This window comes from Achromobacter marplatensis, from assembly GCF_002209535.1.
Classification (GTDB): Bacteria; Pseudomonadota; Gammaproteobacteria; order Burkholderiales; family Burkholderiaceae_B; genus Achromobacter; species Achromobacter marplatensis.
In genome coordinates this window covers 513,701-629,043 of sequence record NZ_NJIG01000002.1, presented here as the reverse complement: position 1 = coordinate 629,043, position 115,343 = coordinate 513,701, and the positions used below count along the sequence as shown (strand labels likewise).

The window sequence follows — 115,343 nt, the reverse complement described above, 5'->3', positions numbered from 1 at the left end:
GGCCTCGTCGGTGATTTCGGACGGAACAATATCGGCGGGTTTGCGTATCAACATCGTGGTCTCTCCGGTCTGGGGCCTGCCAGTGATGGCCGCGCCCTGCGCATGCCATAGACGTTGCGCCATCCCATGATATTCCGCGGCAGCATCGCCGCGGACGGGAACTTCCAGATTGACCCGCCCCGAGGCCGGACGTTCCCGGCCGGCTACCGGATCAGGCGCTTGCGGACACCCGCGGCAAGAGCCAGTCGCGCACCAGCGGCACGCTATCGAGCACCGCCTGCGGCGCACAACCTTGCAGTTCCTTCAGGGTATGCGCACCATACGTCACGCCCAGGCCATGGACGCCAGCATTGGCCGCCATCTGCAGGTCGTGGGAGGTATCGCCGATCATCACGACTCGACCCGGCTCGACGTCCAGTTCCTGCATCAGCTCGTGCAGCATCGCCGGGTGCGGCTTGCTGAAGGTTTCGTCCGCGGTGCGGGTGGCGTCGAACAAGGGGCCCAGGCCGGTCGCGGCCAGCGCGCGGGTCAGGCCGACCCGGCTCTTGCCCGTCGCGACGGCCAGGCGCACGTTCTGCCCGGCCAGCTCGGCCAACAGTTCCGGGATCCCGTCAAACAGACGCAACTCGGGGTCGCGCAACAGGTAATGGGTGCGATAGCGCTCCAGGAACCGGGGCATCATCGCCTGCGTCAGTTCCGGCACGGCGCGGCGCAGCGCGCTTTCCAGGGACAGACCAATCACCCAGCTGGCTTCGGATGCCGTGGGCACCGCCAGGTCCAGATCGCGGCAAGCGCCCTGAATGGCCGCCACGATACTGTGCGTGGAATCCATCAAGGTGCCATCCCAGTCAAACACGACCAGCGAATACGACGACATAATCAGACCGACTCCAGTTGTTTCAGTATTTGCCGGCACGCGGGAGGCAGTTCGGCGGTAAGGGTCAGGGGCTCGCCCGTGACCGGATGAGCCAGGGTCAGCTGGTGGGCGTGCAGGAACATCCGGCCGAACCCGTTGCGGGCGAATTCCGCCCGGACGTCGTCATGGCCGTATTTGTCGTCGCCCACGATGGGAAAGCCGCTGGCGGCCAGGTGCACACGGATCTGATGGGTGCGCCCGGTGCGCAGCTCGGCGTCGACCAGGCTGTAGCCGCCAAAGCGCTGCTTGAGCGTGATGATGGTGTGCGCCGTCTGGCCGTCGGGATCCACCTTGACCCGGCGCTCGCCCGATTGCGTGGTCCACTTGGACAAGCTCAGCTTGATGTGCTGGCGGTCGTTGACCCAATCGCCCTCGACCAGGGCCAGATAGTGCTTGTCGCCCTTGCCTTCCCGCAGCATGGCATGCAGGGCCAGCAGCGCGCTGCGCTTCTTGGCCACCATGAGCAGACCCGAGGTCTCGCGGTCCAGCCGATGCACCAGCTCCAGGAACTTGGCCTCGGGCCGGGCGGCGCGCAATTGTTCGATCACGCCGAACGACACGCCGCTGCCGCCGTGCACCGCCACGCCGGCGGGCTTGTCCACGACCAGCAAGGCGTCGTCCTCGAACACGATCGGGAATTCCGCGCCGGGCACCGGCCGGGGCTTGCCCGGATCCGGCAAGCGCAGGGGCGGGATGCGCACAATGTCGCCCTCGACGATGCGATAGTCGACCGAAATGCGTCCCTTATTTACGCGCACTTCGCCGCCGCGGATGGCTTTGTAGATATGCGTTTTGGGGACGCCCTTGCACAGGCGCATCAGGTAGTTATCCAGACGCTGGCCGGCATGCTCGGCATCGACCTCCACCATTCGGACGGCGGGGGGGGCTTTAGAGGGGGATATGGGGGAGGAAGTTTCTTTGCGCATTGCGGAAAGCGACATATAATCGGGACAGCCTTAAGGGGCTGAACTAGCCGCCTGGCGTAGAGATGCAATTTAAATACGCAACTCCGTCGAGCGCGCGGGCCGCCATTGTACTGCCTGCTCATTCAACCCCTGGGTCTCTTGGTCGCCGGCGCAACCGCGCCCTGCCGGATAGTGGTGTGGCATTCACTTTGCCCGCTGTCCCAGCAGGTCCGTTGCATGCCGCAAGCGGCTCTGAAGCACTGCAAGAATCGTCGCATATTTAAAGCACCAGCTGCGTGTAGGCAACCAATCCGACCGCAACTGCCGTTCACAGCAATTTTTCCGTCAAACCACATTCAGTGAAGCTGACCCTCCTGCTGACAGAACCCCGTGCCCCACGGCACGACGTGCCCGCCTGACCCGCGGCGGATACGCCTGGGCGCCGCCCAGGTACGGTCCGCATTTCTTGCCCGCTTCAGCCGCAGCCCGAGTGACCCGAGGTCACGCGCCGATATCGGCGCGTCATGACAACGGAGAAACCCTCTCATGAAGCGCATGCTGTTCAATGCGACGCATCAGGAAGAATTACGCGTCGCAATCGTCGATGGGCAAAAACTCATCGACCTCGACATCGAGACTGCCGGCCGCGAACAACGCAAAGGCAACATCTACAAAGGTGTCATCACCCGGATCGAACCCGGCCTGGAAGCTTGCTTCGTCAACTACGGTGAAGACCGTCACGGCTTTCTGCCCTTCAAGGAAGTTGCCCGCAGCTTCTTCAAGGAAGGTGTAGATGTCCGTAGCGCCCGCATCCAGGATGCGCTGCGCGAAGGCCAGGAACTGATCGTTCAGGTCGAAAAGGAAGAGCGCGGCAACAAGGGCGCTGCCCTGACCACGTTCATCTCGCTGGCTGGCCGCTACCTGGTCCTGATGCCCAACAACCCCCGTGGCGGTGGCGTTTCGCGCCGCGTCGAGGGCGAAGACCGTCAGGAACTGCGCGACACGATGGAGCAGCTTGAGCTGCCCCAGGGCATGAGCATCATCGCCCGCACGGCCGGCATCGGCCGCAACGTCGAAGAGCTCCAGTGGGACCTGTCCTACCTGTTGCAGCTGTGGACCGCCATCGACGGCGCTGCCCGCGACAACTCCGCGCCCATCCTGATCTACCTGGAATCCAGCCTGGTCATCCGGGCCATCCGCGATTACTTCTCGCCCGAAATCGGCGAGATCCTGATCGACACCGACGAGATCGCCGACCAGGCCACCGCCTTCATGAGCGTGGTGATGCCGGACAACGTCCAGCGCGTCAAACGCTACCGTGACGACATCCCGCTGTTCTCGCGCTTCCAGATCGAACACCAGATCGAAACGGCGTACTCGCGCACCGTGACGCTGCCCTCGGGCGGCGCCATCGTGATCGACCACACCGAAGCGCTGGTTTCCGTCGACGTGAACTCGGCCCGCTCCACGCGCGGCGCCGACATCGAGGAAACCGCGCTGCGCACGAACTCCGAAGCGGCCGACGAAGTGGCCCGCCAGTTGCGCTTGCGCGACCTGGGCGGCCTGATCGTCATCGACTTCATCGACATGGAAGACAGCAAGAACCAGCGCGCCGTCGAACAGCGCCTGCGTGACGCCCTCCATTTCGACCGTGCCCGCGTGCAAATGGGCAAGATCTCGCGCTTCGGCCTGATGGAACTGTCGCGCCAGCGCCTGCGTCCGGCCCTGAACGAAGGCTCGCACATCACCTGCCCGCGCTGCAACGGCACCGGCGTGATCCGCGATGCCGAATCCAGCGCCCTGCACGTGCTGCGCCTGCTGCAAGAAGAAGCGATGAAGGAAAACACCGCGGCGGTCCACGCCCAGGTGCCGGTGGATGTTGCCACCTACCTTCTGAACGAAAAGCGCGCTGACATCACCAAGATGGAAGCCCGCCTGAAGGTCAACCTGATGCTGATCCCCAACAAGCATCTGGAAACGCCGCACCACCACATCGAGCGCCTGCGCCACGACGATCCGCGACTGGAAGAACTGAAGACCAGCTTCGAGCTGGTGGAAGCCCCGGCCACTGACGCGCCCTGGCAGCCGCGCGAAAGCGAGATCAAGGCCCGTCCGGAAGCGCTGGTCAAGGGCATCACGCCCTCGCAGCCCGCTCCCGTCTCGACGCCCGCAGCCCCGGTCGCCGCTCCCGCAGCGCCCGCCGCAGCAGGTGGCCTCGGCGGCCTGTTCAAGCGCCTGGTCGGCTGGCTGACCGGCAATGCCGACACCGCCAAGCCCGCCCCCGCCGCCCAGGAAGACAGCGCCAAGCGCGCGGCCTCCGGCCGTGGCGGCAAGGGCCGCAGCGGCCATGACGGCCAGGAACGCCGCGGCGAACGCCACGGTTCGGACCGCAACCGCAACCGTCGCGGCGAATCGCGTGCCGAAGGCGCTGAAGGCAGCGAAGGCGGCCGCCATCACGTGCGTGGCAACCGTCGCCCCGAAGGCGAACGCGGCGAGCGCCAGGAACGTGGCGACCGCGGCAACCGCAACGAACCGCGCGGCGACCAGGCTGCACAGGCAGCCCTGGCCTCCAACCGCCCCGACCAGGCTGACCTGGCCAATGGCGACGACACCGGCGCTGGCCGCAACCGCCGCCGTGGCCGTGGCCGCAATCGCCGTGAAGAAGGCCAGTCCGACGCGCCAATGAGCGAACAGGAAAGCATGGTGGCCGCGCTGGCGCAAAGCGTCGCGACCGCCCTGCCCGACACCAAGCCGGCTGCTGAAGCCACTGCGGACGCGGCCGACGCCGCCGAGCAGACCGCTGACGGCATCCCGACGGCAGAAGGCGCCGAAGGCGCAGCCGATCCGGAACGCAAGCGCCGTCGCCGCCGCAGCCGCCGTGGCCGCCGCAGCCCGGACGAAGCAGGTTTGGCTGGCAGCGACGAGCAACTGGAAGACGGTTCGGATGACGACGCCGGCGAACAAGCCGAAGGCGTCCCGGCCCAAGCCGCTCCCGCTGCTCCGGCTGCCCCGGCCCAGGTTGCAGAAGCCGCTCCGGTAGCTGCCGAGCAAGCCACTCCGGTTCAGACGCAAGCCGTCCAGACCAAGGTGACGGAAGCCCAGGTCATTGAAGCCGCACCGGTGCAAGCCGAAGTGGCTGCCCAGCAGGTCGAAGCCCCGGCGGTCGAAGCCCAACAGGCTGACACCCCGAAGGCAGAACCCGTGCAAGCCGCGGCCGAACCGGTGGCCCAGCCCGTGCAAACGGCTGCCCCGGAAGTGACGCAGCCGGTCGCAGTGGAACCCGCCAGCCAGGTGTCCGCACCTGCGCCGGTGGCCGCCCCCGTGGAAACCGCTGCCGCGGAACCCGTTGTGACGGCCCCCGCACCGGTGGCTGAAGCCGCCGCGCCGGTCGCTGCTGCGCCGGTCGCCGCTCCTGCGGACGCGCAACAGCCGATCGTGGTGCCCGCAACGGCCCCGACGGCCAAGGCCCAAGCCTTGCACGACGTGGTGAATGCCGCTGGCCTGAAGTGGGTGGAAACCGATCCGGACCGTCACGCCCAGACCCAGCTGCGCATCGCCGCCGCGCATACGCCGACCCGCCTGGGCCGTGAGCGCAAGCCGGTTGCGGCCGTTTCGAACGAACCGCTGGTTCAAGTCGAAACGCGCCACTAAGCCGCTCGCGCGACAAAAAGCCCCCATCGCATGATGGGGGCTTTTTTTTTTGCCTAAGGCCGCCCCGGCGCGTTCGGTGCCAACCGCAGCGGCAAGACCACAGGGCGAAAAAAAGCCCTCGTGATCGAGGGCTTCAAGATCGCAGCCGAGCCGGGCTCAGAACTGGTACGTGTAGGTCAGCTGGACCACGTCCAGGCCCGGGTTCGGGCGCTTGATGCTGGCGTTGGAGAAGTGCGAATAGCGCACGCCGATACGGTTGTTCGGGGTCAGGAGGAAGCCCATGCCGACGTGGTCGCCGAACTGGAAGGCGGTACTGATGTTCTCGTTGGCGAAGCGCGTGCTGGAGAACACCGTGGCGCCAATGCCGGCCTCGAGGTAGAAGCGCTCGCCCGTCCACCAGCGGAACATCGGAATGGCGTTCAACTGCCAGACATGGCCCGGCGAACGCGAACCATCGGCCCACCAGTAGGATGCGCCGAGCTCAGGCGTCAGGTCCAGACGGCCCCAGTTGCCACCGAACTGGTGGGTCCAGACAGAGGGGGTTTCGTAGTTCAGCGTGAAGCGCTGATAGTGGTCGCCGATGCCGTAATGCATACTGACCCCGCCTTGCGTGCCCTCGGACGATTGCGCGCTGGCCACGGTGGCGGCGCCGGCAAGCGCCAGACCGATAAGGCAGGTAAGCATTTTCTTCTTGGTCGACAGCATAGGTAACTCCGTAGAATTCTGGACTAACCGGCAACATATCAAAATCCGGGCCGCATGGCTTGGCTATTGTCGCAATATGGCAACAATTCGAGGTGGAAAACACTGTTCCGAAAAACGTGGTCACACCCGATACAAGATCCGCCCTGCGGCACAACAAGTATGCGGCCGGCCAACAACGAAAATGCCGCCGACAGCATCAGGCTGACGGCGGCATTTTTTGACGCGGCGAAGCGAATTAGACGGCGGTGACGACGTCCGCCGGCTGATTGGTCAACAGCGCCAGCAGGCGGGCGATTTCCTCGCGCAGCTGGCGGCGGTCGATAACCATGTCGATAGCGCCCTTCTGCAGCAGGAACTCGGCGCGCTGGAAGCCTTCAGGAAGCTTCTCGCGCACGGTCTGTTCGATCACGCGCGGGCCGGCAAAGCCGATCAGCGCCTTGGGTTCGGCGATGACCACGTCGCCCATGAAGGCGAAGCTGGCCGACACGCCGCCCATGGTGGGGTCGGTAAGCACGCTGATGAATGGCAGGCCCGCCGCCGACAGGCGCGTGAGCATGGCGTTCGTCTTGGCCATCTGCATCAGGGACAGCAGGCTTTCCTGCATGCGCGCGCCGCCAGAGGCAGCCACGCAGATGAACGGCGTCTTGTTGTCCAGGGCGGCCTGGGCGCCACGCGCAAAGCGCTCGCCCACCACCGAGCCCATGGACCCGCCCATGAATTCGAATTCAAAGCAGGCAAGCGTCGCCGGCACGCCGCGGATCGAGCCGCTCATGACCACCAGCGCATCGGTTTCACCGGTTTGCTTGACGGCCTCTTGCAGGCGCTCGGGGTACTTGCGGGTGTCCTTGAACTTCAGCGTGTCCACGGAACGCGTGGTCTGGCCGATTTCGACGCGGCCTTCCATGTCCAGCAGCGAATCGATGCGGGCACGGGCGCCGATGCGCATGTGATGGTCGCACTTGGGGCACACATGCAGATTGGCCGCCAAGTCTTCGCTGTACAGCACCGATTCGCACGACGGGCATTTCACCCAAAGGCCTTCGGGCACGCGGCGGGCGCCGCTGTCGCTGGTCTTATTGATGCGAGGAGGCAGGAGTTTTTCGATCCAGCTCATTGATATTTCATCCCGTGTGAGGTCGCGCCCGCCGTTCAGGCCGACGCGTTTTCTCGTTTTACTTGATCCAGCGCGAGCCGGATGGTGCGCAGCCAGCCGCTGGCGGCGGTAACTGCAGCGTCGGTTTTCTGGGCAGCCGGGGCGTCAGCCACCGCCTGCTCCATCGTTTCAATCAGTTTGCTGCCAATGACGACCGCATCGGCCACGCGCGCCACGCGTTGGGCGCTTTCCGCATCGCGGATGCCGAAGCCGACACCCACCGGGATGTTGCGCACATGGCGGCGGATGACGGCCACGCGTTCAGCGACGTCGTCGGTATTCAGCGACCCCGAGCCCGTAACGCCCTTGAGCGACACGTAATACACATAGCCGCGCGCCACTTCCGCCACGGCCTGGATCCGGGCCTCGGTGGAGGTGGGAGCCAGCAGGAAAATGGGGGCAATGCCGTGTTCGCCCAAGGTCGCGGCGAACTCGATGACTTCTTCAGGCGGGTAGTCCACGACCAGCACGCCGTCCACGCCCGCGCGTTCGGCGTTGACGGCAAAAGCCGTCTGGCCCATGCGCTCGATCGGGTTGGCATAACCCATCAGCACCACGGGGGTGGTGGTGTCGCGTTGGCGGAATTCAGCCACCAGTTCCAGCACGCGGGTCAGGCCCACGCCCTGTGCGATGGCGCGGTCGGCGGCGCGCTGGATCACCGGGCCGTCGGCCATGGGATCCGAAAACGGCACGCCGAGTTCGATCACGTCGGCGCCGGCCTCGACCAGCGCGTGCATCAGGGGAACGGTAGCGGCGGACGACGGGTCGCCTGCCGCGATATACGGAATCAGCGCCGCGGCACGGCCGGATTCGGCGGTGCGCGCAAAGGCGGCGGCGATGCGATCGGTGCGAATTGTCATGTTTTAGAGCTCGATACCGGCACGTTCAGCGACGGTATGCATGTCTTTGTCGCCACGGCCCGACAAGTTGACCAGGATGACGGCGTCGCGCGGCAGCGTGGGGGCCATCTTCGCGGCTTGCGCGATGGCATGGGACGACTCAAGCGCGGGCATGATGCCTTCGATGCGGCAGCAGTCGTGGAACGCCTTCAGGGCTTCATCGTCGGTGATCCCCGCGTATTCCGCGCGGCCCGTGTCTTTCAGCCAGGCATGCTCGGGGCCGACGCCGGGGTAGTCCAGGCCTGCGGACACGGAATGCGTTTCCTGGACCTGGCCATCGGCGTTCTGCATGACGTAGGTGCGGTTGCCGTGCAGCACGCCCACCTGGCCGGCAGCCAGCGATGCGGCGTGCTTGCCGCTGTCCATGCCCTCGCCCGCCGCTTCGACGCCGATCAGGCGCACGTTTTCATAGGGGATGTAGGGATGGAAGATGCCCATGGCGTTCGAGCCGCCGCCCACCGCCGCCACAACGTAGTCGGGCTGGCGGCCGATGGCTTCAGGCATCTGCGTCAGGCATTCGTTGCCGATGACGGTCTGGAAGTCGCGCACCATGCGGGGATAGGGGTCGGGACCCGCTACCGTGCCGATGATGTAGAACGTGTTTTCAATGTTGGTGACCCAGTCGCGCATGGCTTCGTTCAGCGCGTCCTTCAGGGTGCGCGAACCGGAAGTGACCGGCACCACCGTGGCGCCCAGCAGCTTCATGCGGTAGACGTTCGACGCCTGGCGGCGGATGTCTTCGCTGCCCATGTACACCACGCATTCCATGCCGTAGCGGGCCGCCACCGTGGCCGTGGCCACGCCGTGCTGGCCGGCGCCGGTTTCGGCGATGACGCGCGGCTTGCCCATGCGCTTGGCCAGGAGGGCCTGGCCGATGCAGTTGTTCACCTTGTGCGCGCCGGTGTGGTTCAGGTCTTCGCGCTTGAACCAGATCTGCGCGCCGCCCAGCAGGTCCGACCAGCGGCGGGCATGGTAGACCGGGCTGGGCCGGCCGACGAAATGCTTGAGTTCGTAGTTGAACTCTTCCAGGAAGGCGGGATCGACACGGTAATGGTCATAGGCGGCACGCAGCTCGTCGAGCGCGTGCATCAGCGTTTCCGCCACGAAAACACCGCCATAAGGGCCGAAATGGCCCTTGGCATCCGGAAAGTCGTAAGGTTTCACCAAGCATCTCCCCCGGTATCGCGGCAGACCACTGCCGGCCGCAAATCCGGTTTGCAACCCGTCATTTTACCTGACCCGGGCGCGGCCAGGGTGGGAAGCCCCTGCCCTGGCTGCACCCCGACGGCGCTTAGAGCGATTGGCCCAGGCGGCGCAGGAACGTCTCGCACGAGGCCATCTGGTCCAGGGCGACGTATTCGTCGGGCTTATGGGCCTGTTCGATGTGGCCGGGGCCGCAGACGACCGTGGGAATGCCGATGCCCTGGAACAGGCCGGCTTCGGTACCGTAGGCCACCTTGCGGGTGGTGCGGTCTTCAGTCAGCGCGCGCACCAGTTGGGTGATGGCGGCTTCTTCCGAGGCTTCGAGGGCGGGGGCAGCCGCGCCGGTTTCGATTTCGATGCTGGCGCCGTCGAATTCGGCCTTCATGCGCGGCAAGAGCTCATCGCGCACGTATTTTTCAACTTCGGCCTGGATCTCGTCAGGTTGCATGCCCGGCAGGTTGCGGAATTCGTAGGTGAATTCGCACAGTTCGGGGATGGTATTGACCGCGATGCCGCCCCGGATCTGATTGGTGGTCATGGTGGAGAACGGCACGTCGTAGAACTGGTCGTACGGGCCGTTGGCCTTGAAGCTGTCGGCCAGATCGCGGATGCGGCAGATCAGGCGGGCAGCGTATTCGATGGCGTTGCAGCCGCGCGGGGTCAAGGACGAGTGCGCCGCCTTGCCGTGCACCTTGCAGCGGAAGAGATTGATTCCCTTGTGGGCCACGACCACCTGCATGCCGGTGGGTTCACCCACCACGCAGCCCTCGGGGCGGATGCCGCGTTCCAGCAGGTCGGCCAGCATGTACGGCGCGCCGGCGCAGCCGACTTCCTCGTCATAGGAGAACGCCAGGTGGATCGGCTTCTTGCGTGGCATGGCCAGGAATTCCGGCACCAGCGCCAGCGAGCCGGCAATGAACCCCTTCATGTCGCAGCTGCCGCGCCCATAGAGCAGCCCGTCTTTCTCGACGAGCTTGAACGGGTCCGTGCTCCAGTCCTGGCCATCCACGGGCACCACGTCGGTGTGGCCCGACAGGACGATGCCGCCCTGCTGGTTGCCGTCCTGCGCAGGCAGAGTGGCGAACAGGTTGGCCTTGGTGCGCTCGGGGTTGTGCGCCAGCCACGCATCGACGCCCTGGCCTTTGAGCCAATCGCGGACGGTTTCGATCAGGGCAAGATTGGAATTGCGGCTGGTGGTATCGAAACCCACCAGCGTTTCCAGCCAGGTGCGCGCGTTCATGTCACTTCTCTTTTGGGGGAAAACGGCAAGTGTAAAGCCAGGAAGCGCCCGCGTCTTGGACGGCCTTACCCACCGCTCACGGGTTAAGCGCCTAGAATGTCGCCCGGATTGGAAAATACCCCCAAGGAGAAACCGTGCAGCACAAAGCAGTTCCCACACGCAACATCGTGGCCGCAGTGATAGGCAACGCCCTCGAATGGTATGACTTCCTGGTGTTCGCGTTCATGACGCCGATCATCGCCAAGTTGTTCTTCCCCACCGACCCCAACCTGCCCGGCAGCGAACTGAACGCCATCCTGATGACGACCGCGATCTTCGGCGTCGGCTTCTTCATGCGCCCGGTGGGCGGCATCATCCTGGGCATGTACGGCGACAAGAAGGGCCGCAAGGCCGCGATGGTGATGGTGACCTCGCTGATGGCCGTGTCGATCGCACTGATCACGGTTGCCCCGACTTACCACGCCGCCGGCATCCTGGCCCCGATCTTCATCCTGATCGCGCGCCTTTTGCAGGGCTTCTCGGCGGGCGGTGAATTCGGCACGTCGACGGCGCTGCTGATCGAAATGGCCCCCAACGGCAAACGCGGCTTCTACGGATCGTGGCAGATGGCCGGCCAGATGCTGGCGCTCTTGATCGGCGCGGCTTGCGGCACGCTGATCACCGAGTTCTTCACGCAGGAACAGATCGCCGCCTGGGCTTGGCGCATTCCGTTCGCCTTCGGCCTGGTCATTGTTCCCATCGCGATCTATATCCGCAAGAACATCGACGAAACCGAAGTCTTCAAGAAGATGCAGGAAGAAGACCGCCAGGCCGCCGCGCGCGGTGAAGTGCAGCGCCTGAGCCTGGTGCAGATGGTCAAGACCCACACGCGCGAAACGATGATCGGCGTGGGCCTGGTCGTGACCGCGACGGTGTCCATCTACATTACCTTCACGTATCTGGTGACGTACTCCACGCAGATCCTGAAGCTGCCGATGAAAGACACCTTCATGGTGCAGATGGCCGGCGCGGCGCTGATGGTGCTGATGACCCCGTTCATGGGCGCCTGGTCGGACCGCATCGGCCGCCGTCCGCTGGTGATCGGTTCGCTGATCGGTTACCTGATCGTGCTGTACCCGTTGTACTACTGGCTGTCGGACGCGCCGTCGATCGGCCGCCTGCTGACGGTGCAGATCGTGGTGTGCTTCTTCGTGTCGGCCTTCTTCGGCGTGTTCAGCACGGTGATGGCGGAATTGTTCCCGGCGCGCGTGCGCTCCGTGGGCCTGTCGCTGGCCTATAACGTGGCGGTGATGATCTTCGGCGGCTTCGCGCAGTTCATCGTGACCTGGCTGATCAAGACCACGGGTTCGCCGATGGCCCCCGCCTACTACGTGATGTTCGGCGTAGCGCTGGGTCTCGTTGCCTCGTTCTTCATGCGCGAACGCGCGCACGAAAACCTGGACCACTAAGGCCACCTCCCCCACGGCCGTCCGGCCCTGGGGGCTTCGTCCTAACGGCGCGTCGCCGAGGACACGCCGGCCACTTCGGCCAAGGCGTCCAGCGCGCGGGCGAGCGATTCGCCCCCGCGCACTTCCACCGTGAATACCATGTGGGCCAGCGACTGCTTGCTTTGCGTATTCACGCCCACGACATTCAAGCGCAGCCGCGCAAAGACTTCGGACAGGTCGCGCAGCAGGCCCGAGCGGTCGTGCGCGCGCACGCTGATGTCCACGGGATAGAAGGTATCCGAGGTCTCGCCCCAGGCCACTTCGATCACGCGTTCGGGTTCGCGCGCCGCCAGCGCCAGGTAGCTGTGGCAATCGCTGCGGTGGATGGACACGCCGCGCCCCCGCGTGACGAAGCCGGCGATGGCGTCCGGCGGCGCCGGGCGGCAGCAGCGCGCCAGCTGCGTCAACAGCGACCCCACTCCCACCACCAGCACGCCGCTCTTGCCGCTTTTCTCGGCGCTGCCCGCACTGGCGTGGCGCAGCGCGGCCGGTTGCGGTTCGACGGCCGGCCCCGGTTGCTGGAATACGCTGTCGATCTGGCGCAGGCTGAACTCTTCCTTGGCCGCCGCCACGTACAGGTCGTCGGCGCGGGCAAAGCCCAGGTTCTGCGCCAGTTGCTCCAGGTTGACGGCCGTCTTGCCCAGCCGCTGCAATTCCTTTTCGACCAGCGCCTGCCCTTGGGTGATGCGCTGCTGCAGCTCGATGGCGTTAAACCACATGCGCACCTTGGCGCGCGCCCGCGGGCTGGCCAGGAACCCCAACTGGGGGTTGAGCCAGTCACGCGACGGTCCACCCGACTTGGCGGAAATGATCTCGACGGTCTGCCCCGTGGACAGCCGCGTCTGCAGCGGCACCATCTGGCCGTCGACACGGGCGCCGCGGCAGCGGTGGCCCAGGTCGGTGTGCAGGTGATAGGCGAAATCCACCGGCGTGGCGCCGGCGGGCAGTTCGATCACCCGCGCCTGCGGCGTCAGCACGTAGATGCGTTCATCGGTATGCGCGGGCGCCGTCACCACGTTGCGGTTCTTGCCCGGACCGGACTTGCCGGCGGCCGGTTTGGCGGCTTCCGGCTTGGCGGTTTCCGCGCCCGGTTCGGCGCCGCCTTCGACATCGCTGTTCCAGGCCAGCAGTTGGCGCATCCACGCCAATTGCCGGTCGTATTCGCTGGAGGCCGCCACTTGGCCGCCCTTGGCGCCGGCTTCCTTGTAGCGCCAGTGCGCAGCCATGCCGTATTCGGCGAACTGGTGCATTTCACGCGTGCGGATCTGCACTTCGAACGGCCGGCCGTCGTCGTCCGCCACGACCGTATGCAGCGATCGATAGCCGTTGGGCTTGGGCCGCGAAATGTAATCGTCGAACTCGTCGGACAGCGGCGTCCACATCTCGTGCACCAGCCCCAGCGCCGTATAGCAGGCGCGCACGTCCTCGACGATGATGCGCAAGGCGCGCAGATCGTACATCTGGGCGAAGTCCAGGCGCTTGACGCGCATCTTGTTCCAGATGCTGTAGATGTGCTTGGGCCGGCCGCTGACCTCGGCCTCGATGCCGGATTTGGACAAGGCGGTCTGCAGGCGATCAATGGCCCCGGCGATGAAGGCCTCGCGCTCGACGCGCTTTTCTTCCAGCAGACGGGCGATCTGCTTGTAGCGGTCGGGTTCCAGGAAGCGGAAGGCCAGGTCTTCCATTTCCCATTTGATCTGCCAGATGCCCAAGCGGTTGGCGAGCGGCGCGTACAGGTCCAGCGTTTCGCGCGCAAAGGCGATGGAGCACGGAGCCTTGCTTTCGGCGTGCCAGCGCAGCGTGCGCAGCCGGGAGGCCAGGCGCATCAGCACGATGCGCAGGTCGGCCGCCATCGCCAGCAGCATCTTGCGCTGCATTTCCTTTTGCGAGCCGCTTTCGGCCTCGGCATCGCTGGCCTGGCGGGCCACCACACCCAGGCGCAGCAGCGCGCGGGTACCCTGGACCAGGCGTGCGACCTCGGCGCCGAACGCCGTGGCGACGGGGTCGTTGCGCAAGGCCGGCGCGGGCGCCATCAAGTCAGTAGGCAAGGCGGCCAGCAGCGCCGCGGCGCGCGTGGCGGCGTCGGTATGCAAGGCCGCCAGGATGCGGACCACGCCCGCGCCGTGGCTGGCCAACGGTTCACCCGTCAGCGCCTGTTGCCCTTCAAAACGGGGGATGGCCCAGGCAACCGCCTGGTCAATCAGCGCCATGCCGTCGGCGTCCAGGCCCGCCCCGACCTCCTGCCGCCAGGAAGCGTCGAAAGGCGAAGGCGCGTCGATAACAGGCGGGGCGGACATGAAGGGCGTCGTGCGTGGCGGGTTGATATCCCGACACTCTACACTAGGGCCTGTTAGCACTAAAAGGAGCCTCGCACAGGCCGGCTATCGGGCGCCTGGAACAGGCCCTAGGGCCTGTTAACACTGAATGCCCCGCCGTCTCCCGGTATATAGAAGGAACCGAAGCTTATGTTGCGCTGGCTCAAGGGCCGGGGCGCCCGCGCCTCCGAAGTGGCCGAGATGCAGGCCCGGATCTCGCCCGAACTCTGGCGGCAGGTGCTGGATGCCCACCCCTTCCTGGCGGCGTTGAACGCCGACGAATCCGCCCAATTGCTGGCGCGGTCGGCCTGGCTGCTGGCCAGCAAGACCATCAATGGCGCGCAGGGCCTAGAGGTCTCGGACTTCATGCGCCTGTCCATCGCGGCGCAGGCCAGCCTGCCCATCCTGAACCTGGCGCCCGAACTCTACGAAGGCTGGGACGAGATCATCGTGTACCCCGCCAGCTTCCGCATTCCCCGTTCGCGCCAGGACGACGACGGCGTGGTCCACGAATACATCGAGGACGCGGCAGGTGAAGCCTGGGAAGGCGGCCCGCTGGTGCTGTCCTGGGAAGACACGCAGTTGTCCGAAGGCGGCTTCAACGTGGTGATTCATGAATTCGCCCACAAGCTGGACCTGCGCTCGGGCTTTGCGGACGGCATGCCGTCGCTGGCGGCGCACCCGGATCTGAAGCCGAAAGTCTGGCGGCAGGTGCTGGGCGACAGCCTGGACCGCTTCATCGCCGCGCTGGACGCGGTCGAGGCGGCCATCCCGCACGACGTGGACCCGGAAAGCGAGGAAGCGGACGCCTGGTATGGACAACTACCGATGGACCCGTACGCCGCCACCGACGAGGCGGAGTTCTTCGCCGTCAGCTCGGAGCACTTCTTCGTGGACCCCGTCCCCATGCAGCAGGCGCTGCCCGAATGGTATGGCTTGCTGCGGGCGTACTACCGGCAGGACACCCTGGAACGCTACGCATGAAGCAGCTGCTGATCGCCTGGCATTCGCGCACGGGCGCGGCCCGGCAGATGGCCGAGGCCGCCGCCCGGGGCGCCGTCGCGGCCGCCACGCAGCTGGAGCAGGCCGACGCACTGCGCGTCGTGCTGCGGCGCGCCTCGGAGGTCGACGCCGACATCCTGCTGGCAAGCCAGGGCTACCTGTTTTGCGCGCCGGAGAATCTGGCCAGCCTGAGCGGCGAAATGAAGGAATGCTTCGACCGCAACTACTATGCTGTGCTCGACCGGATTCAGGGCCTGCCCTACGGCTGCGCGATCAGCGCGGGCAGCGACGGCTCGGGCGCAGCACGGCAGGTTGAACGGATTTGCACCGGCTGGCGGCTGAAGGCTGTGGCGCCGGCGCTGATCGTCAACATGGGTGCGCAGTCGGCCGAACAGATCTGGGCAGAGAAGACGGTGCGCGAGGAAGACCTGGCCAGGTGCGAGGAATTGGGGGGATTGCTGGCGGGAATGGTGCTGATGGGGGGATGATGGGTTACGCGCGGTTGGCGGTTGTGTGCTTGCCTGGGACGTCGCGCGCTCCACCCATCCTACGATTCGTTGACGGTGGCCGCTGCGACCCATGGTTCACGACTTATGGCTGCCACCGCAGATAGCGCCTTGCCAAAAAGAAAAAGCCCTTCGGCATGCCGAAGGGCTTTTTGCTTGCAGGCGGATATCGCTTAGACGGCGGCCGTCACGACGATTTCGACCTTGAAGTCCGGGTTGGCCAGGCGGGCTTCGACCGTGGCGCGCGGAGGCGAATTGCCGTCGGCGACCCATGCGTCCCATGCCTTGTTCATGCCGTCGAATTCCTTCATGTTGGCCACATAGATCTGGGCCATCAGGATCTTGGTCTTGTCGGTGCCGGCTTCGGCCAGCAGGCGATCGATCGTCGCCAGCACTTGCTCGGTCTGGCCGGTGATGTCCAGCTTGGCATCGTCAGGCACCTGGCCTGCCAGGTACGCGACGCCGTTGTACACGGCCATGTCCGACAGGCGCTTGGCGACGTGGAAGCGCTTGATGCTGCTCATGAATATTCCCCTAGAGTCGAGTTGGGTGGGTGGATCAATACAAGGAAACCAGCAATTTACCCCGAGCCGCCCTCAGGCGGGGGGCAGCTGGAACACCTGGCGCAGATATGCCAGGTAGGCGGGATCGTCGCACATGGTCTTTTCAGGCGCGTCGGACACCTTGGCCACGGGCTGGCCGTTGCAGCGGACCATTTTCATGACGATCTGCAGCGGTTCATGGCCGAGGTCGTTGGTCAGGTTGGTGCCGATGCCGAACGACACCTTGCAACGCCCGGCAAACTGGCGGGCCAGTTCGATCGCGCGCGGGAACGTCAGCGAATCCGAGAACACCAGGGTCTTGGCGCGGGGGTCCACGCGATTCTTCCGGTAGTGTTCCAGCAGACGCTCGCCCCAGACGAAGGGGTCGCCGGAGTCGTGGCGCGCGCCGTCGAAAAGCTTGCAGAAATACATGTCGAAGTCGCGCAGGAAGGCATCCATGCCGTAGACGTCGGACAGCGCGATGCCCAGGTCGCCGCGGTATTCCTTGGCCCAGACTTCCAGCGCGTACACCTGGGAATCGCGCAGGCGCGGGCCGAGGGCCTGGCAGGCCTGCAGGTATTCATGGCCCATCGTGCCCAGCGGCAGCACTTCGTGCTGCTTGGCCAGCAGCACGTTGCTGGTGCCGGCAAAGTGCGGCCCCATCTGCGCCTTCATGGTGGACACGACTTCCTGGTGCCAGACTTTCGAGAAGCGGCGGCGCGTGCCATATTCGGCCACGCGGAAATCGGCCAGCGCGGGGTCGTCCAGCACCAGGTGCATCTTGGACTGCAAGCGCTGGCGGCCTTCTTCCCAGTCGGGATTCTTGCGCGTGTTGCGGAAGTAGACTTCGTTGACGATGGCCAGCACCGGGATCTCGAACAGGATCGTGTGCAGCCACGGGCCCTTGACCTCGATCGAGATCTCGCCGGGCGCGTCGCCTTCGCTGATGTGGATGCAGCGCTCGGGCATGTGGAACAGCCCAAGGAAATCAACGAAGTCGCTCTTGATGAAACGCAAGCCGCCCAGGTAGTCCAGTTCGTCCTGCGTGAAGCGCAACTGGCACAATTGGTGCACTTCTTCGCGGATTTCATCCAGATAGGGGCGCAAGTCGGCGCCCACGGTGCGGCACTTGTAACGGTACTCGACCTGTGCAGCGGGGAATTGATGCAGCACCACTTGCATCATGCTGAATTTGTACAGATCGGTGTCGAGCAGCGAAGTGATTATCATGATTGCGCGTATCGTTTCGCGACACCATAGCATAGAGGACAGGGGGTTCAGGGCGATGGGCCACGATGTCAATACGGGTATTACCGGCACATCCCGCCCGCATTAGGTAAAATCCGGGCAACAAGACACAAAAGCCGCCGATCCCGGAGTTCCTGAATGACCCACGTTGTCACCGAAAACTGTATTAAGTGCAAGTACACCGATTGCGTTGATGTGTGCCCGGTGGACTGTTTTCGTGAGGGTCCGAACTTTCTCGTGATCGATCCGGACGAATGCATCGACTGCGCCGTCTGCATCCCGGAATGCCCGGCCAATGCGATCTACGCCGAAGAAGACGTGCCGCAAGACCAACTGAATTTCATCGCGCTGAACGCCGAACTCTCTCCCGAGTTCGCCAGCATCAGCCGCGCCAAGAAGCCCCTGCCGGACGCCGACGACTGGAACGGCAAGCAGGACAAGCTGCAATACCTGGAAAAATAATCCGCGACGGCCGGCTGCCGCCTGGCGGCCGGCATCGTGCGATGCCCCGATGACCGACGACTCCAAATACACGCGCCAGACCGTAACCCAGATCCATACCTGGGTGCCCGACAAGCTGTTCTCGGTGCGCGTGACGCGCGACGATGCGTATACGTTCCTGCCGGGCCAGTTCGCCCGGGTCGGTTTACCCGGGGCGGACGACCCAGACGGCCCGCCCACCCTGTGGCGCGCCTATTCCATGGTGTCGGCCCCGCACGAGTCCGGGTTGGAGTTCTATTCCATCGTGGTCCCCGACGGCCTGTTCAGCCCGCGCATGGCGCAGCTGCAACCGGGCGACGCGCTGTACGTGGAAAAAACGCCCTACGGCTTCTTGACGCTGGAACGCTTCGCCCCGGGCGGCGACCTCTGGCTGCTGGCCTCCGGCACCGGGCTGTCCGCCTACCTGTCCATCCTGCGCGACCCAGCCACCTGGCGCGCCTACCGCCGCATCATCCTGGTGCATGGCGTGCGCACCGCGGCGGAGCTGGCCTACCGCGAAGAGATCGAGTCCTGGGGCACGCGGCCCGAGCTGGCCGAGCTGTTCGCGGCCGACCCGCAAAAGCTCGTCTACCTGCCCATCGCCACCCGCGAAGCCCTGCCGGGCATGCCCCAGGCGCGCCTGACCACGCTGATCGCCGATGGCCAGCTGGAACGGCTGGCCGGGCAGCCGCTGGACCCCGAACACGCCAAGATCATGCTTTGCGGCAACCCCGAAATGCTGGCGGATGCCCGCAAGCTGCTGGGTGAACGCGGCTTCAAGCCGGGCCGCCGGGGCATCCCCGGCAACCTGGCGGTTGAGAATTACTGGTGATCCCGCACGACCCGGCTTAGTGCATAAATCCTCCGTTTGGGCTCTGGCCGGGGCAGGAAAACGCCCTAAACTGGTGCTTAATGGGATGACGGGTCTCTTTTTAGCAACAGAATCCCGGTCTTTGCGGCAGTTTCTTCAGGCTGATTGGATATATCTTTAGCCCTCGGCGCAATAATCGGGGCACACGCACGACCCAGAAGGACTTCCCCCAAATGCTGTACCAATTGCACGAAATGCAGCGCGCCTTCCTGACTCCGTTCGCTGCATTCACGGATGCCGGTTCCCAGCTGTTCTCCAGCCCCTACAGTCCCCTCGCCTACACTCCGATTTCCCGCCAGATGGCGGCCGGGTACGAGTTGATGACGCGGATCGGCAAGGAATATCAGAAGCCCGCCTGGAATCTTCCCGAGACCCAGATCAACGGCAAGTCCGTTCGCGTCACCGAAACCCTGGCGCTGGATAAGCCCTTCTGCCGCCTGGTGCACTTCCACCGCGACGTGCGCGCCGCCGGCCGCGACGACCCGAAGGTGCTGCTGGTTGCCCCGCTGTCCGGCCACCACGCCACGCTGCTGCGCGATACCGTGCGCGCCCTCCTGCCCAACCATGACGTCTACGTCACGGACTGGGTCGACGCCCGCATGGTGCCGCTGTCGGCGGGCCCGTTCCACTTGAATGACTACGTGCGCTATGTGCAGGATTTCATCCGGCACCTGGGCCCGGACGTGCACGTAATCTCGGTCTGCCAGCCCACCGTGCCGGTGCTGGCCGCCGTCTCGCTGATGGCGACCGCCAACGATCCCTGCCAGCCGCGCAGCATGGTGATGATGGGTGGCCCCATCGATCCGCGCCAGTCGCCCACGCAGGTGAACCGCCTGGCCACGACCAAACCTTATTCGTGGTTTGAAAACCAGGTGATCCACCCGGTCCCGCCCCGTTATCCGGGCGCCGGCCGCAAGGTCTACCCGGGCTTCCTGCAGCATGCCGGGTTCATGGCCATGAATCCCGACCGCCACATGAAGTCGCACTACGAGTTCTACCTGGACTTGCTGCGCGGCGACGACAGCGACGCCGAAGCGCATCGCCGCTTCTACGACGAATACAACGCGGTGCTGGACATGCCGGCCGAGTTCTACCTGGATACGATCCGCATGGTGTTCCAGGACTTCGCCCTGCCCAGCGGCACCTGGGAAGTGGATGGCCAGACCGTGCGCCCGGCCGATATCAAGCAGGTCGCCCTCTTCACCATCGAAGGCGAGCTGGACGATATTTCGGGCCAGGGACAGACGCGCGCAGCCATCAAGCTGTGCAAGAACATCCCGGCCGAGCGCAAGATGCACTACACCGCCCCCAACTGCGGCCATTACGGGATTTTCTCGGGCCGCCGGTGGCGTGAAATGATCTGTCCTAAAATTGCCGAATTCATCCGGCAATCGGCTTGACGACGGCGTAGCGCCGTCCGGCAGGTGACGCGCGGGTCCGGCCCGCGCGCCCTCAAGCCAGATCCGTATTCCACGGGGCCCGAGTGGCCCCTTTTTCTTTTATTGGCCTTACATGTCCTGTCGCTCACTTGCCGACCGCATCGACGCCTTGCTGCCCCAGACGCAATGCACCAAGTGCGGCTATGACGGCTGCCGGCCCTATGCCGACGCCATTGCCGAGGGCACAGCCCCGATCAACCGCTGCCCGCCGGGCGGCGACGAAGGCATCACCGCGCTGGCCGCCCTGCTGCAGACCCCCGTCTTGCCGCTGGACCTGGAACGCGGCGAACCCGGCCCGCTGCTGGTCGCGCGCATCGACGAATCCCACTGCATCGGCTGTACGCTGTGTATCCAGGCCTGTCCGGTCGACGCCATCGTGGGCGCGAACAAGCACATGCACACGGTGCTGGCTGACTGGTGCACGGGCTGCGACCTGTGCGTGGCGCCCTGTCCGGTGGACTGCATCCAGATGGTCCCCGCCGGGCGCGCCTGGAGCGCGCAGGACGCCGCCGTCAGCCGGCAGCGCCATCGCAACCACCTGGCGCGCACCGAACGCCTGGCGGCCGACAACGCGCGCCTGATGGCGCCGGAAGCTCCCACTCAGGCGTCTCCAGTTCAGGCCGCCGCCGACGACGCGCAAAGCGAAGACCGCAAGCGCTCCGCCATTGAATCCGCGCTGGCCCGCGCCCGGGCCCGCCGCAATCCGACGCAGTCATGAACGCAGCCAAACGCCGTGAGATCTTCGCCCGCCTGCAGGCGGCCAACCCCCACCCCACCACCGAACTGGAATACGACACCCCGTTCCAATTGCTGATTGCGGTGCTGCTGTCGGCGCAAGCGACCGACAAGTCGGTCAACATCGCCACGCGCAAGTTCTTCCCGCAGTACGGCACGCCCCAGGCCCTGCTGGACCTGGGCGAAGAAGGCCTGTCCGACTACATCAAGACGATCGGCCTGTACCGCACCAAGGCCAAGAATACGATCGCCACCTGTCGGATCCTGATCGAGCACCACGGCGGCGAAGTGCCGCAGACCCGCGAGGCGCTGGAGTCGCTGCCCGGCGTGGGCCGCAAGACGGCCAACGTGGTGCTGAACACTGCGTTCGGCCAGCCGACCATGGCCGTGGACACGCACATCTTCCGCGTGTCCAACCGCACCGGCATCGCGCCCGGCAAGAACGTGCTGGAAGTCGAAGAGAAACTGGTGAAGTTCGTACCACGCGAATATATGCAGGACGCCCATCATTGGCTGATCCTGCAAGGCCGCTACGTCTGCGTGGCGCGCAAACCGAAATGCCCGCAATGCGGCATTTCCGACCTGTGCGAATTCAAACAGAAAACGCCAGCGTGAACGCGGCATTCCGAATATTTCGGAATCATTTCATCGCGTGAAAAACCGGGTTTTCCCTCGATGAAATTTGCATAAGACGTTGATAAGAATCAACGCCCATTTGCTGCAACGCATTGGATAAGAAAAGGGTTTTCCCGCCTTGTGCGCCAAGTATTGTCGGCCTGTTGACAATTCAACATGCCGCACTGCAAAACCTATGTAAAACCCTCATGGAATTTTGATAAAGAGGTCCGCATACTCGCCGGCAACTCATCGGAAAACAACGAACAATCGTTGTATTTCACGACCCCGCGGGGGGCCTGTCGAAATCACGGCGGGTTGAGACCATAAAAATCAACGCCGGTGCAGCGGACATGGATGACACAATCCTGGAGACAAAAGGCCTCACCAAGGAGTTCCGCGGATTCGTCGCGGTCAATGGGGTCGATTTGCGTATCAAGCGGGGCGAGATTCATGCCTTGATCGGGCCTAACGGCGCGGGCAAGACCACTTGCTTCAACCTGCTTACCAAGTTCTTATCTCCCACGTCGGGAACGATCAAGTTCAACGGCATCGACATCACCGGCGATCGCCCCGCGCAGATTGCGCGGCGCGGCGTCATCCGCTCATTCCAGATTTCGGCGGTGTTTCCCCACCTGACCGTGCTTGAAAACGTGCGGATCGGCTTGCAGCGCAAGACCGGCCTGTCGTTCCATTTCTGGCAAAGCGACAAACGCCTGGCGGCGCTGAACGAGCCTGCCCGCGCGCTGCTGGAACAGGTGGACCTGGGCGCCTTCGCGAACGAGACCACGGTAAACTTGCCGTATGGCCGCAAGCGCGCGCTGGAAATCGCGACGACCTTGGCGATGGAACCCGAACTGATGCTGCTGGACGAGCCCACCCAGGGCATGGGCCACGAAGACGTGGACCGCGTCACGCAGCTGATCAAGCGCGTGAGCGCCGGGCGCACCATCCTGATGGTCGAACACAACATGAACGTCGTGTCCTCCATTGCCAACACCATCACCGTGCTGGCGCGCGGCTCGGTGCTGGCCGAGGGCACGTACGCCGAAGTCTCGCGCCACCCGGCCGTGATGCAAGCCTACATGGGCACCACCGACGGCGAACTTCAAGGAGCGCACGCATGAGCACCCCGGCACTGGAAATCTCGGGCTTGCAAGCCTGGTACGGGGAATCGCACATCCTGCACGGCGTGGATATGCGCGTAGGGCAAGGTGAAGTCGTCACGCTGCTGGGCCGTAACGGCGCCGGCCGCACCACGACGCTGCGGGCCATTCTGGGCCTGACCGGATCGCGCAAGGGTTCGGTGCGCATCCACGGCACCGAAGCCATCGACCTGCCCACCTACAAGATCGCCCATCTGGGCGTGGGCTATTGCCCTGAAGAACGCGGCATCTTCGCCAGCCTGTCTTGCGAAGAAAACCTGCTGCTGCCCCCTGTCGTGGGCTCGTTGGGCGGCGGCATGTCGCTGGCCGAGATCTACGACATGTTCCCCAACCTGCAAGAGCGCCGGAATTCGCCCGGCACGCGCTTGTCGGGCGGCGAACAGCAAATGCTGGCGGTGGCGCGCATCCTGCGCACCGGCGCCAACCTGCTGCTGCTGGACGAAATCTCCGAGGGCCTGGCGCCGGTCATCGTGCAGGCGCTGGCCCGAATGATCACGACGCTCAAGCAGCGCGGCTACACCATCGTCATGGTGGAGCAGAACTTCCGCTTCGCGGCTCCCCTGGCCGACCGCTTCTATGTCATGGAGCACGGCCAGATCGTCGAGCATTTCGAAGCGGCGGAACTTTCAGAAAAACAGGACACGCTCAACGAATTGCTGGGCGTCTAAAACAACCTGTCATCCGCCGGAACCCCGGCAACACTACACCGTAGGGAAGAGGAGTCATCCCATGAAGCTGCACACCATCACTGCTGCACTGGCCATGGCGGGCCTGGGATTTGCAGGGGCGACCGCCCACGCGCAAGGTATCTCCGACGATGTCATCCGCATCGGCTTCATCACCGACATGTCGGGCGTGTATTCCGACATCGACGGCAAGGCCGGTCTGGAAGCGATCCGCATGGCGATCGAAGACGCCGGCGGCTCGATCAACGGCAAGAAAATCGAAGTGGTCTCGGCCGACCACCAGAACAAGGCCGACGTCGCGTCCGCGCGCGTGCGCGAATGGTTCGACGAACAGAAGGTGGACGTCATCATCGCCGGCACCAACTCGTCGACCAGCCTGGCCATGGCCGGCGTGGCCGCAGCCAAGAAGAAGCCCTTCATGGCAATCGGCGCGGGCGCTTCGGACCTGACCAACGCGCAATGCTCGCCCTACACCGTGCACTATGCCTACGACACCGTGGCCCTGGCGCGCGGCACCGGTTCCGCCGTCGTGAAGGACGGCGGCAAGAGCTGGTTCTTCCTGACCGCCGACTACGCCTTCGGCCATGCGCTGGAGCGTGACACCATGGCTGTCGTCAAGGCCGCGGGCGGCGATGTGAAAGGCCAGGTGCGGGCGCCGCTGGGCGCGTCGGACTTCTCGTCCTTCTTGCTGCAAGCGCAAGCCTCCAAGGCGCAGATCCTGGGTCTGGCCAACGCAGGCGGCGACACCATCAACGCGATCAAGGCCGCCAATGAATTCGGCGTGACCAAGACCATGAAGATGGCGGGTCTGCTGGTCTTCATCAACGATGTGCACGCGCTGGGCCTGCAGGCCACGCAGGGCATGTACCTGACCGATGGCTGGTACTGGGACCAATCCGACGCTTCGCGCGCCTGGTCCAAGAAGTTCGAAGCCAAGGTCGGCCGCAAGCCGTCCATGCTTCAGGCGGGCGACTATTCCGCCCTCAGCTTCTATCTGAACGCGGTCAAGGCCACCGGCACGGACGACGGCGATGCCGTGATGAAGTGGATGAAGTCCAACAAGGTCAACGACTTCTTCGCCCAGGGCGGGTATGTGCGCGAAGACGGCCGCATGATCCACGACATGTACCTGATGCAGGTCAAGACCCCGGCCGAGTCCAAGGGCCCGTGGGACTACTACAAGGTCGTGGCGACGCTGCCCGGCGACGAGGTCTATACCAAGTTGTCCGAGTCCACCTGCAAGCTGGTCAAGAAGTAATCCCCGGCTTATGTGACCCCGAGCTGCGGTCGGGCGCAAGTCGCCGCCGCAGCTCGCATTTGCTCGCTTCCATCCGTACGCGCAGGATTTTCACAAGATGACTGACCTTTTCGGCATCCCTATACAGGCCTTGTTCGGCCAGCTATTACTGGGCCTGGTCAACGGTTCCTTCTATGCCATGTTGTCGCTCGGGCTGGCCGTTATCTTCGGGCTGCTGAACGTCATCAACTTCGCGCACGGCGCGCTTTACATGCTGGGCGCGTTCATCGCCTGGATGGGGCTGTCGTACCTGGGGTTGAACTACTGGGTCATGCTGATCCTGGCGCCGTTGGTCGTCGGGCTATTCGGCATCCTGATCGAAAAATTGCTGCTCAAGCACCTGTACAAGCTTGACCACCTGTACGGCCTGCTGCTGACCTTCGGGCTGACGCTGCTGATCGAGGGGCTGTTCCGCAGCTTCTACGGCGTGTCGGGCCAACCCTACCCCACGCCCGAGGCCTTGCGCGGCGCGACCAACCTGGGCTTCATGATCCTGCCGAACTATCGTGGCTGGGTCGTGGCGGCGTCGGTGGTCGTCTGCCTGGCGACCTGGTTCGTGATCGAACGCACCCGCCTGGGCGCCCTGCTGCGCGCCGGCACCGAAAACCCGCGCCTGGTCGAGGCCTTCGGCGTGAACGTGCCCCGCATGATCACGCTGACCTACGGCTTTGGCGTGGCGCTGGCGGGCTTTGCCGGCGTGCTGGCTGCGCCCGTCCTGCAGATTTCCCCGCTGATGGGGTCTAACCTCATCATCGTCGTGTTCGCCGTGGTCGTGATCGGAGGCATGGGGTCCATCATGGGCGCCATCGTGACCGGTCTGGGCCTGGGCGTGATTGAAGGACTGACCAAGGTGTTCTGGCCCGAAGCCTCCAGCACCGTGGTGTTCATCATCATGGCCATCGTTCTGTTGATCCGCCCGGCCGGGCTGTTCGGAAAAGAAAAATGAATCGTCAACTCCTGGGCTATGCGGTCCTGGCCGTCGTGGTGGCCGCTCTACCCTTTCTCGGGGTGTATCCGATCTTCGCCATGAAGATCATGTGCTACGCGCTATTCGCCTGCGCGTTCAACCTGCTGCTGGGCTTTACCGGGCTACTGTCCTTCGGGCACGCCGCCTTCCTGGGCAGCGCGGCGTATGCGGCCGGCCATGCGATGAAGGTCTGGGGCTTCCCGACCGAAATCGGCCTGCTGTTCGGCGTGGGCGTGGCGGCGCTGCTGGGCCTGGCGATGGGCGCCATCGCCATCCGGCGCAGCGGCATCTACTTCGCCATGATCACGCTGGCGTTGGCGCAGATGGTGTTCTTCTTCTTCCTGCAGGCCAAGTTCACCGGCGGCGAAGACGGGCTGCAAAGCGTGCCGCGCGGCACCTTGCTGGGGCTGGTCGACCTGTCCAAGGACATCAACCTGTACTACCTGGTGATGGCCATCTTCATCATCGGCTACTTCATCATCTGGCGCACGGTGAACTCGCCCTTCGGGCAAGTGCTGCAGGCGCTGCGCGAAAACGAGCCGCGCGCCATTTCGCTGGGCTACGACGTCGACCGCTTCAAGCTGCTGGCCTTCGTGCTGTCGGCCGCGCTGGCCGGCCTGGCCGGCGCCACCAAGACGCTGGTGTTCGTGTCGGCCACCTTGTCGGACGCCACCTGGCAGATGTCGGGGCTGGTCATCCTGATGACGCTGATCGGCGGGCTCGGTACCTTGACGGGCCCGATCCTGGGCGCGTTCATCGTGGTGCTGCTGGAGAACAAGGTGGGCGATTTCGGCCAGATGATGGCCAACCTGACCGGCGTGGACTGGTTCCTGCGCCTGGGTGAATCCGTCACCATCGTGATCGGCCTGATCTTCGTGATCTGCGTGCTGGCCTTCCGCCGCGGCATCGTGGGCGAATTCGGCGCCTTCATCGAACGCCGGCGCGCCGCCCGCGCCTGACCGGCGCCACGCGCTTGCCACCCGGACGGGGCCGCACCATGCGGCCCCGTTTGCGTTTGGCCTGCGGCCAAGCACCCGTACAATGAAACGCACCCCATCACACAGGTGCCTGACCATGCGCAACCCGCATCCGCTCGCCCCCGTCATCGGCGCCCTGGCGCTGGCCACGGCCCTCCTGGCCCCGGCAGCCCAAGCGGCGTCGCCCACCCCCACCTGCGAAGTCGACCGGCCCATCCGCTTCAGCGGCCTGAACTGGGAATCCAACCTGGTCCTGGCCGGCATTGAACGCTATGTGCTGGAACACGGCTACGGCTGCAAGACCACGGTCGAAATCGGCGAAACGCTGCCCATGCTGGCGGCGCTGCAACGCGGCGACGTCGACGTGACGCCGGAAGTGTGGCCCGGCCAGATCGAAGGCGCCTGGAAAAAGGCGCTGGCCAGCGGCCGCGTGCTGGGCGTGGGTCACGTGTACGACGCCGGCGAAGGCTGGTATGTGCCCCGCTACACCGTCGAACGCCACCCGGAGCTGAAGGCCGCGTCCGATCTGGCACGCTTCAAGAACGTGTTCACCGACCCCGAAGACCCGGGCCGCGGCCGCATTTACGGCTGCCCCGCCGGCTGGGCCTGCGGCACCCTGAACGACAACCTGCTGCGCGCCCTGAAGCTGGACAAGGACTACTCGCTGTTCGCGCCCGGCTCGGGCGCCGCGCAGAAGGCGGCCATCGTGTCGGCCTACAAGCGCAAGCGCGACATCGTCTTCTACTACTGGACCCCGACGTCGCTGGTGGGCGCGCTGGACCTGGTGAAGCTGGAACTGCCCGCCTTCGACCAGGCGGCCTACACCTGCATGACCGATCCCAAGTGCGCCGATCCGGTCGCCACCGAGTTCAAGCCCAACCCCGTCGTCACGGGCGTGAACGCGGCGTTCGCCAAGGAAGCGCCCCGGATCGCCGAGTTCCTGGGCAAGCTGACCATACCCGACGACGCCATCAACGCCACCTTGGGGTGGCTTGAGAACGAAGGCAAGGAACCCGAGGACGCGGCGCGCTATTTCCTGAAGCAGTACGGCCCCGTCTGGCGGCAATGGATGCCGGCGGAAGCCGCCGATCGCGTCCAGGCAGCGCTTGCGCGCGAGTGACGGACCGAACGCAGCCGCCGCCTCATGTATCCTGACGTTTCGGCGCCGAAGAAGCGCCTACCCGATTCAAGCAAAGGAAGATGAACATGGATGCCCTGTACTGGCACGACGGTCACTGGACCACCGAGAACCCCAAACTGCTCGGCCCCGCCGACCACGCTTTCTGGATGGCCAGCATGGTCTTTGACGGGGCGCGCGCGTTCCGCGGCCTGACGCCCGACCTGGACCTGCACTGCCAGCGCGTCGTGCGCTCGGCTGAAAAGATGCTGATGAAGCCGCAGATCGGCTGGGAAGCGATCCAGAAGCTGTGCCTGGAAGCCGTGGCCAAGTTCCCCGCCGGCACCGAGCTCTACATCAAGCCGATGTTCTACTGCGCCGACGGCTTCCTGCTGCCGGATGCCGACAAGACCCAATTCGTGCTGCACGTGTTCAAGGTGCCGATGCCCGGCGAGCAAGGCTTCTCGGCCTGCTTCTCGAGCTTTGCACGTTCCTGGCCCAACATGGCGCCCACCGACGCCAAGGCGTCGTGCCTGTACCCCAACGGCCAGCGCGCCATCCGCGAAGCCGCGGAAAAGGGATTCGACAACGCCATCATGCTGGACGGCGCGGGCAACATCGCCGAATTCGCCACCAGCAACCTGTGGCTGGCCAAGAACGGCGTGGTGTCCACGCCCGTGGACAACGGCACGTTCCTGAACGGCATCACCCGCCGCCGCGTCCTGGCCTTGCTGAAGGCAGATGGCGTCGAAGTGCAGGAGCGCAGCCTGACCCGCGCCGATGTCGAAGAAGCCGACGAAGTGTTCTCGTCGGGTAATTACGGCAAGGTGGTCCACGTGAACCGCGTGGAAGGCCGCGCGCTGGAATACGGCCCGCTGGCCCGCCGCGCCCACAAGCTGTACATGGACTACGCGGAAAGCACCGGCAGCCGCTGAACCGGCGCCGCCCCCCCCTCCCGCACACCCCTGACACTGCCCGCTCTCTCGCGGGCAGTGTCGTATTCAAGCGATGCCCGACGATGCAGACACGACGCGACTTCCTGCGCAACAGCGCAGCCCTGGCAGGCGCCGGCAGTGCGCTGGCGCTGCTGCCGGCTTCCATCCGCCGCGCGCTGGCCATTCCCGCCAACCACCGCACCGGCACGATCCGCGATGTCGAACACATCGTGATCTTCATGCAGGAGAACCGTTCGTTCGACCATTATTTCGGCGGACTGGCGGGCGTGCGCGGCTTTGGCGACCGCTTTCCCATCCCCGTGCCGGACAGCCCTGAGGCCCGCCACCGCACCGTCTGGGCGCAATACAACGACAAGCCCGAAGAAGGCGCTCCGCGCACCGTGCTGCCCTATCACCTGGACACGCGTGAAGCCTTCGAGACCTTGCGCATCGCCAGCACGCCGCACACCTGGTCCAACGCCCAGGACGCCTGGGAAGCGGGGCGCATGGGCCGCTGGCCCGCCGCCAAGAAGAACCATTCGATGGCGTACTACACCGAGGCCGACATGCCTTTCCAGTACGCCATGGCGCGCGCCTTCACCCTCTGTGACGCCTACCACTGCTCGTTCACGGGGGGTACCAATACGAACCGGCTGTTCGTGTGGAGCGGCACGAACGACGGCGCAGGGCGCGGCAATGGCCCGGCGCTGGGCAACGTCTACAACAAGCTCAAGGGCGGAGACCCCGCCCGCGCCTACACGTGGACCACCTATCCGGAACGGTTGGAAGCCGCTGGCGTCAGCTGGCGCATCTATCAGAACATGGCGGACAACTACTCGCTGAATCCCACGGCGGGCTTCAAAGCCTATCGCGATGCCTACCACGGGGTGCCGGGATCGCTTGCGGCGCTGAAGGAAAAGGCGCTGACGACCCGTGGCCTGGATCTGCTGCGCCAGGACGTGCTGGACGGCACGCTGCCGCAGGTGTCGTGGATCTGCGCCACCAAGGCGGGATCCGAACACCCCAGCCCCTCGAGCCCCGCGCAGGGCGCGGACTATACGGCCCGCGTCCTGGACGCGCTGACCGCCAATCCCGAGGTCTGGAGCAAGACCGTCCTGCTGCTGATGTTCGACGAGAACGACGGCTTCTTCGATCACATGCCGCCACCCGCCCCACCGTCGCGCGACGCCACGGGCGCACTGGCCGGCGCGTCCACCGTGGACACCCGCGGCGAATACCACGAGCTCATCACCGGGGTGGAAAAGGACGACACGCCTGCGCATCTGCACGGCGTCTACGGGCTGGGGCCGCGTGTGCCTATGTACGTGCTGTCGCCGTGGACCAAGGGCGGCTGGGTCAATTCGCAAGTGTTCGACCACACGTCGGTGCTGCGTTTCGTCGAGCAGCGCTTCGGCGTGGCCGAGTCGAATATCTCGCCCTGGCGCCGCGCCGTCTGCGGCGACCTGACGTCGATCTTCGATTTCGCCAACCCGGATGGCGCCGACCTGCTGCGCGACTTTCCCGCCACGGCCGAGCGGGCTGCGCAAGCCTCCGCCCTGCCCGGCACCGTGACGCCCCCTGCTCCCGCGCAACCGGCGCTGGCTCGCCAGCAATCCGGCACGCGTCCCTCTCGCGCATTGCCTTATGCGCTGCATACCCACGCGCGGGTGGACGGCGACCGCGTCACGCTGCAATTCGAGAACGTCGGCGCGGCCGCCGCGGTGCTGCATGTCTACGACCGGCTGCATCTGGACCGCGGCCCGCGCCGCTACACCGTGGAAGCCGGCAAGCGGCTGGCAGGTGAATGGCTGACGGCCGGCGATGACGGCCGTTACGACCTGTGGGTGCTGGGGCCGAACGGGTTCCATCGCCATTGCACGGGACGCTCGGTAGCCGGGGCGGTGCCGCCCTTGGAAGTCACCGCCGCCTATGCCGGACCCGGCGCGTCCCTGCGGCTGACGGTGCATAACCCCGGCCCCGAACCGCGCACGTTCCGTGTCGACGCCAATGCCTACCGCTACCCGCCACAAACCGGCGCCGCATTGGCGCCTGGCGAATCCGTCGAACTGTCGTGGGACATGACCCGCACGGGCGGCTGGTATGACGTCACCGTGCATGTCCCCGACGACCTCGCCTGTACGCGCCGGCTGGCCGGACGCATCGAAACCGGCGCCCCTTCCACGTCCGACCCTGAAATGGGCCAGGAGCTGACTCTGCAATGGACACCCCAAGCGTAAAACCCCCGGCCCCCTACGAAAACGCCGTGACATTCCGGTTCAGCGATTCGCCCAATCGCCGGACATGATGCTGGTCTGCGAACGCTTCCGCGTGGTCGAGGTGTTCGACAGATAAAAAAAACCGGGCACCTGTCGGTGTCCGGTTTTTTCAGGATCGGCTTGGCGTGCCGCTCAGTCTTTTTCCGCGCCCTTGCCCAGGCCAAGGTAGCTTTCGATGACCTTCGGGTCGCCGGCCAGTTCGCGCGCCGGGCCGTGCAGGATCACTTCGCCGGTTTCCAGCACGTAACCGTAGTCGGCCACTTGCAGGGCCGCGCGGGCGTTCTGCTCGACCAGCAGGATCGCCACGCCGGTTTCGCGCAGGCGCGCGATGATGTGGAAGATCTCGCGCACGATGCGCGGCGCGAGGCCCAAGCTGGGTTCGTCCAGCATCAGCAGCGTGGGCTTGGCCATCAGCGCACGGCCGACAGCCAGCATCTGGCGTTCGCCGCCGGACAAGGTGCCGGCCTGTTGGGCGCGGCGTTCACGCAGCCGCGGAAACAGGTCGAACACTTCGTTCAGCGTGTCGCGCCAGCCGGCCTCGCGTGCCCGATAGCGGCGAAAGCCTCCCAGCAGCAGGTTGTCTTCCACGGACATGGTGCCGAACAGTTCGCGGCGTTCGGGCACCAGCGACATGCCGGCCGCCACGCGGCGCTCCACCTGCCAGGCCGACACGTCGGTACCGGCGTACTGCACGGTGCCGGCGGAATGGCCGGTCTGCGGCAAAGAACCCATCATGGCGTTCAGCATGGTGGATTTGCCGGCGCCGTTGGCGCCGATCACGGTCACGATACTGCCGGCGGGCACGGTCAGGGAGGCGCCCACGAGCGCACCGACCTTGCCGTAGCGGGCCGACAGGTTGCTGACTTCCAGGACGGGGGTTTGCGTGGCGCTCATTGCACACCTCCGGCCGACACGGGCTTGGCCTGATCCGCTTCGGGCAGGTCGTCGTCGATGCCGCCCAGATAGGCTTCCAGCACCGCCGGGTTCTTTTGCACATCGGCCGGCACGCCTTCGGCCAGCTTGGTGCCGAAATCCATCACCACGAGGTGGTTGGTCAGGCGCATCACAAAATCCATATCGTGTTCGACGAGCAGAATGCTCATGCCTTCCGCGCGCAGCTGTTCCAGCACGCGCGCCAAGTCCTGCTTTTCCTTGTAGCGCAGGCCGGCGGCGGGTTCGTCCAGCAGCAACAGCACAGGATCGGACGCCAGGGCGCGCGCGATTTCCAGAATGCGTTGCTGGCCCAGCGCCAGGTTGCCCGCCTGCTCGTACAGGTACTCGCCCAGGCCCACCCGCTTGATCTGCTCAGCAGCCTCGTGCAGCAACTGCGCCTCGCGGGCGCGGTCCGAATGCAAGGCGCCCGCCAGCACGCCGACGTCGGAGCGCAAGTGCGCGCCCAGCGCGACGTTTTCCAGCACGGTCATGCCGGGCAGCAGTTGCACGTGCTGGAAGGTGCGGCCGACGCCCAGCTTGGCGATCTCGCGCGCCGAGCGGTTGTCGATGCGCTGGCCCATGAACGTGACCTTGCCCCGCGTCACCGGCAGCACGCCGCTGATCAGGTTGAAGGTCGTGCTCTTGCCGGCGCCGTTGGGGCCGATCAGGCCCATGATTTCGCCCGAACTGACCTTGAAGGTGATGTCGTTGACCGCGACCAGGCCACCGAACTCCTTGCGGATGGCGTCCACTTCCAGCACGACCTGCCCCGCTTGCGGGCGCTCGCGCGTCGGCAAGGCGGGCGCGGGCGCCGGAGGCGCCAGATTGCGACGCGAACCGTCGGCGCCGGTGACGCTGCCCCACCAGCCCGCCAGGATCGGCCACAGGCCGTTGCGGGCGTATTGCAGCATCAGGATCAGCAGCACGCCGAAAACGATCATTTCGAAGTTGGCGTTGGTATCCAGCAGCTTGGGCAGCAGGTTCTGCAACTGGTCCTTCAGCACCAGGATGACGCTGGAACCGAGCAAGGCGCCCCAGACGTAACCCGCACCGCCCACCACCGCCATGAACAGGTATTCAATGCCGTAGTTCAGGCCGAAGGGGCTGGGGCTGACGGCGCGCTGCATGTGCGCGTAGAGCCAGCCCGAAATGCAGGCCAGCAGTGCCGCCCAGACGAAGATCACGACCTTGTACGCGGCCGTGTTCACGCCCATGGATTCGGCCATGCCTGCGCCGCTTTTCAGCGCGCGGATGGCGCGGCCCGGACGCGAGTTCAGCAGATTCCGCGTGGCCCACAGCGCCAGCAGCACGAACACCCAGATCAGGTAATAGATGTGCCGGCCGCTCGCCAGCGAAATGCCGAAAACGCTGAGCGGTTCGATGCCGGCGATGCCGTCGTGCTTGCCCAGCCAATCGATATTGCCGAACAGGAAATACAGCGACAGGCCCCAGGCGATGGTGCCCAGCGGCAGATAGTGGCCCGACAGGCGCAACGTGATCGCGCCCAGCAGATACGCCACGACGGCGGTGATGACCAGGCCGACGGGCAACGCCAGCCAGGGCGATACGTCGTACTGCGTGGTCAGGAAGGCGGTGGTGTAAGCGCCCAGGCCGACGAACGCCGCCTGGCCGAAGGACGTCAGGCCGCCCACGCCGGTCAGGAGCACCAGCCCCAGCACGACCAGGCTCGCCAGGCCGATGTAATTGAGTTGCGTCACCCAGAATTCGGGTGTGACCGGCACCAATGGCAGGCCCGCCAGGACGACGATGAATACGGCAAGCAAAATGCGGTTCATGACGTTTATTCCTCTTCGTCCACGTGATGGGTGCTGAACGAACGCCACACCAGAACCGGGATAATCAGGGTAAAGACAATCACTTCCTTATAGGCGCTGGCCCAGAAGGACGAGAACGACTCCAGCACGCCGACCAGCAGCGAACCCGCCGCGGCGATGGGGTAGCTGGCCAGGCCGCCGATGATGGCGCCCACGAAGCCCTTCAAGCCGATCAGGAAGCCCGTGTCGTAGTAGACGGTGGTGATGGGCGCGATCAGCATGCCGGACATGGCGCCGATACCCACCGCCAGCGTGAACGTCAGGCTGCCGGACATGGTGGTGCTGATGCCGACCAGCCGCGCGCCGCGGCGGTTGACGGCAGTGGCGCGCAACGCGCGGCCATACAGCGTCTTGCCGAAGAACAGCCACAGGGCCACGATCAGCAGCGCGCAGGTCGCCACCACGAACAGGCTTTGCGCGGACCAGACCATGAAGCCCAGATCCACCTGGCCGCTGACGAACGCCGGCGTGCGCCAGCCTTCGGCGCCAAAAAACACCAGTGCCAAGCCCATCAAGGCAAAGTGCACGGCCACGGAGACGATCAGCAACACCAGCACGGTGGCTTCGGCCAACGGCTGGTAGACGATGCGGTAAACCATCGGGCCCATCGGGATCACCAGCAACAGCGTCAGCAGCATGTTCAGCCACAGCGAGTTGTCCGGTCCGGTATAGCTCTTGGTCACCCAGAACAGCGCCAGCGGCAGGACGACACAGGTGACCAGCGATTTGGGCAGGCCGGCGAAGCTGCGGGTGCGCACGGCGCGCAGCAGTTCAAGCGCCAGGCAGACGGCGCCCAGCAGCGGCAGCAAATAGGCGGTGCCGGGCACCTTGCCGTCCACCAGCATGGCGAGCGTCAAGGCGCCAAACGCCACGAACTCGCCCTGGGGTATGAAAATGACGCGCGTGACGGCGAAAACCAGCACCAGAGCCATGCCCAACAGGGCATAGATAGCGCCGTTGACGACACCGTCTTGCAGCAGGATCAGCGCAATTGAGGAATCCATCGAACAACTACCTTGTGATTTCTTGCTGATACGACACACCGGCCGGAAAGGCCGGTGCGAAGCATTGCTCGGGTGCCGCAAGGCAAGCGCCAGCGACTGGCGCCTGCCTTACGTCGCGCACCCGTGGATCGGGCAATCCTGGGGAATTACAGGCCGGGCTGATAGACCCACTTGCCGCCTTCGACCTTGACGATGACGCGCGAACGCTCGTCAAAGCCGGCGTGGTCGGTGGGCGACATGTTGAACACGCCTTGCGAGGCAGCCAGATCCTTCACGCCTTCCAGCGCGTCGCGCATGGCAACGCGGAATTCCGGCGTGCCGGGCTTGGCGCCCGACTTCAACGCCACCGGCAATGCCGCCACGACCAGTTGGCCGGCGTCCCACATGTGGCCGCCGAACGTGTTGGTCGAGCCGGCGCCGTTGGCCTTCTCGTAGGTCTCGACGTAGGCCAGGGCCGACTTCTTGACCGGGTTGGAATCGGGCAACTGGGCTGCCACCAGCAGCGGGCCGGCCGGCAGGAACATGCCGTCGCAGTCCTTGCCGCAGACACGCAGCACGTCGTTATTGGCGGCGCCGTGGGTCTGATAGATGGTGCCGCCGTAGTTACGGGCCTTCAGTTCTTTCTGCGGCAGGGCCGACGGGGTGCCGGCGCCGGCGATCAGGATGGCGTCGGGCTTTGCGCCGACCAGCTTCAGGACCTGGCCCGTCACGCTGGTGTCGGTACGGCTGTATTTTTCAATGGCGACGATCTCGATGCCCTTGGCCTTGGCGGACTTTTGCATCACGTCCAGCCAGCCGTCGCCGTAGGCGTCGGCAAAGCCGATGAAGCCCAGCGTCTTGACCTTGGACTTGGCCATGGCGTCAGCCAGGGCGCCGGCCATCAGCGCATCGTTCTGCGGGGTCTTGAAGACCCAGCGGCGCTTCTCGTCCACCGGCTCGACGATCTTGGCGCTGGCGGCCACGCTGATCATCGGCACCTTGGCTTCGGCAGCCACGTCCACCATAGCGAGCGAGCCCGGGGTCACGGACGTGCCGATCAGCACGTCGACCTTGTCGTCGGAGGCCAGCTTGCGCGAGTTCTTGACGGCTTGCGTCGTGTCGGTAGCGTCGTCCAGGACGATCCATTCGATCTTCTGGCCGGCCACTTCCTTGGGCAGCAATGCCACGGTGTTGCGCTCGGGGATCCCCAGCGACGCGGCGGGGCCGGTGCTGGATACCGTCACGCCCACCTTGACCTGTGCGCTCGCCAGGAGCGGCAGAGTCAGGGCGAAAGCGGCAGCCGCCGCGGACAAGCCGAAGTGCTTGCGCATATTTTTGTCTCCTGTGGTGGCTCTTATGTGCCTCGATTGAGGCGAAGCGAGCCTAGTTAAAGTTATACAGAAAAAAATATTATATGGTTAAAACAGTATCAGATGACTTCCCGCAACTACGGTAAATCCCTGATGTGCTACGGAAACCTTGTTTTAGCAAACGCATTCGTTAATGGCGAACTTGTACTAGAAAAACTTTCGGCGCGTCAGTTGGGGGATTCCCTGTGCCGCCAGCCTAGCGTCCCAGCATCGGCCAGACGCGTTCAACACGCGAGGCCACCCACGCCGCCACCACGGCCTTGACCAGATCGCCCGGCAGGAACACCGCCACCGCCGTCGCCGCCTTGGGCAACCCCATCTTGGTCACCGACGCCAGCCACGGCACGCCAAAGGCGTATACCACCGCGATGCCGCCCACGACGCATGCGGCCACATAACCCGCCAACACCGTCCAGGTGCCCGTGGCGCGGCCCGCCAGACGGCGCGCCAGCCAGCCCGTCACGAAGGCGCCCGCCACCATCCCGACCAGGAACCCGCCGGTGGGGCCGAAGAAGGCGCCCAGACCGCCCCGGCCGCCCGGCAGCACCGGCAGGCCGATCGCCGCCAGGGCCAGATACAGCAGGCAGGCCAGCGCACCGCGCAGCGGCCCCAGCATCGCGCCGGCCAGCATGGCGCCCAGCGTCTGCAAGGTGATCGGCACCGGAATGCCGGGCAGTGGAATGGGCGGCATCAGGCTCAAGACCACGATCAGCGCCGCGAACAGCGCGATCAGCACGGTGTTATTGGATTTCATGGTTTCCCCTCTAAGGAATCAAGGCTGTGCGCGCCGCCCTCAGGGGCTGCGCGCGTCGATGGCTTCGGCGACTTCCTGGGCGCGCTTCAACGTCAGCACGATCAGCGGCACGATCAAGGCGACCGGGTGGGCGCCAAGCCCGCGGGCGGCTTGCGCTTCGCGGATCTCCTGGAAATTGCGCCAGATCTCGGGGACGAAGCGCAAGGCCAGCGCCAAGGCCAGCGCGACCTTGCCGGCATCCGCGAGGCCGATGCGTTCAAACGGCATCAGCGCGCGTTCACAGACGGCGATCAGGTCCGAGGTGCGGGTGGCCAGCGTGACCGCCAGCGCCAGCCCCACCATCGCCCCGATGCGCAGCACCACAGCCAGCGCCTCGACCCAGCCTTGAAACCATCCGGTGAACAGCGCGACGGCCAGCAGCACCCAGAGCAGCCCCCGCACCTGGCGCCAGACGGCGGCCGCAGCGACGCCCGTGGATCCGACCAGCGCCGCCGCCGCGGCAAATGCCACAGCCAGCCAGCGCGGGTCGCGCAGCATGAACAGCCCTGCCCCGGCTCCGATCAGCGCCGCGAGCTTGAACCAGGCCGGCAGCCGGTGCAACGGCGACTGGCCGACGACGTATAGCGACTCCATCATGCGCAATGCTCCCGGTACCAGCGCAGGGCGGCGCCCGGCGTATCGTCGGCGGCGATGCCCCCGTCGCGCACGACCAGCACGCGGTCGAAGTCTTCCAGCAGTTCCAGATCGTGGCTGACGACAATGGCGTCGTGAGGCAGCCCAGCGATGGCGTTGCGTACCCGGTTGCGGTTACGCAGGTCCAGCTGGGTGGTGGGCTCGTCGAAGACGATCAGCGCCGGCTCCATCACCAGGACGGCCGCCAGGGCCACTAGCTGGCGCTCGCCGCCCGACAATGTGTGGCTGGTGCGATCGGCCAGATGCCCCACGCCCAGCGCGCCCAATTGGGATTCGATGCGGCTTTCGCGCCGCGCCTTGTCGGGTTCCAGGCGCTTCAGGCCAAATGCCAGGTCTTCCCGCACGATGGGAAAGACAATCTGGTTCTCGGGGTTCTGGAACACGAAGCCGACCCGCTGGCGCACGGCCTTCAGGTCCCGGCGCGTATCCAGCCCATCCACCCGCACGCTGCCCGCGGAAGGCAGCACCAGGCCGTTGACCAGGCGCGCCAGCGTGCTCTTGCCGGCGCCGTTGGGGCCGACGATGCCGATGCGGCGTTCGGCCAGGGTCAGGCTCACCCCGCGCAACACTTCCGCCTGGGGCGTGGACACTACCGCCTGGTCAAACTCGATTAACATGGGGCGGGATTATGCCCGAACCATTTCGGGCATCGGGACTCCAAGAGCTCATATGGAAAAAGTACGCAAATCCGACGCCGAATGGCGCGCACAGCTTTCCCCCGAAGAATACGTGGTCACCCGGGAAAAGGGTACCGAACGTGCATTCACCGGGCGTTACTGGAATACCACCACGCCCGGCATCTACCGCTGCGTGGGCTGTGGCACGGCCCTGTTCGCATCCGACACCAAATTCGACGCCGGCTGTGGCTGGCCCAGCTACTTCCAGCCGCTGGACCCGGAACTGGTTCGTGAAGAGCGCGACACCACCCACGGGATGGTGCGCACCGAAGTGCTGTGCAACGTCTGCGATTCGCATCTGGGCCACGTCTTCCCCGACGGCCCCGAGCCCACCGGGCTGCGCTATTGCATCAACTCCCTGTCGATGACGTTTGAACCCATAGAAGACTGAATGAAGAAGTTTCTGTTCGACCTGTTTCCGCTGTTCCTGTTCTTCATCGCCTACCGGTACACGGACATCTTCATTGCCACGGGCGTCGCGATGGCGGCGGCCGTGCTGCAGATCATCTGGCTCAAAGCCACGGGCCGCCCCACCGAGGCCATGCACTGGATCAACCTGACGGTCATCCTGGTCTTCGGCGGCGCCACGATCTGGCTGCACAGCGACGTCTTCATCAAATGGAAGCCCACGGTGCTGTATTGGCTGTTCGGCGGCGCGCTGCTGTTCGCCCGCCTGCTGTTCGGCCGCAACCTGATCCGCCGGCTGATGGAAAAGCAGATCCAGTTGCCCGACGCGGCCTGGGACAAGCTGAACCTGGTCTGGGCCGGCTTCTTCCTGATCGCTGGCGCGCTGAACCTGTATGTGGCGTTCTCCGGCCATTTCACCGAATCGCAATGGGTCAGCTTCAAGGCCTTCGGCCTGATGGGCCTGATGGTCGTGTTCGTGATCGGCCAGTCGGTATGGCTGGGCAAACACATCCAGACCGACGAAAACGCCGGCTCCGGCACCCCGCCGGGCAAGCCCTGATCCGCCAGACGGCCCTCCTTATCGGCGCGCCCGCCCCCGGGCGGCGCGCCGGAACTTACCCCTTGCCGCCATGTCAGACACCACCGACCGCATCGCCCTGATCCGGGAGCGCCTAGCCGCCCTGGAACCCCTCACTTTGGACATTCTGGACGACTCGCATTTGCATGCCGGCCACGAAGGCAGTAAAAACGGCGCCGGCCACTATCGCGTGCACATCGTTGCGTCTTGCTTTGCAGGGCTCTCCGCCGTGGCGCGACATAGGCTGGTGTATCATCATTTGCAAGATTTGATCCCCTATCCGATTCATGCGCTTGCGCTAGATGCCCAGGCTCCCAAATAGAAAGTCAAAGGATATTCATGAAACGCATCGTCATGCTGGCTGCGGCCTGCGTCATCGCCGTGCCTGCTTTCGCGCAAAACGTGGCAACCGTCAACGGTAAGGCCATTCCGCAAAAGAACCTGGATCAATTCGTCAAGCTGCTGGTCAGCCAAGGCGCAACCGATTCGCCGCAGCTGCGCGAACAGGTCAAGCAAGAAATGATCAACCGCCAGATCTTCGTGCAAGCTGCCGAATCCAGCGGTATCGCCAAGCAGGCCGATGTTCAGACCGAAGTCGAACTGGCCCGCCAAGGCATCCTGGTGCGCGCCCTGATGGCCGACTACCTGGCCAAGAATCCGGTGTCGGAAGCCAAGGTCACGGCGGAATACGACAAGATCAAGAAGGAACAAGCCGGCAAGATGGAATACAAGGTCCGTCACATCCTCGTCGAAGACGAGAAGACGGCCAATGACCTGCTGGCCCAGATCAAGAGCAACAAGAGCAAGTTCGACGACCTGGCCAAGAAGAACTCGAAGGACCCCGGCAGCGCCGAAAAGGGTGGCGATCTGGGTTGGGCTCCTCCGACCAACTACGTCCAGCCGTTCGCGCAAGCCGTGACCCAGCTGAAGAAGGGCCAACTGGTCGACAAGCCGGTGCAAACCCAGTTCGGCTGGCACATCATCATGGTTGACGACACCCGCCCGGTGGAATTCCCGCCGCTGGATCAAGTGCGTCCGCAACTGGAAGAAATGCTGCGCCAGCAAACCCTGGCCGACTACCAGAAGCAGCTGCGCGACAAGGCCAAGATTCAGTAAGCCTCTCGCCAGCCAAGAAAACTGCCCGCCGATGCGGGCAGTTTTTTTTTGCCTCAAGCCGCCCTGAAGCAAAAAAAGCTGCGCGCCCAAGGCGTGCAGCTTTTTCGTTTTGCAGGGAAGACTGAGTGGGAACTCGGGCCTGGGCCTAGGACATGCCCAGCAAGGCCTTCAGCGCGTCTTCGTCCAGCACCGTCACGCCCAGTTCCTGGGCCTTGGTGAGCTTGCTGCCGGCCTCCTCGCCTGCGACCAGGTATGCCGTCTTCTTGGATACCGAGCCGCTGACCTTGCCGCCGGCCGCCTGGATGTGCATCGAAGCCTCTTCGCGCGTCCAGTTCGGCAGCGTGCCCGTCAGCACAAAGGTCTTGCCCGCCAACGTCGTGCCTTGCGGCACGGCTTCGGCCACCGGGTTAACACCCTGCGCCTTCAGTTGTTCGATCACGTCGCGGTTGTGCTGCTCGGCAAAGAAGCGGCGAATGGAAGCCGCAACCACCGGGCCCACGTCCGGCACGGACGACAAGGCCTCTTCGTCGGCATCCATGATGGCGTCAATGCTGCCGAAATGCCGCGCGACGTCCCGGGCGGTCGTTTCGCCCACGTGGCGAATGCCCAACGCGAACAGCAAACGGCCCAAGCCGGGCTCCCGGGCCTTTTCAATGGCGGCCACCAGGTTGTCGGCGGATTTCTGGCCCATACGGTCCAGCCCCACCAGTTCCAGCGGACGCAGGCTGTACAGGTCGGCCAGCGTCTTCACACGGCCGCTGTCGACCAACTGGTCCACCAGTTTTTCGCCCAGGCCTTCGATGTCCAGCGCCTTGCGGCTGGCTGCGTGCCACAGGGTCTGCTTGCGCTGCGCGCCGCAGAACAAGCCGCCGGTGCAACGCGCGATGGTTTCGTCTTCCAGCCTTTCGATGGCCGAACCGCAGACCGGGCAGGCCGTCGGCATGACGAAATCCCGGGCGTCGTCCGGCCGCTTTTCAAGCACCGGCCCCAACACCTCGGGAATCACGTCGCCGGCGCGGCGCACGATGACGGTGTCGCCGATCCGCACGTCCTTGCGGCGGATCTCGTCTTCGTTGTGCAGCGTGGCGTTGGTAACGGTGACGCCGCCCACGAACACGGGCTTCAAGCGAGCTACCGGGGTGATTGCACCGGTGCGCCCTACCTGCACCTCGATATCCAGCAGGGTCGTCGTAGCCTCTTCGGCGGCAAACTTGTGCGCCAGCGCGAAGCGCGGGGCGCGCGCCACGAAACCCAGGACTTTCTGCGCCGGCAGTGAATCCACCTTGTAGACCACGCCGTCGATGTCGTAGGGCAAGGTCGCGCGCATCGCGCCCACCTTGGCGTAGAACGCCATCAGCCCGTCTGCGCCGGTGGCCCGGTGGTTGTGCATCAGATTGACCGGCAAGCCAAGCTCGTGCAGCCAGGCCAGCATCGCGCCGTGCGATTTTTCCGGAAGCACCGAAGCCTGGCCCGCGCCGGCCGAAGTTTCGTCGAACAGGCCATTCTGCGCGCCGGGCAGGCCTTGAACCTCGCCCCAACCATACGCAAAAAAGCGCAGCGGCCGCTTGGCCGTGATGCGCGGGTCCAGTTGGCGCAGGCTGCCGGCGGCGGCGTTGCGCGGATTGACGAACACTTTCTCGTCGCGCTTGGCCTGGGCCACATTCAACTTTTCAAAGTCGGCGCGGTTCATCAGCACTTCGCCGCGCACTTCCAGTACTTTCGGGGCAGCGCCCTTCAACTGCAGCGGAATCGCCTTGATCGTGCGGATGTTGGAGGTAACGTCCTCGCCCGTCTGGCCGTCGCCGCGCGTCGCGGCCTGCACCAGGCGGCCGTCTTCGTAGCGCAGGCTGATCGCCAGGCCGTCGAGTTTCAATTCACAGAAATAATCGGCTTGTTGCGCCGGGCCCAAGAGGCCCGCGCCTCGCAGCGTATCCGTCACGCGACGATCGAAGGCCGCGACCTCTTCCTCGTCGAACGCGTTGTTCAACGACAGCATCGGCACCACATGGCGCACGCTGCCGAACGCCGAGACCGGAGCCGCCCCCACGCGTTGCGTGGGCGACTCCGGCGTGACCAGCTCGGGGTGCTCGGCCTCCAGCGCTTCCAGCTGGCGCATCAGCCCGTCGTACTTGGCATCCGAGATCGAGGGTTCGTCGTAGACGTAATAGCGGACGTTGTGCTGTTCAAGCTCTGCGCGCAAGCGCGCCGCGGCCTGGGCCGCGGATTCCCCACCGGACGTGCCGCTCATTTACGCAAACACCCGTTGAGCGCGCTCGCTTCCGGCGGGCAGGCCCGCTTGTTCGAGCTGTTCGAACAGCACTTGCAGCCGTTCGTCGATCACCGTTTCCGAACCGTCGGCCAGCGGTTTGCCCTGGTCGTCAACCAGTTCTGCACGCAGGCGCGCGGCCAGGTCGCGGCCCACATCCACCATGCGGCCAAAGGCGCGGCTGTCCGCCGGCGCGCAGGGGACGTCCAGCAGGAGGTAGAGGCGTTCGACACCGCCCATGCCAGCGTCGAAGGCGGCGCCGTCAGCACGCGACAACGTGAAGCGGGTCACGCCGTTTTCGGCGGGCCAGGCCAGGCGGTTGCCGTCCGCCACGAAACCCGTGTCGCGAGCGACGGACAGGACTTCAGCGGCCGGTTGGGCGGCGCCTAGCATCAGAGTCAGGCCGACCTGGGTGTCCAGGGCGGCGCAGGTATCGTCCAGACGGGCGCCCTGCTCCAGCACGGCTTGCTGGTCCGGGCCCTCAATCGTGGCGTCAAAGCGTTCGGCCATGTCCTGGGCGCGGGCCCAGGCTTGCGACCATTCGATGGCGGTCAGCGGACCGCTGCGGTTGGCCAGCAGCACGGCCAACTGCATGGAGGCATAGGTCTCGCCGGCATGGACCCGCGCGCGATGGCGGCGCTGGTCGGTTTCGGCGAACACGCGCATGGGCTTGCGGCCCACGTGCCGCAGGCTTTGCATATACGGCAGCAGGTCGGCGCCGCGCACCGGTTCGGCGAAGTTGATCTCGATGACCACTTCGCAGGCGGGATCGGGTTCCTCGGCATCGTCGGCATCGCTGCCGGGATCCACAGGCGCAGGCTGGCCTTGCGCGCGGGGCGCATCGCCGCCCATGCCGGGTTCGCGACGCGAAGTCGCCCCCGAAGCCGTCGCCGTGGCGCTGGCCGCGGCGGCGCCGCCCAGCAGCGGATCCTGCTCGGAGGTGGGGAAATGACTCTGCATCTTGCGCCGGACGCGCCGGTCCTGCCACCAGTTGAATCCCAGCACCAGCAGTATCAGCAAGACGCCCAGGGCAATCAGCCCGATCTGCAAATCACTCATGTGTAAATCCCGCGCCAACAGTGCGGCGCCTTTCTGAATATTGGGTTTATGCCGCTTCGGAGGCCATCATTTGCACGGCCGAATCTATATCTACCGCAACGATACGCGAAACCCCTTGCTCTTGCATGGTTACCCCGATCAGTTGCTTTGCCATCTGCATGGCGATCTTGTTGTGCGAGATGAACAGGAACTGGGTTTGCTCGCTCATGCTGGCAACCAGGTTCGCATAGCGTTCGGTGTTCGCGTCGTCCAGCGGGGCGTCCACCTCGTCCAGCAGGCAGAACGGCGCCGGGTTCAGCTTGAAGAGCGCGAACACCAGCGCGGTCGCGGTCAGCGCTTTCTCGCCGCCCGACAGCAGGTGGATCGTGCTGTTGCGCTTGCCCGGAGGCTGGGCCATCACCTGCACGCCGGCGTCCAGGATTTCCTCGCCGGTCATGCTGAGCTTGGCCTCGCCCCCGCCGAACAGCTTGGGGAAGAGCTCGCCGAAGTGGCCGTTCACGATGTTGAACGTTTCTTGCAGCAGCTCGCGGGTTTCGCGGTCGATCTTGCGGATGGCGTCTTCCAGGGTCTCGATGGCGGTCATCAAGTCCTGGTGCTGCGAATCCAGGAAGCCCTTGCGTTCGCGCGAGGTGTTCAATTCGTCCAGCGCCGCCAGGTTGACGGAGCCCAGCGACTCGATCTGGCGCGAAATGCGCCCCACTTCCTGCTGCAGCCAGCTGGCGCGGCGCCATTCGTCTGGGGCGTTGGCCAGATCCTGAGCTAGCGCCTCGCGGTCGACTTCACGCGCGTTGAGCTGTTCGGTGAACTGTTCTTCGGCCAGGCGGGCGGCCTGTTCCTGCAACTGCAATTCCATGATGCGCGCGCGGCGCGGTTCCAGCGTCTGCTCTTGCTGTTGCCGGTCTTCGTCGGCGCCCCGCAGCAAGGCCGCCAGGTTTTCCATTTCCTGGCGCGCGCGCGACAGCGCTTCCTCGCGCTCGGCGCGCGCTTCCAGGGCGTCCTGCAAGCCGGCCTGGGATGCGGAGGCATCCAGCTCGGCCAGATCGCCCATCAGTTGTTCCAGTTCGACCGAGCCGCGCTGGCTCTGGTCGGCGGCCAATTGCTGGTTGCGCTGCAGGTCGGTGATGCGGACCTGGATGCCGCGCTCGGCGAATTCGGCTTCCTGGGCCGCGCGCTCCAGTTCGCGCAGGCGCGTGCGGGCGGCTTCTGCCTGGGCGGCCAGTGTTTCGCCGTCGATTTCGGCGTCGGCGAAACGGGATTGGTGCTCGGCCAGTTCCTCGTCCAGGGTCTCGAAACGGGCTTCGGCCTCTTCGCGTGTGGCAAGCAGGTCTTCTTCCTGGACCTTGATTTCTTCCAGGTCCTGCCGCAGGCGCGAGGCGCGTTCACCGGATTGCTCGGCCTGCTGCTGCAGCCGCGAGTGTTCCAGCTGGATGTCGTGCACCCGGCGCGTGACCTCGGCCACGCGTGTGCGCGCCGGAGCGATCGCCTGGGATACCTGCTGCCACGCCACTTCGGCGCGGGCGACCGCGGCGCGCGCCTGGTCGGCGATCAGTTGCTGGGCCTTGATCTCGCGCTGCAGATTTTCGATTTCCTGCTGGCGAGCCAGCAGGCCGGCCTGTTCGGAGTCCGGCGCGTAGAAGCGCACGCTGTGCGCGTCGATCAGGTGGCCGGCCTTGACCACGCAGGCGCTGCCCGCGGGCAAGGTCGCGCGCATGGCCAGGGCCTGCGTCACGTCGGTGGCGGTGTAGATGCCCGCCAGCCAGTCGTTCAAGAGCGTGCGCAGGTCGGGATCGGTGATGCGCAGCAGGCTGGCCAGCGGTGTCAGTCCGGCGGGCGCAGGCGGCGTGGGCGCGGCGACCGGCAATTGGTAGAAGGCCAGGCGGGCGGGCGGCGCGTCTTCGGCGAACGCGCGCGCCCAATCCAGGCTGCGCACTTCCAGCGACGCCATGCGTTCGCGCAGCGCCGATTCCAGGGCGGTTTCCCAGCCCGGCTCGACATGCAGCTTCTGCCACAGGCGCGACAGGCCGGCGAGTTCATGCTTGGCCAGCCAGGGTTCCAGCGCCCCCTGCTTCTGGACGTCTTCCTGCAGTTTCACCAGCGCCGACAAGCGGGCTTCCAGGCGTGCCAGGTTCTGCACGTCGGTCTGGGCGGCGGCCTGGGCGCGGCTGCGCTCGGCATCCGCTTCGGGCACACGGCCCTCTAGGGTGGCCAGTTCTTCCTGGGCTTCTTCCAGCTGGTCTTCGCCTGCCAGGCGGTCTCCGGCCAACTGCTCCAGGCGCACCGGGTCCGGGGCGTGCAGTTCACGCAGTTCCTGCTGCAGACGTTCGCGGCGCTGCTCCAGGACCTGCATCTGGCGGTCGGCGTCGCGCTGGGTCTGGGCGACCAGCGCCAGGTTCTGTTCGACACGGGCCAGGGCGGCACGCATCTCGTCGCGGCCGGCGGCGGCTTCGCGCACCCGCTGTTCGACGGATGGCAGGCCCGCTTGGGCGTCTTCCGCCGTGGCCCGCGCCTCTTCGGTGCGGGCGGCGGCGGTCGCCAGGTCGTCTTCGGCCTGGGCGATCTGTTCGGTGCAGTGCTCGCGCTGGCTGGTCCATTCCGCGATCTGCTGCTGCAATTGGTCGCGGCGGGACTGCAGGCGGTTGCGGGAATCCACCACGTGGCGGATCTCGGCCTCCAGACGGCTGACCTGGGCGTTGGCTTCATACAGCCCGCCCTGCGCGGCGTGGACCGCGTCGCTGGCCGCGTAATGGGCCTGGCGCCGGGATTCCAGCGCCGCTTCGCCCGCCCGCAGGCCGGCGATGGCGGCTTCCAGTTCGTTCTGGGCCTGCGCCATTTCCTGGGCTTTCTTGGCACGCTCTTCGCGTGCCCCGGTTTCCTTCAGGAACCACAGCGCATGCTGCTTCTTTTCGCCGTCGGCCTGGAGTTCACGGTAGCGGGTGGCCACTTCGGCCTGCGCCTCCAGTTTCTCCAGCTGGCTGTTCAGTTCCCGCAGGATGTCTTCGACGCGCGTCAGGTTCTCGCGCGTGTCGGACAGGCGGTTTTCGGTCTCGCGGCGGCGTTCCTTGTATCGCGATACGCCGGCCGCTTCTTCCAGGAACACCCGCAGTTCTTCAGGACGCGCCTCGATCAGGCGGTTGATCATGCCCTGGCCGATGATGGCGTAGCCGCGAGCGCCCAGGCCGGTGCCCAGGAAGATGTCGTGGATATCGCGGCGTCGGACCTGCTGGTTGTTGACGAAATAGCTGCTGGTGCCGTCCCGGGTCAGGACGCGGCGCACGGCGATTTCAGCGTAGGTGCTCCATTGGCCGGCAGCGCGCCCTTCGCTGTTGTCGAACACCATTTCGACCGACGCCCGAGCGGCCGGCTTGCGGTGGCCCGAGCCGTTGAAGATGACGTCCTGCATGGACTCGCCGCGCAGTTCGGAGGCCTTGGCCTCGCCCAGCACCCATCGCACGGCGTCAATGATGTTCGATTTTCCGCAGCCATTGGGACCCACCACGCCGACCAGTTGGCTGGGCACGGGGATCACGGTGGGATCAACGAAGGACTTGAAGCCGGCGAGTTTTAGCTGAGTGAGACGCACAGTACGATGACGACGGGGTGGGTTGAACGAAAGGCGTTAACGGACCTGCCGCATAGATTGCAAACCGGCCCTTCAAGGGCCGGCTCACACATGGGTCGTATGATACCGCAGGCAGTCTGTCCCCAAACGTTAGCAACGGTCAACCCGCGGGCAAACGCTCAATAGCGCGCTTGCGCGCTCCGGCTATACTCCCTGACACTTTTTGGCACGACACATAATTTTCACGCTGACCGGCCGGGCTCAGGCCAAAGAACGGGGACATTCTTGAAACGTGGTTTCTATCTAGTCATGGCCGCGCAGGCCTTCTCATCATTGGCGGACAACGCGCTGTTCATCGCAGCCATCGCCTTGATACAGGAACTGCACGGCCCCGACTGGTTGGCGCCCATGATGAAATGGTCCTTCGCGTTGGCCTATGTGGTGCTGGCGGCCTTTGTCGGCGCCCTGGCGGATTCCTTCCCCAAGGGCCGAGTGATGTTTTCCACCAACGCCCTGAAGGTGGCCGGCTGCCTGCTGATGTTCTCCTACGCCAGCATCGGCGTGGCCCCGGAATATCAAACATATCTCGTGTGCGCGGCCTACGCGGTCGTGGGCATCGGCGCCGCCGCCTACTCGCCCGCCAAATACGGCATCGTCACCGAAATGCTGCCCCCCCACATGCTGGTCAAGGGCAACAGCTGGATCGAAGGCCTCACGGTCTTCTCCATCATCCTGGGCACGGTGCTGGGTGGTCTGCTGATCTCGTCCTCGGTGTCCAGCGCGCTGCTCAGCCACTCGTTCATCGGCAACCTGGTCCACACGCCCGCCGAAGCGGCCATCCTCGTGATCGCCTTCGTGTATCTGCTGGCAGCGCTGTGCAACCTGATGATTCCGCGCACCCACGTGCGCTATCCGCCGCAGCAAAAGAACCCGGTGAGGCTCATCCGCACGTTCTGGGGCTATGTCTGCGTGCTTTGGCGCGACAAGCTGGGCCAGATCTCGCTGGCCGTGACCACGCTGTTCTGGGGCGCCGGCGCGACCCTCCAGCTGATCGTCATCGAATGGGGCCGCAGCCACCTGGGTTATCAGCTGGACAAGGCCTCGATGCTGATGGGCGTGGCTGCGCTGGGCACGGTGGTGGGGTCCATCCTGGCAGGCCGCATCCCGCTGCGCCGCGCACTGGCCGTGCTGCCGGTGGGCGCCGCCATGGGGCTGGTCGTGCTGCTGATGCCGCTGGTCTACTCGCCCTGGAGCGTCTACCTGCTGCTGCTGATCACCGGCGGTCTGGCCGGTTTCTTCGTGGTGCCGATGAACGCCCTGCTGCAGCACCGCGGCCACGTGTTGCTGTCGGCCGGCCATTCCATCGCCGTGCAGAACTTCAACGAACAGCTCAACATCCTGCTGATGGTAGCGATGTACACCCTGCTGCTCTGGCTGCAATTGCCCATCAACGTGATCATCGTCATCTTCGGCACCGTGGTCGCCGTGCTGATGGTCGTGTTCATGCGCTGGAGCAAGCGCAACATGCAGGCCAACCCCGATCTGCACGAGCAGATCGGCCAGGAAGGCCACGGCCGCGCGCTGGATTCCACGCACTAGGCAGCCACCACACCAAGCCATTGATCTTCCAAAGAAAAACCGGACCTAGGCCCGGTTTTTTCTTATCTGGACAGGCGCCCGCCCGGCGCAGTCACACCATCCGTGACGCCAGTTTCAGGTCTTGCCAGGCGCGCGCCTTCTCGGACGGGCTGCGCAGCAGGTAGGCTGGGTGGTAGCTGACGATGACGGGGATCTCGACGCCCTCGTCCGTCTTGAGCGCGTGCACGCGGCCGCGCAGGCTGCCGATGGTGGCGTCCGTGCCCAGCAGCGTCTGCGCCGCGAAACGGCCCAGCACGAGGATGCGCTCGGGTTTCAGCAAGGCGATCTGCCGCATCAGGTACGGGCTGCAGGCCGCGATTTCCTCGGGCTTGGGGTTGCGGTTGCCCGGCGGGCGGCACTTGATCACGTTGGTGATGAACACGTCGGTCTCGCGGCTCATGCCCACGGCGGCCAGCATGGCGTCCAGCAATTGGCCGGACCGGCCCACGAAGGGATGGCCCTGCCGGTCCTCTTGCTCGCCGGGGGCCTCGCCCACGACCAGCCAGCGGGTGGGAGTGGCGCCCTGGCCAAAGACGGCGTGGCGCCGGCCGTCGCACAGGCCGCAGGCGGTGCAAGCCACGACCTGCTCGCGTAGCTCGTCCAGGGTGGCGTTCTTGACGGCTTGCGCCACGGGGATGCGCGGCGCTTCGACGGCTTCGTCCTCAGCCGCCTTGGGCACGGGGCGCGGCGGCGGACCGGTGCGGTTCAGGATGGACGCCGGGATACCGGGACGGCCATTTGAGCGCGTGGTTGGAACCATAGGCTCGGCCGGCACCGGACTAACGGGGGCCGCTTGCGGTACGGCGGGTGCCGGCGACGCAACCGTCGGCGGGACCGTTGCCGGCGCGATATCGCGCGCCACCACGGCGGGTGCCAGGCCAGGGGCCAAAACGGGTTCGGAAACAGGCGCTTGAGGCACGACAGCCGGACGCGCCGCAGCAGGCGCCGGGCGCATCCACAGGCGTTCCATGCCGATTTCCCGCAGCCAGATGCGCTGCAGGGGATTGACGCGGGGGGCTGCCGGCCTGGCGGCGGCGATCGGCGCCGTCATGCCGCTTCCTCCGCCACTGCGGCAAACCGCTTCTGCATGACCAGTGCGTCTTCACGGGCGCCTTTGGCGGCCGGGTAATACCCGCGCCGCACGCCGATCTGCAGATAACCGTGGCGTTGATAGAAACTGACGGCGGACGCGTTCGACGGACGGACTTCCAGCAACACGCCTTCCAGCCCGCGCTCACGCGCCTGCTGCTCGCACCAGTCAAGCAGCACGCCGCCCAGGCCCTGGCGATGCAGGTGCTTGTCCACGGCGATCACAAGCAGATGCGCCACGTCGGGCGCGAACATCAGAATGCAGAAACCCGCCACCTTGTCTTCGCGGCGCAGCGCCCAGGCGCCATACCCGGCGGCCAGCGCATCCGCGAAATTGCCGCGCGTCCAGGGAAATGCCTGCACATGGGCTTCCAGCGCGACGACCTCGTCCAGATCGGCCTCGGTGAGCGGCTGCGGAATCAAGGGCGCCTGAGGGGCCTGGGGGGCCTGGGGCGCCAGCGACGGCTGCGCCTTGGGATTGCCGCCTTCGCCGCGCATGCGCTCGGCGGTGGTGAACGCCACCTTGTCGCGCACGTACAGCGGCGCGGCCTGTTCGGGCGGCAGGGCCTCGCCGCGCAGCCAGCCCTGGCGCGCCAGGCGCGCCACGCTGGCGGCTTCGGGCCGTTGCGCGTCGGCCGCGCGGCGCCATGCGGCGGGATGCGCCATATCGGCCGCATAAGCGTCCCAGGCGTCGCCGGCCAGCACCAGATTCAGGATCTGCCCCGTCTGCGCCGACCATGCGGAAAGATGGTGTTCGGTCCAGGGCACGACTTCTGCTGCCGCGATCAGCAAGGGCGGCTGCAAGGCTTCCCAGCCGGATTCCCCTTCCCGGGCGGCAACCGGGCGGTAGACCGCCAGATAGACCTCATTCATCCGGGCGTCCAGTGCCACGACGATGGCGTCGGACGGCGTCGCATCAGCCACCTGGGCCGCCACGGCCTGGTGGGACACCACGGGCAGCACCGGTATGCCCAGGCCCAGCCCCATGCCCTGCGCCACGCCACAGGCCACGCGCAGCCCCGTAAAGCCCCCCGGGCCCTGGCCGAACGCCACGGCGTGCAGCGCGGACGGCGCCAGCCCTGAGGCTGCCAGCAGTTCGTTGGCCATCGGCAAAAGCCGTTCCGCATGCTCCTGGGACCCCTCGTGTTCCCGGGTACTGACCTCCAGACGGCCATCGACCGCCCGCAAAAGGGCCACCCCACAACGGGACGAAGACGTTTCCAAAGCCAGCAGGTTTAGTTCCATAGATGCAGATTGTACGAAATACGGCGGCTTTAGCCCCGGTTGTAAGGGGGATTTCAACCATGGTTCGCAATGTGTAATATCTTGTGAACGCCCACTAGCCGCTGGTTCTCGTCACTGTTACATTTCCGGCCATGAATACGCAAAACACCACCCCCACCCGAAAAATCCTCGTCGTCGACGATGATCCGCGCTTGCGCGATTTGCTGCGCCGGTATTTGTCCGAGCAGGGATTCAACGTTTTCGTTGCCGAAGACGCCAAAGAGATGGGCAAACTCTGGCAACGCGAGCATTTCGACCTGCTCGTGCTGGATCTGATGCTGCCCGGCGAAGATGGCTTGTCCATCTGTCGCCGGCTGCGCGGTGGCCACGACAATACCCCCATCATCATGCTCACGGCCAAGGCGGAAGAAATCGACCGCATCGTGGGCCTGGAGATGGGCGCGGACGACTACCTGTCCAAACCCTTCAACCCCCGGGAACTGCTGGCACGGATCAACGCGATCCTGCGCCGCCGCGGTACCGAGGAGCATCCCGGCGCCCCCAGCCAGGAAAACGAATCCATCGCCTTCGGCCCCTACGTGCTCAACCTGTCAACCCGTACGCTCACGCGCAACGGCGAACAGGTGCCGATCACCACGGGTGAATTCTCGGTGCTCAAGGTGTTTGCGCGCCATCCGAAGATTCCCCTGTCTCGCGACAAGCTCATGGAGCTGGCCCGCGGCCGCGAATACGAAGCCTTCGATCGCAGCCTCGACGTCCAGATCTCGCGCCTGCGCAAACTGATCGAACCCAATCCGTCCAAGCCCGTGTTCATCCAGACCGTTTGGGGTCTTGGATACGTGTTTGTGCCGGACGGTGGTAGCTGATCGGCTCGCCCGCCCCGGGCAGGAGCGCAGCCTCGTGCCCCGCTTGCGCCGAACCTTCAGGAACCTGACATCACGTTTGCGGCTCGGCTTGTTCGGCCGCACGTTCCTGCTGCTTGCCGCGCTGATGCTCGTCAGCCTGGGCGCGTGGCTACAAGTCTTCTTCAGCATGGAGCTGGGACCGCGCGCCAATCAAATGGCGCAGCGGGTGATCACGGCCGTCAATATCACGCGCACGGCGCTGATCTACTCGCATAACGGCGAACGCAGCAAGCTCCTGCTGGATCTGGCCACCAACGAAGGCATCCAGGTCTATCCGCGCGAAGTCACCGACTTTGCCGAAGCCCTCCCCGACGACGACTACTGGCAACGCGTTGCCCAGCACATCCGCACGCGCTTCGGCCCGGAAACGCAGATTGCCTGGGGCGTGAACCAGGTGCCCGGCTTCTGGGTCAGCTTCCAGATAGAGAAAGACCTGTACTGGCTGGTGTTCGAGCGAGAACAGATCGGGCTGACGGGCGGGATCGAATGGCTGGGATGGGGCGCCACGGCGTTGCTGCTTTCCCTTGTCGGGGCGGCGGTCTCGGTGGGCTTCGTGAACCGGCCCCTGTCGCGGCTGGCCCGGGCGGCGCAAGTCCTGTCGCGCGGCGAAACGCCGGCGGCCCTGCCCGAGCAGGGGCCGCTGGAGATCCGCGACCTGAATGCCTCGTTCAACCGGATGGCCAAAGACCTGCGGCAGGCCGAGGCAGACCGGGAACTGATGCTGGCGGGGATTTCTCACGACCTGCGCACGCCGCTTGCCCGCATGCGGCTTGAGATCGAGCTGAGCGGCGTGTCGGAAGACGCCCGCCAGGCCATCGACGAAGACCTGGGCCAGATCGACCACAGTATCGGCCAGCTGATGGAATACGCGCGCCCCGCCGGCACGCTGCCGCAGCTGGCGACCGACATCTCGGCGGTCCTGGCCGAACTCTACGAACGCGAACGCAGCCACACGGCGTCGCTGGGCGGAGAGCTCGAAGCGTCCCTGGAACCGGGGCTGCGCGCCCGGATCACGGCGCTGGACTTGAAGCGCGTGGTCAGCAATCTGATCGAGAACGCCCGCCGCTACGGACGCTCCAGCGACGGCATGGCTCATTTGGTCATGACACTGCAAGCTGAGGGCGTCATGATCGTGATCGAGGTGGCGGACCGCGGCCCCGGCATCGCGCCGGAAGACGTGGATCGCCTGTTGCGGCCGTTCTCGCGCGGCGAGGCAGCGCGCACCGGCGTCAGCGGCGCGGGATTGGGTCTGGCGATCGTCGAACGCCTGCTCAAGCACGTGGGCGGATCGCTGCGGATGCTTCCCCGCGAGGGTGGCGGCCTGACTGCCCGCATAGAGTTGCCCAAAGCTAAGTTTAGGAATTATCAATTAGACAACGATAATCCATAGCGTAGAATTTATGCTTTAAGGCACAGCCTTATTTCCACCAACAACTACTGGGAGTACACATGAAAACTGTTGGCGACAAACTCGAGCCCTTCAAGGTCACCGGCGTCAAGCCCGGCTTCAACCAGCACGAAGAAAATGGCGTGTCGGCGTTTGAAGACATCACCGAAAGCTCGTTCCCCGGCAAGTGGAAGGTGATCTACTTCTACCCGAAAGACTTCACGTTTGTGTGCCCGACCGAAATCGTCGGCTTCAACAAGCTGGCCAAGGATTTCGAAGACCGCGACGCCGTCCTGCTGGGCGGCTCGACCGACAACGAATTCGTCAAGCTGGCATGGCGCCGTGAGCACCCGGACCTGAACAAGCTGGGCCACTACCAATTCGGCGACACCACCGGTGCCCTGATCGACCAACTGGGCGTCCGTGAAAAGGGTGCTGGCGTTGCTCTGCGCGCCACGTTCATCGTTGATCCGGACAACACGATCCAGCACGTTTCGGTGAACAACCTGAACGTCGGCCGTAACCCGGAAGAAGTTCTGCGTCTGCTCGACGGTCTGCAAACCGACGAGCTGTGCCCGTGCAACCGTACGGTTGGCGGCGCTACGCTGTAATTTCCAGCCCGGCAACGGGCCTGCTTGCAGGCCCAGAGCTGGGCTTTAATTGCTCTAGATTATAGGTAAAAGCTATGGAATTTCTTACCACCATTAAGGAACAGCTCCCGGATTGGGCCAAGGACATCCGCCTGAATCTGGACGCCGTGATTGCCCGCTCGACGCTGGCCCCTGAAGACGCCGTAGGCGCCGCCCTGTCCGCCGCTTATGCCGCGCGCAGCCCGGTGCTGGTGGAAGCCTTCAAGAGTGGCCTGTCGGAGGGCGACGCCAATGCTGCTTTGACCGCCTCGGCGCTCATGGGCATGAACAACACCTGGTATCCCTATGTCGAAATGACGGGCGACGCCAACCTGAAGAGCCTGCCGGCCCAGTTGCGCATGAACGCCTACGCCACCCATGGCGGCGTGGAAAAGAAGCGCTTCGAATTGTTCGCGCTGGTCGCCTCGATCATCGGCAAGTGCCATTTCTGCGTGGCCTCGCACTATGAAAACCTGAAGAACGATGGCCTGTCCACGGAACAGCTGCGCGACGCCGGCCGTATCGCCGCCGTGGTGAACGCCGCCGCGCTGGCCCTGGCCGCCCAAGGCAAGTAAGTAAGCGCCCCCACGCCGCACACGCTTCGCGTGCTTGCTGCCCCCCCCCAAGGGGGCGCTTTTTGCCTTGGGGCGGCCCGGCGGCAAAAAAAACCCACCTGTGCAAGCAGGCGGGTTTTTTCTTTGGGGCGGCGCCAGGCCGCGCCCGAAACGTTTAGTTCTTCTTCGCCATGTCGGCGGTGGTGGGCAAACCGTTGGCCACCCAGGCTTCGACGCCGCCGCGGTACCAATAGGCGGTCCAGCCGAGCGACCCGGCGCGCAACGCCGCGTTGTACGACGAGCGGTCGTTCATGCTGGCGCCCACGAACACGACCGCCGCACGGCGATTGTTGTTCGCCTTTTTCAGCAGCCAGGCATCCAGGGCGCTTTGCAACTGGTCCGTGACACTGCCATCCGAGCCCGCATCGGCCAGGGGATAACCGATGGGCAGCGTATCGCGCAGCCCGCTGGTGTCGACGATCAGCAGATTGCTGTCGTTCTTGATCATGCCAACCAGGTCGCCTGTCGTGATCAGCTTGGCCCGATTGATCTGGTTCGGCGTCGGACCCTTATACGGTGAGGGGAACAGCAGGAACGTGGCAGGCACGCCCATATCCTTGAGTTCGTCGATGGCGCTCGGCGGCATCCCCTGCCCCGGCGGTGATGGCCGGGGCTGTTGTTGGGGCTGCTGCTGCGGCTGTTGAGACGGCGCCTTGCCGCCGCCTGTGGCCACGACTTCACCGCCCACTGTGCCCATTTCGATGTCGGAGATCATCACCGCAATGTTCTCGATCAGCTCATAGCACATGGTGATCGAGCCTTCGCGCGGGCTGTACCACGCGTTGAGCGTGTCGCAGTCTTTGAACACCACGTTTACCGGGCGGGGCAGCACATAGGTCTGCCCAAGCAGCTTGATGTTGGCCGAAATCGCGTCCGACAGGGCTGTGGCGAACAGGTTGCCGATCTTGCGCTTGGACGGCTCGAACACCACGTTGACCGGCGCACCGGGCGCGTTGGCGGGCTGCTGGCCGTCGGGCGACCAGGTGCCGACACGGGTGTGCGGCGCCAGGATCTTGCGCCAGGCGCGGTTCTGCTTGTTGAATTCGTCGGCGCAACGCGCCTTGGTCCGGTCTTCCAGGCCTACGTGTTTGGCGACCGATTCGAACACGGCCGGATTGCCGCCATACATGATGCACAGCATGTTGCGAAAGCGCTTGAGGTCGCCCGTGTGCTCGTCCTGCCAAGCCGACGATTCGGACGCCCCGCGCTTTTCCGCCAGCTTGCCGCTGTAATACCACTGCAAGGCGGCGTAGGTCGCGGCGTCACGCGCCATGGTGTTCGAGTCTTCGTCGGCCGACGGGTACATCGTCGGCTCGACAATCTGCAAGGCGGCGTAGATATCCACCGCATCTTCTTCCGCGCCCGTGGACGGCAATTCCAGTTCGCCGATCAATGCATGGCCGAACTCATGCATGAAAATGCTGCGCATGATGCCGACATACACCGACACGATACGCATGGTGTCGCCGCCAAAACGCGGATACGGACCGGCGCCGGCCAAGCCGGAACCGCCCGAATTGTTGGGAGCCGGGGCCGCGACAGGCGGTTGCGTGCCCTGCGGCGCGCTGGCGCCGCCACCCGCGCCACCCCCACGCGGAGGCAAGCCGGCAGGTTGTGGCGCCGGCGCGCCAGCGCCGCTGCGCGGGGGCAAGCCGCCGCCTTGTTGCGCAGGGGCGCCCTGCCGGGGCGCCAGGTCGGTATTGATCGAAAAGTCCGCAATACCGAACGTGCCCACGTCATAAGCCATGATGCCGATGTCACCGCCCACGGCGGAAGAATCGGTCACATCGCCGATGATCTTGCCGTTCACGATGAACCGGGCTGCGCCCGGCAACTCGACCACCTTGATGCGGTCCGAGCCATCCAGCTTGGCCAGGTTGGGAACCGTGGCGATATCGCGACGGTTCTGGCCTTCAAGACAGAACAGGATGGTTTTCTTGTCGGCCGTGATCTCGATCAGGCACAAGCCCTTCTTCGCGGGATTGCTCAGCGCCACGCCAATGGAGGCCTTCGGATTCTGCGAATTGACGACCACATTCACATCGGTCACGCGCCCCTGTTCGGGGGCCGGTCCGACCGGAAGGTAAAGCGTTTGTTCACTGCCGGGCGTCGCCACATTGCGCAACGTGAACCAGCCATCCTGCACGGCGGCGGTCCAGCCCTGGATCATCTGCTGTCCGACGACGCCTGCCAGGGGCCCCAGTTGTTGTTCAAACGCAGCGTGTGCGGGCGAACCCAATGCAACGAGGACCGAAAACAGCGCGACGCCACGTAAACGCATCTGAAATTCTCTATGTAGGCAGATTGAGGTAGCGCAGAATATTCCAGATCAATTTGACCCGCTTATTCATTTGTTAAAGATGTATAGCAAAGTAAATGCAATGGAATTTCATTGCATTTACGATGGAACATCGTCAGGTTTACGCGCGGGCCAGCAAGGCAACGACAGTGGCCGCGATACCTTCTTTACGGCCCAGATAGCCCAAGCCTTCATTCGTCTTGGCCTTGATGTTGATCTCGGTCTCTGCCAGGCCGAGGTCAGCAGCGATGTTCGTCACCATGGCAGGCGCATGCGGGCCGATCTTGGGGGCTTGTGCATGCAGGGTGGCGTCTATGTTTACCGGCACCCATCCCGCGCGGCGTACCCGCGCCATTGCCTCGCGCAGCAGCACGCGGCTGTCCGCGCCCTTGAACGCGGGGTCCGTGTCGGGAAAGTGCCGGCCGATGTCGCCCAGGCCAGCGGCGCCCAGAAGCGCATCGGTGATCGCGTGCAGCAGCACGTCCGCATCGGAATGCCCCAGCAGGCCATGCGTGTGCGGGATCGTGACCCCGCCGATGATCAGCGGGCGGCCTTCGACCAGCGCGTGCACGTCAAAGCCCTGCCCGACGCGAAAAGGAATGCTCATAGCCATTTTTCCATCAGTTCGAAATCATCCGGCCACGTCACCTTGAAGTTGCGCAAGGCGCCCGGGACCAGCAACGGCGCGTACCCGGCGGCCTCGAGGGCCGACGCCTCGTCGGTGACGGTCACGCCATTCACGGAGGCCGCCGTCAGCGCATCGCGCAGCACGCCAGCCCGAAACATCTGCGGCGTCTGCGCCAACCACAATCCATTGCGGTCCAGGGTGCGCTCCACCCGCTCGTGTCCGCCCTTGACCGTGTCGGCCACGGGCAACGCCAGCAGGCCGCCCACCGGGTCGGCCAGGCAGGCGTCGATCAAGCGTCGCAGCGCGGCCTCTGGCAGGCCGGGACGGGCGGCGTCATGGACCAGCACCCAGGCATCGTCGGCCACGCCGCTGTCCGCCAGCGCGCCGGCGACGGTATCGGCCCGTGTCGTGCCGCCACAGGCCCGCCACACCGTCCGGGGCAGGCCGGCCAGGGCCGCATCCACCCACCCGTCGCCCGGCGTCACGGCTACGCGCACCTGGGACACCCGGTCGTCGGCCAGCAGCGCGCGCACCGCGTGGCGCAGCATGGGCTGTCCGGCCAATGGACGATACTGTTTGGGCACGGCCTGCGCGCCAGGCTGGCTGGCGCGGGCGCCGACACCCGCGGCGGGAACGATCGCAATGATTGAGTCAGACATGGTGCGGTGATTTTATAATCTTCCGCTTGATGCCTGCTTCCACCCTGATGCCCACCCCCACTTCCCCCGCCACCGCCGCGCCGCCCGTCCCGGCGACCGCCCCTACCCTGTCCGCGCTGAAACCCGGCGCGCGCTACGCGCAGCCCCGCCCTCCGGGCTCGGGAGACGCCTGGCTGCTGGCGGACCTGGCACGGCAGGCGGCCGCGCCGCTGGTCATCCTGACGGCCGAGCCGCTGGAGGCACAGCGCCTGGCGGAAGAGATCCAGCTGTTCGCCCCGGATCTGCGCGTGCGCCAGCTGCCCGACTGGGAAACGTTGCCTTATGACGCGTTTTCGCCACACCAGGACCTGATTTCCCAGCGCCTGCACACGCTGCACTCGCTGATGATGAAGACGGTGGACGTGCTGACGGTGCCGATCACGACCGCGCTGTACCGGCTGGCGCCTCCGTCGTTCCTGGCGGCCTACACGTTCTCGTTCAAGCAGAAAGACAAGCTGAACGAGGCCGCCCTGCGCGCGCAACTGACGCTGGCCAACTACAACCACGTCACCCAGGTGACGGCGCCGGGCGAATTCTGCCTGCGCGGCGGGCTGATCGACTTGTTCCCCATGGGGTCGGCGGTGCCTTACCGGCTGGACCTGTTCGATGACGAGATCGAAACCATCCGCAGTTTCGACGTGGACACGCAGCGCAGCCTGTACCCGGTGCGCGAGGTCCAGCTGCTGCCCGGCCGCGAATTCCCGATGGACGAGGATTCGCGCACCCGGTTCCGCGCGCGCTTTCGTGAAATATTCGAAGGTGACCCGTCCCGCGCCCTGCCCTACAAGGACATCGGCAACGGCATCCCGTTTGCCGGCGTCGAGTACTACCTGCCGCTCTTCTTCGAGGAAACGGCGACGCTCTTCGATTACCTGACGGCCGGGACCGTCACCGTCACGGTCGGCGATATCGACGACGCGATCCAGCGTTTCAATCACGACACGTCCAGCCGCTACGGCTTCCTGAAAAGCGACCGCGAACGCCCGGTGCTGCCACCGTCCGCGCTGTTTCTGGACAGCGAAACGCTCTACACCCGCCTGAAGGAGTTCCGCCGCCTGTCGCTGACCGCCGGCGAGCCGCATCCTGACTTCCGCGCGGTGCCCGACGTCAGCGTGGCGCGCCGTTCCGACGATCCGATCGCCAAACTGCGCGCGCTGGTGCAAACGCGCCAGACCCGCGTGCTGCTGTGCGCGGACTCCGCCGGCCGGCGCGAGACTCTGGTGCAGATGTTGAACGAGTTCGGCGTCACGCCTGACGCGCAACCGGACACCATCGAAGCCTTCCTGGCTTCCGACGCGAATTTCGGCATCGTCGCCGCGCCCCTTGCCACCGGCTTCGGACTGCCGCAGGCCAATCTGGCCTTCCTGACCGAAAACGACCTGTACCCCGGCCTGGCCAACACCGGCCGCCGCGGCAAGCGCGACCAGGAACGCGCCAGCAACGTCGAAGCCATGGTGCGGGACCTGTCCGAATTGCGCGCCGGCGACCCCGTCGTCCATGCGCAGCACGGCATCGGCCGCTACCACGGCCTGGTCAACATGGACATGGGCGAAGGCGAGATGGAATTCCTCCATCTTGAATACGCCAACGGCAGCACCCTGTACGTGCCCGTCTCGCAGCTGCACGTGATCGCCCGCTACAGCGGCGCCGACCCGGAAGCCGCGCCGCTGCACCAGCTGGGCTCCGGCCAATGGGACAAGGCGCGCCGCAAGGCCGCGAAACAGGTGCGCGACACCGCGGCCGAGCTCCTGGCGCTGTATGCGCAGCGCGCCGCGCGTGAAGGCTTCGCCTTCAACCTGCCGCTGAACGACTACCAGGCGTTTGCCGAAGGCTTCGGCTTCGAAGAGACGGCCGACCAGGCCGCCGCCATCGAAGCCGTCCTGGCAGACATGACCTCTGGCCGCCCCATGGACCGGCTGGTCTGCGGCGACGTGGGTTTCGGCAAGACCGAAGTTGCGCTGCGCGCGGCCTTCCTGGCGGTGGCCAACGGCAAGCAAGTTGCCCTGCTGTGCCCCACCACCCTGCTGGCCGAACAGCACGCCCAGACCTTCTCGGACCGCTTCGCGGACTGGCCGGTGCGCGTGGTGGAGTTGTCGCGCTTCCGGTCGGCCAAGGAAGTGGCGGCCGCCATCGAAGGCATCAACGACGGCCGGGTCGACATCGTCATCGGCACGCACAAGATCCTGTCCAAAGATGTGAAATTCAAACGTCTGGGATTGGTCATCATCGACGAAGAGCACCGATTCGGCGTGCGCCAGAAGGAAGCGCTAAAGGCGCTGCGCGCCGAAGTCGACGTGCTGACGCTGACCGCCACGCCGATCCCGCGCACGCTCGGCATGTCGCTCGAAGGCATCCGCGACTTCTCCGTCATCGCCACCGCGCCGCAGAAGCGCCTGGCGATCAAGACCTTCGTGCGGCGCGAAGACGGCAGCACGCTGCGCGAGGCCCTGTTGCGCGAACTCAAGCGCGGCGGCCAGTGCTACTTCCTGCACAACGAAGTCGAGACCATCCACAACCGCCGCGCGCGCCTGGAAGAGCTGGTACCCGAGGCCCGCATCGCGGTCGCCCACGGCCAGATGCCCGAGCGCGAGCTGGAACAGGTAATGAAAGGCTTCTACCAGCAGCGCTACAACGTGCTGCTGTGCACGACTATCATCGAGACGGGCATCGACGTGCCCAGCGCCAACACCATCGTCATCCACCGCGCCGACCGCTTCGGGCTGGCCCAGCTGCACCAGCTGCGCGGCCGCGTGGGGCGTTCGCACCATCAGGCTTACGCCTACCTGCTGACGCCTGGCGAAGATGCCATCACGACCAACGCCAAGAAGCGCCTGGAAGCGATCCAGGCCATGGAGGAACTGGGCTCCGGCTTCTACCTGGCCATGCACGACCTGGAAATCCGGGGCACGGGCGAAGTGCTGGGCGATTCGCAATCGGGCAACATCCAGGAAGTGGGTTTCTCGATGTACAACGAGATGCTCAACGAAGCCGTCCGCGCCTTGCGCGCGGGCGAAGAACCCGACCTGGACGCGCCTTTCAACCTGGCCTGCGAAGTCAACCTGCATGCGCCCGCGCTGCTGCCTTCGGACTACTGCGCCGACGTGCATGCGCGCCTGGGCATCTACAAGCGCCTGGCCCACGCCGCCGACGAAGACGATCTCATCCACATCCAGGAAGAACTGATCGACCGCTTCGGCAAACTGCCCGAAGCCGCGCAGACGCTGCTGACCACGCACCGCCTGCGCCTGGCCGCGCAACCGCTGGGCATCGTCAAGATCGACGCCAGCGAAACGCAGGCCTTGCTGCAATTCGGCCCCAAGACCACCGTTGATCCGGGCCGGATCATTGAACTTGTGCAACGCCAACGCAACATCAAACTGGCAGGACAGGATAAATTGCGGATTGAGATCAAGGCCGCGCAGATCGCCGCCCGCGCCGACGCCGTGCGCGTCGTGCTGCGTGCCTTGAAGTGAACCCCGCCAACCTTCGCAACTTTATGACTACCCATCACCTTGTCGTCCAATCTCCCGGCCTGACCATCGAACACGCGGAACAGCTGGCCGCCCTGGCGCAAGCCCAGGGCGTGGCGCGCATCAGCAACACCGCCGCCCGCCTGCTGGACGTGCAGCACGACGCCCTGACCCGCGCGGAAGTTGTCGCCTGGGCCGAGCGCAACGGCGTGGACGTGGCCTTCCTGCCTGCGGGCCTCAAGTTGTCGCAATGCAAGGTGCTGGCGATGGACATGGATTCCACGCTGATCAACATCGAGTGCATCGACGAGATCGCGGGCGTGGTGGGCGTGAAAGACAAAGTGTCCGAGATCACCGAAGCCGCCATGCGCGGCGAGATCAAAGACTTCGCGGAAAGCCTGCGCCGCCGGGTCGCGCTGCTCAAAGGCGTGCCGGCCGAAGCGCTGGAACAGGTCTACGTGGAAAAGCTGCGGCTGAACCCGGGCGCGGAACGCCTGATCAGTACCGCTCAGGCCGCAGGCATCAAGGTCCTGCTGGTCTCCGGCGGCTTCACCTTCTTCACCGACCGCCTTCGCGAACGGCTAAAGCTCGACAGCGCGCACGCCAACACACTGGAAATCGACAACGGCCTGCTGACCGGCCAGGTCGTGGGCGACATTCTCGACGCCTCCGCCAAGGCCGTCTACCTGCGCGAGTTCGCCCGCACGCATGGCGCCACGAAAGAGCAGATCATCGCGATGGGCGACGGCGCCAACGACCTTCTGATGCTGGGCGCCGCGGGCTTTCCGGTTGCCTACCACGCCAAGCCGCTGGTGCGCGAGCAGACCCGCTACGCATTGAACGTGACGGGCCTGGACGGCGTGCTGAACTGGTTTGAAGGCTGATCGGCCACAGACGGTATCGTCACCATGAAAAAAGCCACCTTGCGGTGGCTTTTCTCGTTGCGGAAGGCGGATCAGTAGCGGACCTTCAGCGACAGCAATGCCGCGCGGCCCGTGCCCAGTGCGGCATAGTGCGCCGCGTAGGCCTTGGTGTAGTAGGTTTCGTCGAACAGGTTCAGCACGTTCAACTGCGCCGAGAAGTGCTCGTTGAATTCGTAGCCGGCCATGGCGTCGAAGCGCCAGTACGACGGGACCCAGCGCGCCTTGGGCGTGCCGTCGGCGTTGCTCGAGGCGTCCGCATTGCCAAACTGCTTGTCCACGTAGTAAGCGCCGCCGCCAACCGTCAGCTTGGGCAGGACCTTGTAGGTCGTCCACAGGCTGAAGGCGTTGCGCGGCGTGTTGGGCAGGTCCTGGCCCACGGCGCCGCTGTTGTAGGCGCCCTTGGTCACTTCGCTGTCCATGAAGGTGTAGCCGCCGAACACGTTCCACTTGGGCGTGATGTTGCCCGAGAAGCCCAGTTCGATGCCGCGCACCTTGGCCTCGCCAACTTGCGCCACTTCCGTGGCGGACACGGCTACGCTCGTGTTCTTGCGAATGTCGTGGAACGCCGCTGCCGACAGGGTGAGGCGGTCGTCGAACACCTGCCACTTCGTGCCCACTTCCACCGTGCGGCTCTTTTCCGGTTCCAGCGATGCGTTAGTGGTGGTGATAGCGTCGTTAATCGCGCTGCCGGCAACAGCGGATGGAGTGGAAGACGTGCCGTAAGTAGCGTAAATGGTGCCGTTGGGCAACGGCTTGTAAGCCAAACCGACTTGATAGTTGAAGAGATTGTCCTCGCGGTTCGCGCTGGTTCCCCCCGTCAGGTTCGTCGCGCTGGTGCGGTAGTTGTCCCAACGCACTCCCAGGCTGGATTGCCACTGCTCGTTGAACTTAATCGTGTCGAACCCGTAAAACGCGACAGTGTCGGTATTGTAGCGAGCGGGGTTGTTGTTGCGTTGCAGGCTCCCCGGATACGAGGTGCCGGGATCGGGATCCCACAGCGATGCGCAAAGAGCGGGATTGGCATAGACAGGCGGGATAACGCTGGCCGAGCTGGAAACGCAGTTGCTGCCACCCGCCGGAACACCCTTCTCGGTATAGCTGTCCTTGTCCTGCTTGATGTTGCTGTATTCAAAGCCCAGGTCGAACGTGTGCTTCAGGCTGCCGGTGTCGAATTCACCCGTCAGGTCCGTCTGGTTGGCAAAGCTCTTGGTGACGTAGTAGCCCGACTTCAACGCGCGGTAGACCAGGCCGTTGGGCACGTTGCCGCGGCTGTCGTCCGGGTTGGTGGCCGCGAAATCGGTCGTGCCGCGGCCATAGCGGGTCACGTTGCGCAGCTGCAGCTTGTCCGAGAAATCATGCTGGAAATCGACGGTCGCGACATCGTCGCGCGTGCTCATGAAGTCCCGGCCTTTCAGGCCATAGAACGTCTTGCGGCTCACGCCCATCGTCTCCGTCACCGGCTGGCCCGTCTTCGGGTCATACGGAATGGAGTAATCCGGCATGCTGTCGTCTTGGTAGTGGTAGTAGCTCAACGTGATGCGGGTCGGCGTGCCAACGCCCAGCATCAGCGACGGCGCCACGCCCCAGCGCTCGAAATTGACGGCATCGTCGCGGCCCGGCACATCGCCCTTGTTGCCCATCACGTTCAGGCGGAACGCTGCCTTGTCGGCCAGGCGCCAGTTGCTGTCGATCGTGGCGCGGTAGTTGTTGTCCGTGCCGATCTGGGCCGTGGCTTCAGTGAAGTCCGTCGCCTTGGGGGCCTTGCTGACCATGTTGATGCTGCCGCCGGCGCCGCCGCGGCCGGAATACACCGAGTCCGGGCCCTTGATCACTTCCACCTGTTCCAGGTTGAAGGTGTCGCGCACCTGGGTGCTGGAGTCACGGATGCCGTCCAGGAACAGGCTGCCGGCGGCATTCTGGCCACGGATGATCGGCAGGTCGCCGCCCGGGCGGCCGCCCTCGCCCGCACCGAACGTGATACCGGGCGAATTGCGCAGCACGTCTTGCAATGTGGACGCCGCCTGGTCCTGGATCACTTGCTTGGGCACGACCTGCACGGTACGCGGCGTGTCCAGCAGGGGCGCCGTCATCTTTGGCGACGGCACCGTGCTGGTCTGGTAGGAAGACCCTTCGCCTTCCACCCGCACCGGGGCAAGCTGCGTCACGCCCGAATCCGCAGATTGCGCGGCGGCGTAGGGACTGATGAACAGGGCAGGCGCGGCAATCGCGGCGGCCAGCGAGGTAGTGAGCGTATTCAGCGAATACGAATCTTGGGGCTTCAAACCAGCTTCTCCAGAATATGAATAGCAACGATTCTTGTTTTTTTACCGGTTGCGATTTTGATCCTGACTACTGAATGAAACCTGAATGAAAGCACTTCCCTCATGCTAAAGATGAAAAAACAACACTTATGGATGCACGTTCGTTATTAATCGCGCTTTATAACGGAACTTAACGGTGACGGATCTCACAATACGAAGGACCAGATCCGGTACCGCTAGAGGCATGCCTGGAAACGCCGCCAAGCGTTTTTGGCCGCGATCAAGCGCATTTCACCGACCCAAAAGAAAAACGCCCCTGACGGGGCGTTTGGTGGCTTGGCGGGCCTTCAGGTGCGCAAACGAGGATGCCGTTTGAACAAGTAGCGGTACACGAAGCCCGGATAGGCCAGCACCAGGAACAAGCTCAGGGTAATTGCGTAGAACTCCCAGGTTTGGGCAAAGCGGTTGCCCAAGGTGGATTCGAACGCAAACCCCAGCGCGCCGACAATGGCGTAGAACACCAGCACTTCAAGCAGACGCAGCCAGAACGGCTTGACCGCGGCTTCCCCGCCCTGCTTCCAGGGCAGGACGGCGAACACCCGCTCCGTCAGGAACGGGAGGTTCGCGCTGACCAAAGCCAGCGCAATCAACAGCCATACCGCCAGCGTCTGGTTCATGGCTGGTATCCGCTTACAGGCTCAGCGACGAACGGATGGCCTGGACGCACAGCGCCATCAGGCCGCCCGGCAGCAGGCCCAGCACCAGCATCATGGCGCCGTTGATCGACAGCAGGCCACGTTGGCTGCAGGTGGCCGCGATCGGTGCAGCGTTGGCCGCCGGCTCGTCGAAGTACACGACCTTGACGACACGCAGGTAGTAGAACGCGCCGATCAGCGAGAACAGCACCGCGATCACGGCCAGCGTCACGTGGCCGGCGCTGATCAGCGCTTGCAGCACGGCCAGCTTGGCGTAGAAGCCCACCAGCGGCGGAATGCCGGCCAGCGAGAACATCAGCAGCAGCACGATGGCGGCGTGCCACGGGCTACGGCGATTCAGGCCCTTCAGGTCGTCGATCTGCTCGCATTCAAAGCCCTGACGCGACAGCAGCAGCACGATGCCGAAGCTGGCCAGCGTGGTCAGGACGTAGGTCAGCATGTAGAACAGCGACGCGCCGTAGGCGGCGGACGACAGTTCCGGCTTGCCGGCGACGGAACCCGACATCAGGCCCAGCAGCACGAAGCCCATGTGCGAGATGGTCGAGTACGCCAACATGCGCTTGAAGTTGGTCTGCGCAATGGCGGTCAGGTTGCCGATGGCCAGCGACAGCACGGCCAGGATCATCAGCATCGGCTGCCAGTCGGCGGCCAGGCCATGCAGGCCGTCCACCAGCAGGCGCAGCGTGATGGCGAAGGCCGCCAGCTTGGGCGCGCCGCCCAGGATCAGCGTGACCGCGGTCGGCGAACCCTGGTAGACGTCCGGCACCCACATGTGGAACGGAACCGCACCCAGCTTGAATGCCAGGCCCGACACCAGGAACACGATGCCGAACACCAGCGCCATCTTTTCGGCCTTGCCGGCGGCGATGACCTTGGAGATTTCAGCCAGGTCCAGGTGACCCGTGGAGCCGTAGACCATCGACATGCCGTACAGCAGGAAACCCGAGGCCAGCGCGCCCAGCACGAAGTACTTCATGGCGGCTTCGGTGGCCACGACGTCGTCGCGACGCAGGGCGATCAGCGCGTACAGCGCCAGCGACATCAGTTCCAGGCCGAGGTAGATCGAGATCAGGTTCCCGGAGGAGATCATGACCATCTGGCCCAGCAGCGCGAAGAGCGTCAGGACATAGAGCTCACCGCCCTTGAGCATGTCGCGGACCTGCGCATACACGCGGCCGTAGACCAGCGTGGCGCCCACGGCGATGTAGGACGCGATCTTCAGCAGGTGCGACAGTTCGTCAGTGACGTACAGCCCGTGGAACGTTGCGCCCGAAACGCCGTTCTTCCATTGCACGGCCGACACAACGGTCAGCACGCCCAAGGCCAGCAGGGTCAGCAGGAACGTCGGCTTGCGCTCAGGGTGATTGCTGACCGCGTCGACGAGCAGGATAGCCAGGCCGAAAACCAGCAGAAGGATTTCCGGTGTCGCCAGGGCGAAATCGATTTGGGATTGCATCATTGTCTTGTCTTACAGTTTCGAGACGGCAACGTGTTGCAGCAGGGCCTCGACCGACACGTGCATCACGTCGGTGAAGGGCTTGGGATAGATCCCCATGTACAACACGGCGATCGCCATCACGCCAAGAATCACAAATTCGCGGCGGTTGATATCGGTCAGTTCGCGCACATGGTCATTGGCGACGTCGCCCAGGACCACGCGCTTGACCATCCACAGCGAATACGAAGCACCCAGGATCAGGGCGGTAGCCGCCAACAGGCCGATCCAGAAGTTGTGCTCGACCGCGCCCATGATCACCATGAACTCGCCGACGAAACCGCTGGTGGCCGGCAGGCCGCTGTTGGCCATCGAGAACAGGATGAAGAACGTGGCGAAGCGCGGCATCACGTTGACCACGCCGCCGTAGTCGGCGATGCGGCGCGAGTGCATGCGGTCGTACAGGACGCCGATACACATGAACATGGCGCCCGAGACGAAGCCGTGGGAGATCATCTGCACGATGGCGCCTTCGACGCCGGCCGTGTTGAAGATGAAGAAACCCAGCGTCACGAAACCCATGTGGGCCACGGACGAGTAAGCCACCAGCTTCTTCATGTCTTCCTGGATGATCGCCACCAGGCCGATGTAGATCACCGCGACGAGCGACAGGGTGATCATCAGGCCAGCCAGGCTGTGCGACGCGTCCGGTGTGATCGGCAGCGAGAAGCGCAGGAAACCGTAGGCGCCCAGCTTCAGCATGATCGCAGCCAGCACGATGGAGCCGCCCGTGGGCGCTTCAACGTGAACATCCGGCAACCACGTGTGGACGGGCCACATCGGCACCTTCACCGCGAAAGCCGCCAGCAGCGCCACGAAGATCAGGATCTGCTCGGTCTGGCCCAGCTTGACCTTGTGCCAGGTCAGGATGTCGAACGAACCACCCGAGGCGTGCCACAGGTAGATGAACGCGATCAGGGTCAACAGAGAGCCCATCAGCGTGTACAGGAAGAACTTGAACGCTGCGTAGATACGGTTATCGCCGCCCCACGCACCGATGATGATGTACATCGGGATCAGCGTGGCTTCGAAGAACACGTAGAACAGCATGCCGTCCAGCGCAACGAACACGCCCACCATCAGACCCGACAGGATCAGGAAGGCGGCCATGTACTGCGCCACGCGGCTGGTGATGACTTCCCAGCCGGCCAGCACCACGATGATGGTGATGAATGCGGTCAGGAGGACGAACCACAGCGAAATGCCGTCGATGCCCAGGTGGTAGTTGACGTTGAAGGCTTCAATCCACGAGGCCTTCTCCACGAACTGCATGGCGGCCGTGGTGTTGTCAAAACCGGTGTAAAGCGGAATCGTGACGAGGAAACCGGCAACGGCGCCGGCGAGCGACAGGCCGCGCGTCAGACCGGGACGGTCGTCACGGCCCACCGCCAGCACCAGCAGGCCGAATACGATCGGGACAAAGATCGCAAGCGTGAGCCAGGGGAAAGTGTTGGATGCCATCTCGCTTGCCATCATTGGGGAATCAGCACAAAGAAAGTCACCAGCGCCATGATGCCGATGATCATCGCGAACGCGTAGTGATAGATGAAGCCGGACTGCAGGTGGCGGCTGACCGCAGCCACCCAGCCCACCACGCGGGCGCTACCGTTGACCAGCAAACCGTCGATGATGCCGCGGTCGCCGGTATTCCACAGGCCACGGCCCAGGGCGCGCATGCCGCGAGCGATGATCTGCTCGTTGACCCAGTCCACGTAGTACTTGTTCTCAAGCACCTTGTTCACGCCAGACAGGCTGGACTTGATCGCGGCCGGAACCTTGGGGTTGATCAGGTAGCAGTACCAGGCGATGACGAAACCTGCCACGACCAGCCAGAACGGCAGGGTCTGGAAGGCATGCAGGCCATAGGCAACCCAGCCGTGCCACTCTTCGTTCAGTTCGTGCATGGCCGGATGCTGCGGCAGCACCGTGATCACGCCGTTGAAGAACTTGCCGAACAGCATCGGGTCAACGGCCCAGGCGCCAACCAGCACCGACGGAATCGCCAGCAGGATCAGCGGCAGCGTGACCACCCAGGGCGACTCATGGGGCTTGCCGCCATGACGGCCGTGGCCGTGATCGTGGTCATCATGAGCATGGTCGTCGTGGCCATGGCCGTGGCCGTGGTCGCTGGTGTCGAAGCGTTCCTTGCCGTGGAAGACCAGGAAGTACACGCGGAACGAGTACAGCGAGGTGACGAACACACCGATCAGCACGGCGTAGTACGCGAAGCTTGCGCCCCAGACGTTAGCGTGGCCGGCGGCTTCGATGATGTTTTCCTTCGAGTAGAAACCCGAGAAAAACGGCGTGCCGACCAGGGCCAGCGTGCCCAGCAGGAAGGTGATCCAGGTGATGGGCATGTACTTGCGCAGGCCGCCCATGTTGCGGATGTCCTGGTCGTGGTGCATGCCGATGATGACCGAACCCGCGCCCAGGAACAGCAGGGCCTTGAAGAACGCGTGGGTCATCAGGTGGAAGATCGCCACCGAGTAGGCCGATGCGCCGAGCGCAACCGTCATGTAACCCAGCTGCGACAGCGTGGAGTACGCGACGACGCGCTTGATGTCGGTCTGGATGATGCCCAGGATGCCCAGGAACAGTGCGCCGATGGCGCCGATCACGATGATGAACGACAGCGCCACGTCCGACAGTTCGAACAGCGGCGAGAAGCGCGCGACCATGAAGATGCCGGCCGTCACCATGGTGGCGGCGTGGATCAGCGCGGAGATCGGGGTCGGGCCTTCCATCGAGTCGGGCAGCCAGGCGTGCAGGGGGACCTGCGCCGATTTGCCCATGGCGCCGATGAACAGGCAGATACACGCCACCGTCAGCAGCATCCAGTCCGAGCCCGGCAGGGTCATCGCGGCCAGCTTGTCGGCTTGGGCGAACACTTCGCCGTAGTGCATCGTGCCGGCGTACGCGAACAACAGGCCGATACCCAGCACGAAGCCGAAGTCGCCGACGCGGTTGATCAGGAACGCCTTCATGTTGGCGAAGATGGCCGTCGGGCGGGTGTACCAGAAACCGATAAGCAGGTACGACACCAGGCCCACCGCTTCCCAGCCGAAGAACAGCTGCACCATGTTGTTCGACATCACCAGCATCAGCATGGAGAACGTGAACAGCGAGATGTACGAGAAGAAGCGCTGGTAGCCGGGATCATCAGCCATGTAGCCGATGGTGTAGATGTGCACCATCAGCGACACGGAGGTCACCACGACCATCATCATGGCCGACAGCGGATCGATCAGGAAGCCGATTTCCAGCTTGGTCTGGCCGATGAGGCTCCAGGTGTAGACCGCGCCGTCAAAGCGCAGGCCGTTCAGCACGTCGGCCAGCACCACCACCGAACCGATGGCGGAGATGAGCACGCCCAGGATGGTGATGACGTGCGAGGCACGACGGCCGATCGGACGGCCCAGGAAGCCGGTGCCAAAAAGGCCCGCGAGAATTGCTCCGGCCAGCGGTGCCAGCGCGATGAGCAAGTAGAGATTGGGTGAGCTAGACATTTTCTTCCAATACCCCGTCAGCCCTTCAGGCGATCGAGTTCGTCAACGTTGATCGTGTTCAGGTTGCGGAACAGCAGCACCAGGATGGCCAGGCCGATCGCCGCTTCAGCGGCGGCCACGGTCAGGATGAAGAACACGAACACCTGGCCGGCGGTGTCGCCGAACCAGCTGGAGAACGCCACGAAGTTCATGTTGACGGCCAGGAGCACGAGCTCGATGGACATCAAGAGAATGATCAGGTTGCGGCGGTTCAGGAAGATGCCGAAGATCCCGATGGCGAACAGGATCGCCCCGAGGATCAGATAGTGGGCCAGCGTCAGCGTCATTCTTTTTCTCCTTGGGGCGCAGCGGCAACGCCGTTCGCGGCGTCGCGCTTGGCCTGGGCACGGTCGCTCTGGGCGGGCATGTTCACCATGCGGAAACGATCCTTCGCACGAACGCGCACAGCGGCCACCGGGTCGTTGTACTTCACGTCGCGGCGGCGGCGCAGGGTCAGCGCGATCGCGGCGACCATACCCACCAGCAGCAGCGCGGCGCCGACTTCAATGGCGTAGACGTACTGCGTGTACATCACTTCGCCCAGCGCGCGGGCGTTGTTGTAGTCGCCGGCGACCGGGGCTTGCGGGCCCGAGCCGTACCAGGTGGAACCCAGCACGAACGACATTTCCAGCACCAGCACCAGACCGATCACCAGGCCCAGAGGCAGGTAGGTCTTCATGCCCTGGCGCATGGTGTCCATGCGGATATCCAGCATCATCACGACGAAGAGGAAGAGCACCATCACGGCGCCCACGTACACCAGCACCAGCAGCAGCGCCAGGAATTCGGCGCCCAGCAACATCCACAGCATGGCGGCGTTGGAGAACGCCAGGATCAAGTGCAGAACAGCGGTGACCGGACTGCGCGCGGTGATCACGCGGAACGCCGCGATCACCAGCACGGCGGCCAGTATGTAGAAAAGGACAGTGGTAAAAGTCATGGATCAGACCCTGGGCTTCAACGGTAAGGAGCGTCGTCGGCCCGGCGGCGGGCGATGTCAGCTTCGTAGCGGTCGCCCACGGCGAGCAGCATGTCTTTGGTGAAATACAGGTCGCCGCGCTTTTCACCGTGGTATTCGTGGATATGGGTTTCCACGATCGAGTCCACGGGGCAGCTTTCCTCACAGAAGCCGCAGAAAATGCACTTGGTCAGATCGATGTCGTAACGCGTGGTGCGGCGGGAGCCGTCATCGCGCTGTTCCGATTCAATGGTGATCGCCAAGGCCGGGCACACGGCTTCGCACAGCTTGCACGCGATGCAGCGCTCTTCCCCGTTGGGGTAGCGGCGCAATGCGTGCAGGCCGCGGAAACGCGCCGACGTAGGCGTCTTTTCCTGCGGATAACGCAAGGTGACCTTGCGCTTGAAAAAGTACTTGCCCGTCAGGCGCATGCCCTTGAGCAACTCGGTCAGCATCAGACTGCCGAAGAAATCTTTGATCGCTTCCATATCCTGCCTCTGCCTGGCGGCTTAGCGCCAAATGTTCCAGGGCGTCTGCATCCAGATCGCCACCACGACCAGCCAAACGCCGGTCAGCGGGATGAAGATTTTCCAACCCAAACGCATGATCTGGTCATAGCGGTAACGCGGGAACGACGCCCGGAACCACACGAACAACGAGACCACGACGAACGTTTTCAGACCCAGCCAGATCCAGCCCGGGATCCAGGTCAGCGGCGCAATGTCGATCGGGGAAGCCCAGCCGCCCAGGAACATGATCGACGCCATGCAGGACAGCAGGATCATGTTGGCGTATTCACCCAGGAAGAACAGGGCGAAGGCCATACCCGAGTACTCGACCATGTGGCCGGCCACGATTTCCGATTCGCCTTCCACCACGTCAAACGGGTGGCGGTTGGTTTCGGCGACGATGGCGACGACGTAGATCACGAACAGCGGCAACAGCGGCAGCCAGTTCCACGACATGAACGTCAGGCCCTTGTCGGCAAACCAGCCGCGGTTCTGGACGTTGACGATCTCGGACATGTTCAGGCTGCCCGACACCAGCAGCACCGTGACCAGCACGAAGCCGATGGCCAGTTCGTACGACAGCATCTGCGCCGAGGCGCGCAAGGCGCCCAGGAACGCGTACTTGGAGTTCGACGCCCAGCCTGCCACGATCACGCCATACACGCCGATGGACGTGATGGCCATGATGTACAGCAGGCCGGCGTTGACGTTGGCCAGCACGACTTCAGGACCGAAGGGCACGACAGCCCAGGCGGCCAGCGCAGGCATCAGCGTGACCACGGGGGCCACGACGAACAGCACCTTGTTGGCCTGGCTGGGGACGACGACTTCCTTCGTCAACAGCTTGAACACGTCGGCAAACGGTTGCAGCAACCCCTTGAAACCCACGCGGTTCGGGCCCACGCGCACGTGCATGGCGCCGATCATCTTGCGTTCCCAGTACGTCAGGTACGCGACGCACAGAATGATCGGCACGGCGATGATCACAATCTTGATGAGGGTCCAGAGGACCATCCAGACCGTCGGGCCCAGCAATGCCTGCCCGTGGCTCTCAAGAACATTAAGCCATTCCATCAGGCACGCTCCACGCTGAGTTGACCGAATGCGCCACCCAGGGCTGCGGTGTTTTCAAAGGCTGCGGAAATGCGCACGGCGCGATCGGCCACGGCATCATCCTGCACGGTTTCGAGTTCAACGGCGCCTTGCGCACCCGCGACGCGCACCTTCACGCCGGCCGTCAGGCCGAGGCTGGCGAGCGTGCGGCCGTTCATGGCGGCAGCCGGCTTCTTCGAGGCCGGGGACGCTTGCAGCGGCTCCGAACGGCGGACCATGGCGTCGGTGCGGTAGATCGGCACGTCAGCCACGCGTTCCAGGCCGCTTGCGGCCTGGCCCAGGCCCAACGGCGCCTTGACGTCGTTGGACAAGCGGCCTTCGATGCCGCCGGCCAGCGCGGCGTCGCGCACGGATTCGGAGGTTTCGTCGTCAAAGCCAGCCAGGTGCAGGACGTTGCCCAGCACGCGCAGGACCTTCCAGCCCGGGCGCGTCTGGCCCAACGGCGTGACCGTGCCCTTGAAGCTCTGGGCCAGGCCTTGCGCGTTGACGAACGTACCCGAGGTTTCGGTGAACGGCGACACCGGCAGCATGACGTCGGCCCATTCGGCAGCGGCCGAACGGTACGGCGTCAGGGCGACGGCGAACTGCGCGCCACGCAGCGCGGCGATGGCTTGCTGGCCGTTGTCGGCATCCAGCAGCGGCTCGGCGTGCAGCACGACGTAGGCCTTCAGCGGCTCGGCCAACATGGCGGCGGCGGTCTTGCCACCCTTGCCCGGAACGGCGCCGGCCAGGTAACCGCCGACGGTGTTGCCGCCGGAGGTCAGGAAACCGAACTTGCCGCCGGCCAGGTCAGCCACGGCGCGGCCGTTGGCGGCCAGCGTCGAAGCCTGGGCGCTGGCGACAGCCAGGTTGCCCATCAGCACGGCGGTGTTGGCGCCGGAAGCCAGGCTCGCGGCAATGATCTTGGCGTTCTCGCCCGGGGTGACCGAGGCGAATTCGGCCGGCACGGCTTGTTCGCGGGTTTGCGCCAGGGCGACGGCCACCTCGGCCAGCGCGCGCGGCAGCTCGGACGGTGCAACGGTGATGCGGGCGGCGACGGGCATCAGGGGATCGTCAGCGGCGCTGTCGACCATCAGGATCTGCGTACCGCGCTTGGCAGCCTGGCGCAGGCGTTGCGCCATCAGCGGGTGGTCCTTGCGCAGGAACGAGCCGACGACCAGGACGCGGTCCAGGTTGTCGAGTTCGGCGATGGGCATGCCCAGCCACGGTGCGCCGGTCAGAGCGGCGTCGAACGCCGGATCGGTCTGGCGCAGGCGGAAGTCGATGTTCTCGGAGCCCAGCGCGCGGACCAGGCGGCCCAGCAGCGCATATTCTTCGGTGGTGGCGTATTCCGACGCCAGCGCGCCGATCTGGCCGGCGCCGAAGCTGTCACGCACACGCGACAGGCCTTGGGCCACGGCTTGCAGGGCGTCGGCCCACGAGGCTTCCTGCCACTTGCCGTCCGTGCCCTTGATCATCGGGGCGGACAGGCGGTCGTCGCTGTTCAAGCCTTCGTACGAGAAGCGGTCGCGGTCGCTGATCCAGCATTCGTTGACGGCTTCGTCTTCGAACGGAACCACGCGCATCACGCGGTCGCCCTTGACCTGGACCACCAGGTTGGCGCCAAGGCTGTCGTGCGGGCTGACCGAACGGCGGCGAGCCAGTTCCCAGGTGCGAGCGCTGTAGCGGAAGGGCTTGGAGGTCAGCGCGCCCACCGGACAGATGTCGATCATGTTGCCCGACAGTTCGGACTCGATCGAGCGGCCCACGAAGGTCGTGATCTCGGAGTGTTCGCCACGGCCCAGCATGCCGAGCTCCATGACGCCGGCGATTTCCTGGCCGAAGCGCACGCAGCGGGTGCAGTGGATGCAGCGGCTCATTTCCTCGGCGGAAACCAGTGGACCCAGGTCCTTGTGGAAAACGACGCGCTTTTCCTCTTGGTAACGCGAGGACGAGCCACCGTAGCCCACAGCCAGATCCTGCAGCTGGCATTCGCCGCCCTGATCGCAGATCGGGCAGTCGAGCGGGTGATTGATGAGCAAGAATTCCATCACCGACTTCTGAGCGGCGCGAGCCTTCTCAGAGCAGGTGTGGACGACCATGCCGTTGGTCACGGGCGTGGCGCAGGCGGGCAGCGCCTTGGGCGCTTTTTCCACTTCAACCAGGCACATCCGGCAGTTGGCCGCGATGGACAGTTTCTTGTGGTAGCAGAAATGCGGCACGTAAAGCCCGACTTTCTGAGCGGCATGCATGACCATGCTGCCTTCGGGCACTTCGACCTGATTGCCGTCGACGGTTAGTTCAACCATTGCTGTTCCTGAGACCTACAGATATTGCGGGACCACACAAGACTTATGCTCGATGTGGTGCGCGAATTCGTCGCGAAAATGCTTGAGGAAGCCACGGACGGGCATGGCGGCGGCGTCACCCAGGGCGCAGATGGTGCGGCCCATGATGTTGCCTGCCACGTTGTCCAGCAAGTCCAGATCTTCCGGACGGCCGTGACCGTTTTCGATGCGATGCACCATGCGGTAGAGCCAGCCGGTGCCTTCGCGGCACGGCGTGCACTGGCCGCAGCTTTCCTCGAAATAGAAGTACGACAGGCGCAAGAGCGACTTCACCATGCAGCGCGTTTCGTCCATGACGATCACAGCGCCGGAACCGAGCATCGAGCCGGCCTTGGCGATGGAGTCATAGTCCATCGTGCATTCCATGATGATGTCGGCCGGCAGCACCGGGGCGCTGGATCCGCCAGGGATCACGGCCTTCAGCTTCTTGCCGCCGCGCATGCCGCCTGCCAGTTCGAGCAGCGTCGAGAACGGGGTGCCCAGCGGGATCTCGTAGTTGCCGGGGCGTTCGACGTCGCCGGTGATCGAGAACAGCTTGGTGCCGCCGTTGTTCGGCTTGCCGACTTCCAGGTAGGCCTGGCCGCTGTTGCGGATGATCCACGGCACCGCCGCGAACGTTTCGGTGTTGTTGATCGTGGTGGGCTTGCCGTACAGGCCGAAGCTGGCCGGGAACGGCGGCTTGAAGCGCGGTTGGCCCTTCTTGCCTTCCAGCGATTCCAGCAGCGCCGTTTCTTCGCCGCAGATGTAGGCGCCGTAGCCGTGGAACGCGTGCAGCTGGAAGCTGAAATCCGAACCCAGCAGCTTGTCGCCCAGGAAGCCGGCGGCGCGCGCCTCTTCCAGCGCTTCTTCGAAGCGTTCGTAGACTTCGAAGATTTCGCCGTGGATGTAGTTGTAGCCGACGCTGATGCCCATGGCGTAGGCCGCGATCGCCATGCCTTCAATCACGATGTGCGGATTGAAGCGCAGGATGTCGCGGTCCTTGAACGTGCCCGGTTCGCCTTCGTCCGAGTTGCAGACGAGGTACTTCTGGCCGGGGAACGCGCGCGGCATGAAGCTCCACTTCAGGCCGGTCGGGAAGCCCGCGCCGCCACGGCCGCGCAGACCCGACGCCTTGACTTCGGCGATCACGTCTTCCGGCTTCAGGCCGGTGGTAAGGATCTTCTTCAGGGCTTCGTAGCCGCCGCGCTTGACGTAGTCGGCCAGGCGCCAGTTCTCGCCATCGACGTCCGCCATGATCTGCGGCTGGATGTGCCGGCCGTGCAGGCACATCGAGTTGGACACGTCGTTCAGCGGGTTGGGATCCAGCCCTTGCGCGAACTGCTTGTACAGGTCGGGCGCGTTCATGCCGACTCTCCTTGCACCTTGAGGGCCGCGACCAGCGCGTCCAGCTTCTCGTCGGTCATGCGCACGCACATATGCTTGTTGTTCACGATCAGCACGGGGGAATCGCCGCAAGCGCCCATGCATTCGCCTTCAACCAGCGTGAACTGGCCGTCGGCGGTGGTTTGACGGTAGTCGACACCCAGCTTGCGCTTGAGGTATTCGCCGGCACGGTCGCCATCGCGCAAGGCACAGGGCAAGTTGGTGCAGACGGCGATCTTGTTCTTGCCGACGGGCTTGACGTCGAACATGTTGTAGAACGTGGCGACTTCCTGCACCGCGATGGGCGGGACGCCAATGTAATTGGCCACATCTTCAATAGTTTCGGTAGCCAACCAGCCCTTCTCTTCTTGCGCGATGGCAAGCGAGGCCATGATGGCGGACTGCCGCTGGTCGGCCGGGAACTTCGCGAGTTCTCGGTCGATTTTCTGGTAGGCCTGTTCGGAAAGCAGCATAGTTTGAATCCGGGTTATGCGGGCGTGCTCGTGACTGTCTGGGCGGATCAGCGATCGATCTCGCCGAAAACGATGTCCTGCGTACCAATGATGGTGACGGCGTCGGCGATCATGTGACCGCGCGACATTTCGTCCAGCGCTTGCAGGTGGACAAAGCCGGGGGCCCGAATCTTCAGGCGGTAAGGCTTGTTGGCGCCATCCGACACCAGATAGATGCCGAATTCGCCCTTGGGGTGCTCCACCGAGGCAAACGCCTCGCCCGGGGGCACGTGGAAACCTTCGGTGAAGAGCTTGAAATGGTGAATCAGCTCTTCCATGTTGGTCTTCATGGCGGTGCGCTTGGGCGGGGCGATCTTGTGATTCTCGATCATGACCGGACCCGGGTTGTTGCGCAGCCATTCCACGCACTGGCGGATGATGCGATTGCTTTCGCGCATTTCAGCGATGCGGACCAGGTAGCGGTCGTAGCAGTCGCCGTTGACACCCACGGGGATGTCGAAATCGAGCAGATCGTAGACTTCGTAGGGCTGCGTCTTGCGCAAATCCCAGGCCACGCCCGAGCCACGCAGCATCGGGCCGGTGAAGCCCAGCGCCTTGGCGCGGTCGGGATCGACCACGCCGATGCCAACCAGACGCTGCTTCCAGATGCGGTTGTCGGTGAGCAGCGTTTCGTACTCGTCGACGCAACCGGGGAAGCGGTTGGTGAAGTCTTCGATGAAGTCCAGCAGCGAACCCGAACGCGCGTCGTTCATGATGCGCATTTCTTTGTCGCCACGGTACTTGCTGGTGTCGCCGTACTGCGGCATCGTGTCCGGCAGGTCGCGGTAGACGCCGCCCGGGCGGTAGTAGGCCGCGTGCATGCGCGCGCCCGAGACCGCTTCGTAGCAGTCCATCAGGTCTTCGCGTTCACGGAAGGCGTACAGGAACACCGCCATGGCACCCACGTCCAGCGCGTGCGAACCCAGCGACATCAGGTGGTTCAAGAGACGCGTGATCTCGTCGAACATGACACGGATGTACTGGGCGCGCAGCGGGGCTTCGACGCCCAGCAGCTTTTCGATGGCCATGACATAGGCGTGCTCGTTGCACATCATGGACACGTAGTCCAGGCGGTCCATGTAGGGCAGCGCCTGGATGTAGGTCTTGTGCTCGGCCAGCTTTTCGGTGGCGCGGTGCAACAGGCCGATGTGCGGGTCGGCACGCTGGATGACTTCGCCGTCCAGTTCCAGCACCAGGCGCAACACACCGTGCGCGGCCGGATGCTGAGGGCCGAAGTTGAGCGTGTAGTTCTTGATTTCTGCCATGATTTAACGCCCCAAGCCGTAGGAGTCTTCGCGGACCACGCGCGGGGTGATCTCGCGCGGATCGATCGTGACAGGCTGGTAAATGACGCGCCGTTGTTCGGGGTCGTAACGCATTTCGACGGTGCCCGACAGCGGGAAGTCCTTGCGGAACGGATGGCCGATGAAGCCGTAGTCGGTCAGGATGCGGCGCAGGTCCGGATGGCCTTCGAAGACGATGCCGTACAGGTCGAAGGCTTCGCGCTCGAACCAGCCCACGGCCGGCCAGCATTCCATCAGCGATGCGACCACCGGGAATTCGTCGTCGGCGACCCAGGTACGGACACGCAGGCGCCAGTTGTTCTCGATCGAGAGCAGGTGGATCACCACGGCAAAGCGCGAGCGGTGGATCTTGGCGCTGGATTCCTCGGGCAACTGGCGCGTGCCGTTGCCCCAGGTCAGGTAGTCGACGCCACAGAGGTCGATACAGGTTTCAAAGCGCAGGCCGGCTTCGGTGCGCAGCTTGTTGCAGACGGAGAACCACTGCTGCGCGGGCACTTCGAGCGTCAGCTCGCCCAACGCCTCGGTCAGCGCGATATCCGCGCCGAGGGTGGTCTGCAAATTGTTTTTCAGGGTTTCGAGCCTGGTCATCATCTTGTACGCTTAGGTGAACCGATACGCTGGATTCGCAGGGCCCGCGGCAACGACTGCCGCCGGGCGGGCGAAGGCTCAGCGCGCAATCGTGTTGGTCAGACGGATCTTGTTCTGCATTTGCAGCAAGCCGTAGACCAGCGCCTCGGCCGTGGGCGGGCAGCCCGGCACGTAGACGTCTACCGGTACGATGCGGTCGCAGCCACGAACCACCGAATACGAGTAGTGGTAGTAGCCGCCGCCATTGGCACAGGAGCCCATGGAAACCACCCAACGCGGCTCGGGCATCTGGTCATAGACCTTGCGCAGCGCCGGCGCCATCTTGTTGCAAAGCGTGCCAGCGACGATCATCAGATCGGACTGACGCGGGCTGGGCCGGAAGATGATGCCGAACTGGTCCAGGTCGTAGCGGGCCGCGCCCGCGTGCATCATCTCGACCGCGCAACAGGCCAGACCGAAGGTCATGGGCCACATGGAGCCGGTCTTCGCCCAATTAAGGAACTTGTCGGCGCTGGTTGTGATGAACCCTTGCTTGAGAATGCCGTCTATAGCCATATTCGTCTCTGATAGCGTGCTGAGAAAAAACCCGGAGGGGTCATTCCCAATCCAGCGCGCCCTTTTTCCATTCGTAGATGAAGCCGACGGTCAACACGGCTAGGAAAACCATGACCGTCCAGAAACCGACGAGCCCGACTGTGCCTTGGGCGATGGCCCACGGGAACAGGAACGCGATTTCCAGGTCGAAAAGAATGAACAGAATCGCCACCAGGTAGTAGCGCACGTCAAACTTCATACGGGCGTCTTCAAACGCTTCGAAGCCGCACTCGTAGGGCGACAGCTTCTCAGCGTAGGGACGCCGGGGGCCAAGGAGGGAGCCGGCCGTTAGAAGCGCGAACCCGATAAGGGTGGCCACTACGATAAACAGCAGGACGGGAAAATACTGTTGCAGGTTCATTCAGGCGTCCGTCAAATGCGCAAACCTTAGGATTGTAGCATTCGCGTGGTTACTTCTGGCTGAACTCTGTAGCTTGAATAGCAGGTGAAAGACTGCATTCCTCAAATGGAACAATGGCAGTTTTCGAGACAGAGTTGCAAGGATACAGGACTCTCCTGACAAGCACCCGCGTAATGCGAAAAATCAGACTTTAGAACAAAAAAAAAGCCACCCCTGGAGGTGGCTTATACGAACGGGCCGAAGCCCGTTCGTTCGCTTGCGCTTTGAATCCAGACAGGGCTTGCGCCCTGCGTTGGATTAGAAGCGGTGGCGGATACCGACGCCGACAGCGGTCGACTTGGCGTCGTCGATGAAGGCGTAGTTCTTGGCGTACGAACCGTAGGCGTACAGGTTGGTGCGCTTGGACAGGTCGTAGGTGTAGCCCAGCGAGAAGACGTTCATCGTCTCGTCAGCACCAGCGATGTTGGTCAGCTTGTTGTTGCTGGGGTCAACCATTTGCCACGAACCAAACAGGCTGCTTGCGCCGCCGATCGGGGCGGACAGGCCGACCAAGTACGAATTGGCCTTGAAGCCGTCAGCAAAAACGCTGCCGCCGAAGCCGGTGATGCCAGCGCCGTTCGGGGCGCTTTGGCCGCCGAACCAGCCGTCGGTCGTGCGACCGTAGGCCAGAGCCAGCTTGACCACTTCGAAGTCATACGAACCGCCGATGACGTAGGAGCGCGGGGTTGCGTCCACGGCAGCTTGCGGCAGGTTGTTCGAAGCATTCAGTTGGTCGTACGACAGAGCAACGTTCAACGGGCCGTTGACGTAGCGCAGACCAGCCGTGATGGCACGGGTGTTGTCGGCAGTACGGAAGCCAGTTTGGGCAGCCGGGCGAACGCCGGTGATCGGGTTTTCACGACCATCCTTCGTGTCATCGGCGCTGAACGAGTAGCCGACGCCGAATTGGAAGCCGCTGAACGACGGGGTTTGGTACAGGACCATGTTGTCGTAGCGAACGGTGTTGGTCGAGCTCAGGCCAACGCCGATGTTAGCTTGACCGAAGCTAGCGCCGAACGGATCGATCGAGCCGAAGTACTTCGACGCGATGTTGGTTTGGCGACCGAAGTCCAGTTGACCCCAGCTGTCGCTGGCCAGACCGACGGTAGCTTGACGACCGAACAGACGGCCACCTTGAGCGGACGAGCCGTTGCCCGAATCAAAGCCGGATTCCAGTTGGAAAACAGCGCGCAGGCCGTCACCCAGATCTTCCGAACCACGCAGGCCCCAACGCGAACCGTTCTGCACGCCGTTGATCATGCCGATGCGGCTGGCGCTGTAGCCATCCGCCTTGACCTTGTTGTAGCCGATACCCGTGTCGATAATACCGTACAGGGTGACAGACGTTTCTGCCTGGGCGACACCGGCGAAACCGGCGAGCAGGGCGGCAGCGAGCAGAGTCTTTTTCATTTAAGAAATCTCCGTTGATTTGAGTGACAAGAGCAGCAATCCAGCAAACCAGCCTGCCGCCCCCCTAACTCCGCGAAGGGAAGTTGACGCTATTGCATCAAAAATCGGGGGGACTGGCTATGGTCGGCGTCAGAAAAGTGCAGGTTTGCGACACCCCTGTTGGGATCTTGCAACATCGCGCGGACATGGCGCCAAAGCTGCTAGGGCTTTCCCTTAGCTAAACACGCAAGCCCGTATCCACGCGACTTTCAGCCCTGCCCCTAATTATTCAGGCCATTTTAGCCTGCCGCTTTCAACCGGCTTTCTGACCGGCTTTGGCGCGCTTTTCGCTGTAAGCCTGGCTCCCCCACCCTGTGGGCCACCGGCCTGGCGTCGCCCGTAGAGCAGCAACCAATAACATTGTTATTAATAAAAATCGTCGATATTATCGAGCCTGTTCCCGTGCTGCTGCCGTGCCCCACATGCCCTCCCCAACCGCCCGTACCGACCGCAATGAACGCCTGAGCGCCCTGCGCCGCCAGTTGATCCTGGACGCCGCGCAACGCGTGTTCGAGCGCGACGGACTGGAGAAGACCACGATCCGGGCGATCGCCAAGGAGGCCGGCTGCACCACTGGCGCGATCTACCCCTGGTTCGCCGGCAAGGAGACCATCTACGGCGCGCTGCTCGATGAATCGCTGCAACGGCTGCACGCGTATTTGGCCGAGGCGGCGGGCACCGGCGATGCGCCGTCTGCCGCGCGGCGCGCGATCCGCGCCTTCTTCAGCTACTACGCCGAGCGGCAGACCGACTTTTCCCTAGGCATGTATCTGTTCCAGGGGCTGGGGCCGCGCGGCCTGGGCCGGGAAATGGACGAAAAGCTCAATGCCCGGCTGCGCCAGTGCGTAGACCTGCTGGGCGACGCGCTTGCGCGCACCAAAGGCTGGGACACCCCGACCGTGGAGATCGAGCAAATGAATCTTTTCACGTACCTGATGGGGCTGTTGCTGCTGCTGCATACCCATCGCCTGAAATCCCTGGGCCAGCACGCGGACGCGTTGCTGGACAACTACTGCCTCGCTCTGGAGCAACGATGACCGCAACCGTCCTGGCCGCCGATAGCGACGCCCCGCTGATCAGCCTGGCCGACTTCCACATCCTGCTGGCCGACCAGCATCCCTTTTCGCTGCTGCTGGGGATCGACATCCTGCGTATCGGCCGCGGCACGGCGCGTGCCGTGCTGCCGGCCCGGGACGCGCACCAGCGACTGGGCGGTATCGTGGCGGGCCCCATGCTGATGGGGCTGGCCGACCTGACCATGTATGCTGCCGTGGTGGGCGCGACCGGCCAGACGCACGCGGTGACGGCCAGCCTGACCATCAATTTCCTGCGAAAAAGCCCCGCCGGCGCAATTTATGCCGACGCCCGCTTGCTGAAGGTGGGACGTCTGTCCGCCGGCGAAGTCATCCTGACCGGCGAAGGCTCGGACGAGCCCCTGGCCCATATCGTGAGCACGTGGTCCGTGCCCAAGCCATGAGCCCGCGCATCAGCATCGTGGGGATGGGCAACACCGGCACCCTGGCCGCCCGGCGCCTGCTGGAGGCCGAGCCGGACATCGCGTTGACCGTCTACGACATCGACCCCGAACGCTGCGAGGACTTCCGCGGTTCGGCCACGCTGGCCACCTCGGCCCGCGAAGCCCTGGCGGAATCGGACACGATCGTGCTGGCGCTGCCACGGGAACGCGAGATCGACCGTACGCTGGAACGCTTCAGCGACGGGGAAGTCACGGCGCTTGTCGCTGGCAAGCAGATCATCGACCTGGCACCTCCCCCCGCCGAGCAGGCGCGACGCCTGGGCCTGGCGATTGCCGGGGCGGGCGGACGCTACACCCCCGTCCTGAGCGGAGCGTCGGAAGACGCAGGCGCGCGCCTAGTGAAGGTCTTGCTCTGCCCGGCGTGACGTGCAGTGGCGTTCGGCCACCGCCACGCACACCGACAGCCAGGCCAGGCTGACCGCCAAGCCTGCCACGACGTCGCTGGCGAAATGGACTTGCAGCAGGATGCGGCTGAGCCCGATCGCCATGATCAGCGCGGCAGAGACCGCGACGCAGGGCCATCGCCAGGCGGGCGGCGCCAGCCGCCACACCAGGTAGCAGGCCGTGCCGTAGACGGCCATCGCGGCCGACGCATGACCGCTGGGAAAACTCCACCCGGCCACCGTGGCGTAACCGTGATCGTGTTCCGGCCGTACGCGCTCAAAGGTGTGCTTGAGCAACCAGTTGATCGCGCCGCCCACGCCGGTGGCAATCGCGCAGAACGCCGCTAGCCGCCACCAGCCTGTCCAGAGCAGATAGAGCGTCATCAGCACGCTCAGCACCGTCAGGAAGTTGCGGTCGCCCAGATAAGTGAACCACGACAGCAGCCACAGCAGCGAGGTATCCATGGTCATGCTTAGGGCATCGGCCAAAGCGCCATCGAACGCGACGATGCCGCCCTGGCGCTGCACTGCCATCGCCAGCCCCAGGAACAGCAACAACCACACGGCCAGGGACGATGCGTAGATCGCCTGGCGGGCTCGCCTGGGCCGGCCGACGTAGGCGCGCATGCCCCAGAAAGCGGCCCCGCCGGCAAGCAGCGGCAGCACGATGAACAGTTCCAAGGCGTGGCACGCTGCCCACGCCGCCCACGCATCGGTCATGAAAGCGTCACCAGCGTCTTGTCGACAGGGGCGAACGCATGCGTGCCCGCCGCGTAGTCCCAGCGTTCGACGTGGCAGGCCTCCTGACCGCCCTCGCCTTCGCGCGTGATCACGTTGACCGAGTTCGGCACGCTGCCCCGGACACGGTGCGAGCAGGCGGTGCCTGCCTGGACGATCCAGCCGGCGGATTGGCCGGCTGCCGTCAACGGCAGCACATAGGGCAGATGGATGTGCCCGCCCAGGATCAGGTCGACGCCCGCCTGGGCCCAGGCCGCCAGCGCGCGCTCGCGCCCGATCAGCAGATTGGAGAGATCGGATTCGACCTTGGCGCGCACGGGGTGGTGGGCCACCACGACCCGCAACTGGCCGGGCCGCGCCTGGCGCAGGCGCTGGGCCACGCGGGCGATCTGCGTATCCGAGATTTCACCGTCCTTGCGGCGCCGGGGCCGCGTGGTGTTCACGCCGATGGCCAGCAGGCCGGGGTTCTCGAACACGGGCTCCAGCACCGCGCCCAGCGCGCGCTTGTAGTTGCCATACGGGTTGAGGGCCCGCGCGAACACGTTGAACAGCGGAATGTCGTGATTACCCGGCACGGCCAGCACCGGCAGCGACAGGCGCTCGATGAATTTGCGGGCCGCGGCGAATTGCCCGCGCCGCGCGCGCTGCGTGATGTCGCCGCTGAGCACGACCAGATCCGGATTCAGCGAGCGGGCCAGGTCCAGCGCGGCCTCGACCACGGGTTTGCGCTCGGTGCCGAAATGCGTGTCGGATAACTGCAAGATCCGCGTCATGAGCGGTCCAGGTACTGCGAGTCGGCCGGCACCACGAGCGGCAACTTTTCGCTGGCCACCTTGAATTCCAGCGGCGTGTTCATCCAGGAGATTTCGCCGTCCATCGCCACCTTGACACGGTTGCGCCCCCGGATGTGGACCGTCAGCCGGTCGAAGGCGAAGCTGATCACGTGTTCCGCGTCGCCCAGCCGGCTGAACAGGCCGCGCACCAGCAGGCCATACAGCGCCAGCGTGCCGACCGGGCGCGCCGCCATCGCCACCAGGCGGCCGCGGTCCAGCTCCTGGGATTCGATGCCGATGTGCTCGAGTTGCAGCTTGTTGTTGCCGACCACCAGCGTGGGCGAGCGCAGGTCGCGCACCCGGCCTTCGTATTCCAGTTGCAGCCTGAGCTGGCGCGGGGCGCGCAGCAACGTGACGATGCCCGACCACAGCGCCACGAGCCGGCTGCGGCCAAAGCGCTGCTTATACGCTTCGCGGTCTTCCAGCAACGTGGGGTACAGGCCCAGGCTGGCGTTCACCAGGAACAACCGGCCATTGAGGTGCCCCACCTGCACCGGCTGCAAATGGCCCTGCAGGAAGCCGCGCAAGGCGACTTCGGTGTCTTGGGAGATGCCGTAGCGGCGTCCGAAGTAATTGAACGTGCCCTGGGGCAGGATGCCGAAGGGCACGCCCTGGCCCAGCACGGTGCCGGCCACGGCGTTAAGCGTGCCGTCGCCTCCCGCGGCGATGACCACGCCCTGCTCGTCTTGCGCGCGCTTGACGGCGGACTGCGCCGTTTCGGTCAGCCGGGACGGGTCGTCGACGGGCATCAGCGCGTAGCGCCGGCCCGCCTCGTCGAGGATACGGCGGATGGTGTCCTGCAGGACCTGCGCGTCGCCGCGCCCCGATCCGGTGTTGAGGACGATGAAAAGCGGTTCTTGTCCCGTCAGGGATTGCGCCCCGGTTGCCGGGCGCTGCTGGGATGACGTCATGGGAGAAAGATAGCCCATGCCGGCAAATCGCCGCAAGGCGGCCCGATGCGCCTGGTCCGCAAGGCCGCGCATCGGGCGCCCCGCCCCCGGTCAGCGACCGATGGCGTAGGCCTGCATCAAGCGCGGCGTGGCCGCGGCGTGCAGCAGCCCGTCCTCGTCGCGCGAAGCGGCGGTCAGGCGGCCCACGGACCACTCAGGCACTTCCTCGATCTGGTGTCCGCGCTGGCGCAGGCCGTCGATGACCTCGGGACCGAAGCTGGCTTCTACCGCCAGATGCCCCGGCTTGCGGTCGCGCGGATAGAAGGACGTGGGGAAGTGCATGGTGTGGGACATGGGCAGGTCGATCGCTTCCTGCAGGTTCAGCCCATGATGAACGTGGCGCAGGAAGAACAGCAGCTGCCATTGTTCCTGCTGGTCGCCGCCCGGCGTGCCGAACGCCAGATAGGGCTTGCCGTCGCGCAGCGCCAGCGAAGGCGTCAGCGTGGTGCGCGGACGCTTGCCCGGGGCGAGCGTGCCGGGCAGCCCCTCTTCCAGCCAGAACATCTGCGCGCGGGTGTTCAGGCCGAAGCCCAGTTCCGGGATCACCGGCGACGACTGGAACCAGCCGCCCGAGGGCGTGGCCGAAATCATGTTGCCCCAGCGATCAATGACGTCCACGTGCGTGGTGTCGCCACGCTTGGCGGAAGCGCGCATGTCGGCCAGCGTCGGCTCGTTGGTCGCGCTGCCGGGCGCGGACACCTTGGACAAGCGTTCCAGCGTGTCCATGACGCGCGCCACCTGGGCCTCGAAGCCGGGCACCTGGCCCGGCAGCAGGTCGTGCGAGGCGGACTCGCCGATCAGCGCGCGGCGTTCCGCGTTGTACTCATCGGACAGCAGATGGGCCAGCGGCACGTCGATGAAGGCCGGATCGCCGTAGTAGGCCTCGCGGTCGGCGAACGCCAGCTTCATGGCTTCGGTGACGCGATGGATGAATTCCACGCTGTTCGGGCCCACGCCGGCCAGGTCCATGTCTTTGAGCAAGGCCAGCGTCTGCAGGAAGACCGGGCCCTGGCTCCAGGCGCCGGCCTTGGCGACGGTATAGCCGTGATAGTCGTAGGTCAGCGGCTGGTCGTAGCTGGCCGACCAGCCCGCCAGGTCGGCCGCGGTGATGACGCCGCGGTGAGTCGTGCCGCTTTCGTCCATGACGTCGGTGTTGCGCGCGAACTTGTCGATCTCGTCGGCGATGAAGCCGCGGTAGAACGCATCGCGGGCCGCTTCGATCTGGCGTTCGCGGTCCGCGCCAGCGGCCTCGGCTTCCTTCAGCACGCGGGTCCAGGTGCGGGCCAGCGCCGGGTTGCGGAACAGCTTGCGGGCTTCGGGCACCTTGCCGCCCGGCAAGTAGACCTGCGCGGTCGTCGGCCAATGCGTTTCGAAGAAGTCCTTCAGGCCGGCGATGGTGTTGGAAATGCGCGGCATCAGCGCATGGCCGTGCTCGGCGTAATAGATGGCGGGCTCCAGCACGTCGCGCACGCGCATCGTGCCGTGGTCGCGCAGCAGCAACATCCAGGCGTCGAACGCGCCCGGGATCACGGTGGCCAGCAAGCCGTTGCCGGGGATCAGCTTCAATCCTTCGGCACGGTAGCGCTCAAGCGTGGCCGCGGCAGGCGTCGTGCCTTGGCCGCACAGCACCTCGACGCGCCCGGTCCGGGCTGAATAGAACACCGCGGGCACTTCACCGGCCGGGCCGACCAGGTGGGGCTCGACCACCTGCAGCACGAACGCCGATGCCGCGCAGGCATCGAACGCGTTGCCGCCGCGTTCCAGCAGCGACATGCCCGCCGCGCTGGCCAACCAGTGGGTAGAGGTCACGACACCGAAGGTGCCGAGGATTTCCGGGCGAGTGGTGAACATAAGCAGTCCTGTATGGTTGTCAGATCCGAGGCCCCAGCGATCCAACCGTCGCAATCAAACGGTGCCTCCCGATCCGGGACACCGCGGATCCGGCTCCGCCGGTCCGCCGGTGTCGCCCCCTCGAGGGGGCCCGCGCAAGCGGGTAGGGGGTGGGCCTACTTCCCTGCGGCGGTCACGCCCTTCAGGCGGATCAGGCCGTCGGGGTAGGCGACGAAGCCGTCCACCTTCTTCTGCACGCCGAAGGTCCACGGCAGGTAGAACAGGTAAACGATCGGGCGCTGGTCCTGCATGGACGTCAGCACCTGGTCGTACATGGCGCGGCGCTTGGCCGTATCGGCTTCGGCGCGGGCGTCGTTCAGCAGCTTGTCCACGCCGGCGTCGCAGAACTTGCCGTCGTTCAGGTTGCCCTTGCAGCTGAGGTACTGGTGAATGTTGCCGCTGGGATCGACGCGGCCCGACCAGCCGCTCTGGCCCACTTCGAAATCACCGCGCGCCAGCGACGATTGCAGCGACGCGAATTCCACCGGACGCAGCGTGATGTCGAAGCCCGCTTCGGCGCCCATCGCCTGCACCAGTTCGAACACTTGCTGCATGGTCGTGTTGTTGCCGAAGGTGATCTCGAACTTCACGCGGTCAAAGCCGGCTTCCTTCAAGAGCGCCTGCGCCTTCTTCGGGTCGCGCCCCTTATGTTCAAAGGCTGTGTTGTAGGCGAAGCTGGCAGGCGGGAACGGCTGGTAGGCGGGCTGGAACATGCCTTCGCCGATCACCTGGTTCAGCACGTCGCGATCGATCGCCAGGTCAAGCGCCTGACGCACGCGCTTGTCTTTGGCCAACGGGTTGTTGGCGCGCGCGCCGTTGCCCAGGTTGACCGAGATCGACTGGAAACCCAGGCCGGTCACCGGCGCCAGGCGCAGGTTGCCGTCGTCTTTCACGGCCTTGGCATCGCTGGGCGCCACGCGCTCGATGATGTCCAGGTCGCCCGCGCGCAGGTTGTTCAGACGCACGGTGTTGTCGGGGATGGGCGTGAAGACCAGACGGTCGAAGTGATAGTTCGCGGCGTCCCAGTATTTAGGAAATTTCTCGAGCACGATGCGGTCGTTCTGCACGCGCTCCTTGAACTGGTACGGACCCGAGCACACGGGCTTGCCGCCCGGATCCTTGTCGAAGGTGGCGGGCGACATCATCATGCCGGCGCGGTCGGACAGTTGCGACAGCAGCGAGGCGTCCGGCTCCGACAGGTTCAACACGACGGTATTGGCATCGGGCGCGTCGACGCTGGCGACGGTGGCCAGTTCGCTCTTGCGGTTGCTGTCGGGCAGCGTGCGGGCGCGGTCCAGGTTGGCCTTGACGGCGGCGGCGTTGACCGGCGTGCCGTCATGGAACACGGCGTCCGTGCGCAGTTTGAACGTCAGCGATTTGTTGTCCGGGCCGATGGTCCAGGACTGCGCCAGCTGGGGCACGATCTTCAGGTCGGGCGTGATGTCCACGAGCTTGTCGCACAGCGAGGCGAAGACGATGCGGCCCACGAAGGTGCGTGCGCGCACCGGGTCCAGCACGTCCGGGTCGTCCTGCAGGCCAATCCGCAAGGTGGACTGGGCATGGGCCAGTCCGCCCACAAGCATTCCCGCCATGGCCATGGCGGCGCAAAGTTTACGCATGGATGTTCTCCCTCGATTGATTTTGTTGGATTCTGCGCCAGGCGCGCCGCGATTGTATAGAGCGCGGGCTGTCGGACAGCTAAATGGGGCGGGCGACGGCCGCCTCGCGGACGGCGGCGCTCAGGGCAGCCGGCAAGGCGCCGAGAAATCGACCGCGGCGGCGACGGCGTCGCGCAAGCAGGCAACCAGCGCCCGCGTGTCGTCGCGCCGGTACTGGAATGAGTAGGGCAAGGCGGCCAGCGCAGGTTCGCCGAGCAAGACGCGCAGGCTGCCTTCGGCTTGCAATGCTTCGGCCCAATGGCTGGGCAGCAGCCCGACGCCCATGCCTTCGATCAGCAGGCCGGCGATGGCGCCCCAGTTGTTGCAGCAGAGGCGCTCACCGGACGCCTCGCGCCCGGCCAGCCAATCGTCGATGATGCGGCTTGTGCCCGCGCCGGCCGGCAGCGTCACCAGCGGCAGACGGGCCAGCAGCGCCGCGGTCATGCGGGTTTCACCGTCGAGCGCGGACGGCGATGCCACCCAGGCGAAGCGCGCCTGGCCGATGGGCGTGGACGCGATGTTCACGCGCGACGAGCGTCCCGCGATGACCGCGAAATCCAGTTCGCCATCCGCCACGCGCTGCTCCAGCACCTGGCCGATGTCCACATAGGGTTCCAGCACCAGATCGGGGTAGGCTGCGCGCACCCCGGCGATCAGGCGCGGCAGCCAGGTCAACGCGGTCAGCTCGCCCACGCCGAAGCGGCAACGGCCGCGCAGGCCCGGCGTTTCGGTCATGGAGGCGCGCACCCGGTCAGCCGCGGCAAGCAGCTCGCGGGCCTGCGGCACCAGCCGCTGGCCCGCGTCGGTCAGCGCGGCCTTGTGGCCGCTGCGGTCGAACAGCGCCTGGCCCAGCGCCTCCTCAAGCTCGGTGATGCGCTTGGACAGCGACGACACCGACAGGTGCAGGCGTTCGGCAGCCACGGCGAAGCTGGCGCAGGTGGCGGCCCAATAGAAGGCTTCGAGTTGCTTGAGGGTCATGCGGCGATTGTAGGGGGAGGCGCCCCGCCCCGGCGGCGCTAGGCCAGGCGCGGCATCAACAGGTGGGGCGACAGCCTCAGGGTGTCGATGCCGGCGCGCAGCATGCGTTCGACGCGAGGCCAGATGTCGCCCTTCAGGCGATCCGACCAGCAGATGCTATCGAACACGCCGTCCACCAGCGAATGCAGGTAGATGTTGGACAGCCGCACGTCCAGCGCGGACGGCAGGTCTTCGCGCTCGACGGCGGCGCGCAGCAGCTTTTCGGACGTGCGCTGCGCGTAGCGTTCCCACAGGTCGCGGCGGCGCAGCAGCGGCGCGTTCTCGTCGCTGCGTTCGCACTTTAGATACAGGATTTCCAGCACGCGCTGCATCGAACCCTCTTCCGAATAGATCCGGATGAACTGGCGCATGGAGACGTAAAGCGATTCCAGGGCTTCGCTCTCGGTCGACACCTGGGTCAGCGAGGCAGCCTCGCCGAGCGCGCGGTCGCACATGGCGATACAGACGTCGATCTTGTTCTTGTAATGGCCGTAGACGGCGCCCCGGGATACCCCCGCGTGGTCCGCAATGTCGCTCATGGTGGTGCTGGCCACGCCTTTGGACAGGAACACGTGCTCTGCCGCATCGAGGATGCGGTCACGGGTGCGTTGGGACTCTTCTTTCGTCTTGCGGGCCATGCAGGAAATCTCCATGAAGGGGTTGTCGGGAACGAGCGGAAAAAGGGCCCCCACGCCGCGCACTCTTCGCGCGCTTGCTGCCCCCCCGGGGGGGCTTTTTGTCTCGGGGCGGCCCAGCAACAAAAAAACGGCGGCCCGTCGAGGAGCCGCCATTTCCACACTGTTAAGAAGTGTGCAGCCATGAGCATACTTTCCAACAAGATAATCAATCAAGCATGACGGATTAAATGATAGACTCGCCTCCCACCGGGAAAACCCGCGCATTCCCGGCACGGCATCACCCCTCTGCCCTTCCCACGGGCACACCACAACAACAATCAAAAATGAAGCAACGAGTCCCCTACAAAAAGCTCGCCTTTTTATCCGTATTGGTTCTTATTTCCGCGTGCTCGAAAAAGGCGCCGGAAGAAGACGCCAAAGCGCCCGCCGAAATCGGCGTCATCGTCGCCCGGGCCACGCCCACCGCCGTCACCACCGACCTGCCCGGACGGCTGGAACCCTATCGCGAGGCCGAAGTGCGCGCCCGCGTGGCCGGCATCGTCACCGAACGCCTGTACGAAGAAGGCCAGGATGTCGTGCGCGGCGCCGCGCTGTTCCAGATCGACCCGGCGCCGCTACAGGCCGCCTACGATTCCGAGGCCGCCAATCTGGCCCGCGCCCAGGCCAGCCTGTCGGCCGCCGCCGACAAGCTGCGCCGTTACGCCGACCTGGTGAGCGACCGCGCCATCAGCGAACGCGACCATGCCGAAAGCGTGGCCGATGAACGCCAGGCGCGCGCGCAAGTCGCGCTGGCCCGCGCCAACCTGCAAAGCGCCAAGCTGCGCCTCGCGTACGCACGGGTCACCTCGCCCATCGACGGCCGCGCCCGGCGCGCGCTGGTCACCGAAGGCGCGCTGGTCGGCGAAGGCCAGGCCACGCCGCTGACGGTCGTGCAGCAGATCGACCCCATCTACGTGAACTTCGCCCAGCCTGCTGCCGAGGTGATGCAGTTGCAGAAGCAGATCCGCGCGGGTGCGCTAGAAGGCGTGGCGCCGGACCAGGTGCGGGTGCGCCTGGTGCTGCCGGATGGGTCCGAGTACGCGCGCGGCGGCACGCTGTCGTTCGCCGACCTGGCCGTGGACCCCGGCACGGACAACGTGACGATGCGGGCGCTGTTCGATAACCCCAGCCGCGAATTGCTGCCGGGCATGTACGTGCGCGTCAAGCTGGAGCAGGCGATCAACCGCGAGGCTTATCTGGTGCCGCGCGACGCGCTCCTACGCACCGCCGAGGGCGCGCACCTGCTGGCGGCGGACGAGACCGGCGAACTGCGCCGCATCCCGGTGGACGCGCATCGGCTGCAAGGCCCGAACTGGATCGTGACGCAAGGGCTGGCGGGCGGCGAACGCATCGTCGTGGAAAACGCCGCCCAGCTGACTGCGGGCCAGAAGATCAAGCCCATTGAAAAACCAGCCCCCGGCGCGCAAACCGCCCCCGAGGGCAAGAAGGGATAAACCATGGCGCGTTTCTTTATTGATCGCCCCGTTTTCGCGTGGGTGATCTCGCTGCTGATCATGCTGATCGGCATCCTGTCGATCCGCTCACTACCGGTCGCGCAGTATCCGGACATCGCCCCGCCCGTGGTCAACATCGGCGCAAGCTACCCCGGCGCGTCGGCACAGGTGGTCGAAGAGGCCGTCACGGCCATCATCGAACGCGAGATGAACGGCGCGCCCGGCCTGATGTACACGTCGTCCACCAGCGACTCCACGGGCTGGGCCAGCATCAACCTGACCTTCAAGCAAGGCACCAACCCGGACATCGCTGCCGTGGAAGTGCAGAACCGCCTGAAGGCGGTCGAGCCGCGCCTGCCCGAATCCGTGCGGCGCGACGGCGTGCGCGTGGAAAAGGCGGCCGACAACATCCAGCTGGTGGTGTCCTTGAAGTCCGACGGACGCCTGGACGACATCCAACTGGGCGAGCTGGCGGCCTCCAACGTGCTGCAGGCGCTGCGCCGCGTGGAAGGCGTGGGCAAGGTGCAGTCCTTCGGCGCCGAAGCGGCGATGCGCATCTGGCCCGATCCCGCCAAGCTGACGGCCATGTCGCTCACGCCCGGCGACATCGCGCGCGCCCTGCGCGACCACAACGCGCGCGTCACCATCGGTGAACTGGGCAACCAGGCCGTGCCCAAGGACGCGCCGCTGAACGCCAGCATCGTGGCGGGCGAGTCCCTGCACACGCCCGAGCAGTTCGCCAACATCCCGCTGCGCACGCAGCCGGGCGGCGCCACGCTGCGCCTGAAGGACGTGGCGAGGGTGGAACTGGGCGGCACGGACTACATGTACCTGTCGCGCGTGAACGGCATGACGGGCACCGGGCTGGGCATCAAGCTGGCCCCGGGATCCAACGCCGTGGACACCACGCGCCGCATCCGCGCCACCATGGACGAGCTGGCGCAGTACTTCCCGCCCGGGGTCACCTATGACCTGCCTTACGAGACCTCGACCTTTGTCGAGATCTCGATCCAGAAGGTGCTGATGACCCTGCTGGAAGCAGTGGCCCTGGTGTTCTGCGTGATGTACCTGTTCATGCAGAACTTCCGCGCCACGCTCATCCCGACGCTGGTGGTGCCGGTGGCACTGCTGGGCACCCTGGGCGTGATGCTGTGGCTGGGCTTTTCCATCAACGTGCTGACCATGTTCGGCATGGTGCTGGCCATCGGCATCCTGGTGGACGACGCCATCGTGGTGGTGGAGAACGTGGAACGCATCATGGCCGAGGAAGGCCTGTCGGCCCACGACGCCACCGTGCGCGCCATGCGCCAGATCAGCGGCGCCATCATGGGCATTACCGTCGTGCTGGTGTCGGTGTTCGTGCCGATGGCCTTCTTCGACGGCGCGGTGGGCAACATCTACCGCCAGTTCGCCGTGACGCTGGCGGTGTCGATCGCGTTTTCCGCGTTCCTGGCGCTGTCGCTGACGCCGGCGCTCTGCGCCACCCTGCTCAAGCCCGTGCCTGCCGGCCACCACGAGAAGCGCGGCTTCTTCGGCTGGTTCAACCGCGCCTTCGCCCGCCTGACCGAGCGCTACACCGCCCGCGTGGCGGGCGTGCTGGCCCGGCCGGTGCGCTTCGGACTGGCCTATCTGGCCGTCATCGCCGCGGTAGCGTTCCTGTTCATGCGCCTGCCCTCCTCGTTCCTGCCCTACGAAGACCAGGGCAGCTTCATGGCCATGGTCATCCTGCCGCAAGGCACGCCGCAGAGCGACACGATGGCGCTGGTGAAGGAAGTCGAACGCTACATGCTGGACAACGAGCCGGTCGAGTTCGTGTATTCGGTCAATGGCTTCAGCCTGTACGGCAGCGGCCCGAACTCGGCCATGTTCTTCGTGACGTTGAAGGACTGGAAGGAACGGCGCGACGCCAGCCAACATGTGGACGCCGTCGTCGAACGCATCAACGAGGCCTTTGCCGAGCGCAAGAACGCGATGGTGCAGGCGCTGAATTCGCCCCCCCTGCCGGACCTGGGTTCCACCTCGGGCTTTGATTTCCGGCTGCAGGACCGTGCGGGCCTGGGTTATCAAGCCTTGACCCAGGCGCGCCAGCAGTTGCTGGCCGCTGCGGCTAAGCATCCCGCGTTGACGGAAGTGGTGTTCGCGGGCCAGGAAGAAGCGCCCCAACTGCAGTTGAACATCGACCGCGACAAGGCCCAGGCCATGGGCGTGGCCGTGGAAGAGATCAACACGGCGCTGGCGGTGATGTACGGGTCGGACTATATCGGCGACTTCATGCATAACGGCCAGGTGCGGCGCGTGACGGTGCAGGCGGACGGCAAGAGCCGGGTCGACGTGGACGACGTGTCGCGCCTGCACGTGCGCAACGTGCAGGGCCAGATGGTGCCGCTGTCCGCGTTCACCACGCTGAAGTGGACGATGGGCCCGCCGCAGCTCAGCCGCTACAACGGCTTTCCCACCTTCACGATCAACGGGTCGGCGGCCAAGGGGCACAGCAGCGGCGAAGCCATGCGCGCCATGGAGGAATTGGCCGCGGAACTGCCACGCGGCATCGGTTTCGACTGGTCGGGCCAATCGTACGAGGAACGGTTGTCGGGCAACCAGGCGGCCGCGCTGTTCGCCTTGTCGGTGCTGATCGTGTTTCTGGCGCTGGCCGCGCTGTATGAAAGCTGGACCATTCCGCTGGCGGTGATCCTCGTCGTGCCGCTGGGCGTGATCGGCGCCGTGCTGGGCGTGACGCTGCGGGGCATGCCTAACGATATCTACTTCAAGGTGGGCCTTATCGCCACCATCGGCTTGTCGGCCAAGAACGCGATCCTGATCGTCGAGGTGGCCAAGGACCTGGTGCGCGACGGCCACGGTCTGGTGTCGGCCACGCTGGAGGCGGCGCGGTTGCGGCTGCGACCCATCGTCATGACCTCGCTGGCCTTCGGCGTGGGCGTGCTGCCGCTGGCCCTGGCAACGGGCGCGGCTTCCGGCGCGCAGGCGGCAATCGGCACCGGCGTGCTGGGCGGGATCCTGACGGCGACCGTGTTGGCCATTTTCCTGGTGCCGCTGTTTTTCCTGATCGTGGGCCGCCTGTTCGGCGGGCGCGCCCGCCCCGCGCGTCAATCCGACCGCGACCCTGTGGAGACCACGCCATGAAAGCCATGGCCATGACCCTATTGGCGGCAGCCCTGGCGGGCTGCTCGCTGGCGCCCGTGCATGAGCGCCCCGCCGCGCCCATCCCCGGGGCTTACGACACGCCCGCGCAAGACGGACAGGCGGAAATACCCACGGACTGGCGCGTGTATTTCAACGACCCGGCGTTGCAGGCCTGGATCGAAGCCGCGCTGCAGAACAACCGCAACCTGCGCGTGGCGGCATTGCGCATCCAGGAGGCGCGCGCGCTGTACGGCGTGCAGGACGCAGACCGCTTGCCGAGCCTGGACGGGCGCGGCGAATTCAGCCGGGGCCGCAGCGTGGAACCCGGACAGGGCCCGCTGCCGGTGGCGAACCGCTATCGCGCTGCCGTCGGCATCACAGCCTTCGAACTGGATTTCTTCGGCCGCGTGAAAAGCCTGAGCGACGCGGCGCTGGAGCGCTACCTGGCCAGCGAAGAAGCACACCGCGCCGCAACCTTGTCCCTGGTGGCGGAAACCGCGACGGCGGTCTTCAACCAGCGCTCGCTGGCCGAGCAACTGCGGCTGACCGAGAGCACGCTGGCGCTGCGCGAGGCGACGCTGAAGATCACCCGGCGCCGTTACGACGCCGGGCTGGAAACCGCGATCGGGCTGCGCACCGCGCAGATGCTGGTGGAGTCATCCCGCGCCACGCATGCCGAGCTCAGCCGGGAATACCGGCAAGCCGTGCATGCGCTGGGCCTGTTGGCAGGCGACTTCTCGCTGCCGGCAGGAACCGAAGCTGTTTCGCTGGAAAGCCAGAGCCTGACGCCGCTGGCTGCCGGCCTGCCGTCGACGCTGCTGACGCGCCGCCCCGACCTGCGCCAGGCCGAGAACACGCTGCGCGCCGCCAACGCCGACATCGGCGCGGCGCGGGCGGCCTTCTTCCCGTCGGTGCAGTTGACGACCGATATCGGCAGCACGGCCGGCAGCTTTTCGGACCTGTTCGGATCGGGCACGGGCAATTGGCTGTTCGCGCCCACGCTGACGCTGCCCATCTTCAACGCGGGCCGCAACCGCGCCAACCTGTCGCTGGCCGAAACCCGCAAAGATATTGCCGTGGCGCAGTATGAAGGCAGCATCCAGCTGGCCTTCCGCGAGGTGGCCGACGCCCTGTCCGCGCGTGACACCTTGCGCGAGCAGATCGACGCGCAACGCAAGGTGCGCGACGCCGACCGCGACCGCCAGCGGCTGGCCGAACGCCGCTACGACCGCGGCGTGGCGGGGTACCTGGAAATGCTGGAGGCGCAGCGCAGCCTGTTCGAATCCGAGCAGGAGTACATCCGGCTGCAGCAGCGCCGGCTGGTCAACGCGGTGGACCTGTACAAGGCGCTGGGCGGGTGGGAAACGCCGGCGGATAAGGGCTCGTAGGATGGGTGAAGCGCGAGAGAGAGTGCGTCTGAGCGCAGGCCTTCAGCGCGCGTAACCCATCAAGCGGCGGTCATCCTATAGCCGAATCGGATAAGAAAAGTAGCGCTGCTTGATGGGTTACGCGCGCTGGAGAGTAGTGTTCTTGCTTAAGAACTCTCGCGCTTCACCCATCCTACGGATTCACGTGCACGGCCGCCCGTCTGTCACGTCCGCGTGCTCACGCGGTAGGCGCAGCGTCTTGCGCCGACCAGGATGTGTTCTTCGCGGTCGACCGTCACGCCTGCGCCCAGCACATTGCGGAACAGTTCCAGTTCGCTGCGGCAAAAGCCCATACAGGCCTTGGCCGCCGAGCAGATCGGACAGTGGTTTTCGATGAAGAGATAGTCCGCGCCGTCCTGGCGCAGTTCGGCCATATAGCCTTCGGAGGAACGCACCTGCACCAGGCGCTCCAGCCGGCCGGCCAGGTCCTTGGCGCCCAGCATGGCCTGGTGGTAGCTGTTCAGCATGGCGGCTTCGCGCACCTGGATCAGCTTTTCCACGCCCTCGTCGCCGAATACCTGGCGCACGGCCCCTATCATCTGCACCGTCATTTCCGCATGCGTGTCGGGAAAGCGGCCGTGGCCGGCTTCCGTCAGATACCAGATCTGGGTCGGCCGGCCGCGCCCGGCGCTATGGCTTTCGGAATCCACCAGGCCATCGGCATGCAACCGCGTCATCTGCTGGCGCACCGCTTCGGCCGTCACGTCCATGGCCTTCGCGATGACCGCGATGGACTGCGGGCCGCGCGTCTTCAAGGTCATGAGCACGCGGTCGGCCGGTTGATGCGGCGTCCAGGTGACGGGTTGGGACAGGCTGTCAGACATGGCGATAACGGAACTCCAGGTTTTTTCCTATGGTGCCACGAACCGGGGCGAAGGTCAGCCGGCGGCGGGCGACGGCGTGGATCCCTCCCCTGTCGATTCCCTGCTTGCCGTTTCCGGCCCCGCCTCCCAGCCCCCGCCCAGCGCCTTGTACAGCGCGATCAGGCGGGTATAGGACTCCGTTTCGGCGACGGCCACGGCGTCCTGGGCGCGCAAAAGCGTACGCTGCGCATCCAGCACCGTCAAATACGGGGCGTTGCCTTCACGGTAGCGCAGTTGCGCCAGGTCGGCTGCCCGGCTGCTGTGCATCGCCGCCTGCGCCAGGTTGCCCAGCCGCTGCTGCGTCTGGCCAAATTCCGTCAACGCCGCTTCCAGCTCTTCCACGGCCTGCAGCACGGTCTGCTCGTAGCGCGCCACTTCGCCTTCGGATCGGGCCACGGCGCCGCGCTTTCTTGCCAACGCCGTCGGCAGGTGGAACGCCGGCCAGTTCACCCCCGAAGCCACGCTGAAGGCGCGGCTGGACGATGAACCGAAGTCGGCCCCGCGCAACGCGACGAATCCCAGGAAACCGCCCAGGTCGAACCGGGGATAGAGCTCGGCGGTGGCCACCCCCACGTCCGCATTGGCGGCGGCCATGTTGCGTTCGGCCGCCAGGATGTCGGGACGGCGCGACAGCAAGGCGCCCACGTCGCCGATCGGCAAGCGCGCGGTCAACGGCGCAAGTGGCCGGCCGGCGTCCAGTTCGCCCAGTTCGACGGGGCGCAGCCCGGCCAGCACCGCGATGCGGTAGAGCGCCAGCCGCCTGGCCGTTTCCTGCACGGGCACGCTGGCCTGCACGGTCTCCAATTCGGCCCGCGCACTGGCCAGATCACCCTCGTCGCCACGGCCCGCCGAAACCATCGCCTGGGTCACGCGCAGGCTGTCGCGCTGGCTGTCCAGATTGGCGCGCGCCACGGTCAGCCGCTGTTCGGCGCCGCGCAACTCGAAGTAATTGCGCGCGACCTCCGCTGCCACCACGATACGCGCCTGCGCCAGGTCCGCCGCCTGGGCCTCACTGCGCGCCGCCGCTCCTTCGGCCGTCCGGCGCAGACGGCCGAACAGATCGAGTTCCCAGGTGGCGTCGAACCCCGCGCGGTAACTCTGAGCCAGATTGCGCTGTCCGGCAGCGCCCGCATTGGCTTGCGACAGGCTGCGCTCGTAGCGGCCGTCCAGCGTCACCGCGGGCAATTGGTCCAGCTCCTTTTCGTCCAGCACGGCACGCGACTCGGCCAGGCGCGCCTGGGCGATGCGGATGTCGTGGTTGCGGGACAGGGCCAGGCCGATCAGGCGGTCCAGCTGGGGGTCCTGCAACTGCTTCCACCAGTCGCGCTGCAGCCGGTCCGTGGAAAACAGCGCCTGCTCCGGGCTGGCGAGGGCCACGGGCGCGGCCTGCGGCTTCTGGTAATCAGGCCCGACCGCGCAACCCGCGGTGGCCAGGGCCGCCACCAGCACGGCGAGGCTGCGGCGCAGGCGCTTGGGGTGAATGGATGATTGGTTCATGATCGGTTCCTTAATGCGAGGCGGCCACACTGGCGTCCGCTGCCTGCGCCGCCGCCAGTTCCCGGGCGCGCGGCGTGTCGTTGGCGGCACGGTGGTCACGTGCGAAGACGGTGTAGACGGTGGGCAGCACGAACAGCGTGAACAAGGTGCCCACCAGCAGACCCACCACGATGACGAGCCCCAGGCTGTAACGACTGTGCGCGCCCGCGCCGGAGGCGAACAGCAACGGGATCAGCCCCATCACCATCGCCGCCGTCGTCATCAGAATGGGACGCAGGCGGATGCGGGCGGCCTGCTCCATCGCCGTGCGCCGGTCCAGCCCATGGCTGACCTGCATCTCGTTGGCAAACTCCACCATCAGGATGCCGTGCTTGCTGATCAGGCCGATCAGCGTCACCAGGCCGATCTGGGTATAGATGTTGACGGTGGCCATGCCCAGCGCCAGCGGAATCAGGGCGCCGCAGATCGACATAGGCACGCTGACCAGGATGATGAACGGGTCGCGCAAGCTTTCGTATTGCGCCGCCAGCACCAGATAGATGACGATGATGGCAAAAATGAACGTGATCATCAGCGCCGAGCCTTCCTGGCTGAACTGGCGCGCATCCGACTGCCAGTCGTAGCTGAAGCCGGCGGGCAATTGCTGCGCCTGCTGCGTCAGGAACCGCACCGCGTCGCCCATCGTGACGCCCGGCATCGGGATGGCCTGGAAGGTGGCGGCGTTCAACTGGTTGAATTGCGTCAGCGAATTGGGTTCCACCCCCATGGACACCGACACCAGGTTGGACAGCGGCACCTGCGCGCCGCTGGCGCTCTTGACGTGGAACTGCGCCAACGACGCGGGCGAGATGCGCTGTTCGCGCAGGCTCTGCGGGATCACGTCATAGGACCTGCCGTCCATGCCGAAGCGGTTGACGTAGTTTTCGCCCACCAGCACGGCCAGCGTATCGCCAATGGCCTTCATGGTGACGCCCAGGCTGTTGGCCTTGGCGCGGTCCACTTTCAGCTGCACCACCGGGTTGTTGTAGTCCAGGTCGCTGTCCACCACCATGAACAGGCCGCTTTCGCGCGCCGCCTTCTTCAGGCTTTCCATGGCTTCGTACACGACCGGGTAATCGGCCGCGCTCATCAGCACCATCTGCACGGGCAGCCCGCCGGTGGAACCTGGCAGGGACGGCAGCTGGAAGGCGAAGATATTGCTGCCTTCGACCTGATTGACCATTGATTGCATGTCGGCCTGGATCTCGTCGGCCGAGCGCTTGCGGTCCTTCCAGTCGACGAAGTCGACGCCGCCGATGCTGTTGGAAACGCCGTCCGAGCCGTTGATCAGCCAGCGGCCCTTCTGTTCGGGCAACGTCTTCATGACGTCGTCCCACTTCTTGCCGAATTTCTCGACATAGTCGATGTTGGCCTGCTGCGGCGACTTGATCGCCGTCAGCACGGTCGACTGGTCTTCGACGGGCGCCAGCTCGCGCTGCGCCGCGTTGTACAGGAACGGCAGGCTGACCAGCACCGCCACCGCGATCAGCCCCGTCACCCAGCGGTGGTGCAGCGACACGTCCAGCACGCGGCCGTAGGCGTCGCCCAGCCGCCCGAAGAAGCGTTCGGCGCGCTGCGCCATCCAGCCTTCCGACACGTGGCTGTTCAAGAGGAACGAACTCATCACGGGCGACAGCGTCAGCGCGATGACGCCCGATACGACCACGGCGCCCGCCAGTGTGAAGGCGAATTCCTTGAAGAGCGATCCGGTCAGCCCGCCCATCAGCCCGATGGGCGCATAGACGGCCGCCAGGGTGATCGTCATGGCGATCACCGGCCCCGCCACTTCACGCGCGCCGATCAGCGCGGCCCGCACGGGCGACTTGCCTTCTTCGATATGGCGGTGCACGTTTTCCACCACGACGATGGCATCGTCCACCACCAGGCCGATGGCCAGCACCATCGCCAGCAGGGTCAACAAATTCACGCTGAAGCCGAACAGCGCCATGATGGCCGCCCCGCCCAGCATGGACAGCGGAATCGTGATGACCGGAATCAGCACGGCGCGCAGCGACCCCAGGCACAGGAAGATCACCACCACCACGATGGCGACGGCTTCCAGCAATGTCTGCATCACGCCGTCGATGGACGCGCTGATGAAGCGGGCCAGCTCGAACGGCACCTGCACGCTGGTGCCCGGCGGCAGATTCTGCTTGATGTTGGGCACGAGCTCGTTCAAGCGCTGGACGATGACGAGCGGGTTGCCGACCGGCGTGGCGTTCAGGCCGAAGTACACGGCCGGTTCGCCATCCATCAGGCCGCTGGAATCGGTGGACGCCGCCCCCAGTTCGACGGTTGCCACGTCGCCCAACCGCACGATGGCGTCGCCGTCGCGCTTGACCACCAGGTCGCGGAATTCCGCCACGTTCACGAGATCGGTGTTGACCTGGATGTTGGACACCACGTACAGGCCCTTGGCCTGCCCCGGTGCGGCCTGCACGTTGTTGTCGCGTAGCGCCTGCGCCAGTTCGCCGGCGGAAATGCCGCGCGCGGCCATCCGGTTAGGGTCCAGCCAGACCCGCATGGCGAGCTTCTGGCCGCCATAGAGTTCGACGCTTGCCACGCCGTCGATCGACGACAGCTGCGGCTGCACGACCCGCGACAGGTAATCGGTCAGCGCCGCCAGCGACAACGTGGTGCTGGAAAAGCCCACATAGGCCACCGCGGTCGCCTCGCCCGCGGACTTGACCAGCACGGGGTCGTACACGTCTTGCGGCAGGCGGTACTTGACCTCGTTGACCTTGGCCATGACCTCGGTCATGGCCTTGTTGGAGTCGGCGTTCAGCTTCATCCGGACGGTGATGACGCTGCGGCCCTGGGTCGATGAGGAAGACAGGTAGTCGATGCCTTCCACGGTGGCGACCGACTGCGCGATGGGCTGCGTGACGAAGCCTTGCATCAGGTCGGGCGACGCGCCCGGGTATTGGGTGGTGATGGTGATGGTGGTGCTTTCGGTCAGCGGGTACTGCCGCACGGGCAGGCCGCTCAGCGCCTTGATGCCGAGCAGCAGGATCAGCGTGCTGACCACCAGGGCCAGCACGGGCCGGCGGACGAAGAGGTCGGTGAATTTCATGATTGCCTCCTGCCCCGTTACCGGGCTTGCGCCATGGCTTGCTGCGCATCGCCCAGCGCCACGGTGTCGGTGGCGATGATGTCGACCGCCGCGCCGTTATGCAGGCGCAACTGCCCGGAGGTCACGACCTGGTCGCCCGCTTCCAGCCCTTCCGTCACGACCACGCGGCCGCGCACGCGCTCGGCCGTCTTCACATAGGCTTGGCGCACGGTGGGGGCCGCGCCCTGCTGGTCCGCCTTGGGCGGCGTCAGGACGTAGACGGAATCTCCATAGGCGCTATAGCTGACCGCGGTCTCCGGCACGGTGATGACGTCGGGGCGATCAGGCAGGCCGATGCGGCCGTGGGCGAACATGCCGGCCGCCAGCGCGCCATCGGCATTGGGCAGCGTGGCCTGCACGCGCACGGTGCGCGAACCCGGGTCGACTTGTGGCTCGACGGTCGTGACCTGCCCCGAGAACTCGCGTCCGGCGTGGGCGTCGACCGTCACGGTCACGGACTGGCCGGTGCGCAACGCGCCCAGCGCCTGTTCGGGCAAGGTGATGTTGGCATACAGCGTGGTCGCGTCGGTCAGCGAGACCAGCGGATCACCCGCTTTGGCGAATTGGCCCAGATTGACGCGGCGCACGCCCAGCACGCCGTCAAACGGCGCCTTCACGCGCTTTTGTTCGATCAACGCCTGCACCCGCTTGATGTCGGCAGCCGCCTGGTCATAGTCCGCCTGCGCCTGATCCAGTTGTTCCCGCGTGGCGGCCTGTTGCGGCAACAGGCGGCGCGTGCGTTCCAGCAAGGTCCGCGCATTGCGCGCCTGGGCCTGAAGACGCGCCAGTTCGCCCTGCTCGGGCGCATCGTTGAACTGCACCAGCAACTGCCCGGCCTGCACGTGCTGGCCGGCCGTGAACAGGATCTGGGTGACGCGGCCGTCCGCCTCAGCCGGCACCTGGACCTGGCGCATCGCCTCCAGGGACCCGATGCCGGTCAACGCCACGGGGAAGTCCGCCCGAACGGCAGGCGCCACCGCCACTTTGGCGGCCGGCATCGCCCAACCGCCCTTTTGCGACGTGCCGCTGAATGTCCAGACCAGCCCGCCCCCCACCGCCACCGCCAGCACGACGACGCCCGCCGCCCATGCCCCTGATTTCGCCTTCATGATTCACTCTCTATTTATCCAAGACTATTCTTGGATAATCCACGATTCCGGAGAATTCGTCAAAGTGGCGAAAGCAATGCCCGGGATAGCGGCAGGCTATGGACGAAAAAAAACCGCCGGGAAAACCCGGCGGCATGGCGTGGCGCGCGCGCCGGCGCTGCTAGGTTCGCACCATATGCAGGTAATGGCGGTGGCGTTCGTACTGGTCCAGGATGTCGCCAATGACGGCGTCCCGGCTCCAGCCCATGATGTCGTAGTCCTGCCCGCCTTCGCGCAAGTGGACTTCCGCGCGGAAGTACTTGCGCTCTTCCTCGTCGGCGGCCTCTTCCGGAGTCAGGCTGGGACGGACGAACGCCTCGGGGCGCACCGCGTACCAGAAGTCCAGGTGGTCGCCATGGGACACCTCCAGGGTCACGCCGCCTTCGCTCTCGTCTTCGCGCACGGCCACCGCATAGCCCTGGCGGCGCAATTCGTCGGCCACATCGTCCAGCGCCGGCCGCACCACGTCGCTGATGAAGCGCAGCACGTGGGCGCGGCGCGGCATCATGACCATATTGCGCAGGCGCCGTTCCCAGGACTGGCCGCCGCGCGCCGGCCGCGACAGGGTCAGGGACTGATAGCGAATGCCGCGCTTGGTCGCGTCCAGCCGCAGCGCCTTGAACAGCCCCCACAACGACAGCAGCAGGATGATGGAGAACGGCAGCGCGCTTGCGATGGTGGCCGTCTGCAAGGCGGTCAGTCCGTCGGCCAGCAGCAGTGCAATGGCGACAGCGCCCATCGACAGCGACCAGAAGATGCGCTGCCACACCGGCGTGCGGTCCGCCCCGCCCGATGCCAGCAGGTCCACCACCAGCGCCCCCGAGTCCGCCGACGTGACGAAGAACACCGCCACCATCGCGATGGCGAACACAGATAGCACGTTGCTCCAGGGCAGTTGTTCAAGGAATGCGAACAGCGCCAGGGAACTGTCGGCTTCGACGGTCTCGGCAAACCCTTTCACGCCGTCGACCAGGATGAAGTGGATGGCGGTATCGCCGAACACCGTCATCCAGAACAGGGTAAAGCCGGCAGGCACCAGCAACACGCCGCAGACGAACTCGCGGATGGTGCGCCCGCGCGAGATGCGCGCGATGAACAGCCCCACGAACGGCGACCACGCGATCCACCAGCCCCAATAGAAGAGCGTCCAGCCGCCGATCCAGTCGGAAGGATCGTAGGCGTACAGGTTGAAGGTCTTGTTGACGATGTCCGACAGGTAGGCGCCGGTGTTCTGCACAAAAGTCTGGAACAGGAACACCGTGGGGCCGGCGATCAGCACGAACAGCAGCAGGATCACCGCCAGCACCATGTTGGCTTCGGACAGGATGCGGATGCCCTTGTCCAGGCCGCTTGCGACGGACAGCGTGGCCAACCCGCAAGTGATGATGATGAGGATGATCTGCGTGGTCACGCCCACGGGGATGCCGAACAGATGGTTCAACCCGCTGTTCATCTGCGCCACGCCCAGGCCCAGCGAGGTCGCCACGCCCAGCACCGTGCCAATGATGGCGAAGATGTCGACCGCGTGGCCGATGGGCCCGTGAATGCGGTTGCCGATCAGCGGGTACAGCGCGGAACGCAGGGTCAGAGGCAGGCCATGCCGGAAAGAGAAGAACGCCAGCGTCAGGGCCACCACCGCGTAGATCGCCCACGCATGCAGCCCCCAATGGAAGAAGGTGATCTTCATGGCCTCGCGGGCGGCGGCGGCATTGCCGCCCTCGCCGACCGGCGGCGACATGAAGTGCATGACGGGTTCGGCCACGCCGAAGAACATCAGACCGATGCCCATGCCGGCGGAGAACAGCATCGCGAACCACGTGAAATTGCGGTAGTCCGGTTCACTGTGGTCGGGGCCCAGCTTGATGTCGCCGTAACGGCTGACCGCCAGGAACGTGACCGACAGCAAGATGATGGCCACGACCAGGATGTAGAACCAGCTGGCATTGCCGAGGATCCAGCCCTGCATCGCTTCGAACAGGTTCTGCGCGGTCTTCGGGGCCGCGATGGCAAAGCCCACGAGTAGCAGGGTGAACAGCGCGGCCGAAAAAAAGACCGGTTTGTTGATGGTGGAGGATGGTCGGGTTTCTGAAGTCAAGCTGCCGCTCCTTTCGCCCGAGGGTTGAAAAAACCGGCGCCGGCCCCCTCAGTCTGGCCGCGCGCCGCAGGTATTACTATCATGCCCAGAGTACGGCTGACAATCTGAAATAACGGAGACAAGCGCATGATCGATCACCTGGACCATCTGGTCTTGACCTGCACCGACCCCGAGGCCACGGTGGATTTCTACACCCGGATTTTGGGCATGCGCCTGGAGACCTTCGGCGAAGGCCGCCAGGCGTTGCGCTTTGGCAACCAGAAAATCAACCTGCACGTGCGCGGCCACGAGTTCGAGCCGAAGGCGCACTTGCCGGTGCCGGGCGCGCTGGACCTGTGCTTTATCGCCGACCGGCCCCTGGACGAGGTGATCGCCCGCTTGAACGAGGCCGGCGCCACGATCATCGAAGGCCCGGTGCCACGCACTGGCGCCACCGGAAAGATCCGATCCGTGTATCTGCGCGACCCGGACCTGAATCTGATCGAGATGTCAGAGCTCGTCTGACCCCACGCCGCGCATGCTTCGCTCGCGCTGGGGGGCCTACTGCCCCTCGGGCGGCGGGTCGCCGAAGACCACGCGGCGGAAGAATCCCGCCAGGACGGCCTCGGTCATTTCCAGCGTGACGCCCTGCGGATCGAAGGCATAGCTGAACTGCATGCCGTCCGATAAGGCCAGCAGGCCGATGGCGAGTTGCTCTGCCGGCATCGGCAGCGGCGTGCCCACGTGGGCGGAGAACTGGCGGACGTATTCGGTCGTGGCCGCCCGCAATTCCCGCAGGCAGTCCGTGAAGCCCACCCGGAATTCCGGGTCGCGCGCGGCTTGCAGCTTGCCTTCCATCCAGAGCAGGAAACAGTCGTTTTCGCGGTGGTGCGTGCTGTAGTACTCCAGCACGCGCGCCTCCATCTGCGGGCGCGATTCGCCATCCTCGAAGATGGCGCGCATGTCGGCCATCACTTTTTCGTGATCGCGCCGGAGCAATTGCAGGAACAGTTCGGACTTGCTGCCGAAATTGGAATAGAAGGCCCCGCGCGTGTACCCCGCCAGTTCGGCGATGTCCTCGACGCTGGCGGCCACGAAACCCTTGCTGAGGAAAACCGATTGCGCAGCGTCGAACAGGCGCTGGCGCGTCTGGTCTCGGCTTTGCTCGCGGGTAAGGCGGATTTTTGACATGGCGCGAGTTTAGCACTGGCGCCCACTTCAAATACAGTGTTGTATCTGAATACAGAGTTGCATTAGAATCCAGGCCGTATCGAGTCTGACTCGCCCCTCTTTTGCCCTTTTCCGCGCCGCGAGGTGTTTCGTGAATTGTCCTGGCCCTTGCGCGCGCCCCGCCGCGCTCGACCTTGCCGCCCCTGTGGCGCTGCCCCTTTCTTCCCCCCGCCGCTGGACGCGCCGGCTGGCCTTGCCGGCTGCCTTGGCGATGGCGGTGGCCCTGTCCGCCTGCGGCCCCAAGGAAGCGCCCGCTCCCGCGCCGCGGCCGGTGGTCGCCATGCCGGCCAAAGCCGACGAACGCCTGCCGGCCTGGACCTTGCCGGGCGAGGTGCAGGCGCGCTACAGCACGCCGTTGTCGTTCCGCGTAGGCGGCAAGATCATCGAACGCCAGGTCAGGCTGGGTGACAGCGTCACCCCGGGCCAGATCGTGGCCAAGCTGGACCCCGCCGACGCGGCCAAGAACGCGGCCGCCGCGAAAGCCCAGTTGTCGGCCGCCCAGCATCAGCTGGATTATGCGCGCCAGCAGCTGGACCGCGACCGCGCCCAGGCGCGCGAAAACCTGATCGCCGCGAACCAGCTTGAGCAAACGCGCAACGCCTACGCGTCGGCGCTGGCGCAGCGCGACCAGGCCGCGCAGCAGGCGGCGCTGTCGGCCGACCAGCTGAAATACACCACCCTGCAGGCCGACCACGCGGGCGTCATCACCGCCGAACAAGCCGACACCGGCCAGAACGTGGCGGCCGGGACACCCGTCTACCAATTGGCGTGGTCCGGCGACATCGACGCGATCTGCGACGTACCCGAAAGCGTGCTGGCGGGGCTTGCCGTAGGCCAACGCGCCACCGTCACGCTGGGCCCGCTGCCTGGCAAGACCTTTACTGCCGTCTTGCGCGAAATTGCGCCGGCCGCCGATCCGCAAAGCCGCACCTACCGCGTCAAGCTCACGCTGGAATCGCCCTCGCCGGACGTCCGGCTGGGCATGACCGCCAACATCAGCTTCGACAACCGGGGTTCGGACAGCCAGGCCACCTACACGGTGCCGGCCACCGCGCTGTTCCATGACGGCAAGGAGCCCGCCGTCTGGGTCGTCAAGCCGCAGGAAGACACGCTGGAGCTGCGCCGCGTGCAGGTGCTGCGTTACGACGCCCGCACCGTCACGCTGGCAGGCGGCGTAAAGGCCGGCGAACGCCTGGTCTGGCAAGGCGTGCACACGGTATCCGCCGGCGAAAAAGTGCGCGCCGTGCCGCCGCTGCATCCTGAGGACTTCGCGTCATGAGCGCGCCGGATCGGGAGCCTGGCCACAGCCACGAAGAAGGCAAGTTCAACCTGTCGGCCTGGGCGTTGCGCCACCAGCCGCTGGTGATCTTCATCATTACGCTGGTGACGCTGTTCGGCGTGCTGTCGTATTCCAAGCTGGCGCAGTCGGAAGATCCGCCCTTCACGTTCCGCGTGATGGTCATCAAGACCCTGTGGCCGGGCGCGACCGCGCAGCAGGTGCAGGAACAGGTCACCGACCGCATCGGCAAGAAGCTCCAGGAGACCCCCAACACGGACTTCCTGCGCAGCTACTCGCGCCCCGGCGAATCGCTGATCTTCTACACTATGAAGGACTCGGCGCCCGCCAGCACCGTGGCCGACCAGTGGTACCAGATCCGCAAGAAAGTCGGCGACATCCAGGCCACGCTGCCCCAGGGCGTGCAGGGCCCGTTCTTCAACGACGAGTTCGGCGACGTCTACACCAACATCTACACCCTGCAGGGCGACGGATTCTCGCCGGCGCAGCTGCATGACTATGCGGACAAGCTGCGCACGGTGCTGCTACGCGTGCCCGGGGTGGCCAAGGTGGACTATTTTGCCGACCAGGCCGAGCACGTCTACATCGAAATCTCCAACACGCAGTTGACCCGGCTGGGCGTCTCGCCGCAGCAGATCGCCCAGGCGATCAATACGCAGAACGCGGTGGCCAGCGCCGGCACCTTGACGACCGCCGACGACCGCATCTTCGTGCGCCCCACCGGCCAGTTCGAGAACAGCCGCGCGCTGGCGGACACGCTGATCCGGGTGAACGGAAAATCCATCCGGCTGGGCGACATCGCCACGATCCATCGCGGCTACGACGACCCGCCCGTCGAACAGATGCGTGCTGGCGGCGCCCCGGTGCTGGGCATCGGCATCACCATGCAGCCCGGGCAGGACGTGGTGCGCCTGGGCAAATCGCTGGGCACGACCTTCGAGAAACTGAAGGCCCAGTTGCCCGCCGGCCTGACCTTGACCGAAGTGTCCAGCATGCCGCAGGCGGTCTCGCACTCCGTTGACGACTTCCTGCGTTCCGTGGCCGAAGCCGTCGCCATCGTGCTGATCGTGAGCCTGGTGTCGCTGGGGCTGCGCACGGGCATGGTGGTGGTGATCTCGATCCCAGTGGTGCTGGCGGTCACGGCCCTGTTCATGGACGTGTTCGGTATCGGCTTGCACAAGGTGTCGCTGGGCACGCTGGTGCTGGCGCTGGGCCTGCTGGTGGACGACGCCATCATTGCAGTGGAAATGATGTCGGTGAAGCTGGAGCAAGGCTGGAGCCGCGCCCGCGCGGCGGCCTACGCCTACACCAGCACCGCCTTCCCCATGCTGACCGGCACGCTTGTCACCGTGGCGGGCTTTTTGCCCATTGCGCTGGCCAAGTCCAGCACCGGCGAGTACACGCGTTCGATCTTCCAGGTGTCGGCCATTGCGCTGATCACGTCCTGGTTTGCCGCGGTGGTGCTGATCCCGCTGCTGGGTTACCGGCTGCTGCCCGAGCGCAAGCGCGAAGCGCATCTGCCCCATGATCACGAACACGACATCTACAACACCCGCTTCTACCAGCGCCTGCGTGGCTGGGTGGCGTGGTGCGTGGACCGCCGCTATTGGGTGCTGGCCGGCACCGTGCTGATCTTCGTCGTGTCCATGGCAGGGTTCAAGCTGGTGCCGCAGCAGTTCTTCCCAAGCTCGGACCGCACCGAATTGCTGGTGGACGTGCGCTTGCAGGAAGGCGCGTCGTTCGCCGCCACGCTGCGTCAGGTGGAACGCTTGGAAAAGGCCTTGGACGGCCGGCCCGAGATCGACCATTCGGTCAGCTTCGTGGGTACCGGCGCGCCGCGCTTCTACCTGCCGCTGGACCAGCAACTGGCCACGCCCAACTTCGCCCAGCTGGTCATCACCGCGCATTCGGTGGAAGATCGCGAAAAGCTGGCGCAATGGCTGGCGCCGATGCTGCGCGAGGAATTCCCCGCCATCCGCACCCGCCTGTCGCGCCTGGAGAACGGGCCGCCCGTGGGCTATCAGGTGCAGTTCCGCGTCAGCGGCGACAAGATCTCCGACGTGCGGGCCGTGGCCGAAAAAGTCGCCACCGAAGTCCGCGCCGACAACCGCTCGGTGAATGTGCAGTTCGACTGGGACGAACCGTCCGAACGCTCCGTGCGCTTCGAGATCGACCAGCAGAAAGCGCGCGAGCTGGGCATCAGTTCAAGCGACATTTCCGACTTCCTGGCCATGACCCTGTCGGGCTACAACGTGACGCAATACCGCGAACGCGACAAGCTGATCACCGTCAGCCTGCGCGCGCCGCGTGACGAACGCGTGGACCCTGCCCGCCTGGCCACGCTGGCCATGCCCACGCCCAATGGCCCGGTGCCGCTGGGCAGCCTGGGGCAAGTGCGCTACGACCTTGAGTACGGCGTCATCTGGGAACGCGACCGCCAGCCCACCATCACGGTGCAAGCGGACGTGACCAGCGGATCGCAGGGCATCGACGTCACGCATGCCATCGACAAGAAGCTGGACGCCATCCGGGCCGAACTGCCGGTTGGCTACCGCATCGAAGTGGGCGGCCCGGTCGAGGAAAGCGCCAAGGGCCAGTCGTCCATCAACGCGCAGATGCCGCTGATGGCCGTGGCCGTGCTGACGCTTCTGATGGTGCAGCTGCAGAGCTTTGCGCGGGTGCTGATGGTGGTGCTGACGGCGCCGCTGGGCCTGATCGGCGTGGTCGCGGCGCTGCTGCTGTTCGGCAAGCCCTTCGGCTTTGTCGCCATGCTGGGCGTGATCGCGATGTTCGGCATCATCATGCGCAACTCGGTGATCCTGGTGGACCAGATCGAGCAGGACATCCTGAACGGTCACAAGCGCGTGGACGCGATCGTCGGCGCCACGGCGCGGCGTTTCCGCCCCATCGTGCTGACGGCCGCGGCAGCCGTGCTGGCCTTGATCCCGCTGTTGCGCAGCAACTTCTTCGGCCCCATGGCGACGGCGTTGATGGGTGGCATCACCAGCGCCACGGTGCTGACGCTGTTCTTCCTGCCCGCGCTGTATGCGGCCTGGTTCCGCGTGCGCCACGACGAACGCGACGAACCGGAAGGCGTACCGCCCGGCGCCAACGCCGCCGATACGCTGTAACGAGGAATCTGACGATGAAGACCCTTTCCCTCCGGCTGGCCAAGCTGCCGCTCGCGCTGCCGCTGATCGCGGCGCTGGGCGCCTGCGCCTTCGCCCCGGACAGCAAGCCGCCCGCGGTGGCGTCGCCCGCGCAGTACGGCGTGCAAGCCGTGCCGCCTGCCGGCGCCCCCGCCCAGGGCGTGGCGCAACGTTTCGAGCAGGGCGCGCGTCCCGTGCCCGAATGGTGGAAGCGCTACGGTTCCAGCGCGCTGGATGCGCTGGTGCAAGAAGGCCTGGCCAACAGTCCCAACCTGGCCGCTGCGGAACGCAATCTGGCCGGCGCACGCGAGCAACTGCGCGCGCAGGTCAATTCGTCGCTGCTGCCGTCCGTGGACGCAGGCGGGAACGCCAAACGCAACCGCGCGCTGACCATGCCGAATCTGGCCGAGCCCACGGCGCTCTACAACGTCTTCACCGGACAGATCCAGGCTACCTACGATCTGGACCTGTTCGGCGCCGCGCGCTTTGCCAACGCGTCGCTGGCGGCGCAAGTGGAGCAACAGGCGTTCCAGCTGGAGTCCGCGCGGCGCTCGCTGGCGGGCAATATCGTCACTGGCGCCATCACGTCCGCGTCGCTGGCCGAGCGCGTGGCGCTGACGGAAAAGCAGGTGGTGCTGCTGCGCCAGGTGGCCCGCGATACGCAGCGCCGCTACGAATTGGGATCCGCTTCGCAGAACGATGCGCTGGACGCCGACCAGGACGCTGCCACGCTGGAAGCGTCGCTGCCCGGACTGCGGGCGCAGTGGCATGCCACGCGCCACGCCTTGGCCGTGCTGCTGGGCCGCAGCCCCGACCAGGCCCCGGACGATCTGGCGTTCAGCACGCTGGCGGTGCCCGCGCAGGTGCCGGTGGTGGTGCCGTCTGAACTGCTGGCGTCGCGCCCGGATGTGCTGGTGGCCGACGCGGTAGTGCAGGCCGCCGCGGCCGATGTGGGCGTCGCCACGGCGCAGCTGTTCCCCAGCCTGTCGCTGTCTGCGTCCATGGGCAAAGGCGGCTTCAGCTGGCCGACCGCGCTGTCGGGCGCCGGGTCGATCTGGGCAATCGGTGCGTCGCTGACGCAGCCCATCTTCCACGGCGGCGCGTTGCTGGCCGAACGGCGCGCCGCCCAGGAGCGCTACCAGGCGGCCGTGCTGCAGTACAAGCAGACCGTGCTGACCGCGTTCCAGGACGTGGCCGATACCTTGTCGCGCCTGGATGCCGACGGGCAGGCGCTGGCCTCGGCAGAAGCGTCGCGGCGGGCAGCCGAGCAGTCCTACCGCAATACGGCCAGCCGCGTGCGGCTGGGCGCGCTGGCGCCTTATACGGAATACGCGGCGCAACAGCATTACGTGGCGGCGCGGCTGCGCGAACTGGAATACGCGAACGCCCGCCTGACCGAAACCGCGGCGCTGTTCCAGGCCATGGGTTCGCCCGCGCGGGCTCCGGAGACCGCTGCCCGGCAGCCTGAGGCGACCTGAGTCCGGCGGGATTGAGACAGGCCTCGGCGCTTACGGCGCAGGGGCCTGTTCTTTCATGCGCGCCGCCAACGCCAGCGACTCGATGCGGCGGGCCGCGGATTGCAGCAGCGCCGTCGTCTTGTCCTGCGCGATCGTGTTCAGCCGCGTCGCCAGGAAGGTGACGGTCAGCGCGCCGAAGATGCGGCGGTCTTCCTGGAACACCGGCACTGCGATGCCCGCCCGCTCGGGTGAGATTTCCCCCACGCCCAGGTAAGCGCCCTGCACGCGGATTGTGTCCAGCCGCGCCGTGAATTCACCCAAGGTATCGCCCAGGCCCAGTGCACGGACTTCGTCCGTGTGCGCCTCGTACAGCTTGCGCTGGTCCTTGCGCGGCAGGAACGCCACGATGGTCTTGGCCGTGGCGCCGCGGAACAAGGGATGCGCGCGGCCGCGGCCATGGGCAATGCCCAATTCGTCGGGGCCGCGTTCGTGATGGATGTTCAGGATGCGCAAGCCGTGGATCACGCTAAGCAGCACGTCGCCGCCGACTTGATCGACCACCTCGCGCATGATCGGCCGCGCCACGGCCAGCACCGGATCGCCATCGATGATCAGGTGGTCCAGTTCGATGATGCGCGGCCCCAGCTTGTAGCCGCCGCCCGTCATGCGCAGCAAATAACCCAGGTCGGACAGATCGCGGATGTAGCGGTAGCCCGTGGGCGCCGAATACGCCAGGCGGGAAATGATGTCCTCGGCCGTGAGCACCGGAGTGTCTAGGCTGAAGAGGTCAAGAATCGCCAGGGCTCGCTTCAGGGTGGACATGGGGGACGTGGGAACTGGGGGCAAGGGACGACGCGGGACCGGCGCAGCGTATCACAGCGTCCGGCTGCTGGGCATGACGTCATGAAGACAGGCTATCGGCACCCCGATTGCGACCAAACCCGGGCTATCGTCTTTCTAGTTTTTATCATTTATAGATAAATACTAATTGGTAAGAATGAATTTTTATCGAATAATGATATTTAACTAGAAGCAGGACCCAAGGGGAAAATCATGAAGCAGTCATGCAGCAATGACGTACCGCAAGGCGGCATGAGCCGCCGGCAATTCCTGACGGCATCCGCCGCCGCGCTGGCCGGTGCGGCGATCGTCCGCCCCGGGCAAGCCTGGGCGGCGGACTATCCGGCGGGGCGCGCGATCCAGTTCATCGTGCCGTTTCCCGCCGGCGGCGGCACCGACCTGGTGGCCCGGCCGCTGGCGCAGGGCATCGGCGAAGCGCTCAAGCAAAGCGTGGTCGTCATCAACAAAGGCGGGGCGGCAGGCAACATCGGCACCCAGCAGGCGGCGCGCTCGGCGCCCGACGGCTACACGATCGCCCTGGGCTCCACCGGCACGCACACCGTGAACCAGAGCCTGTACGAGAACATCGGCTATGACCCGGTCAAGGACTTCGAGCCCGTGTCGATGGTCTGCTATTACAACAATGTGCTGGTCGTGCACCCGTCGTTTCCGGCGCGCACGCTGCAAGAGCTGGTCGCCCTGATCAAGGCG

At 65.2% G+C, this 115,343-nt stretch carries 96 protein-coding genes (2 of these 96 running past the window's edge); 39 read left to right on the top strand and 57 right to left on the bottom strand.

Translation table 11 applies throughout. The annotated features are described in order from the left end of the window. The 3 genes from msrP to CEY09_RS06380 form a co-directional block, all read right to left on the bottom strand. Window positions 1-54, bottom strand: the 5' end (the start) of a protein-coding gene (gene msrP, locus CEY09_RS06390) for a protein-methionine-sulfoxide reductase catalytic subunit MsrP (RefSeq protein WP_088587976.1). The gene continues 909 nt to the left of window position 1, outside the view; the window shows 54 of its 963 coding nt (coding positions 1-54); the start codon lies at window positions 52-54; the stop codon falls past the left edge of the window. A gap of 157 nt (window positions 55-211) precedes the next feature. Then, window positions 212-877: an HAD family hydrolase gene (locus CEY09_RS06385; protein WP_088587975.1), complete on the bottom strand. Its 666-nt coding sequence runs from the start codon at window positions 875-877 to the stop codon at window positions 212-214. Window positions 878-879: 2 nt separating this feature from the next. Continuing rightward, window positions 880-1,842 (bottom strand): RluA family pseudouridine synthase, encoded by a 963-nt coding sequence (locus CEY09_RS06380; protein ID WP_175216750.1) that lies wholly within the window; start codon window positions 1,840-1,842, stop codon window positions 880-882. A 525-nt stretch (window positions 1,843-2,367) separates the two neighbouring features. Here CEY09_RS06380 and CEY09_RS06375 point away from each other — a divergent pair. Continuing rightward, window positions 2,368-5,472, top strand: a complete 3,105-nt coding sequence (locus CEY09_RS06375; RefSeq protein ID WP_088587974.1) for an Rne/Rng family ribonuclease — start codon at window positions 2,368-2,370, stop codon at window positions 5,470-5,472. A 156-nt stretch (window positions 5,473-5,628) separates the two neighbouring features. Here CEY09_RS06375 and CEY09_RS06370 read toward each other — a convergent pair whose 3' ends face one another. The 5 genes from CEY09_RS06370 to argE form a co-directional block, all read right to left on the bottom strand. Continuing rightward, window positions 5,629-6,177 (bottom strand): acyloxyacyl hydrolase, encoded by a 549-nt coding sequence (locus CEY09_RS06370; RefSeq protein WP_088587973.1) that lies wholly within the window; start codon window positions 6,175-6,177, stop codon window positions 5,629-5,631. Between the two features lie 235 nt (window positions 6,178-6,412). Continuing rightward, the gene (gene accD, locus CEY09_RS06365) at window positions 6,413-7,291 is read right to left on the bottom strand and encodes an acetyl-CoA carboxylase, carboxyltransferase subunit beta (RefSeq protein WP_088587972.1); all 879 of its coding nucleotides are present in this window, start codon (window positions 7,289-7,291) and stop codon (window positions 6,413-6,415) included. A gap of 35 nt (window positions 7,292-7,326) precedes the next feature. After that, a complete protein-coding gene (trpA, locus tag CEY09_RS06360; RefSeq protein ID WP_088587971.1) occupies window positions 7,327-8,190 on the bottom strand; it encodes a tryptophan synthase subunit alpha in 864 nt (287 codons plus the stop codon). Window positions 8,191-8,193: 3 nt separating this feature from the next. Then, on the bottom strand, window positions 8,194-9,393 hold the full coding sequence (trpB, locus tag CEY09_RS06355; RefSeq protein WP_006223809.1) for a tryptophan synthase subunit beta: 1,200 nt from the start codon (window positions 9,391-9,393) through the stop codon (window positions 8,194-8,196). Between the two features lie 127 nt (window positions 9,394-9,520). Continuing rightward, a complete protein-coding gene (gene argE, locus CEY09_RS06350) occupies window positions 9,521-10,672 on the bottom strand; it encodes an acetylornithine deacetylase (protein WP_088587970.1) in 1,152 nt (383 codons plus the stop codon). A gap of 134 nt (window positions 10,673-10,806) precedes the next feature. Between argE and CEY09_RS06345 the strand changes: the two genes are divergently transcribed. Next, window positions 10,807-12,120 (top strand): MFS transporter, encoded by a 1,314-nt coding sequence (locus CEY09_RS06345; protein WP_006223807.1) that lies wholly within the window; start codon window positions 10,807-10,809, stop codon window positions 12,118-12,120. A gap of 41 nt (window positions 12,121-12,161) precedes the next feature. Here CEY09_RS06345 and CEY09_RS06340 read toward each other — a convergent pair whose 3' ends face one another. After that, the gene (locus tag CEY09_RS06340; RefSeq protein ID WP_006223806.1) at window positions 12,162-14,456 is read right to left on the bottom strand and encodes a RelA/SpoT family protein; all 2,295 of its coding nucleotides are present in this window, start codon (window positions 14,454-14,456) and stop codon (window positions 12,162-12,164) included. A 168-nt stretch (window positions 14,457-14,624) separates the two neighbouring features. On the opposite strand from CEY09_RS06340, the gene CEY09_RS06335 reads away from it, so the two are divergent. Both CEY09_RS06335 and CEY09_RS06330 read left to right on the top strand, forming a co-directional pair. Then, complete coding sequence (locus CEY09_RS06335) at window positions 14,625-15,458, top strand: M90 family metallopeptidase (RefSeq protein WP_088587969.1); 834 nt, start codon at window positions 14,625-14,627, stop codon at window positions 15,456-15,458. Continuing rightward, the gene (locus CEY09_RS06330; protein WP_088587968.1) at window positions 15,455-15,964 is read left to right on the top strand and encodes a flavodoxin family protein; all 510 of its coding nucleotides are present in this window, start codon (window positions 15,455-15,457) and stop codon (window positions 15,962-15,964) included. The genes CEY09_RS06335 and CEY09_RS06330 overlap by 4 nt, the downstream gene beginning before the upstream one ends. 191 nt (window positions 15,965-16,155) lie before the next feature. On the opposite strand, the gene CEY09_RS06325 is transcribed toward CEY09_RS06330, so the two are convergent. Then, the gene (locus CEY09_RS06325) at window positions 16,156-16,506 is read right to left on the bottom strand and encodes a RidA family protein (RefSeq protein WP_006223803.1); all 351 of its coding nucleotides are present in this window, start codon (window positions 16,504-16,506) and stop codon (window positions 16,156-16,158) included. A gap of 72 nt (window positions 16,507-16,578) precedes the next feature. Next, a complete protein-coding gene (gene pncB, locus CEY09_RS06320) occupies window positions 16,579-17,754 on the bottom strand; it encodes a nicotinate phosphoribosyltransferase (RefSeq protein ID WP_006223802.1) in 1,176 nt (391 codons plus the stop codon). Between the two features lie 156 nt (window positions 17,755-17,910). Between pncB and fdxA the strand changes: the two genes are divergently transcribed. The 13 genes from fdxA (at window position 17,911) to CEY09_RS06255 (ending at window position 31,294) form a co-directional block, all read left to right on the top strand. After that, the gene (gene fdxA / locus CEY09_RS06315) at window positions 17,911-18,234 is read left to right on the top strand and encodes a ferredoxin FdxA (protein ID WP_006218015.1); all 324 of its coding nucleotides are present in this window, start codon (window positions 17,911-17,913) and stop codon (window positions 18,232-18,234) included. 49 nt (window positions 18,235-18,283) lie between these two features. Next, entirely contained in the window at window positions 18,284-19,084 is an 801-nt protein-coding gene (locus tag CEY09_RS06310) for a ferredoxin--NADP reductase (protein ID WP_088587967.1), read from the top strand. A gap of 212 nt (window positions 19,085-19,296) precedes the next feature. After that, window positions 19,297-20,523, top strand: a complete 1,227-nt coding sequence (locus CEY09_RS06305; protein ID WP_088587966.1) for a polyhydroxyalkanoate depolymerase — start codon at window positions 19,297-19,299, stop codon at window positions 20,521-20,523. A gap of 112 nt (window positions 20,524-20,635) precedes the next feature. Further along, window positions 20,636-21,280, top strand: coding sequence for an electron transport complex subunit RsxB (gene rsxB, locus CEY09_RS06300; protein WP_088587965.1), 645 nt, complete (start codon window positions 20,636-20,638; stop codon window positions 21,278-21,280). After that, window positions 21,277-21,912: an endonuclease III gene (gene nth / locus CEY09_RS06295; RefSeq protein ID WP_006223798.1), complete on the top strand. Its 636-nt coding sequence runs from the start codon at window positions 21,277-21,279 to the stop codon at window positions 21,910-21,912. The genes rsxB and nth overlap by 4 nt, the downstream gene beginning before the upstream one ends. 353 nt (window positions 21,913-22,265) lie before the next feature. Then, on the top strand, window positions 22,266-23,039 hold the full coding sequence (locus tag CEY09_RS06290; RefSeq protein ID WP_006223797.1) for an ABC transporter ATP-binding protein: 774 nt from the start codon (window positions 22,266-22,268) through the stop codon (window positions 23,037-23,039). After that, the gene (locus CEY09_RS06285) at window positions 23,036-23,746 is read left to right on the top strand and encodes an ABC transporter ATP-binding protein (protein WP_006223796.1); all 711 of its coding nucleotides are present in this window, start codon (window positions 23,036-23,038) and stop codon (window positions 23,744-23,746) included. Before CEY09_RS06290 ends, CEY09_RS06285 begins: the two co-directional genes overlap by 4 nt. A 61-nt stretch (window positions 23,747-23,807) precedes the next feature. Further along, window positions 23,808-25,022 carry an ABC transporter substrate-binding protein gene (locus CEY09_RS06280; protein WP_088587964.1) on the top strand — a complete coding sequence of 405 codons (1,215 nt, stop codon included), beginning with the start codon at window positions 23,808-23,810 and terminating at the stop codon, window positions 25,020-25,022. 97 nt (window positions 25,023-25,119) lie between these two features. Then, window positions 25,120-26,007, top strand: a complete 888-nt coding sequence (locus CEY09_RS06275) for a branched-chain amino acid ABC transporter permease (RefSeq protein WP_006223794.1) — start codon at window positions 25,120-25,122, stop codon at window positions 26,005-26,007. Then, window positions 26,004-26,987 carry a branched-chain amino acid ABC transporter permease gene (locus CEY09_RS06270; RefSeq protein ID WP_006223793.1) on the top strand — a complete coding sequence of 328 codons (984 nt, stop codon included), beginning with the start codon at window positions 26,004-26,006 and terminating at the stop codon, window positions 26,985-26,987. Before CEY09_RS06275 ends, CEY09_RS06270 begins: the two co-directional genes overlap by 4 nt. 115 nt (window positions 26,988-27,102) lie before the next feature. Beyond that, window positions 27,103-28,125: an ABC transporter substrate-binding protein gene (locus CEY09_RS06265; RefSeq protein ID WP_088587963.1), complete on the top strand. Its 1,023-nt coding sequence runs from the start codon at window positions 27,103-27,105 to the stop codon at window positions 28,123-28,125. Window positions 28,126-28,211: 86 nt separating this feature from the next. Next, window positions 28,212-29,057, top strand: coding sequence for a branched-chain amino acid aminotransferase (locus tag CEY09_RS06260; RefSeq protein WP_035212823.1), 846 nt, complete (start codon window positions 28,212-28,214; stop codon window positions 29,055-29,057). 83 nt (window positions 29,058-29,140) lie between these two features. Continuing rightward, on the top strand, window positions 29,141-31,294 hold the full coding sequence (locus CEY09_RS06255; protein ID WP_088587962.1) for a phosphocholine-specific phospholipase C: 2,154 nt from the start codon (window positions 29,141-29,143) through the stop codon (window positions 31,292-31,294). Window positions 31,295-31,465: 171 nt separating this feature from the next. Here the strand turns inward: CEY09_RS06255 and CEY09_RS06250 are convergent, their stop codons facing one another. From CEY09_RS06250 to CEY09_RS06220, 7 genes are all read right to left on the bottom strand, one after another. After that, the gene (locus CEY09_RS06250; protein WP_088587961.1) at window positions 31,466-32,227 is read right to left on the bottom strand and encodes an ABC transporter ATP-binding protein; all 762 of its coding nucleotides are present in this window, start codon (window positions 32,225-32,227) and stop codon (window positions 31,466-31,468) included. Next, window positions 32,224-34,062, bottom strand: a complete 1,839-nt coding sequence (locus CEY09_RS06245) for a branched-chain amino acid ABC transporter ATP-binding protein/permease (protein WP_088587960.1) — start codon at window positions 34,060-34,062, stop codon at window positions 32,224-32,226. The genes CEY09_RS06250 and CEY09_RS06245 overlap by 4 nt, the downstream gene beginning before the upstream one ends. Before the next feature lie 5 nt (window positions 34,063-34,067). Next, entirely contained in the window at window positions 34,068-35,105 is a 1,038-nt protein-coding gene (locus tag CEY09_RS06240; RefSeq protein ID WP_006223786.1) for a branched-chain amino acid ABC transporter permease, read from the bottom strand. 146 nt (window positions 35,106-35,251) lie between these two features. Continuing rightward, window positions 35,252-36,415, bottom strand: a complete 1,164-nt coding sequence (locus tag CEY09_RS06235; protein ID WP_088587959.1) for an ABC transporter substrate-binding protein — start codon at window positions 36,413-36,415, stop codon at window positions 35,252-35,254. Between the two features lie 235 nt (window positions 36,416-36,650). Next, window positions 36,651-37,208: a biotin transporter BioY gene (locus tag CEY09_RS06230; RefSeq protein ID WP_088587958.1), complete on the bottom strand. Its 558-nt coding sequence runs from the start codon at window positions 37,206-37,208 to the stop codon at window positions 36,651-36,653. 39 nt (window positions 37,209-37,247) lie between these two features. Continuing rightward, window positions 37,248-37,844 (bottom strand): energy-coupling factor transporter transmembrane component T family protein, encoded by a 597-nt coding sequence (locus tag CEY09_RS06225; protein ID WP_088587957.1) that lies wholly within the window; start codon window positions 37,842-37,844, stop codon window positions 37,248-37,250. Then, window positions 37,841-38,518 carry an energy-coupling factor ABC transporter ATP-binding protein gene (locus tag CEY09_RS06220; protein WP_088587956.1) on the bottom strand — a complete coding sequence of 226 codons (678 nt, stop codon included), beginning with the start codon at window positions 38,516-38,518 and terminating at the stop codon, window positions 37,841-37,843. Before CEY09_RS06220 ends, CEY09_RS06225 begins: the two co-directional genes overlap by 4 nt. Before the next feature lie 52 nt (window positions 38,519-38,570). Between CEY09_RS06220 and msrB the strand changes: the two genes are divergently transcribed. From msrB to CEY09_RS06200, 4 genes are all read left to right on the top strand, one after another. Further along, complete coding sequence (gene msrB / locus CEY09_RS06215) at window positions 38,571-38,969, top strand: peptide-methionine (R)-S-oxide reductase MsrB (protein ID WP_006223781.1); 399 nt, start codon at window positions 38,571-38,573, stop codon at window positions 38,967-38,969. Continuing rightward, on the top strand, window positions 38,970-39,545 hold the full coding sequence (locus CEY09_RS06210) for a septation protein A (protein WP_006223780.1): 576 nt from the start codon (window positions 38,970-38,972) through the stop codon (window positions 39,543-39,545). A 70-nt stretch (window positions 39,546-39,615) separates the two neighbouring features. Beyond that, window positions 39,616-39,885, top strand: coding sequence for a BolA family protein (locus CEY09_RS06205; protein WP_006223779.1), 270 nt, complete (start codon window positions 39,616-39,618; stop codon window positions 39,883-39,885). Between the two features lie 17 nt (window positions 39,886-39,902). Further along, the gene (locus CEY09_RS06200; RefSeq protein ID WP_088587955.1) at window positions 39,903-40,679 is read left to right on the top strand and encodes a peptidylprolyl isomerase; all 777 of its coding nucleotides are present in this window, start codon (window positions 39,903-39,905) and stop codon (window positions 40,677-40,679) included. Window positions 40,680-40,824: 145 nt separating this feature from the next. On the opposite strand, the gene ligA is transcribed toward CEY09_RS06200, so the two are convergent. The 3 genes from ligA to smc are packed head-to-tail and all read right to left on the bottom strand — an operon-like array spanning window position 40,825 to window position 47,584. Further along, window positions 40,825-42,927 (bottom strand): NAD-dependent DNA ligase LigA, encoded by a 2,103-nt coding sequence (gene ligA / locus CEY09_RS06195; protein ID WP_088587954.1) that lies wholly within the window; start codon window positions 42,925-42,927, stop codon window positions 40,825-40,827. Beyond that, on the bottom strand, window positions 42,928-44,004 hold the full coding sequence (locus CEY09_RS06190) for a cell division protein ZipA C-terminal FtsZ-binding domain-containing protein (protein WP_088587953.1): 1,077 nt from the start codon (window positions 44,002-44,004) through the stop codon (window positions 42,928-42,930). Window positions 44,005-44,050: 46 nt separating this feature from the next. Next, window positions 44,051-47,584: a chromosome segregation protein SMC gene (gene smc / locus CEY09_RS06185; protein WP_088587952.1), complete on the bottom strand. Its 3,534-nt coding sequence runs from the start codon at window positions 47,582-47,584 to the stop codon at window positions 44,051-44,053. A gap of 264 nt (window positions 47,585-47,848) precedes the next feature. On the opposite strand from smc, the gene lplT reads away from it, so the two are divergent. Then, window positions 47,849-49,162 carry a lysophospholipid transporter LplT gene (lplT, locus tag CEY09_RS06180; RefSeq protein ID WP_088587951.1) on the top strand — a complete coding sequence of 438 codons (1,314 nt, stop codon included), beginning with the start codon at window positions 47,849-47,851 and terminating at the stop codon, window positions 49,160-49,162. 91 nt (window positions 49,163-49,253) lie between these two features. On the opposite strand, the gene CEY09_RS06175 is transcribed toward lplT, so the two are convergent. Together CEY09_RS06175 and tsaB are read right to left on the bottom strand one after the other, a co-directional pair. Then, window positions 49,254-50,252, bottom strand: a complete 999-nt coding sequence (locus tag CEY09_RS06175; RefSeq protein WP_088587950.1) for a uracil-DNA glycosylase — start codon at window positions 50,250-50,252, stop codon at window positions 49,254-49,256. Next, entirely contained in the window at window positions 50,249-51,535 is a 1,287-nt protein-coding gene (gene tsaB, locus CEY09_RS06170; protein ID WP_088587949.1) for a tRNA (adenosine(37)-N6)-threonylcarbamoyltransferase complex dimerization subunit type 1 TsaB, read from the bottom strand. Before tsaB ends, CEY09_RS06175 begins: the two co-directional genes overlap by 4 nt. A 131-nt stretch (window positions 51,536-51,666) precedes the next feature. Here tsaB and risA point away from each other — a divergent pair, with 131 nt between their 5' ends. From risA to CEY09_RS06150, 4 genes are all read left to right on the top strand, one after another. Beyond that, entirely contained in the window at window positions 51,667-52,401 is a 735-nt protein-coding gene (gene risA / locus CEY09_RS06165) for a response regulator transcription factor RisA (protein WP_003813882.1), read from the top strand. 34 nt (window positions 52,402-52,435) lie between these two features. After that, a complete protein-coding gene (gene risS, locus CEY09_RS06160; RefSeq protein WP_167390022.1) occupies window positions 52,436-53,830 on the top strand; it encodes a sensor histidine kinase RisS in 1,395 nt (464 codons plus the stop codon). Window positions 53,831-53,889: 59 nt separating this feature from the next. Continuing rightward, window positions 53,890-54,438, top strand: a complete 549-nt coding sequence (locus tag CEY09_RS06155) for a peroxiredoxin (RefSeq protein WP_006217982.1) — start codon at window positions 53,890-53,892, stop codon at window positions 54,436-54,438. A 74-nt stretch (window positions 54,439-54,512) separates the two neighbouring features. Continuing rightward, window positions 54,513-55,031 (top strand): carboxymuconolactone decarboxylase family protein, encoded by a 519-nt coding sequence (locus tag CEY09_RS06150; RefSeq protein ID WP_006223770.1) that lies wholly within the window; start codon window positions 54,513-54,515, stop codon window positions 55,029-55,031. Window positions 55,032-55,185: 154 nt separating this feature from the next. On the opposite strand, the gene CEY09_RS06145 is transcribed toward CEY09_RS06150, so the two are convergent. From CEY09_RS06145 to ispD, 3 genes are all read right to left on the bottom strand, one after another. Continuing rightward, window positions 55,186-57,351 (bottom strand): DUF4344 domain-containing metallopeptidase, encoded by a 2,166-nt coding sequence (locus CEY09_RS06145; protein WP_234818234.1) that lies wholly within the window; start codon window positions 57,349-57,351, stop codon window positions 55,186-55,188. Between the two features lie 139 nt (window positions 57,352-57,490). Next, window positions 57,491-57,976 carry a 2-C-methyl-D-erythritol 2,4-cyclodiphosphate synthase gene (gene ispF, locus CEY09_RS06140; protein WP_006223768.1) on the bottom strand — a complete coding sequence of 162 codons (486 nt, stop codon included), beginning with the start codon at window positions 57,974-57,976 and terminating at the stop codon, window positions 57,491-57,493. Continuing rightward, window positions 57,973-58,656 carry a 2-C-methyl-D-erythritol 4-phosphate cytidylyltransferase gene (ispD, locus tag CEY09_RS06135; RefSeq protein ID WP_006223767.1) on the bottom strand — a complete coding sequence of 228 codons (684 nt, stop codon included), beginning with the start codon at window positions 58,654-58,656 and terminating at the stop codon, window positions 57,973-57,975. Before ispD ends, ispF begins: the two co-directional genes overlap by 4 nt. A 47-nt stretch (window positions 58,657-58,703) precedes the next feature. On the opposite strand from ispD, the gene mfd reads away from it, so the two are divergent. After that, entirely contained in the window at window positions 58,704-62,168 is a 3,465-nt protein-coding gene (mfd, locus tag CEY09_RS06130) for a transcription-repair coupling factor (RefSeq protein ID WP_088588056.1), read from the top strand. A 23-nt stretch (window positions 62,169-62,191) separates the two neighbouring features. Beyond that, window positions 62,192-63,049 (top strand): phosphoserine phosphatase SerB, encoded by an 858-nt coding sequence (gene serB, locus CEY09_RS06125; RefSeq protein WP_088587948.1) that lies wholly within the window; start codon window positions 62,192-62,194, stop codon window positions 63,047-63,049. A 71-nt stretch (window positions 63,050-63,120) separates the two neighbouring features. Here the strand turns inward: serB and CEY09_RS06120 are convergent, their stop codons facing one another. The 17 genes from CEY09_RS06120 to CEY09_RS06040 form a co-directional block, all read right to left on the bottom strand. Beyond that, window positions 63,121-65,370: a TonB-dependent receptor gene (locus CEY09_RS06120; RefSeq protein WP_088587947.1), complete on the bottom strand. Its 2,250-nt coding sequence runs from the start codon at window positions 65,368-65,370 to the stop codon at window positions 63,121-63,123. A 326-nt stretch (window positions 65,371-65,696) separates the two neighbouring features. After that, window positions 65,697-66,026 carry a DUF2818 family protein gene (locus tag CEY09_RS06115; protein WP_006223763.1) on the bottom strand — a complete coding sequence of 110 codons (330 nt, stop codon included), beginning with the start codon at window positions 66,024-66,026 and terminating at the stop codon, window positions 65,697-65,699. Window positions 66,027-66,039: 13 nt separating this feature from the next. Next, a complete protein-coding gene (gene nuoN / locus CEY09_RS06110) occupies window positions 66,040-67,524 on the bottom strand; it encodes an NADH-quinone oxidoreductase subunit NuoN (protein WP_035212774.1) in 1,485 nt (494 codons plus the stop codon). Between the two features lie 9 nt (window positions 67,525-67,533). Beyond that, window positions 67,534-69,036, bottom strand: a complete 1,503-nt coding sequence (locus CEY09_RS06105; RefSeq protein WP_006223761.1) for an NADH-quinone oxidoreductase subunit M — start codon at window positions 69,034-69,036, stop codon at window positions 67,534-67,536. After that, window positions 69,033-71,066 (bottom strand): NADH-quinone oxidoreductase subunit L, encoded by a 2,034-nt coding sequence (gene nuoL / locus CEY09_RS06100; protein ID WP_088587946.1) that lies wholly within the window; start codon window positions 71,064-71,066, stop codon window positions 69,033-69,035. Before nuoL ends, CEY09_RS06105 begins: the two co-directional genes overlap by 4 nt. Window positions 71,067-71,083: 17 nt before the next feature. After that, the gene (gene nuoK, locus CEY09_RS06095; RefSeq protein ID WP_006217969.1) at window positions 71,084-71,392 is read right to left on the bottom strand and encodes an NADH-quinone oxidoreductase subunit NuoK; all 309 of its coding nucleotides are present in this window, start codon (window positions 71,390-71,392) and stop codon (window positions 71,084-71,086) included. Next, window positions 71,389-72,045: an NADH-quinone oxidoreductase subunit J gene (locus tag CEY09_RS06090; RefSeq protein WP_088587945.1), complete on the bottom strand. Its 657-nt coding sequence runs from the start codon at window positions 72,043-72,045 to the stop codon at window positions 71,389-71,391. Before CEY09_RS06090 ends, nuoK begins: the two co-directional genes overlap by 4 nt. A 17-nt stretch (window positions 72,046-72,062) precedes the next feature. Next, window positions 72,063-72,551, bottom strand: coding sequence for an NADH-quinone oxidoreductase subunit NuoI (nuoI, locus tag CEY09_RS06085; RefSeq protein ID WP_006223758.1), 489 nt, complete (start codon window positions 72,549-72,551; stop codon window positions 72,063-72,065). A 21-nt stretch (window positions 72,552-72,572) separates the two neighbouring features. Beyond that, complete coding sequence (nuoH, locus tag CEY09_RS06080) at window positions 72,573-73,646, bottom strand: NADH-quinone oxidoreductase subunit NuoH (RefSeq protein ID WP_088587944.1); 1,074 nt, start codon at window positions 73,644-73,646, stop codon at window positions 72,573-72,575. Then, window positions 73,646-75,973, bottom strand: a complete 2,328-nt coding sequence (nuoG, locus tag CEY09_RS06075; RefSeq protein WP_088587943.1) for an NADH-quinone oxidoreductase subunit NuoG — start codon at window positions 75,971-75,973, stop codon at window positions 73,646-73,648. The genes nuoH and nuoG overlap by 1 nt, the downstream gene beginning before the upstream one ends. A gap of 15 nt (window positions 75,974-75,988) precedes the next feature. Continuing rightward, the gene (nuoF, locus tag CEY09_RS06070) at window positions 75,989-77,356 is read right to left on the bottom strand and encodes an NADH-quinone oxidoreductase subunit NuoF (protein WP_006223755.1); all 1,368 of its coding nucleotides are present in this window, start codon (window positions 77,354-77,356) and stop codon (window positions 75,989-75,991) included. Next, on the bottom strand, window positions 77,353-77,847 hold the full coding sequence (gene nuoE, locus CEY09_RS06065) for an NADH-quinone oxidoreductase subunit NuoE (RefSeq protein WP_006217963.1): 495 nt from the start codon (window positions 77,845-77,847) through the stop codon (window positions 77,353-77,355). The genes nuoF and nuoE overlap by 4 nt, the downstream gene beginning before the upstream one ends. Before the next feature lie 47 nt (window positions 77,848-77,894). Then, a complete protein-coding gene (locus CEY09_RS06060) occupies window positions 77,895-79,151 on the bottom strand; it encodes an NADH-quinone oxidoreductase subunit D (protein WP_088587942.1) in 1,257 nt (418 codons plus the stop codon). Window positions 79,152-79,154: 3 nt separating this feature from the next. Beyond that, window positions 79,155-79,781, bottom strand: coding sequence for an NADH-quinone oxidoreductase subunit C (locus CEY09_RS06055; RefSeq protein WP_088587941.1), 627 nt, complete (start codon window positions 79,779-79,781; stop codon window positions 79,155-79,157). Window positions 79,782-79,856: 75 nt separating this feature from the next. Continuing rightward, window positions 79,857-80,333, bottom strand: coding sequence for a NuoB/complex I 20 kDa subunit family protein (locus CEY09_RS06050; RefSeq protein WP_006217960.1), 477 nt, complete (start codon window positions 80,331-80,333; stop codon window positions 79,857-79,859). A gap of 40 nt (window positions 80,334-80,373) precedes the next feature. Further along, window positions 80,374-80,733, bottom strand: coding sequence for an NADH-quinone oxidoreductase subunit A (locus CEY09_RS06045; RefSeq protein WP_006217959.1), 360 nt, complete (start codon window positions 80,731-80,733; stop codon window positions 80,374-80,376). A 297-nt stretch (window positions 80,734-81,030) separates the two neighbouring features. Then, window positions 81,031-82,182: a porin gene (locus CEY09_RS06040; RefSeq protein WP_088587940.1), complete on the bottom strand. Its 1,152-nt coding sequence runs from the start codon at window positions 82,180-82,182 to the stop codon at window positions 81,031-81,033. Between the two features lie 461 nt (window positions 82,183-82,643). On the opposite strand from CEY09_RS06040, the gene CEY09_RS06035 reads away from it, so the two are divergent. Genes CEY09_RS06035 through CEY09_RS06025 form a run of 3 tightly spaced genes read left to right on the top strand, consistent with a single transcriptional unit; the run spans window position 82,644 to window position 84,123 of the window. Then, a complete protein-coding gene (locus CEY09_RS06035; protein WP_088587939.1) occupies window positions 82,644-83,258 on the top strand; it encodes a TetR/AcrR family transcriptional regulator in 615 nt (204 codons plus the stop codon). After that, complete coding sequence (locus CEY09_RS06030) at window positions 83,255-83,698, top strand: PaaI family thioesterase (RefSeq protein ID WP_088587938.1); 444 nt, start codon at window positions 83,255-83,257, stop codon at window positions 83,696-83,698. The genes CEY09_RS06035 and CEY09_RS06030 overlap by 4 nt, the downstream gene beginning before the upstream one ends. Then, window positions 83,695-84,123 (top strand): NAD(P)-binding domain-containing protein, encoded by a 429-nt coding sequence (locus CEY09_RS06025; protein ID WP_088587937.1) that lies wholly within the window; start codon window positions 83,695-83,697, stop codon window positions 84,121-84,123. The genes CEY09_RS06030 and CEY09_RS06025 overlap by 4 nt, the downstream gene beginning before the upstream one ends. Here CEY09_RS06025 and CEY09_RS06020 read toward each other — a convergent pair. From CEY09_RS06020 to axyZ, 7 genes are all read right to left on the bottom strand, one after another. Next, window positions 84,094-84,861 carry a phosphatase PAP2 family protein gene (locus CEY09_RS06020; RefSeq protein WP_088587936.1) on the bottom strand — a complete coding sequence of 256 codons (768 nt, stop codon included), beginning with the start codon at window positions 84,859-84,861 and terminating at the stop codon, window positions 84,094-84,096. The two genes, CEY09_RS06025 and CEY09_RS06020, sit on opposite strands and share 30 nt — an antisense overlap. Continuing rightward, window positions 84,858-85,652 carry a metallophosphoesterase family protein gene (locus CEY09_RS06015; protein WP_088587935.1) on the bottom strand — a complete coding sequence of 265 codons (795 nt, stop codon included), beginning with the start codon at window positions 85,650-85,652 and terminating at the stop codon, window positions 84,858-84,860. Before CEY09_RS06015 ends, CEY09_RS06020 begins: the two co-directional genes overlap by 4 nt. Next, window positions 85,649-86,641: a diacylglycerol/lipid kinase family protein gene (locus CEY09_RS06010; protein WP_088588055.1), complete on the bottom strand. Its 993-nt coding sequence runs from the start codon at window positions 86,639-86,641 to the stop codon at window positions 85,649-85,651. The genes CEY09_RS06015 and CEY09_RS06010 overlap by 4 nt, the downstream gene beginning before the upstream one ends. Before the next feature lie 72 nt (window positions 86,642-86,713). Beyond that, window positions 86,714-88,513 (bottom strand): gamma-glutamyltransferase family protein, encoded by a 1,800-nt coding sequence (locus CEY09_RS06005; protein WP_088587934.1) that lies wholly within the window; start codon window positions 88,511-88,513, stop codon window positions 86,714-86,716. A gap of 155 nt (window positions 88,514-88,668) precedes the next feature. After that, the gene (locus tag CEY09_RS06000) at window positions 88,669-90,171 is read right to left on the bottom strand and encodes an ABC transporter substrate-binding protein (RefSeq protein ID WP_088587933.1); all 1,503 of its coding nucleotides are present in this window, start codon (window positions 90,169-90,171) and stop codon (window positions 88,669-88,671) included. A gap of 120 nt (window positions 90,172-90,291) precedes the next feature. Further along, complete coding sequence (locus CEY09_RS05995) at window positions 90,292-91,188, bottom strand: LysR family transcriptional regulator (RefSeq protein WP_088587932.1); 897 nt, start codon at window positions 91,186-91,188, stop codon at window positions 90,292-90,294. Window positions 91,189-91,226: 38 nt separating this feature from the next. Continuing rightward, a complete protein-coding gene (gene axyZ / locus CEY09_RS05990) occupies window positions 91,227-91,865 on the bottom strand; it encodes a multidrug efflux transcriptional repressor AxyZ (RefSeq protein ID WP_088587931.1) in 639 nt (212 codons plus the stop codon). Window positions 91,866-92,188: 323 nt separating this feature from the next. On the opposite strand from axyZ, the gene CEY09_RS05985 reads away from it, so the two are divergent. The 3 genes from CEY09_RS05985 to oprZ are packed head-to-tail and all read left to right on the top strand — an operon-like array spanning window position 92,189 to window position 97,887. Further along, window positions 92,189-93,358, top strand: a complete 1,170-nt coding sequence (locus CEY09_RS05985) for a MexX/AxyX family multidrug efflux RND transporter periplasmic adaptor subunit (protein ID WP_088587930.1) — start codon at window positions 92,189-92,191, stop codon at window positions 93,356-93,358. A 3-nt stretch (window positions 93,359-93,361) separates the two neighbouring features. Further along, entirely contained in the window at window positions 93,362-96,499 is a 3,138-nt protein-coding gene (locus CEY09_RS05980) for a multidrug efflux RND transporter permease subunit (protein WP_088587929.1), read from the top strand. Further along, window positions 96,496-97,887 (top strand): multidrug efflux RND transporter outer membrane subunit OprZ, encoded by a 1,392-nt coding sequence (gene oprZ / locus CEY09_RS05975; RefSeq protein WP_088587928.1) that lies wholly within the window; start codon window positions 96,496-96,498, stop codon window positions 97,885-97,887. Before CEY09_RS05980 ends, oprZ begins: the two co-directional genes overlap by 4 nt. 203 nt (window positions 97,888-98,090) lie before the next feature. On the opposite strand, the gene CEY09_RS05970 is transcribed toward oprZ, so the two are convergent. The 5 genes from CEY09_RS05970 to CEY09_RS05950 form a co-directional block, all read right to left on the bottom strand. After that, window positions 98,091-98,750 (bottom strand): helix-turn-helix transcriptional regulator, encoded by a 660-nt coding sequence (locus CEY09_RS05970; protein ID WP_088587927.1) that lies wholly within the window; start codon window positions 98,748-98,750, stop codon window positions 98,091-98,093. A gap of 54 nt (window positions 98,751-98,804) precedes the next feature. After that, window positions 98,805-100,286: an efflux transporter outer membrane subunit gene (locus CEY09_RS05965; RefSeq protein WP_088587926.1), complete on the bottom strand. Its 1,482-nt coding sequence runs from the start codon at window positions 100,284-100,286 to the stop codon at window positions 98,805-98,807. Between the two features lie 10 nt (window positions 100,287-100,296). Continuing rightward, complete coding sequence (locus CEY09_RS05960) at window positions 100,297-103,398, bottom strand: MexW/MexI family multidrug efflux RND transporter permease subunit (RefSeq protein ID WP_088587925.1); 3,102 nt, start codon at window positions 103,396-103,398, stop codon at window positions 100,297-100,299. A gap of 17 nt (window positions 103,399-103,415) precedes the next feature. Beyond that, complete coding sequence (locus CEY09_RS05955) at window positions 103,416-104,546, bottom strand: efflux RND transporter periplasmic adaptor subunit (protein WP_088587924.1); 1,131 nt, start codon at window positions 104,544-104,546, stop codon at window positions 103,416-103,418. Window positions 104,547-104,706: 160 nt separating this feature from the next. Beyond that, window positions 104,707-106,680 carry a BCCT family transporter gene (locus tag CEY09_RS05950; protein WP_088587923.1) on the bottom strand — a complete coding sequence of 658 codons (1,974 nt, stop codon included), beginning with the start codon at window positions 106,678-106,680 and terminating at the stop codon, window positions 104,707-104,709. A 126-nt stretch (window positions 106,681-106,806) separates the two neighbouring features. Here CEY09_RS05950 and CEY09_RS05945 point away from each other — a divergent pair, with 126 nt between their 5' ends. Next, window positions 106,807-107,184, top strand: coding sequence for a VOC family protein (locus CEY09_RS05945; RefSeq protein WP_088587922.1), 378 nt, complete (start codon window positions 106,807-106,809; stop codon window positions 107,182-107,184). 36 nt (window positions 107,185-107,220) lie between these two features. On the opposite strand, the gene CEY09_RS05940 is transcribed toward CEY09_RS05945, so the two are convergent. Further along, complete coding sequence (locus tag CEY09_RS05940) at window positions 107,221-107,850, bottom strand: TetR/AcrR family transcriptional regulator (RefSeq protein WP_088587921.1); 630 nt, start codon at window positions 107,848-107,850, stop codon at window positions 107,221-107,223. Between the two features lie 250 nt (window positions 107,851-108,100). On the opposite strand from CEY09_RS05940, the gene CEY09_RS05935 reads away from it, so the two are divergent. The 3 genes from CEY09_RS05935 to CEY09_RS05925 are packed head-to-tail and all read left to right on the top strand — an operon-like array spanning window position 108,101 to window position 113,813. After that, the gene (locus tag CEY09_RS05935; RefSeq protein ID WP_234818240.1) at window positions 108,101-109,168 is read left to right on the top strand and encodes an efflux RND transporter periplasmic adaptor subunit; all 1,068 of its coding nucleotides are present in this window, start codon (window positions 108,101-108,103) and stop codon (window positions 109,166-109,168) included. After that, entirely contained in the window at window positions 109,165-112,317 is a 3,153-nt protein-coding gene (locus CEY09_RS05930) for an efflux RND transporter permease subunit (RefSeq protein ID WP_088587919.1), read from the top strand. The genes CEY09_RS05935 and CEY09_RS05930 overlap by 4 nt, the downstream gene beginning before the upstream one ends. A 14-nt stretch (window positions 112,318-112,331) precedes the next feature. Next, window positions 112,332-113,813 (top strand): efflux transporter outer membrane subunit, encoded by a 1,482-nt coding sequence (locus CEY09_RS05925; RefSeq protein WP_088587918.1) that lies wholly within the window; start codon window positions 112,332-112,334, stop codon window positions 113,811-113,813. Window positions 113,814-113,843: 30 nt separating this feature from the next. On the opposite strand, the gene CEY09_RS05920 is transcribed toward CEY09_RS05925, so the two are convergent. Continuing rightward, window positions 113,844-114,614 carry an IclR family transcriptional regulator gene (locus tag CEY09_RS05920; RefSeq protein WP_088587917.1) on the bottom strand — a complete coding sequence of 257 codons (771 nt, stop codon included), beginning with the start codon at window positions 114,612-114,614 and terminating at the stop codon, window positions 113,844-113,846. Window positions 114,615-114,845: 231 nt separating this feature from the next. Between CEY09_RS05920 and CEY09_RS05915 the strand changes: the two genes are divergently transcribed. Beyond that, on the top strand, window positions 114,846-115,343 hold the 5' end (the start) of the coding sequence (locus tag CEY09_RS05915) for a Bug family tripartite tricarboxylate transporter substrate binding protein (protein WP_088587916.1). It continues 525 nt past the right edge of the window; only the first 498 of its 1,023 coding nucleotides appear in the window; its start codon is at window positions 114,846-114,848; its stop codon lies beyond the right edge, outside the window.

What these genes read in the sequence shown, in the direction of transcription:
- CEY09_RS06385 (WP_088587975.1), bottom strand. Translation starts at nt 877, where the DNA reads ATGTCGTCGTATTCGCTGGTCGTGTTTGACTGGGATGGCACCTTGATG.
- CEY09_RS06005 (WP_088587934.1), bottom strand. Translation starts at nt 88,513, where the DNA reads ATGTTCACCACTCGCCCGGAAATCCTCGGCACCTTCGGTGTCGTGACC.
- nuoN (WP_035212774.1), bottom strand. Translation starts at nt 67,524, where the DNA reads ATGATGCAATCCCAAATCGATTTCGCCCTGGCGACACCGGAAATCCTT.
- ispD (WP_006223767.1), bottom strand. Translation starts at nt 58,656, where the DNA reads ATGTCTGACTCAATCATTGCGATCGTTCCCGCCGCGGGTGTCGGCGCC.
- CEY09_RS05930 (WP_088587919.1), top strand. Translation starts at nt 109,165, where the DNA reads ATGAGCGCGCCGGATCGGGAGCCTGGCCACAGCCACGAAGAAGGCAAG.
- accD (WP_088587972.1), bottom strand. Translation starts at nt 7,291, where the DNA reads ATGAGCTGGATCGAAAAACTCCTGCCTCCTCGCATCAATAAGACCAGC.
- CEY09_RS06010 (WP_088588055.1), bottom strand. Translation starts at nt 86,641, where the DNA reads ATGGGCTATCTTTCTCCCATGACGTCATCCCAGCAGCGCCCGGCAACC.
- nuoF (WP_006223755.1), bottom strand. Translation starts at nt 77,356, where the DNA reads ATGAACGCGCCCGACCTGTACAAGCAGTTCGCGCAAGGGCTGGATCCC.
- CEY09_RS05935 (WP_234818240.1), top strand. Translation starts at nt 108,101, where the DNA reads ATGGCGGTGGCCCTGTCCGCCTGCGGCCCCAAGGAAGCGCCCGCTCCC.
- CEY09_RS06380 (WP_175216750.1), bottom strand. Translation starts at nt 1,842, where the DNA reads ATGCGCAAAGAAACTTCCTCCCCCATATCCCCCTCTAAAGCCCCCCCC.
- CEY09_RS06150 (WP_006223770.1), top strand. Translation starts at nt 54,513, where the DNA reads ATGGAATTTCTTACCACCATTAAGGAACAGCTCCCGGATTGGGCCAAG.
- CEY09_RS06020 (WP_088587936.1), bottom strand. Translation starts at nt 84,861, where the DNA reads ATGACCGATGCGTGGGCGGCGTGGGCAGCGTGCCACGCCTTGGAACTG.
- CEY09_RS06270 (WP_006223793.1), top strand. Translation starts at nt 26,004, where the DNA reads ATGAATCGTCAACTCCTGGGCTATGCGGTCCTGGCCGTCGTGGTGGCC.
- CEY09_RS06310 (WP_088587967.1), top strand. Translation starts at nt 18,284, where the DNA reads ATGACCGACGACTCCAAATACACGCGCCAGACCGTAACCCAGATCCAT.
- fdxA (WP_006218015.1), top strand. Translation starts at nt 17,911, where the DNA reads ATGACCCACGTTGTCACCGAAAACTGTATTAAGTGCAAGTACACCGAT.
- ligA (WP_088587954.1), bottom strand. Translation starts at nt 42,927, where the DNA reads ATGAGCGGCACGTCCGGTGGGGAATCCGCGGCCCAGGCCGCGGCGCGC.
- CEY09_RS06055 (WP_088587941.1), bottom strand. Translation starts at nt 79,781, where the DNA reads ATGATGACCAGGCTCGAAACCCTGAAAAACAATTTGCAGACCACCCTC.
- CEY09_RS06290 (WP_006223797.1), top strand. Translation starts at nt 22,266, where the DNA reads ATGGATGACACAATCCTGGAGACAAAAGGCCTCACCAAGGAGTTCCGC.
- CEY09_RS06275 (WP_006223794.1), top strand. Translation starts at nt 25,120, where the DNA reads ATGACTGACCTTTTCGGCATCCCTATACAGGCCTTGTTCGGCCAGCTA.
- nuoK (WP_006217969.1), bottom strand. Translation starts at nt 71,392, where the DNA reads ATGACGCTGACGCTGGCCCACTATCTGATCCTCGGGGCGATCCTGTTC.
- argE (WP_088587970.1), bottom strand. Translation starts at nt 10,672, where the DNA reads ATGAACGCGCGCACCTGGCTGGAAACGCTGGTGGGTTTCGATACCACC.
- CEY09_RS06155 (WP_006217982.1), top strand. Translation starts at nt 53,890, where the DNA reads ATGAAAACTGTTGGCGACAAACTCGAGCCCTTCAAGGTCACCGGCGTC.
- CEY09_RS05955 (WP_088587924.1), bottom strand. Translation starts at nt 104,546, where the DNA reads ATGAAGGCGAAATCAGGGGCATGGGCGGCGGGCGTCGTCGTGCTGGCG.
- CEY09_RS05995 (WP_088587932.1), bottom strand. Translation starts at nt 91,188, where the DNA reads ATGACCCTCAAGCAACTCGAAGCCTTCTATTGGGCCGCCACCTGCGCC.
- tsaB (WP_088587949.1), bottom strand. Translation starts at nt 51,535, where the DNA reads ATGGAACTAAACCTGCTGGCTTTGGAAACGTCTTCGTCCCGTTGTGGG.
- CEY09_RS06060 (WP_088587942.1), bottom strand. Translation starts at nt 79,151, where the DNA reads ATGGCAGAAATCAAGAACTACACGCTCAACTTCGGCCCTCAGCATCCG.
- CEY09_RS05945 (WP_088587922.1), top strand. Translation starts at nt 106,807, where the DNA reads ATGATCGATCACCTGGACCATCTGGTCTTGACCTGCACCGACCCCGAG.
- CEY09_RS06090 (WP_088587945.1), bottom strand. Translation starts at nt 72,045, where the DNA reads ATGACTTTTACCACTGTCCTTTTCTACATACTGGCCGCCGTGCTGGTG.
- nuoG (WP_088587943.1), bottom strand. Translation starts at nt 75,973, where the DNA reads ATGGTTGAACTAACCGTCGACGGCAATCAGGTCGAAGTGCCCGAAGGC.
- CEY09_RS06240 (WP_006223786.1), bottom strand. Translation starts at nt 35,105, where the DNA reads ATGGATTCCTCAATTGCGCTGATCCTGCTGCAAGACGGTGTCGTCAAC.
- CEY09_RS06105 (WP_006223761.1), bottom strand. Translation starts at nt 69,036, where the DNA reads ATGATGGCAAGCGAGATGGCATCCAACACTTTCCCCTGGCTCACGCTT.
- CEY09_RS06220 (WP_088587956.1), bottom strand. Translation starts at nt 38,518, where the DNA reads ATGTTAATCGAGTTTGACCAGGCGGTAGTGTCCACGCCCCAGGCGGAA.
- CEY09_RS06235 (WP_088587959.1), bottom strand. Translation starts at nt 36,415, where the DNA reads ATGCGCAAGCACTTCGGCTTGTCCGCGGCGGCTGCCGCTTTCGCCCTG.
- nuoL (WP_088587946.1), bottom strand. Translation starts at nt 71,066, where the DNA reads ATGTCTAGCTCACCCAATCTCTACTTGCTCATCGCGCTGGCACCGCTG.
- CEY09_RS06335 (WP_088587969.1), top strand. Translation starts at nt 14,625, where the DNA reads ATGTTGCGCTGGCTCAAGGGCCGGGGCGCCCGCGCCTCCGAAGTGGCC.
- CEY09_RS06330 (WP_088587968.1), top strand. Translation starts at nt 15,455, where the DNA reads ATGAAGCAGCTGCTGATCGCCTGGCATTCGCGCACGGGCGCGGCCCGG.
- CEY09_RS06250 (WP_088587961.1), bottom strand. Translation starts at nt 32,227, where the DNA reads ATGAGCGCCACGCAAACCCCCGTCCTGGAAGTCAGCAACCTGTCGGCC.
- CEY09_RS05985 (WP_088587930.1), top strand. Translation starts at nt 92,189, where the DNA reads ATGAAGCAACGAGTCCCCTACAAAAAGCTCGCCTTTTTATCCGTATTG.
- CEY09_RS06000 (WP_088587933.1), bottom strand. Translation starts at nt 90,171, where the DNA reads ATGCGTAAACTTTGCGCCGCCATGGCCATGGCGGGAATGCTTGTGGGC.
- trpA (WP_088587971.1), bottom strand. Translation starts at nt 8,190, where the DNA reads ATGACAATTCGCACCGATCGCATCGCCGCCGCCTTTGCGCGCACCGCC.
- pncB (WP_006223802.1), bottom strand. Translation starts at nt 17,754, where the DNA reads ATGATAATCACTTCGCTGCTCGACACCGATCTGTACAAATTCAGCATG.
- CEY09_RS06035 (WP_088587939.1), top strand. Translation starts at nt 82,644, where the DNA reads ATGCCCTCCCCAACCGCCCGTACCGACCGCAATGAACGCCTGAGCGCC.
- nuoH (WP_088587944.1), bottom strand. Translation starts at nt 73,646, where the DNA reads ATGGAATGGCTTAATGTTCTTGAGAGCCACGGGCAGGCATTGCTGGGC.
- oprZ (WP_088587928.1), top strand. Translation starts at nt 96,496, where the DNA reads ATGAAAGCCATGGCCATGACCCTATTGGCGGCAGCCCTGGCGGGCTGC.
- CEY09_RS06205 (WP_006223779.1), top strand. Translation starts at nt 39,616, where the DNA reads ATGTCAGACACCACCGACCGCATCGCCCTGATCCGGGAGCGCCTAGCC.
- mfd (WP_088588056.1), top strand. Translation starts at nt 58,704, where the DNA reads ATGCCCACCCCCACTTCCCCCGCCACCGCCGCGCCGCCCGTCCCGGCG.
- risA (WP_003813882.1), top strand. Translation starts at nt 51,667, where the DNA reads ATGAATACGCAAAACACCACCCCCACCCGAAAAATCCTCGTCGTCGAC.
- ispF (WP_006223768.1), bottom strand. Translation starts at nt 57,976, where the DNA reads ATGAGCATTCCTTTTCGCGTCGGGCAGGGCTTTGACGTGCACGCGCTG.
- CEY09_RS06190 (WP_088587953.1), bottom strand. Translation starts at nt 44,004, where the DNA reads ATGAGTGATTTGCAGATCGGGCTGATTGCCCTGGGCGTCTTGCTGATA.
- CEY09_RS06305 (WP_088587966.1), top strand. Translation starts at nt 19,297, where the DNA reads ATGCTGTACCAATTGCACGAAATGCAGCGCGCCTTCCTGACTCCGTTC.
- CEY09_RS05940 (WP_088587921.1), bottom strand. Translation starts at nt 107,850, where the DNA reads ATGTCAAAAATCCGCCTTACCCGCGAGCAAAGCCGAGACCAGACGCGC.
- CEY09_RS06040 (WP_088587940.1), bottom strand. Translation starts at nt 82,182, where the DNA reads ATGAAAAAGACTCTGCTCGCTGCCGCCCTGCTCGCCGGTTTCGCCGGT.
- CEY09_RS06210 (WP_006223780.1), top strand. Translation starts at nt 38,970, where the DNA reads ATGAAGAAGTTTCTGTTCGACCTGTTTCCGCTGTTCCTGTTCTTCATC.
- nuoE (WP_006217963.1), bottom strand. Translation starts at nt 77,847, where the DNA reads ATGCTGCTTTCCGAACAGGCCTACCAGAAAATCGACCGAGAACTCGCG.
- CEY09_RS06115 (WP_006223763.1), bottom strand. Translation starts at nt 66,026, where the DNA reads ATGAACCAGACGCTGGCGGTATGGCTGTTGATTGCGCTGGCTTTGGTC.
- CEY09_RS06015 (WP_088587935.1), bottom strand. Translation starts at nt 85,652, where the DNA reads ATGACGCGGATCTTGCAGTTATCCGACACGCATTTCGGCACCGAGCGC.
- axyZ (WP_088587931.1), bottom strand. Translation starts at nt 91,865, where the DNA reads ATGGCCCGCAAGACGAAAGAAGAGTCCCAACGCACCCGTGACCGCATC.
- CEY09_RS05970 (WP_088587927.1), bottom strand. Translation starts at nt 98,750, where the DNA reads ATGTCTGACAGCCTGTCCCAACCCGTCACCTGGACGCCGCATCAACCG.
- CEY09_RS06050 (WP_006217960.1), bottom strand. Translation starts at nt 80,333, where the DNA reads ATGGCTATAGACGGCATTCTCAAGCAAGGGTTCATCACAACCAGCGCC.
- CEY09_RS06280 (WP_088587964.1), top strand. Translation starts at nt 23,808, where the DNA reads ATGAAGCTGCACACCATCACTGCTGCACTGGCCATGGCGGGCCTGGGA.
- rsxB (WP_088587965.1), top strand. Translation starts at nt 20,636, where the DNA reads ATGTCCTGTCGCTCACTTGCCGACCGCATCGACGCCTTGCTGCCCCAG.
- serB (WP_088587948.1), top strand. Translation starts at nt 62,192, where the DNA reads ATGACTACCCATCACCTTGTCGTCCAATCTCCCGGCCTGACCATCGAA.
- CEY09_RS05960 (WP_088587925.1), bottom strand. Translation starts at nt 103,398, where the DNA reads ATGAAATTCACCGACCTCTTCGTCCGCCGGCCCGTGCTGGCCCTGGTG.
- CEY09_RS06025 (WP_088587937.1), top strand. Translation starts at nt 83,695, where the DNA reads ATGAGCCCGCGCATCAGCATCGTGGGGATGGGCAACACCGGCACCCTG.
- CEY09_RS06265 (WP_088587963.1), top strand. Translation starts at nt 27,103, where the DNA reads ATGCGCAACCCGCATCCGCTCGCCCCCGTCATCGGCGCCCTGGCGCTG.
- CEY09_RS05980 (WP_088587929.1), top strand. Translation starts at nt 93,362, where the DNA reads ATGGCGCGTTTCTTTATTGATCGCCCCGTTTTCGCGTGGGTGATCTCG.
- CEY09_RS06260 (WP_035212823.1), top strand. Translation starts at nt 28,212, where the DNA reads ATGGATGCCCTGTACTGGCACGACGGTCACTGGACCACCGAGAACCCC.
- CEY09_RS06245 (WP_088587960.1), bottom strand. Translation starts at nt 34,062, where the DNA reads ATGAACCGCATTTTGCTTGCCGTATTCATCGTCGTCCTGGCGGGCCTG.
- CEY09_RS05920 (WP_088587917.1), bottom strand. Translation starts at nt 114,614, where the DNA reads ATGTCCACCCTGAAGCGAGCCCTGGCGATTCTTGACCTCTTCAGCCTA.
- CEY09_RS06200 (WP_088587955.1), top strand. Translation starts at nt 39,903, where the DNA reads ATGAAACGCATCGTCATGCTGGCTGCGGCCTGCGTCATCGCCGTGCCT.
- nuoI (WP_006223758.1), bottom strand. Translation starts at nt 72,551, where the DNA reads ATGGAAGCGATCAAAGATTTCTTCGGCAGTCTGATGCTGACCGAGTTG.
- CEY09_RS06145 (WP_234818234.1), bottom strand. Translation starts at nt 57,351, where the DNA reads ATGCGTTTACGTGGCGTCGCGCTGTTTTCGGTCCTCGTTGCATTGGGT.
- msrB (WP_006223781.1), top strand. Translation starts at nt 38,571, where the DNA reads ATGGAAAAAGTACGCAAATCCGACGCCGAATGGCGCGCACAGCTTTCC.
- CEY09_RS05925 (WP_088587918.1), top strand. Translation starts at nt 112,332, where the DNA reads ATGAAGACCCTTTCCCTCCGGCTGGCCAAGCTGCCGCTCGCGCTGCCG.
- CEY09_RS06370 (WP_088587973.1), bottom strand. Translation starts at nt 6,177, where the DNA reads ATGCTGTCGACCAAGAAGAAAATGCTTACCTGCCTTATCGGTCTGGCG.
- CEY09_RS06175 (WP_088587950.1), bottom strand. Translation starts at nt 50,252, where the DNA reads ATGACGGCGCCGATCGCCGCCGCCAGGCCGGCAGCCCCCCGCGTCAAT.
- CEY09_RS06285 (WP_006223796.1), top strand. Translation starts at nt 23,036, where the DNA reads ATGAGCACCCCGGCACTGGAAATCTCGGGCTTGCAAGCCTGGTACGGG.
- CEY09_RS06255 (WP_088587962.1), top strand. Translation starts at nt 29,141, where the DNA reads ATGCAGACACGACGCGACTTCCTGCGCAACAGCGCAGCCCTGGCAGGC.
- CEY09_RS06325 (WP_006223803.1), bottom strand. Translation starts at nt 16,506, where the DNA reads ATGAGCAGCATCAAGCGCTTCCACGTCGCCAAGCGCCTGTCGGACATG.
- CEY09_RS06045 (WP_006217959.1), bottom strand. Translation starts at nt 80,733, where the DNA reads ATGAACCTGCAACAGTATTTTCCCGTCCTGCTGTTTATCGTAGTGGCC.
- CEY09_RS06230 (WP_088587958.1), bottom strand. Translation starts at nt 37,208, where the DNA reads ATGAAATCCAATAACACCGTGCTGATCGCGCTGTTCGCGGCGCTGATC.
- CEY09_RS06375 (WP_088587974.1), top strand. Translation starts at nt 2,368, where the DNA reads ATGAAGCGCATGCTGTTCAATGCGACGCATCAGGAAGAATTACGCGTC.
- CEY09_RS05965 (WP_088587926.1), bottom strand. Translation starts at nt 100,286, where the DNA reads ATGAACCAATCATCCATTCACCCCAAGCGCCTGCGCCGCAGCCTCGCC.
- CEY09_RS06225 (WP_088587957.1), bottom strand. Translation starts at nt 37,844, where the DNA reads ATGATGGAGTCGCTATACGTCGTCGGCCAGTCGCCGTTGCACCGGCTG.
- nth (WP_006223798.1), top strand. Translation starts at nt 21,277, where the DNA reads ATGAACGCAGCCAAACGCCGTGAGATCTTCGCCCGCCTGCAGGCGGCC.
- CEY09_RS06340 (WP_006223806.1), bottom strand. Translation starts at nt 14,456, where the DNA reads ATGTCCGCCCCGCCTGTTATCGACGCGCCTTCGCCTTTCGACGCTTCC.
- CEY09_RS06030 (WP_088587938.1), top strand. Translation starts at nt 83,255, where the DNA reads ATGACCGCAACCGTCCTGGCCGCCGATAGCGACGCCCCGCTGATCAGC.